Origin of the sequence: Corynebacterium sp. HMSC065D07 (genome assembly GCF_001810695.1) — a bacterium.
In the GTDB taxonomy this organism is placed as follows: domain Bacteria; phylum Actinomycetota; class Actinomycetes; order Mycobacteriales; family Mycobacteriaceae; genus Corynebacterium; species Corynebacterium hesseae.
On the sequence record NZ_KV802421.1, the window covers coordinates 1 to 109,740 of the forward strand.

113 protein-coding genes, 3 tRNA genes and 2 pseudogenes (1 of these 118 only partly in view) are annotated in these 109,740 nt (G+C 59.9%); 68 read left to right on the forward strand and 50 right to left on the reverse strand.

Features of this window, described 5'->3' with window-relative positions; genetic code table 11:
* Positions 1-113: 113 nt before the first annotated feature.
* From HMPREF2760_RS00090 to HMPREF2760_RS00130, 8 genes and pseudogenes are all read right to left on the reverse strand, one after another.
* Complete coding sequence (locus tag HMPREF2760_RS00090; RefSeq protein ID WP_070533517.1) at positions 114-1,427, reverse strand: DUF6414 family protein; 1,314 nt, start codon at positions 1,425-1,427, stop codon at positions 114-116.
* Positions 1,424-2,617, reverse strand: coding sequence for an ATP-binding protein (locus tag HMPREF2760_RS00095; protein ID WP_148138827.1), 1,194 nt, complete (start codon positions 2,615-2,617; stop codon positions 1,424-1,426). The genes HMPREF2760_RS00090 and HMPREF2760_RS00095 overlap by 4 nt, the downstream gene beginning before the upstream one ends.
* A gap of 446 nt (positions 2,618-3,063) precedes the next feature.
* Positions 3,064-3,774 (reverse strand): annotated as a pseudogene (locus HMPREF2760_RS12400) (IS6 family transposase).
* A gap of 267 nt (positions 3,775-4,041) precedes the next feature.
* Positions 4,042-4,656, reverse strand: a complete 615-nt coding sequence (locus HMPREF2760_RS00105; RefSeq protein WP_049151221.1) for a YdhK family protein — start codon at positions 4,654-4,656, stop codon at positions 4,042-4,044.
* A 47-nt stretch (positions 4,657-4,703) separates the two neighbouring features.
* Entirely contained in the window at positions 4,704-6,938 is a 2,235-nt protein-coding gene (locus HMPREF2760_RS00110) for a copper-translocating P-type ATPase (RefSeq protein WP_070520407.1), read from the reverse strand.
* 51 nt (positions 6,939-6,989) lie between these two features.
* On the reverse strand, positions 6,990-7,316 hold the full coding sequence (locus tag HMPREF2760_RS00120; RefSeq protein WP_070520404.1) for a heavy-metal-associated domain-containing protein: 327 nt from the start codon (positions 7,314-7,316) through the stop codon (positions 6,990-6,992).
* Between the two features lie 140 nt (positions 7,317-7,456).
* Complete coding sequence (locus tag HMPREF2760_RS00125) at positions 7,457-8,584, reverse strand: sensor histidine kinase (protein WP_070520402.1); 1,128 nt, start codon at positions 8,582-8,584, stop codon at positions 7,457-7,459.
* Positions 8,581-9,303 (reverse strand): response regulator transcription factor, encoded by a 723-nt coding sequence (locus tag HMPREF2760_RS00130; RefSeq protein ID WP_118781224.1) that lies wholly within the window; start codon positions 9,301-9,303, stop codon positions 8,581-8,583. Before HMPREF2760_RS00130 ends, HMPREF2760_RS00125 begins: the two co-directional genes overlap by 4 nt.
* Positions 9,304-9,706: 403 nt before the next feature.
* Here HMPREF2760_RS00130 and HMPREF2760_RS00135 point away from each other — a divergent pair, with 403 nt between their 5' ends.
* On the forward strand, positions 9,707-10,282 hold the full coding sequence (locus HMPREF2760_RS00135) for a CueP family metal-binding protein (protein WP_070520399.1): 576 nt from the start codon (positions 9,707-9,709) through the stop codon (positions 10,280-10,282).
* 71 nt (positions 10,283-10,353) lie between these two features.
* A complete protein-coding gene (locus HMPREF2760_RS00140) occupies positions 10,354-11,835 on the forward strand; it encodes a multicopper oxidase family protein (RefSeq protein WP_070520396.1) in 1,482 nt (493 codons plus the stop codon).
* A gap of 35 nt (positions 11,836-11,870) precedes the next feature.
* Here HMPREF2760_RS00140 and HMPREF2760_RS00145 read toward each other — a convergent pair whose 3' ends face one another.
* Positions 11,871-12,359 carry a hypothetical protein gene (locus HMPREF2760_RS00145; RefSeq protein WP_070533507.1) on the reverse strand — a complete coding sequence of 163 codons (489 nt, stop codon included), beginning with the start codon at positions 12,357-12,359 and terminating at the stop codon, positions 11,871-11,873.
* Positions 12,360-12,621: 262 nt separating this feature from the next.
* Here HMPREF2760_RS00145 and HMPREF2760_RS00150 point away from each other — a divergent pair, with 262 nt between their 5' ends.
* Together HMPREF2760_RS00150 and HMPREF2760_RS00155 are read left to right on the forward strand one after the other, a co-directional pair.
* Complete coding sequence (locus tag HMPREF2760_RS00150; RefSeq protein WP_070596255.1) at positions 12,622-13,338, forward strand: ASCH domain-containing protein; 717 nt, start codon at positions 12,622-12,624, stop codon at positions 13,336-13,338.
* Positions 13,339-13,386: 48 nt separating this feature from the next.
* Entirely contained in the window at positions 13,387-13,800 is a 414-nt protein-coding gene (locus HMPREF2760_RS00155) for a hypothetical protein (RefSeq protein WP_070596258.1), read from the forward strand.
* Positions 13,801-13,802: 2 nt separating this feature from the next.
* Here HMPREF2760_RS00155 and HMPREF2760_RS00160 read toward each other — a convergent pair whose 3' ends face one another.
* Positions 13,803-14,321, reverse strand: coding sequence for a hypothetical protein (locus tag HMPREF2760_RS00160; RefSeq protein ID WP_070596260.1), 519 nt, complete (start codon positions 14,319-14,321; stop codon positions 13,803-13,805).
* A 104-nt stretch (positions 14,322-14,425) separates the two neighbouring features.
* Between HMPREF2760_RS00160 and HMPREF2760_RS00165 the strand changes: the two genes are divergently transcribed.
* Complete coding sequence (locus tag HMPREF2760_RS00165; RefSeq protein ID WP_070533500.1) at positions 14,426-15,253, forward strand: esterase/lipase family protein; 828 nt, start codon at positions 14,426-14,428, stop codon at positions 15,251-15,253.
* The gene (locus HMPREF2760_RS12405; protein ID WP_083299197.1) at positions 15,253-15,549 is read left to right on the forward strand and encodes a CHY zinc finger protein; all 297 of its coding nucleotides are present in this window, start codon (positions 15,253-15,255) and stop codon (positions 15,547-15,549) included. Before HMPREF2760_RS00165 ends, HMPREF2760_RS12405 begins: the two co-directional genes overlap by 1 nt.
* A 4-nt stretch (positions 15,550-15,553) precedes the next feature.
* Here HMPREF2760_RS12405 and HMPREF2760_RS00170 read toward each other — a convergent pair whose 3' ends face one another.
* Positions 15,554-16,054 (reverse strand): hypothetical protein, encoded by a 501-nt coding sequence (locus tag HMPREF2760_RS00170; protein ID WP_369821999.1) that lies wholly within the window; start codon positions 16,052-16,054, stop codon positions 15,554-15,556.
* Between the two features lie 35 nt (positions 16,055-16,089).
* On the reverse strand, positions 16,090-17,412 hold the full coding sequence (locus HMPREF2760_RS00175; protein ID WP_070520381.1) for a M20/M25/M40 family metallo-hydrolase: 1,323 nt from the start codon (positions 17,410-17,412) through the stop codon (positions 16,090-16,092).
* Between the two features lie 78 nt (positions 17,413-17,490).
* Between HMPREF2760_RS00175 and bioB the strand changes: the two genes are divergently transcribed.
* The 3 genes from bioB to HMPREF2760_RS00190 are packed head-to-tail and all read left to right on the forward strand — an operon-like array spanning position 17,491 to position 19,660.
* Positions 17,491-18,471: a biotin synthase BioB gene (gene bioB, locus HMPREF2760_RS00180; RefSeq protein WP_070520377.1), complete on the forward strand. Its 981-nt coding sequence runs from the start codon at positions 17,491-17,493 to the stop codon at positions 18,469-18,471.
* On the forward strand, positions 18,471-18,725 hold the full coding sequence (locus tag HMPREF2760_RS00185; protein WP_070520374.1) for a biotin synthase auxiliary protein BsaP: 255 nt from the start codon (positions 18,471-18,473) through the stop codon (positions 18,723-18,725). Before bioB ends, HMPREF2760_RS00185 begins: the two co-directional genes overlap by 1 nt.
* Positions 18,726-18,736: 11 nt before the next feature.
* Positions 18,737-19,660, forward strand: a complete 924-nt coding sequence (locus tag HMPREF2760_RS00190; protein WP_070520370.1) for a Sir2 family NAD-dependent protein deacetylase — start codon at positions 18,737-18,739, stop codon at positions 19,658-19,660.
* Here HMPREF2760_RS00190 and HMPREF2760_RS00195 read toward each other — a convergent pair.
* Positions 19,657-20,406: an esterase/lipase family protein gene (locus HMPREF2760_RS00195; RefSeq protein WP_070520367.1), complete on the reverse strand. Its 750-nt coding sequence runs from the start codon at positions 20,404-20,406 to the stop codon at positions 19,657-19,659. The genes HMPREF2760_RS00190 and HMPREF2760_RS00195 overlap by 4 nt on opposite strands.
* Before the next feature lie 168 nt (positions 20,407-20,574).
* Here HMPREF2760_RS00195 and amn point away from each other — a divergent pair, with 168 nt between their 5' ends.
* The 6 genes from amn (at position 20,575) to HMPREF2760_RS00225 (ending at position 25,560) form a co-directional block, all read left to right on the forward strand.
* The gene (gene amn, locus HMPREF2760_RS00200; protein ID WP_070520364.1) at positions 20,575-21,978 is read left to right on the forward strand and encodes an AMP nucleosidase; all 1,404 of its coding nucleotides are present in this window, start codon (positions 20,575-20,577) and stop codon (positions 21,976-21,978) included.
* A 53-nt stretch (positions 21,979-22,031) separates the two neighbouring features.
* Positions 22,032-22,547 (forward strand): phosphoribosyltransferase, encoded by a 516-nt coding sequence (locus tag HMPREF2760_RS00205; protein ID WP_070520361.1) that lies wholly within the window; start codon positions 22,032-22,034, stop codon positions 22,545-22,547.
* Positions 22,547-23,995 carry a SulP family inorganic anion transporter gene (locus tag HMPREF2760_RS00210; RefSeq protein ID WP_070520358.1) on the forward strand — a complete coding sequence of 483 codons (1,449 nt, stop codon included), beginning with the start codon at positions 22,547-22,549 and terminating at the stop codon, positions 23,993-23,995. The genes HMPREF2760_RS00205 and HMPREF2760_RS00210 overlap by 1 nt, the downstream gene beginning before the upstream one ends.
* 112 nt (positions 23,996-24,107) lie before the next feature.
* On the forward strand, positions 24,108-24,590 hold the full coding sequence (locus tag HMPREF2760_RS00215) for a ferritin (protein ID WP_070520355.1): 483 nt from the start codon (positions 24,108-24,110) through the stop codon (positions 24,588-24,590).
* Between the two features lie 63 nt (positions 24,591-24,653).
* Positions 24,654-25,049, forward strand: a complete 396-nt coding sequence (locus HMPREF2760_RS00220; protein ID WP_070520352.1) for a hypothetical protein — start codon at positions 24,654-24,656, stop codon at positions 25,047-25,049.
* Complete coding sequence (locus HMPREF2760_RS00225; protein ID WP_070520350.1) at positions 24,982-25,560, forward strand: HAD-IA family hydrolase; 579 nt, start codon at positions 24,982-24,984, stop codon at positions 25,558-25,560. The genes HMPREF2760_RS00220 and HMPREF2760_RS00225 overlap by 68 nt, the downstream gene beginning before the upstream one ends.
* On the opposite strand, the gene HMPREF2760_RS00230 is transcribed toward HMPREF2760_RS00225, so the two are convergent.
* Entirely contained in the window at positions 25,557-26,633 is a 1,077-nt protein-coding gene (locus tag HMPREF2760_RS00230; protein WP_070520347.1) for an ROK family protein, read from the reverse strand. The genes HMPREF2760_RS00225 and HMPREF2760_RS00230 overlap by 4 nt on opposite strands.
* 98 nt (positions 26,634-26,731) lie before the next feature.
* Between HMPREF2760_RS00230 and HMPREF2760_RS00235 the strand changes: the two genes are divergently transcribed.
* From HMPREF2760_RS00235 to HMPREF2760_RS00245, 3 genes are all read left to right on the forward strand, one after another.
* Positions 26,732-27,301 carry an LOG family protein gene (locus HMPREF2760_RS00235; protein ID WP_070520345.1) on the forward strand — a complete coding sequence of 190 codons (570 nt, stop codon included), beginning with the start codon at positions 26,732-26,734 and terminating at the stop codon, positions 27,299-27,301.
* Positions 27,302-27,371: 70 nt separating this feature from the next.
* Entirely contained in the window at positions 27,372-29,033 is a 1,662-nt protein-coding gene (locus HMPREF2760_RS00240) for a DUF885 domain-containing protein (RefSeq protein WP_070520342.1), read from the forward strand.
* A gap of 106 nt (positions 29,034-29,139) precedes the next feature.
* Entirely contained in the window at positions 29,140-30,390 is a 1,251-nt protein-coding gene (locus tag HMPREF2760_RS00245) for an ATP-binding protein (protein ID WP_118790662.1), read from the forward strand.
* Here the strand turns inward: HMPREF2760_RS00245 and HMPREF2760_RS00250 are convergent.
* Positions 30,370-31,422: an AbrB family transcriptional regulator gene (locus HMPREF2760_RS00250; protein WP_369815737.1), complete on the reverse strand. Its 1,053-nt coding sequence runs from the start codon at positions 31,420-31,422 to the stop codon at positions 30,370-30,372. The two genes, HMPREF2760_RS00245 and HMPREF2760_RS00250, sit on opposite strands and share 21 nt — an antisense overlap.
* Positions 31,423-31,438: 16 nt before the next feature.
* Between HMPREF2760_RS00250 and HMPREF2760_RS00255 the strand changes: the two genes are divergently transcribed.
* Entirely contained in the window at positions 31,439-32,215 is a 777-nt protein-coding gene (locus HMPREF2760_RS00255) for a TSUP family transporter (protein WP_369815739.1), read from the forward strand.
* Here the strand turns inward: HMPREF2760_RS00255 and HMPREF2760_RS00260 are convergent.
* From HMPREF2760_RS00260 to HMPREF2760_RS00270, 3 genes are read right to left on the reverse strand one after another with little or no spacing between them, the layout of a single operon-like run.
* Positions 32,212-34,407 carry an ATP-dependent RNA helicase gene (locus HMPREF2760_RS00260; protein ID WP_070520329.1) on the reverse strand — a complete coding sequence of 732 codons (2,196 nt, stop codon included), beginning with the start codon at positions 34,405-34,407 and terminating at the stop codon, positions 32,212-32,214. The genes HMPREF2760_RS00255 and HMPREF2760_RS00260 overlap by 4 nt on opposite strands.
* A complete protein-coding gene (locus tag HMPREF2760_RS00265; protein WP_232755543.1) occupies positions 34,400-35,014 on the reverse strand; it encodes a sugar O-acetyltransferase in 615 nt (204 codons plus the stop codon). Before HMPREF2760_RS00265 ends, HMPREF2760_RS00260 begins: the two co-directional genes overlap by 8 nt.
* 23 nt (positions 35,015-35,037) lie before the next feature.
* Positions 35,038-36,180 carry a Fic family protein gene (locus HMPREF2760_RS00270; RefSeq protein WP_070520323.1) on the reverse strand — a complete coding sequence of 381 codons (1,143 nt, stop codon included), beginning with the start codon at positions 36,178-36,180 and terminating at the stop codon, positions 35,038-35,040.
* 83 nt (positions 36,181-36,263) lie between these two features.
* On the opposite strand from HMPREF2760_RS00270, the gene HMPREF2760_RS00275 reads away from it, so the two are divergent.
* The 6 genes from HMPREF2760_RS00275 (at position 36,264) to HMPREF2760_RS00300 (ending at position 39,499) form a co-directional block, all read left to right on the forward strand.
* Positions 36,264-36,800, forward strand: a complete 537-nt coding sequence (locus HMPREF2760_RS00275) for an NADPH-dependent FMN reductase (protein WP_070520320.1) — start codon at positions 36,264-36,266, stop codon at positions 36,798-36,800.
* A 5-nt stretch (positions 36,801-36,805) separates the two neighbouring features.
* Positions 36,806-37,498, forward strand: coding sequence for an SDR family oxidoreductase (locus HMPREF2760_RS00280; RefSeq protein ID WP_070520317.1), 693 nt, complete (start codon positions 36,806-36,808; stop codon positions 37,496-37,498).
* A gap of 80 nt (positions 37,499-37,578) precedes the next feature.
* Positions 37,579-38,226: a LysE family translocator gene (locus HMPREF2760_RS00285; RefSeq protein ID WP_070708104.1), complete on the forward strand. Its 648-nt coding sequence runs from the start codon at positions 37,579-37,581 to the stop codon at positions 38,224-38,226.
* Positions 38,227-38,245: 19 nt separating this feature from the next.
* Complete coding sequence (locus tag HMPREF2760_RS00290; protein WP_046648682.1) at positions 38,246-38,524, forward strand: RNA-binding S4 domain-containing protein; 279 nt, start codon at positions 38,246-38,248, stop codon at positions 38,522-38,524.
* A complete protein-coding gene (locus HMPREF2760_RS00295; RefSeq protein WP_070520307.1) occupies positions 38,524-39,228 on the forward strand; it encodes a VOC family protein in 705 nt (234 codons plus the stop codon). The genes HMPREF2760_RS00290 and HMPREF2760_RS00295 overlap by 1 nt, the downstream gene beginning before the upstream one ends.
* Positions 39,200-39,499 carry an MGMT family protein gene (locus HMPREF2760_RS00300; RefSeq protein WP_070520303.1) on the forward strand — a complete coding sequence of 100 codons (300 nt, stop codon included), beginning with the start codon at positions 39,200-39,202 and terminating at the stop codon, positions 39,497-39,499. The genes HMPREF2760_RS00295 and HMPREF2760_RS00300 overlap by 29 nt, the downstream gene beginning before the upstream one ends.
* Positions 39,500-39,546: 47 nt before the next feature.
* Here HMPREF2760_RS00300 and HMPREF2760_RS00305 read toward each other — a convergent pair whose 3' ends face one another.
* On the reverse strand, positions 39,547-40,806 hold the full coding sequence (locus tag HMPREF2760_RS00305) for an HNH endonuclease signature motif containing protein (RefSeq protein ID WP_070520413.1): 1,260 nt from the start codon (positions 40,804-40,806) through the stop codon (positions 39,547-39,549).
* A gap of 325 nt (positions 40,807-41,131) precedes the next feature.
* Between HMPREF2760_RS00305 and HMPREF2760_RS00310 the strand changes: the two genes are divergently transcribed.
* Complete coding sequence (locus HMPREF2760_RS00310; protein WP_083303761.1) at positions 41,132-41,905, forward strand: hypothetical protein; 774 nt, start codon at positions 41,132-41,134, stop codon at positions 41,903-41,905.
* A 101-nt stretch (positions 41,906-42,006) separates the two neighbouring features.
* Positions 42,007-42,609 (forward strand): zinc metalloprotease, encoded by a 603-nt coding sequence (locus HMPREF2760_RS00315; protein WP_070520298.1) that lies wholly within the window; start codon positions 42,007-42,009, stop codon positions 42,607-42,609.
* A 1-nt stretch (position 42,610) separates the two neighbouring features.
* Here HMPREF2760_RS00315 and HMPREF2760_RS00320 read toward each other — a convergent pair whose 3' ends face one another.
* Positions 42,611-43,453 carry a PrsW family intramembrane metalloprotease gene (locus tag HMPREF2760_RS00320; protein WP_070596262.1) on the reverse strand — a complete coding sequence of 281 codons (843 nt, stop codon included), beginning with the start codon at positions 43,451-43,453 and terminating at the stop codon, positions 42,611-42,613.
* The gene (locus HMPREF2760_RS00325) at positions 43,450-43,941 is read right to left on the reverse strand and encodes a hypothetical protein (protein WP_070520291.1); all 492 of its coding nucleotides are present in this window, start codon (positions 43,939-43,941) and stop codon (positions 43,450-43,452) included. The genes HMPREF2760_RS00320 and HMPREF2760_RS00325 overlap by 4 nt, the downstream gene beginning before the upstream one ends.
* Positions 43,942-43,983: 42 nt before the next feature.
* On the opposite strand from HMPREF2760_RS00325, the gene HMPREF2760_RS00330 reads away from it, so the two are divergent.
* Together HMPREF2760_RS00330 and HMPREF2760_RS00335 are read left to right on the forward strand one after the other, a co-directional pair.
* Positions 43,984-45,900, forward strand: coding sequence for a M13 family metallopeptidase (locus HMPREF2760_RS00330; protein ID WP_070520286.1), 1,917 nt, complete (start codon positions 43,984-43,986; stop codon positions 45,898-45,900).
* A 14-nt stretch (positions 45,901-45,914) separates the two neighbouring features.
* Positions 45,915-46,745 carry an alpha/beta hydrolase gene (locus HMPREF2760_RS00335; RefSeq protein WP_070596264.1) on the forward strand — a complete coding sequence of 277 codons (831 nt, stop codon included), beginning with the start codon at positions 45,915-45,917 and terminating at the stop codon, positions 46,743-46,745.
* Positions 46,746-46,747: 2 nt separating this feature from the next.
* On the opposite strand, the gene HMPREF2760_RS00340 is transcribed toward HMPREF2760_RS00335, so the two are convergent.
* The 5 genes from HMPREF2760_RS00340 to HMPREF2760_RS00360 all read right to left on the reverse strand — a co-directional run bounded on the left by HMPREF2760_RS00340 (position 46,748) and on the right by HMPREF2760_RS00360 (position 54,718).
* Positions 46,748-50,092, reverse strand: coding sequence for an arabinosyltransferase domain-containing protein (locus HMPREF2760_RS00340; protein ID WP_070596266.1), 3,345 nt, complete (start codon positions 50,090-50,092; stop codon positions 46,748-46,750).
* 31 nt (positions 50,093-50,123) lie between these two features.
* Positions 50,124-52,076, reverse strand: a complete 1,953-nt coding sequence (locus HMPREF2760_RS00345) for a galactan 5-O-arabinofuranosyltransferase (protein WP_070596268.1) — start codon at positions 52,074-52,076, stop codon at positions 50,124-50,126.
* Positions 52,077-52,114: 38 nt separating this feature from the next.
* A complete protein-coding gene (locus HMPREF2760_RS00350) occupies positions 52,115-52,873 on the reverse strand; it encodes a decaprenylphospho-beta-D-erythro-pentofuranosid-2-ulose 2-reductase (RefSeq protein ID WP_070520274.1) in 759 nt (252 codons plus the stop codon).
* 14 nt (positions 52,874-52,887) lie between these two features.
* On the reverse strand, positions 52,888-54,291 hold the full coding sequence (locus HMPREF2760_RS00355; protein ID WP_070520272.1) for a decaprenylphosphoryl-beta-D-ribose oxidase: 1,404 nt from the start codon (positions 54,289-54,291) through the stop codon (positions 52,888-52,890).
* Positions 54,292-54,439: 148 nt separating this feature from the next.
* Positions 54,440-54,718 (reverse strand): hypothetical protein, encoded by a 279-nt coding sequence (locus HMPREF2760_RS00360; RefSeq protein WP_070520269.1) that lies wholly within the window; start codon positions 54,716-54,718, stop codon positions 54,440-54,442.
* A gap of 36 nt (positions 54,719-54,754) precedes the next feature.
* Here HMPREF2760_RS00360 and HMPREF2760_RS00365 point away from each other — a divergent pair, with 36 nt between their 5' ends.
* From HMPREF2760_RS00365 to HMPREF2760_RS00380, 4 genes are read left to right on the forward strand one after another with little or no spacing between them, the layout of a single operon-like run.
* Positions 54,755-55,177 (forward strand): hypothetical protein, encoded by a 423-nt coding sequence (locus tag HMPREF2760_RS00365; RefSeq protein WP_070520265.1) that lies wholly within the window; start codon positions 54,755-54,757, stop codon positions 55,175-55,177.
* Positions 55,178-55,197: 20 nt separating this feature from the next.
* Positions 55,198-56,064, forward strand: a complete 867-nt coding sequence (locus HMPREF2760_RS00370) for a plasmid pRiA4b ORF-3 family protein (protein WP_070596270.1) — start codon at positions 55,198-55,200, stop codon at positions 56,062-56,064.
* 32 nt (positions 56,065-56,096) lie between these two features.
* Positions 56,097-56,486, forward strand: a complete 390-nt coding sequence (locus HMPREF2760_RS00375; protein WP_070520260.1) for a GtrA family protein — start codon at positions 56,097-56,099, stop codon at positions 56,484-56,486.
* A gap of 2 nt (positions 56,487-56,488) precedes the next feature.
* Positions 56,489-56,944 carry a GtrA family protein gene (locus tag HMPREF2760_RS00380; RefSeq protein ID WP_070596272.1) on the forward strand — a complete coding sequence of 152 codons (456 nt, stop codon included), beginning with the start codon at positions 56,489-56,491 and terminating at the stop codon, positions 56,942-56,944.
* On the opposite strand, the gene HMPREF2760_RS00385 is transcribed toward HMPREF2760_RS00380, so the two are convergent.
* The 3 genes from HMPREF2760_RS00385 to HMPREF2760_RS00395 form a co-directional block, all read right to left on the reverse strand.
* Positions 56,941-57,846 (reverse strand): galactofuranosyltransferase GlfT1, encoded by a 906-nt coding sequence (locus HMPREF2760_RS00385; protein ID WP_070596275.1) that lies wholly within the window; start codon positions 57,844-57,846, stop codon positions 56,941-56,943. The genes HMPREF2760_RS00380 and HMPREF2760_RS00385 overlap by 4 nt on opposite strands.
* 60 nt (positions 57,847-57,906) lie before the next feature.
* The gene (locus HMPREF2760_RS00390; RefSeq protein WP_070596277.1) at positions 57,907-58,365 is read right to left on the reverse strand and encodes a hypothetical protein; all 459 of its coding nucleotides are present in this window, start codon (positions 58,363-58,365) and stop codon (positions 57,907-57,909) included.
* A gap of 148 nt (positions 58,366-58,513) precedes the next feature.
* On the reverse strand, positions 58,514-58,906 hold the full coding sequence (locus HMPREF2760_RS00395) for a hypothetical protein (protein WP_070533441.1): 393 nt from the start codon (positions 58,904-58,906) through the stop codon (positions 58,514-58,516).
* 186 nt (positions 58,907-59,092) lie between these two features.
* Here HMPREF2760_RS00395 and HMPREF2760_RS00400 point away from each other — a divergent pair, with 186 nt between their 5' ends.
* Complete coding sequence (locus HMPREF2760_RS00400; protein ID WP_070596279.1) at positions 59,093-59,698, forward strand: GNAT family N-acetyltransferase; 606 nt, start codon at positions 59,093-59,095, stop codon at positions 59,696-59,698.
* 63 nt (positions 59,699-59,761) lie between these two features.
* The gene (locus HMPREF2760_RS00405; RefSeq protein WP_070596281.1) at positions 59,762-60,652 is read left to right on the forward strand and encodes a Fic family protein; all 891 of its coding nucleotides are present in this window, start codon (positions 59,762-59,764) and stop codon (positions 60,650-60,652) included.
* Here HMPREF2760_RS00405 and HMPREF2760_RS00410 read toward each other — a convergent pair.
* Together HMPREF2760_RS00410 and HMPREF2760_RS00415 are read right to left on the reverse strand one after the other, a co-directional pair.
* Positions 60,649-61,446, reverse strand: a complete 798-nt coding sequence (locus tag HMPREF2760_RS00410) for a galactan export ABC transporter ATP-binding subunit Wzt/RfbE (protein ID WP_070561654.1) — start codon at positions 61,444-61,446, stop codon at positions 60,649-60,651. The two genes, HMPREF2760_RS00405 and HMPREF2760_RS00410, sit on opposite strands and share 4 nt — an antisense overlap.
* A gap of 12 nt (positions 61,447-61,458) precedes the next feature.
* Complete coding sequence (locus HMPREF2760_RS00415; RefSeq protein WP_070444741.1) at positions 61,459-62,310, reverse strand: galactan export ABC transporter permease subunit Wzm/RfbD; 852 nt, start codon at positions 62,308-62,310, stop codon at positions 61,459-61,461.
* Between the two features lie 196 nt (positions 62,311-62,506).
* On the opposite strand from HMPREF2760_RS00415, the gene HMPREF2760_RS00420 reads away from it, so the two are divergent.
* Complete coding sequence (locus HMPREF2760_RS00420) at positions 62,507-63,718, forward strand: aminotransferase class V-fold PLP-dependent enzyme (protein WP_070520243.1); 1,212 nt, start codon at positions 62,507-62,509, stop codon at positions 63,716-63,718.
* Here HMPREF2760_RS00420 and HMPREF2760_RS00425 read toward each other — a convergent pair.
* Together HMPREF2760_RS00425 and HMPREF2760_RS00430 are read right to left on the reverse strand one after the other, a co-directional pair.
* On the reverse strand, positions 63,715-64,671 hold the full coding sequence (locus tag HMPREF2760_RS00425) for an NAD(P)H-quinone oxidoreductase (protein WP_070596283.1): 957 nt from the start codon (positions 64,669-64,671) through the stop codon (positions 63,715-63,717). The genes HMPREF2760_RS00420 and HMPREF2760_RS00425 overlap by 4 nt on opposite strands.
* 15 nt (positions 64,672-64,686) lie before the next feature.
* Positions 64,687-65,583: an NAD(P)/FAD-dependent oxidoreductase gene (locus HMPREF2760_RS00430; protein ID WP_070596285.1), complete on the reverse strand. Its 897-nt coding sequence runs from the start codon at positions 65,581-65,583 to the stop codon at positions 64,687-64,689.
* Between the two features lie 153 nt (positions 65,584-65,736).
* On the opposite strand from HMPREF2760_RS00430, the gene HMPREF2760_RS00435 reads away from it, so the two are divergent.
* Positions 65,737-65,824 (forward strand) — tRNA-Ser (locus tag HMPREF2760_RS00435).
* Positions 65,825-66,332: 508 nt separating this feature from the next.
* Here HMPREF2760_RS00435 and HMPREF2760_RS00445 read toward each other — a convergent pair.
* The gene (locus tag HMPREF2760_RS00445; RefSeq protein WP_070596287.1) at positions 66,333-66,608 is read right to left on the reverse strand and encodes a hypothetical protein; all 276 of its coding nucleotides are present in this window, start codon (positions 66,606-66,608) and stop codon (positions 66,333-66,335) included.
* Positions 66,609-66,709: 101 nt separating this feature from the next.
* Between HMPREF2760_RS00445 and HMPREF2760_RS00450 the strand changes: the two genes are divergently transcribed.
* Together HMPREF2760_RS00450 and HMPREF2760_RS00455 are read left to right on the forward strand one after the other, a co-directional pair.
* Entirely contained in the window at positions 66,710-66,961 is a 252-nt protein-coding gene (locus tag HMPREF2760_RS00450) for a type II toxin-antitoxin system Phd/YefM family antitoxin (protein WP_070596289.1), read from the forward strand.
* A complete protein-coding gene (locus tag HMPREF2760_RS00455) occupies positions 66,962-67,216 on the forward strand; it encodes a Txe/YoeB family addiction module toxin (protein ID WP_070596290.1) in 255 nt (84 codons plus the stop codon).
* Here HMPREF2760_RS00455 and HMPREF2760_RS00460 read toward each other — a convergent pair.
* Together HMPREF2760_RS00460 and HMPREF2760_RS00465 are read right to left on the reverse strand one after the other, a co-directional pair.
* Complete coding sequence (locus tag HMPREF2760_RS00460) at positions 67,185-67,952, reverse strand: NAD-dependent deacylase (protein ID WP_070596293.1); 768 nt, start codon at positions 67,950-67,952, stop codon at positions 67,185-67,187. The genes HMPREF2760_RS00455 and HMPREF2760_RS00460 overlap by 32 nt on opposite strands.
* A gap of 4 nt (positions 67,953-67,956) precedes the next feature.
* The gene (locus HMPREF2760_RS00465) at positions 67,957-68,688 is read right to left on the reverse strand and encodes a DUF1648 domain-containing protein (protein ID WP_070596295.1); all 732 of its coding nucleotides are present in this window, start codon (positions 68,686-68,688) and stop codon (positions 67,957-67,959) included.
* Positions 68,689-69,085: 397 nt separating this feature from the next.
* Between HMPREF2760_RS00465 and HMPREF2760_RS00470 the strand changes: the two genes are divergently transcribed.
* The gene (locus HMPREF2760_RS00470; protein ID WP_070596302.1) at positions 69,086-69,400 is read left to right on the forward strand and encodes a DUF4288 domain-containing protein; all 315 of its coding nucleotides are present in this window, start codon (positions 69,086-69,088) and stop codon (positions 69,398-69,400) included.
* Between the two features lie 137 nt (positions 69,401-69,537).
* Here HMPREF2760_RS00470 and HMPREF2760_RS00475 read toward each other — a convergent pair whose 3' ends face one another.
* The 4 genes from HMPREF2760_RS00475 to HMPREF2760_RS00490 are packed head-to-tail and all read right to left on the reverse strand — an operon-like array spanning position 69,538 to position 72,587.
* On the reverse strand, positions 69,538-70,563 hold the full coding sequence (locus HMPREF2760_RS00475; RefSeq protein ID WP_070596303.1) for a ThiF family adenylyltransferase: 1,026 nt from the start codon (positions 70,561-70,563) through the stop codon (positions 69,538-69,540).
* Positions 70,560-70,979 (reverse strand): molybdenum cofactor biosynthesis protein MoaE, encoded by a 420-nt coding sequence (locus HMPREF2760_RS00480; RefSeq protein WP_070596305.1) that lies wholly within the window; start codon positions 70,977-70,979, stop codon positions 70,560-70,562. The genes HMPREF2760_RS00475 and HMPREF2760_RS00480 overlap by 4 nt, the downstream gene beginning before the upstream one ends.
* On the reverse strand, positions 70,969-71,439 hold the full coding sequence (locus HMPREF2760_RS00485; RefSeq protein ID WP_070596307.1) for a MogA/MoaB family molybdenum cofactor biosynthesis protein: 471 nt from the start codon (positions 71,437-71,439) through the stop codon (positions 70,969-70,971). The genes HMPREF2760_RS00480 and HMPREF2760_RS00485 overlap by 11 nt, the downstream gene beginning before the upstream one ends.
* On the reverse strand, positions 71,436-72,587 hold the full coding sequence (locus HMPREF2760_RS00490) for a molybdopterin molybdotransferase MoeA (protein ID WP_070596309.1): 1,152 nt from the start codon (positions 72,585-72,587) through the stop codon (positions 71,436-71,438). Before HMPREF2760_RS00490 ends, HMPREF2760_RS00485 begins: the two co-directional genes overlap by 4 nt.
* A gap of 40 nt (positions 72,588-72,627) precedes the next feature.
* Between HMPREF2760_RS00490 and HMPREF2760_RS00495 the strand changes: the two genes are divergently transcribed.
* Positions 72,628-72,882, forward strand: a complete 255-nt coding sequence (locus tag HMPREF2760_RS00495) for a MoaD/ThiS family protein (protein WP_070524618.1) — start codon at positions 72,628-72,630, stop codon at positions 72,880-72,882.
* Here the strand turns inward: HMPREF2760_RS00495 and HMPREF2760_RS00500 are convergent.
* Genes HMPREF2760_RS00500 through HMPREF2760_RS00515 form a run of 4 tightly spaced genes read right to left on the reverse strand, consistent with a single transcriptional unit; the run spans position 72,879 to position 77,425 of the window.
* Positions 72,879-73,250 carry a phage holin family protein gene (locus tag HMPREF2760_RS00500; protein WP_070596311.1) on the reverse strand — a complete coding sequence of 124 codons (372 nt, stop codon included), beginning with the start codon at positions 73,248-73,250 and terminating at the stop codon, positions 72,879-72,881. The two genes, HMPREF2760_RS00495 and HMPREF2760_RS00500, sit on opposite strands and share 4 nt — an antisense overlap.
* 21 nt (positions 73,251-73,271) lie before the next feature.
* Complete coding sequence (gene hisC / locus HMPREF2760_RS00505; protein WP_070596313.1) at positions 73,272-74,330, reverse strand: histidinol-phosphate transaminase; 1,059 nt, start codon at positions 74,328-74,330, stop codon at positions 73,272-73,274.
* 10 nt (positions 74,331-74,340) lie between these two features.
* Entirely contained in the window at positions 74,341-76,014 is a 1,674-nt protein-coding gene (locus HMPREF2760_RS00510) for an alpha-keto acid decarboxylase family protein (protein WP_070596316.1), read from the reverse strand.
* 13 nt (positions 76,015-76,027) lie between these two features.
* On the reverse strand, positions 76,028-77,425 hold the full coding sequence (locus HMPREF2760_RS00515) for an amino acid permease (RefSeq protein ID WP_083304456.1): 1,398 nt from the start codon (positions 77,423-77,425) through the stop codon (positions 76,028-76,030).
* Positions 77,426-77,538: 113 nt separating this feature from the next.
* On the opposite strand from HMPREF2760_RS00515, the gene HMPREF2760_RS00520 reads away from it, so the two are divergent.
* The 10 genes from HMPREF2760_RS00520 to HMPREF2760_RS00565 all read left to right on the forward strand — a co-directional run bounded on the left by HMPREF2760_RS00520 (position 77,539) and on the right by HMPREF2760_RS00565 (position 87,112).
* On the forward strand, positions 77,539-78,693 hold the full coding sequence (locus HMPREF2760_RS00520) for a PucR family transcriptional regulator (RefSeq protein ID WP_070596318.1): 1,155 nt from the start codon (positions 77,539-77,541) through the stop codon (positions 78,691-78,693).
* A 45-nt stretch (positions 78,694-78,738) separates the two neighbouring features.
* Positions 78,739-78,827: transfer RNA gene (locus HMPREF2760_RS00525), tRNA-Ser, on the forward strand.
* Between the two features lie 175 nt (positions 78,828-79,002).
* The gene (locus tag HMPREF2760_RS00530) at positions 79,003-80,250 is read left to right on the forward strand and encodes a tyrosine-type recombinase/integrase (protein WP_070596320.1); all 1,248 of its coding nucleotides are present in this window, start codon (positions 79,003-79,005) and stop codon (positions 80,248-80,250) included.
* 268 nt (positions 80,251-80,518) lie between these two features.
* Positions 80,519-80,710, forward strand: a complete 192-nt coding sequence (locus tag HMPREF2760_RS00535) for a helix-turn-helix domain-containing protein (RefSeq protein ID WP_070596322.1) — start codon at positions 80,519-80,521, stop codon at positions 80,708-80,710.
* A gap of 1 nt (position 80,711) precedes the next feature.
* Positions 80,712-81,284, forward strand: coding sequence for a hypothetical protein (locus HMPREF2760_RS00540; RefSeq protein ID WP_148138828.1), 573 nt, complete (start codon positions 80,712-80,714; stop codon positions 81,282-81,284).
* A gap of 201 nt (positions 81,285-81,485) precedes the next feature.
* Positions 81,486-82,139, forward strand: coding sequence for a hypothetical protein (locus tag HMPREF2760_RS00545; RefSeq protein ID WP_070596326.1), 654 nt, complete (start codon positions 81,486-81,488; stop codon positions 82,137-82,139).
* A gap of 366 nt (positions 82,140-82,505) precedes the next feature.
* On the forward strand, positions 82,506-83,867 hold the full coding sequence (locus tag HMPREF2760_RS00550) for an MATE family efflux transporter (protein WP_231732355.1): 1,362 nt from the start codon (positions 82,506-82,508) through the stop codon (positions 83,865-83,867).
* Between the two features lie 151 nt (positions 83,868-84,018).
* Positions 84,019-85,176, forward strand: a complete 1,158-nt coding sequence (locus tag HMPREF2760_RS00555; RefSeq protein WP_070497388.1) for an ABC transporter substrate-binding protein — start codon at positions 84,019-84,021, stop codon at positions 85,174-85,176.
* A gap of 41 nt (positions 85,177-85,217) precedes the next feature.
* Complete coding sequence (locus HMPREF2760_RS00560) at positions 85,218-86,297, forward strand: FecCD family ABC transporter permease (protein ID WP_049156286.1); 1,080 nt, start codon at positions 85,218-85,220, stop codon at positions 86,295-86,297.
* Positions 86,297-87,112 (forward strand): ABC transporter ATP-binding protein, encoded by an 816-nt coding sequence (locus HMPREF2760_RS00565; protein ID WP_049156256.1) that lies wholly within the window; start codon positions 86,297-86,299, stop codon positions 87,110-87,112. Before HMPREF2760_RS00560 ends, HMPREF2760_RS00565 begins: the two co-directional genes overlap by 1 nt.
* 28 nt (positions 87,113-87,140) lie before the next feature.
* Here the strand turns inward: HMPREF2760_RS00565 and HMPREF2760_RS12680 are convergent.
* Positions 87,141-88,380 (reverse strand): annotated as a pseudogene (locus tag HMPREF2760_RS12680) (IS3 family transposase).
* Between HMPREF2760_RS12680 and HMPREF2760_RS00575 the strand changes: the two are divergent.
* A complete protein-coding gene (locus HMPREF2760_RS00575) occupies positions 88,379-89,164 on the forward strand; it encodes a hypothetical protein (protein WP_148138829.1) in 786 nt (261 codons plus the stop codon). The pseudogene HMPREF2760_RS12680 and the gene HMPREF2760_RS00575 overlap by 2 nt on opposite strands.
* Positions 89,165-89,904: 740 nt before the next feature.
* On the opposite strand, the gene HMPREF2760_RS00585 is transcribed toward HMPREF2760_RS00575, so the two are convergent.
* Positions 89,905-90,213, reverse strand: a complete 309-nt coding sequence (locus HMPREF2760_RS00585) for a hypothetical protein (RefSeq protein ID WP_070596332.1) — start codon at positions 90,211-90,213, stop codon at positions 89,905-89,907.
* 271 nt (positions 90,214-90,484) lie between these two features.
* Here HMPREF2760_RS00585 and HMPREF2760_RS00590 point away from each other — a divergent pair, with 271 nt between their 5' ends.
* Positions 90,485-90,832 carry a hypothetical protein gene (locus HMPREF2760_RS00590; protein WP_143335909.1) on the forward strand — a complete coding sequence of 116 codons (348 nt, stop codon included), beginning with the start codon at positions 90,485-90,487 and terminating at the stop codon, positions 90,830-90,832.
* A gap of 243 nt (positions 90,833-91,075) precedes the next feature.
* Positions 91,076-91,513: an NUDIX domain-containing protein gene (locus HMPREF2760_RS00595; RefSeq protein ID WP_010188359.1), complete on the forward strand. Its 438-nt coding sequence runs from the start codon at positions 91,076-91,078 to the stop codon at positions 91,511-91,513.
* A 579-nt stretch (positions 91,514-92,092) separates the two neighbouring features.
* Here the strand turns inward: HMPREF2760_RS00595 and HMPREF2760_RS00600 are convergent.
* The 4 genes from HMPREF2760_RS00600 to HMPREF2760_RS00615 form a co-directional block, all read right to left on the reverse strand.
* Positions 92,093-92,455: a DoxX family protein gene (locus tag HMPREF2760_RS00600; RefSeq protein ID WP_010188361.1), complete on the reverse strand. Its 363-nt coding sequence runs from the start codon at positions 92,453-92,455 to the stop codon at positions 92,093-92,095.
* Positions 92,452-93,027 (reverse strand): TetR/AcrR family transcriptional regulator, encoded by a 576-nt coding sequence (locus HMPREF2760_RS00605; protein ID WP_010188362.1) that lies wholly within the window; start codon positions 93,025-93,027, stop codon positions 92,452-92,454. Before HMPREF2760_RS00605 ends, HMPREF2760_RS00600 begins: the two co-directional genes overlap by 4 nt.
* A 943-nt stretch (positions 93,028-93,970) precedes the next feature.
* Complete coding sequence (locus HMPREF2760_RS00610; RefSeq protein WP_070562072.1) at positions 93,971-94,363, reverse strand: NUDIX hydrolase; 393 nt, start codon at positions 94,361-94,363, stop codon at positions 93,971-93,973.
* Positions 94,364-94,383: 20 nt separating this feature from the next.
* The gene (locus tag HMPREF2760_RS00615; RefSeq protein WP_070596334.1) at positions 94,384-95,568 is read right to left on the reverse strand and encodes an Nramp family divalent metal transporter; all 1,185 of its coding nucleotides are present in this window, start codon (positions 95,566-95,568) and stop codon (positions 94,384-94,386) included.
* A gap of 174 nt (positions 95,569-95,742) precedes the next feature.
* Between HMPREF2760_RS00615 and HMPREF2760_RS00620 the strand changes: the two genes are divergently transcribed.
* From HMPREF2760_RS00620 to HMPREF2760_RS00685, 14 genes are all read left to right on the forward strand, one after another.
* Positions 95,743-98,283 carry a YhgE/Pip domain-containing protein gene (locus HMPREF2760_RS00620; protein ID WP_070562068.1) on the forward strand — a complete coding sequence of 847 codons (2,541 nt, stop codon included), beginning with the start codon at positions 95,743-95,745 and terminating at the stop codon, positions 98,281-98,283.
* Positions 98,283-100,331: a YhgE/Pip domain-containing protein gene (locus tag HMPREF2760_RS00625; protein ID WP_070562066.1), complete on the forward strand. Its 2,049-nt coding sequence runs from the start codon at positions 98,283-98,285 to the stop codon at positions 100,329-100,331. Before HMPREF2760_RS00620 ends, HMPREF2760_RS00625 begins: the two co-directional genes overlap by 1 nt.
* A 104-nt stretch (positions 100,332-100,435) precedes the next feature.
* Complete coding sequence (locus HMPREF2760_RS00630) at positions 100,436-101,800, forward strand: TrkH family potassium uptake protein (RefSeq protein ID WP_070562063.1); 1,365 nt, start codon at positions 100,436-100,438, stop codon at positions 101,798-101,800.
* 1 nt (position 101,801) lies between these two features.
* Positions 101,802-102,485 carry a potassium channel family protein gene (locus HMPREF2760_RS00635; protein WP_070524594.1) on the forward strand — a complete coding sequence of 228 codons (684 nt, stop codon included), beginning with the start codon at positions 101,802-101,804 and terminating at the stop codon, positions 102,483-102,485.
* A 60-nt stretch (positions 102,486-102,545) separates the two neighbouring features.
* Positions 102,546-102,908, forward strand: a complete 363-nt coding sequence (locus HMPREF2760_RS00640) for a YidH family protein (protein WP_070562059.1) — start codon at positions 102,546-102,548, stop codon at positions 102,906-102,908.
* Positions 102,905-103,204, forward strand: a complete 300-nt coding sequence (locus HMPREF2760_RS00645) for a DUF202 domain-containing protein (protein WP_070562057.1) — start codon at positions 102,905-102,907, stop codon at positions 103,202-103,204. Before HMPREF2760_RS00640 ends, HMPREF2760_RS00645 begins: the two co-directional genes overlap by 4 nt.
* 287 nt (positions 103,205-103,491) lie before the next feature.
* On the forward strand, positions 103,492-105,066 hold the full coding sequence (locus tag HMPREF2760_RS00650; protein ID WP_070596337.1) for an SLC13 family permease: 1,575 nt from the start codon (positions 103,492-103,494) through the stop codon (positions 105,064-105,066).
* A gap of 33 nt (positions 105,067-105,099) precedes the next feature.
* The gene (locus HMPREF2760_RS00655) at positions 105,100-106,167 is read left to right on the forward strand and encodes a GTP-binding protein (RefSeq protein WP_070596339.1); all 1,068 of its coding nucleotides are present in this window, start codon (positions 105,100-105,102) and stop codon (positions 106,165-106,167) included.
* 166 nt (positions 106,168-106,333) lie between these two features.
* Positions 106,334-106,409: transfer RNA gene (locus HMPREF2760_RS00660), tRNA-Arg, on the forward strand.
* Positions 106,410-106,484: 75 nt separating this feature from the next.
* Positions 106,485-106,949, forward strand: coding sequence for a hypothetical protein (locus HMPREF2760_RS00665; RefSeq protein ID WP_070596341.1), 465 nt, complete (start codon positions 106,485-106,487; stop codon positions 106,947-106,949).
* A 104-nt stretch (positions 106,950-107,053) separates the two neighbouring features.
* Positions 107,054-107,533 (forward strand): hypothetical protein, encoded by a 480-nt coding sequence (locus HMPREF2760_RS00670; protein ID WP_070596361.1) that lies wholly within the window; start codon positions 107,054-107,056, stop codon positions 107,531-107,533.
* 116 nt (positions 107,534-107,649) lie between these two features.
* Positions 107,650-108,555 (forward strand): DUF418 domain-containing protein, encoded by a 906-nt coding sequence (locus tag HMPREF2760_RS00675; RefSeq protein ID WP_070533861.1) that lies wholly within the window; start codon positions 107,650-107,652, stop codon positions 108,553-108,555.
* Positions 108,555-109,673: a trypsin-like serine protease gene (locus HMPREF2760_RS00680; RefSeq protein ID WP_070533859.1), complete on the forward strand. Its 1,119-nt coding sequence runs from the start codon at positions 108,555-108,557 to the stop codon at positions 109,671-109,673. The genes HMPREF2760_RS00675 and HMPREF2760_RS00680 overlap by 1 nt, the downstream gene beginning before the upstream one ends.
* An 11-nt stretch (positions 109,674-109,684) precedes the next feature.
* Positions 109,685-109,740, forward strand: partial view of a hypothetical protein gene (locus HMPREF2760_RS00685; RefSeq protein ID WP_070533857.1) — the beginning only. Its footprint extends 133 nt past the window's final position; the window shows 56 of its 189 coding nt (coding positions 1-56); the start codon lies at positions 109,685-109,687; its stop codon lies beyond the right edge, outside the window.

A 109,740-nucleotide genomic window follows, 5' to 3' on the forward strand; every position in this document is an offset into this window, starting at 1 on the left:
CCGCCGTTTTCTACCTCACCCCGCTACGCACCCCAAAACCGGAAGAGCCCGCAAAGCTTCCGATCCCTCTCTTGCGAATGACGGTGAAATAGTCACTACGGGTTAAATAGTCTTTACCAGTACAGAGCGATGATATCGCCTACCAAATAGAGATCTGAATCATCGTTCGGTGGGCGTAAGACGTTTTCCTCGCTCTTTAGTGGAGCTCCGGTTCCTCGGCCTAATTTAATTGCCTTGCTTCGCAAGTTTCCGATCTCATCGGGAGTGGTTTCTGTGCTTCCCGACGACGAAAGTAAAACATCAACTTGGTTAAATGCATTATTAAGTTGACTTTGAGAACTATTGGGAACCATTTGAGCTATTTCGTTAACTCGTGGCTCTAGTTGAACCTTGAGCTCCTCATTGTCGGTTCTGATTTGTAGGTAATGGCTGAGGATTCTTTCCACTGCATCTGAAAGCGGTGTTTCTGCTTTCTGCTTTCCGCTTAACAAGGAATTCAACTCGGCGATTTTTGTATCAAAGCCGTCGAAGCCAGGCAATCCCCTAGCAGCATCGAAGAGCTTGAGGGGAGACCAGCTAGTCGAGAGGGTATCTTGGCTAACTCGAACCAGGGCAATGCACTCGGATTTGTCGAAAAGGAAGCCTCGAACATCTCCCCAATAGTTGTCGAGTTGGGTAAGGCCGACGAGGCGGATAGGATTATTTGCCGTGCCATCAGCGCGACGGATGAGTGCGCTAGATTCTTTGTCCCAGCCCCAATCAACGAGCTCCGAGTTTATTGGAATTTGGCCGATTAGCATTTGCTGAATTAGTTGGGCGGCCTGGATAACGGTGTCGTCCAGGGAAACTCCGAGAGCTGGAGTATTGGCTGAGGTTTCGACAAGCGCGTTAGCAATGGTGCTATAGGCATAAATTGAGTGGGCTTCCAGGCGTATTCTGACCTGAATTAGTTGCCCGCGGTTTAGTCCACCAGTTGGTATCTCTGGTTGATTGCTGGATTGCGGCACGCCGTCCCAGATTTGACTTTCTTTTCCGGCGTAGGATTCTCTCGACACAAAATCTCTGAAAAGAGACTGTTCTGAAGAGACTTGTTCGATCTGTAAGGTTCTGCTTTTTCCAGATCGAAAGCTGATAGATGATGTGCCATTCGAGGCTCGATCATTGACCCGAGAAATAGATGCACCGCTGCCGGGTGTCAATCCAAAGTCCTTTGTTCTCGTCTGAGTAAGGGTCTTTTTGGCATCCTCAGGACCGAACCGGGAGATATACAAGCTGCGAAGAGCCAATTCATCGAGATAGAGGAACTGTCTTATGTCGCCCAGCGGTGACGCTTTACGGGAAAGCCGCTCGATTTTCCTTAGAATCCGTGAGCGACGGAAGCTTTCGTGCTTCTTCCTATAGTTTCGGAACCAACTCTTAATATTCACTTTTCTTCGCCCTTTCGAGCATTTCGCGCGGTAGTTGCTTTTTCAAATCCCAAAAGAAAGTGATCATTATATATTCTTGAACGACCTTCGATGACAGCTAACTCTCCTGAGTACTGGAGAATCGACCGTAGTTCTGCGGCAGTCCATCCTTCGGTTTGTGACGAAATTTTATCGAAGTCAATATCGTTGGCTAGCGTTGGCGTGCGAGACTTTAAAATCTCAAGACGGTCCATTTGATTCGGTAGACGAAAATATACTTCGCGGTCAAACCTCCCAGGTCGGCGCAGCGCGCGGTCAATGTCGGAAATACGGTTGGTTGCCCCGATAGTTAGGACATTTTCAGGTGCACCTACTCCGTCCATGTTCGTGAGAAATACATTAACGAGACGGGAACCGTGTTCATACGCATTCGAACGGTCTTTAGTTAAAACATCAATCTCATCAACAAAAATGATCGACATTTCTTGTTTAGCTGCGTCCTCGTATATTGCTTCAAGTCGTTCTTCACTTTGCCCTACCAGTTGACCACCTAGAGACGCGGTTGTAACCAAATAGAAGGCGGACCCAGACTGGGCTGCCATTATTTGAGCTAAAAAGGTATTCCCAGTTCCTGGTGGACCTGCGAAAAGGACCCCGTGTACAGGATCAACCTTCATCTGTGAGATTAAATCTCGTCCCTCCAGCGTGGTGTACAACTCTACTATTTGTTTTGCGTCGGTCAGTATCTCGTGCGAGCCGACAAAATAGTCCCACTGAAATCTCTCAGGGTCTAGGTCAATACGAAACTTCGAGGCACTGGCTTCATCCTCGATAGTGCTTTTTCGCGCTGCTTCTTGTGGGATGACTCTCAAAATCGAAGAACTCTCATTGAAGAGGGCGTAATCTCCCAGACTCCATCGAGCATTTCTATGCACCAACTTGTGGGCATACCCGTCTGGAGTCTTTATAAGAATTTCGTCGGGGCCGGACTTTTGTTCGATAACCCCAATTTGGGCCTTAACCTCCCAGCTCTCGTCGGATGCGATTTCCCAGCCCGAGGAATACACGAGGATGTCGCCTACCTTAGGGCTCAATGTCTTGATCTCTTGATCCCCGGCTAAAAGCAGCCCATTTGGTAAACGCACCATCGGCGTTCCTTGGGGTGTGAAGTGATCGAGCTTAACCGTGAGTGTTGTTAACGGTTCGTCCAATGATTCGCTTCTTCCGATTGCTCCCGCGGCATTACATGCGAGGTTGATGGATGTTTACGGCCTGAGTGGGCTTCACTCTATAGGTTGAGATTTATTAGCGTCTCAGTATATCCGCATCGTTTAACAGGAAGCACGCGATTCCTTTAGTCATTTGCATCCGCAGGATGCTTAGGATTCCGATTCGACGTGTTGCTGTAATTTTGTGTGCCAAACATTTGAGGTGGCGATGAATGAAGCATTGGTTGCGGATTTGATTTTCTGACGGCGGGTTGCCGTCTGGATAGATCGCGGGCCGATACTCGAATTCTGACTGGGATCGCTGTGTGGTGAAAGTTTGAGCAAATGCGCAGGTCGTTGAGTGATTGTTTAGTGCTGTTGCAAAGTTGGGCGGAGAGCAGCGAAGACTCAGTTTCTCATTTCCTGATGGCCGCTGCGTGTGGGCGTTGTTAGGCCGTCTCGAAGACCCTGTTGACGATCACCGCGTCCGGGTTCGGTTGCCCGTGAGGTCAAACACAGTGCCTTGCCCTTTCCGCAATGAGTGTATCGCCTCCATTCCTTTCAACGTCCGATATGCAGATGTCCGGTTCTTAAACGTGCCTTTCGGCCCGAGGATCCGCTTCAGTCGACCATGGTCGCCTTCTAGGATGTTGTTGAGGTATTTCACCTGTCGGTGTTCCACTGTTGGCGGGCAGGTTCCCCCTGACTTCAACTCGGCGATTGCCCTGGCTAGGGAGGATGCTTTATCGGTGTTGATCACTCTGGGATACCCGGCTGACGCATTGTATCTGAGAGCCTTGGCCAGAAAACGTTTCGCTGCGGCCACGTTCTGCTTCGGAGAGAGGTAAAAGTCCAGGGTCTGGCCACCGGCGGTGATCGCCCGATAGAGGTAGCACCACCTGCCGCCGATCCGGATATAGGTCTCACCACCCGCCAGGAACTGGCCTGCCAGTCAGGTACCTGCCGGTACCACCGTGTTTGCTTGTCCAGCTCAGGGGCGTATTTCTGGACCCAGCGGTAGATCGTGGTTGATCAACCGGCACACCCCGCTGAAGTCATCATTTCCTCCAAGTCTCGGTAGCTCACCCCTAGCGGCAGTACCACCGCACTGCCCACAGAATGATATCACGGGGGAAATGACGACCGGAGAAGATACCCATGGCTGTGATTATTTCACGTCGCTCTTCCTACTGCCCCAACTTTGCAACAGCACCCAAAGCCCTGGAATGAACTCCTGTCACCAGGGTCATTCCAGGGCATATTTCCCTGACTAAGAGAAGCAGTGACACAGAAGGCCTACCTCAGCGTGGGCCCTGTGGGCGTGCAGGTTCCGTGTGTGGCTGGTTTGCTTCGGCATGGTCGGCAGCGATTGATGACCGACTCTGGAGCGGGTGCCTTGTCTGGTCTCGCGGTTCAGGGTGGGTGGACTATTCGGCGGGTTGGATCTCGCTCTCGGTGACCCACTTGTGGTTGGTCATCGTCATCCCGTCGACGGTGAGATCAACCATGTAGACCGTCTCCTCGGTGGAGTAATCGATGGTGGCCTCAGCACCCTTCATGCCGGACATGTGCTCGGCATCCAGGACAACGCTCGCCCCGTCGGGCAGGGGGGCCTGACCCGGATCGACGAGCTCCTCATGGACGACCCAGCGGTGGTCGGTAACCGGGGCCCCACCCTCGGTGGGGGTGTAGCTGACCGAATAGGTCGTGGTGTCAAACGCCCCGGAAATGGTGGCTGTAGCCCCGTCCATGCCGGGCATGTGGTCAGCGGTGAGGATGACCTCAGTGCCCACCGGGTACGTGGGATCCTCGGCCTCTTCAATGCCTGCCGGCGGTGCCCCGCCGTCGGCAGGGTGGTCGTGCCCGCCGTGCTCTTCGTCGGCAGTGGTGGTGTCTTCCTGGTGGGTCTCGTTGGTCTCTGCGGTTGCCGTCGTGGTGCTGGTGGTGTCGGCATCGTCGGAGTTGTCGGTGGCGTCGCTGCAGGCGGTCAGCGCCAGGGTGGAGGTCAGTACCAAGGCGGCGAGGGTAATGCTGCGTTTCATGAGCGTTCCTTTCAAAGGTGGTGTGAGTTAGGGGTCGAGAGACAAGGTCAGTCAGTAACGGTTACGGGGGATATCGACCCACTGTGTTCCTCCTTCCCGTCGGTCGGAGCCAGGTGAGCCGGATCCAGATCAATGCGGCGCAACAGCTGGGCGTTCAGGGCCACCACGATGGTCGAGGCAGACATCAAGATCGCGCCCACGGCCGGGGACAGCACGAACCCGATCGAGGCGAGCACTCCGGCGGCCAACGGCACGGCGAGGATGTTGTAGCCAGAGGCCCAGATCAGGTTCTGGATCATCTTGCGATAGCTGGCCTGGGACAGCTCAATCATCGACAGCACTGCCCGCGGGTCATCACTGGCTAGGACCACCCCGGCAGATTCCATGGCCACATCCGTGCCGGCACCGATGGCGATACCGACTTCCGCGCGGGTCAGAGCGGGGGCGTCATTGACACCGTCACCGACCATGGCCACGCTCAAACCCCGGTCCTGCAGCTGCGTGACCTTGGTGTCTTTGTCCTGGGGCAGGACCTCGGCGAAGACCTCATCAATGCCTAGGTCCTGACCGACGGCGTGGGCCACCTGCTGGGCGTCGCCGGTGATTATCGCGACCTTCACCCCGCGGTCCTGCAGGGCTTTCACGGCGGCGCGGGATTCGGGGCGGATCTTGTCCTCGACGGCTACCGCACCGATGATCTGACCATCGCGGACAATATGGAGCACACCGGCCCCACGCCCGGTCCAGGCGCTGGTGGTGTCGGTGAGCTCGGCCGGGGTGGTGAGGTTGAACTCGCGCAGCATGTTCGGCCCGCCCACGAGGATCTCAGCGCCATCGACAGTGGCCCGGACCCCCCGGCCGGAGGCGGCGTTGAAACCAGTTGCACGGATTTGCCGACCGGAGGCCTCGGGATGGGCGGCCGCGGCCGCCACGATGGCGCGGGCCACGGGGTGCTCGCTGTCGGCCTCCGCGGCGGCGGCTAGGGCCAGCAGCTCGCCCTCGGTGACGCCGACAGCTGTCGCGATACCGGTGACCGCGTGCGCACCCTCGGTCAGGGTGCCGGTTTTGTCGAAGAGCACCACGTCGATGGTGCGCATCCGCTCGAGCGCCATCCGGTCCTTGATGAGCACCCCGGATTTCGCGGCCCGCTCGCTGGAGATCGCAATGACCAGCGGAATCGCCAGGCCCAGGGCATGTGGGCAGGCGATGACCAGCACCGTGACCGTGCGCACCACGACATCGTCCGGGCTGCCGATGATGGTCCACACCACCGCGGTGATCAGAGCGGAGATCAGCGCGAACCAGAACAATAACGCCGCCGCCCGATCCGCCAGGGCCTGGGCCCGGGAGGAGGACTCCTGGGCGTCGGCAACCATGCGTTGGATCCCGGCCAGGGCGGTGTCCCCGCCGGTAGCCTCCACCCGGATGCGGACGGTGTTGTCGGTGGCCACGGTACCGGCGACCACCTTGTCACCGGTGTCGCGGAAGACGGGACGGGATTCGCCGGTGATCATCGCCTCATCGAATTCGGCGGCTCCGTCGAGGATGGTTCCGTCGGCCGGCACCCGGGCACCGGCCCTCACCAGCACGACGTCGTCGACGACCAGCTCGGAGATGGCCACGGTGCGGGTGGTCCCGTCGACGATTTTCTCGGCCTCATCCGGCAGCAGGGCAGCCAGCGCGTCAAGCGCGGAGGACGCGGACCCGAGAGCGCGCATCTCCAGCCAGTGGCCCAGCAGCATGATGGTCACCAGCAGGGCCAGCTCCCACCAGAAGTCCAGGTCAAAACCGCCCAGCCCCAGAGTGGTGACCCAGGAGGCGACAAACGCCACGGTGATGGCCATGGCGATCAGGAGCATCATCCCGGGTTGGCGGGATTTCAGTTCTTTCCATCCGCCCTTGAGGAAAGGCGTTCCGCCGTAGCCGAAGATGATCGTGCCTAGCACCGGGGGGATCCAGGTGGATCCGGGGAATGCCGGGAGGTGGTAGCCGAGCAGGTGGGCGACCATGGGACTGAAAATAGCGACGGGAATGGACAGAATCAGCGACCACCAGAAGCGGTCCCGAAACATTGCGGTGCTGTGTCCGGCGTGTTCGCCGTGACTATGAACGTGGTGGTCTTCGTCCAGGGCGGAGTGCGGGTGATCGTGGGGCATCGCCTGGCCGTGGGTGTCGGCATCTGCGTGGTGTTCGTGGCTGGCATGATCCGGGTGGTGGGTGTGGTCTGTTTCCGGAGCGGGGTGATCACCATGGTGATCACCCGAATGGTGGGGAGTGCTCATGACGTTCCTTTCGCTCAACCCGGTCGGGGTCGAGATGATGAGTAAAACTGATCAGGATAAGACGGTGTAGCCGGCCTCCTCGATGGCCCGGCGAACCATCTCCGGAGGTACGAGACCGGTGACCGTGACGGTGGAAACACCACCAGCAGCGAGATCAATCTGGACGTCGTCGACCTGGGGGAGGGCCTGAAGGGCCTGGGTCACGCTTTTCGCGCAGTGCCCGCAGGTCAGGCCGGTGACCTGGTAGCTAGGGGAGGACCCTCCTGCTGACGAGTCGCTGGCGGCAGGGATGGAGGCGGTGTCGGCACGTGAGGCAGGTCCGCAACAGCTGCAGCCGTGGGAGGCCATCGGCAAGAGGCGGGGCGGGGAGGTGATCATGGGAAAGCTCCTTCGGTTCGGTGGGGTGCGGCGATGCCGCTCTCTAGCATATACCCCCCGGGGGTATATTTTCAGCATACCCCAGGGGGGTATATTTTCAATGGGTCGAGGTCGCGGCCCTCACGCGGGGCAGGGTGTGGTCACCGAGCAGCCTCCTCACTGTCGGGAGGGGACAGCGGGAGGCGGAGGGCAAAGACCGCTCCGCGACCGGGGCCGGGGGAGGTGGCGGTGAGAGTGCCGCCGTGGGCCTCGATCAATGCCTTGGAGATGGTCAGACCGATACCGGCCCCGCCGTTGTCCCGGGTGCGGGCGGCATCCCCCCGGTAGAAGCGTTCGAAGATGTGTCCGAGCTGGTCAGGTGGGATGCCCTCGCCGTCATCGGCGACGTGGATGAGCGCGGTGGACGCCCCCTGTCGGTGGACGCTGATCCGGACCTGCCCGCCGGCCGGGGTGTGCCGTAGCGCGTTCGACAGGAGATTGCTCATCACCTGGCCGAAGCGTTGCCGGTCCACGAGCACCCGGGCGGTGTCCGTAATGGTCTCGACCTGTAAATCGACGCCTTTGTCAGCATAAGCTTCCCCCGCGGCAGCAGCGGCGGTGTGGAGCAGATCCCCGAGCCCTTCCTCCGCCAGGTCCAAATCGATCCGGTGTTCCTGGGCCCGGGAGACATCGTCAATGTCTTCCATCAACCGGGTCAGGCGGGTGAGTTGGTCAGCCATGATCGTGTGGGTGGCATTATTCCAGTCCACGACCCCGTCCTGGAGACCATCGAGGTAGACCGTGAGCACCGATAAGGGGGTGCCCATTTCGTGGGCCAGATCAGAGAGCATCTGGCGGCGGACCTGTTCGGTGTGTTCCAGCCGGTCGGCCATGGTGTTGAAGGCATGCGCCAGGGTGGTGACCTCGGGGCCTGCTTTTCCGGCGGGCACGCGGATACGGGAGTTGCCGGCCGTCAGGCTGGTAGCGGCGCGGGTGAGATCCTGCAGGGGGGTGCGCAGACGACGCGATAACCACAGGCTGGCCAGCAGGGCGCTGATCAAGGCGGTGGGCAGGGCGACGGCCAGGGTGATCAGGTTGGCGCCCCGGTAGGCCTGCTCGGCATGGAACAGCTCCAGCGAGGGGTCCTCCTGGCCGGTCATCAACATATGATCATGGAACAGGGTCGGACCCACCATCGTGGCCACGGCCGCGGCCACCAGTAGGCTAATCACCACGACCAACACCTGGGCGGCCAGGAAGCGGAAGGTCAGGCCGGGTCCGTGATTCATGGTTGCCCCACCCGGTAGCCCACGCCACGCACGGTGTCGATAAACCCCCGGCCCCGGGTGTCGGTGCCGAGCTTGCGACGCAAGTTGCCGATGTGGACATCGACGATGCGTTCATCACCGACCCAGGTGGTGTCCCAGACCTCGGTGACCAGGTCGTGGCGGGTCAGCACCTGGCCGGGGCGCAGGGCCAGGGCAACCAGCAGCTCGAACTCCGTCCGGGTGAGCTCCACGGTCGTCTCCCCTACCCGCACCTGATGGGCGATGGGGTCAAGGATGAGGTCACCAACGATCAAGGGGGTGGTCACCTGCGGTGGGGTGGTGCTGGTGCGCGGGCGGCGTAGCACCGCATGCACCCGGGTCACCAGTTCCCGGATGCTAAAAGGTTTGGTGATGTAGTCATCCGCCCCCAGGGTCAAACCGCTGATCTTGTCGTCCTCGCTGCCACGCGCGGTGAGCATGAGGATGTAGCAGTCCGAGAAGGTGCGGATCCGTCGGCACACCTCCAGGCCGTCGAGTTCGGGCAGCCCCAGATCCAGCACCACAACATCGGGGGAAAAGCGACGGGTCTCGTCCACGGCCTGAGTGCCGGTGTGCGCCTGGCGGGTATCGAAGCCGGCCCGGATGAGGTAGGAGGCCACCATCTGAGCCAGGGGTTGTTCATCATCGACGACCAGCACCCGCCCCGGGGGCGTGGCGGTGGTCGGTGTGCGGTTAGCCATGGACCCCAGTATCGCTCCGGCCAGGGGGAATATCACCCTCGCTCAGTGCCCAACGGGGAAATCTTCATCAAATCTTCAAACATCACCCTTCGACCGCCGTCACCCCTGCGCCCCACCCCGGGCCGGCGGCATCGCCTCCCCTGGTCGGTTCAGCAGGCGCCACCAGGGATTTCACTGCCTGCACCGCATACCCGGGGCGGGTAGAAGGACATCGCCCACGGCTGTGGGGTGGTGTCCCGGTGGTGACCCAGCCCACCGAATTCGCCCCCTTTTCGCCCTGTTATAAGGCTGTGAGCAGGGGTTTTGATTTCTAGTCCGTCAGGCACCCGTGCTAGATAAAGGTATGGCATCGACCTTGAGGCGGTGTCTTCTCACGGTCTTACCACGATCCAAGGAGATTGACGTGAAACGAGCAGCGATCGCAGCCGCCGCCCTTGCCCTCGCCCTCACGGGGTGTTCGGCCGCCGACCCGGAACCCACCGCCGACGGGACGGTGTCCCAGGATACATTCCTGACTACCCATGGCCTGGCCGGCATGGACGCGGTGGAGATCATTGATCACCTCGACCGGCAGAAGGTCACGGAGCGTCCCACGGATCTGATCGCCTCAGTGCGTGCCGATGAACTGCTGCTCTCGAGCGATGACCAGGAAGTCGTGGTCGATCTTCCCGACAATCAGACGTATGTCTCGATCGCACCCTATCTCACCTCCACCCACGACTGCTTCTACCACAGCCTCACGACCTGCCTGGGGGAACTCGACAATGAGGATATCCAGGTCACGATCACCGATGAGGCGACCGGTGAGGTGCTGGTGGACGAGGCGACAACCACCTTCGACAACGGGTTTATTGGCTTCTGGCTTCCCGATGATGCCACCGGCCTGATTGAGGTCAGCTACCAGGGGCGTACCGGCACCACGGAGTTTTCCACCGCCGACGACGGTGCCACCTGCGTCACAGACCTGCGCCTGACGTGATGGCTCAGCAGGGTCCTCACCTGCACCTGTCTCCCGTGTCACTGAAATCTAGCACCAAGGAAGGTTAAATCATGATGAACGCGTTTCCCCGACGACAGTTTCTGCTCGGCGGGCTCGTCCTCGCCGGCACCGGGGCCGTGGCCGCCTGCACCAGCGACCCTGGACCCGCTGCCTCGGCACCAGGTTCCTCTCTTCGCCCCACTCCCACCCCCACTGCGCTCGGCGAGCCGACGGTGCGCCGGACACTGACCGCCCGGCCCCTCTCTCTGGATATCGGCGGTATCGAAGCCAAGACGTGGGGATACGTCTCTGACACCGGGGATACGGCCATTGAGGCCACCGTCGGCGACGTCCTCCAGGTCGATATCACCAATGAACTGCCTGAGAGCACCTCCATCCACTGGCATGGCATCGCACTCCACAACGCAGCCGACGGTGTGCCCGGCATGACCCAGGACCCCATTGAACCTGGCGAGTCTTTCTCCTATGTTTTTGAAGTCCCCCACGGTGGCACCTACTTCTACCATTCCCACTCCGGCCTGCAGCTTGATCGCGGCCTCCACGCCCCACTGATCGTCCGTGACCCGCAAGACGCTGAGGACCAGGACGTCGAGTGGACCATCGTGCTCGACGACTGGGTCGATGGCATTCAGGGCACTCCCGACGATGAGCTCGACAAGCTCACCGGAATGGGCTCGGGCGACCATAACGGGAAGAAGGGGATGGGAGGCCACGGCCATATGATGCACGGCACCCCGGACCGGGTACTGGGCGGGGATGCCGGCGATGTGATGTATCCGCACTACCTCATCAACGGACGTATCCCCCGTGCTCACCGGACCTTCGAGGCTCGCCCGGGTGACAAGGCCCGCCTGCGGTTTATCAACTCCGGCGGTGACACCATCTTCAAGGTGGCCCTCGGTGGTCACCGCATGACCGTCACCCACACCGACGGCTTCCCCGTCCAGCCCCGGGAGACCGAATCGATCTACCTGTCGATGGGCGAGCGTGTCGACGTCGAGGTCATCCTCGGCGACGGCATCTTCCCGCTCACGGCTTTGGCGGTGGGTAAAGACGACCGCGCCTTCGCCGTCATCCGCACCGCCGGCGGCCAGGCCCCTCACCCCGATGTCGACTTCCCCGAGTTGTCGTCCACCGGACTGCTTCTGTCCTCCCTGAAGCCAGCAGACCGTGCACTCCTGCCCGAGGACACACCAGACCGAGAAGTCAGCATCGACCTGGGCGGGCAGATGATGCCGTATGAATGGAGCATTCTCACCGACGGCCAATCCTCCTCCGCGATCGTGCAGGCGGGCCAGCGCCTGCGGATGGTCATGCGCAACAGGACCATGATGCCCCACCCCATGCACATCCACGGTCACACGTGGGCGCTGCCCGGCAGCGGCGGGCTACGCAAGGACACCGTCCTTCTCCGCCACGGTGAAACCATGATCGCCGACCTGATCTCTGACAACCCCGGTGAGTGGGCATTTCACTGCCATAACGCCTATCACATGGAAACCGGGATGTTCAGCTCGCTTCGCTACGAGTAACCCGGCTCTTTTCCGCTTTGTCCTGCGGTATACAGCTAAGGTCGTTGTGCCCGTATATCGGGGACTCGGGAATTGTCCTTGATCCATGCTTCGGCATGAGGATCAATAAAGCTTGCCACCATTTGGATGGCGTTATCAACGGAGTCAAGATCTTCAAACTGCTGTCTGCTGCCAGGGGTTTTCTTCAACGCCTTCTTAACCTGAGGCCAGACGCTCGCCTGATAGTGACTGCTTAGGAGGAAGCGCCAAAAGTCGAAGCTGAGTTCAGCGATGATTTTTCCTGGTGGTGCGCCTTCCTTCCCGGCCCGTTTCTTCGCTTTGCGGATATTCTTCTTCGCTGCATCGTTGAAAGGGATTCGATCGTCGTCAAACCATCGCTCGCCGTACCTTCCGGTTAGGGCATTGTGAATGCTATTTCGGAGGAGTACTTCGAGGTGTTCGATGTCTGCGAGATAGGTCTTCGTGAGGTGAGTATTCCAAAGGTAGAGCGTTTCTGGTGATGGATGATCGGTGTACCTGCTCATTCGCGCAGATGAAAACCACTGGGACAGCTGTACTTGGGCTGGGCTTGGATTTCCATATGGATATGATAATGTGCGCTTTGAAAACCCCGGAACGATCCCTGCACTACGAAAGTAGGAGTAAATCGCCGGGGTTATTGATATCTTCGGGGAATGATAGCGGCCAGAAATTCGAAGTTTTCGCCCTTATTTACCGTGAATGACAGCGACAGATTTGTGATCCCTTGGGCTTAGGAGTTGTGGCAGTAACAGCTACCTTTGAAGGGTGATTACTAATGAACTCCGAGAATTACTGACCGTAGCCACGACCCATGCGCAGCGCTTCCACGACGGGGAAGATCACACCGTAGCCGCAGCCCTCCTGACTGAATCCGGCAAACACGTGCTCGGTTTGAACGCATACCATTTTCTCGGTGGCCCCTGTGGTGAAATCTCGGCCTTAGCTAACCACGCTGCTAGTCATCCCGAGGATCCTATCCGAGCGGTAGTCGCCGTCCACGGCCCGACTGGCCAGGTGCTTTCGCCCTGTGGAAAATGCCGCCAAGTGCTATTTGATACTGATCCGTCTATCCAGTGCATCGTGCGCGGAAGCAATGGACTTGAAGCACTCACCGTGGAAGAGCTCTTACCGTTCGCATATAACTGGCGTGACATGGACAAAGAGCAACGCATCTATATGTGGGAAGGCTACGAGAAATCAATTCGAAGCGGAGAAAAACAACAAACAATTCGGGTGGATGACCCCTTCCACGAAGGAAGCGCCCAGATTGTCTTCGAGAAAGAATCCGGAGAGGTTGTCGCCATTCCCGCAGAAGTCACTTCTGTCGTCTCTACCCAGCGGAGGTCCTTGACGGAGGAACAGGCCCGAAGAGATGGCTTTGGTTCTCTTGCTGAGCTCCACGAAGCGCTCGATACTCACTATCCCGGATTAGCTGAGGATGACGAGGTCGACGTCGTAGAGTTCACACTCCGTAAGGCTTAAGTACTTCGGTAAAGACGACGGGGAAAGGGTTTTGCCTAGACTGTCGGTATGTTCGGCCCCGCTTCCACCCAGCCACCGCGGCTTATAGATTTCCCTGTGCTGCGGTTACCATTTGTGGAGTTCGTGCTTGTTGGGCTGCTGGTGGCCCTCTTTTTCGTCGATACGCAAGGAACTGATGCTGAGAGTGGCTTCCTTGCAGTCTTTGTGCTTCTTCCCGCACTCGTGTTTCTGGGAATTGCCTACCTTGTTTCCCTGCCCATGCAGCGGAAGGTCATTACAGATTTCCGCCTGGATGCCGTTTTTGTCGTTATCGGGGCGGTTGGTCTCTTCGGCTGGATCGGGCAGATGCTCATCGCTTTGCCCTTCCTGTGCTGCCTACCCGTGGGGCTTTCAGCACTGATCCGCAGAGGCATCGCCTTTGCGTTGTGGAAGAAGGGTAAAGGCCCTCAACTGCCGGAATGAGGTTATGCGCTTTGCCAGCGCATCCTGCCATCAGAAGCGGGTGCGCATGTCATCGGGACACCTCTCTTTGATACGCCGCTTCCGCCATTGCAATACGCGCCGGGGTGAACGTAGTTCTCTTCTACGGCGGGAGCTTCATACACCGCGGCGGCTTCTTGAACTGGAGGATTCGCAGCCATCATTTCGTCGGCGCACTGTTGCGTCCAGCCAGAGGTTCCATCGCTGAAGAATGTCGTTCCGGTTTCGTGTAGCGAGACATCACCGCAGGACTCGATGGTTTTCTCCATCGGAGTAGGTTGCGCCGCACCGGGCGCCTCGGTGAAGCCGATGACTTCTTCTTGCGGTTGATCCACGTCGACGTCTTCGACGCTTTCCTCCGCTGCGGGAAGGGTGGGGCGCGGGGCGTCTTCAGTAACGCTGGTGCTTGACGACGTCTCACTCGCAGGGGTGGATTCAACGTCGAGAGAGGAACAGCCGCCGAGCACAAAGAGCGCAGAGGCAATACAGAGAAGTCGCTTCATTTCAGGTCCTTTGTTTATCTACCTCTATGGTAGTGACGGGTACCCTAGTTGCGCACAGGAATCACACAGTAGCTGGCCAGGCTCGGCGGATAAGCTGGTGCCTCATGAAAAACGGCTTTTTACAGCGCGCTTTCCTTGCAATCCTCCTCGGCACTGCCGCCCCCGTTCCGGCTCATGCCCAGACCATGGAGACCTCCGCCGCGCAGGATCTCGGCATCAATGATCCTGACTGTAAGCCCACGGGTTCCGTCACTGAACCCGTTGTTTTATTGCACGGTACTTCGGCAAACTCGGCCGAGTGGAACGATCTCATCCCGAAGCTCAAGGACCAAGGGATGTGCGTGTGGGCCTTCGACTATGGCGCCGAGGACATTGCGTACCAGAACGCCTACGACTACATGAAGGGGATTGCGGATCTAGATTCTTCCGGGCGCGAGATCGCCGGGCATATTGAACACATCCGTGAGGTCACCGGAGCAAACAAAGTAAACCTCGTCGGTTTCTCCCAGGGCGGCCTGCACACCAAGACCTTCACACAACTCTACGGCTCAGCGGATGAAGTGAACCGCGTGGTCACCATCGGTGCGAACTTCCACGGGACGACGTGGGGCGGGCGGGCAACGCCCCTCAAGACGGCCGCAAAGATCGCGCCCGATGTGGTTGATTTCCTCGGCACCAGCGCTGGCATCGAGCAGTTGGAGGGCTCGGATTTTATGGAGAATCTCAACCAGCTTCCGGATACCGCGCCCGGCGTTACTTACACGTCCATCTATTCGCCGGCGGATAATACCGTGACGCCGAACCAGACCTCGGAGCTGAGCGCTGTTCCGGGCGCGGACGTGGTCAATGTGGAATCCGCCCCAGTCGAACATGGAAATCTACCCCATGACCCGCGCGTGCACGATCAGATTCTGTGGGGGCTCACGCGTTAGTGACACACATCCAGGGTGCCATCGATGCGGACGGCCGGTGCCGTCACTGGCACACGCTTGTCGACGTCATTGCGAACAAGTGCCACACCTGCGGCGGATGGTTCGCGTGTTCGCTCTGCCACGCGGAGCTGACCGACCATGAATTCGGACCCATGCCGAAAGACCAGCTCTGCGTCATGTGCGGGGCCTGCGGCCGAACAATGACCTATGCCGAATACTCAGCATATAAATGCCCCGCGTGCGGGCATGCCTTCAATACAGGCTGTGCGCTGCACGCGGGGACGTATTTCCGCTAGTCTTCTACGGCAAAAGCTGGGCCAGCGGGGTGCCCTCGACGAGGGTCTTGAGGTACGCCAGAATGTCCGGGACGTTGAAGGTGAAGTTGCCGATGGTCACCGGGAAGGTCGGAAAAGCGTTGTTCGATGGGGCGTTATTGCCGTTATTTGCCGGGGCACCACCACCGTTGTTGGCAGGGACAGTGTTGTTAGCTGGTGCAGTGTTCTGAGCAGGAGCAGTGTTGCCGCCGCCACCGTTCAGGCCGCAGCGAGCGATGGCCTCGTCGGCGCGGGCGACGGCGTCGCGGATCTCGGGACCACGCGGGTGGAAGTTGGCAGCAGCCAGCGCCTGGGACTTCTTGCTGTTGTAGTCAGACGGATTGGTGTAGTACTTGGTGGCCTGCTCACAGGAAATCTGGCCGGCAGGGACCTTGGCCAGGTAGTCATCCACCATGTCGGCGGATGCGGTAGGGGCGGACAGGCCGATGGCAGCAGCAACGGAGCAGAGGACAAGCTTATTTCTCATGCGCCACATTGTGCCACAGCTTTTACACGTTTGCGTTAGTGCTCGCTTCCTAAGAAACGATTTACCAGCGAAAAATACGCCTTCACAGTCAAATCCAAGTCTTCCAGGTAGAGGTGTTCGTCGTGGCTGTGCAGCTGCGAGTTTGCGCTGGCCATATCCCGATCCTCCGCATGCAGCGCGAAGCCATAGGCGTTGCCGCCGCGGCGACGCGCCACGCGCAGGTCGGAACCACCCGTCGCCAGCACCGGCAGCACCTCCTTATCCGGAAAAAATTCGTGGGCGGTCTCCTCGATGCAGCGCCACAGTTCAGTATCGGTGGAGGACTGTGTGGCGTCCTCCGTAATAAGGTGCTCGATCTCTACTTCGTCGGCCATATCGCCGAGGGCCTCACGCAGGAACTCGTCGAGCTCCTCCTGGGTCTGGCCAGGGAAGGGGCGGATATCCATCTCCAGGTAGGCGTGGGAAGGCAGCACGTTGATGGCGCCACCCGCGCGCAGGACAGTTTGGGCAATTGTCGTGTGCGAGAAGGCGTGAGCGTAGGCGGACAAACTACCGAACTTTTCATAGTCGGCCGCGGTAGCGGAGCCGTCGAGAAGCGCTGCCTCCGTTGCGGGGTCGAAGCGGAAGGTCTTGACGAATCCCTGCCACACCTCATCCGTGGCCACGGGTGGCTCGGCGGCGGCGATGCGGCGAGCAACCTCACCGATTTTGACGATGGCAAAGTCCTTCCCAAACGGCGTGGAGCCATGGCCGGCATCGCCGTGCACGTGCAGACGGCGCTGGCCCGCGCCCTTCTCACCGACGTTGAAGCCGAGCGCGCCGGGCAGGTGGCTGCCGCCGGTTTCCGAGAGGCAGTTGCGCACCGAGTAGGCCTCCGGGTGGTGCTTATCCATCCAGATGGAGCCCAAGCCGCCGCGGGCCTCCTCGTCGGCCATGCCGACAAAGGCCAGGGTGCCGCCGGGGTTGCCGCGCTGAGCGACATCGCGAGTCACCGCCGCCATCGTCGCCGTAATAAAGAGCATGTCCACCGCGCCGCGGCCGTAGAGCTTGCCATCTTCGATGACGGCGTCGAAAGGTGGCTTGGTCCACTTGGGCTCGTCGACGGGCACGACGTCGGTGTGGCCCATGAGCGTGAGCGGCTCCTTGTCCGGGTCACCCGGAACGGTCACCACGATGGTGACGCGGCCCGGGTGCGATTCATAGCGTTGAATCTCCACCGGGGTGCCTGCGAAAAACCGCTCCAACGTGTCGGCATTGCGGACCTCGTGGCCGGAATCCGGAGTGAGGTCATTGACGCAGGCATTGCGAATGAGCTGCTGAAGCAGTGCGAGGGTGTCGTCGTAGAGCGTGGAATCCATGGCCTAAAGGGTAGCCCGGACTACATGAAACCGGCAGATTTACCACAACTTGAACGGTGTTCAAGTAATGTTTCCCGCATGAGCATCGTAGACATCGCACGCGAGAAGGCCCTGGAGCAGGGCATCGGCCTCAACGAAGAAGAACTCCTGCAGGTTCTCCAGATCCCGGATGAGCAGCTGGAAGAGATCGCGGACATCGCCCACAAGACCCGCCTCAAGTGGTGTGGTCCGGACGTGTCCGTGGAAGGCATCATCTCCATTAAGACCGGCGGCTGCCCGGAGGATTGCCACTTCTGCTCACAGTCGGGCCTGTTTGATTCTCCCGTACGCGCCGCGCGTCTCAACATTCCGGAGCTGGTGGAGGCCGCCAAGAAGACGGCCAAGACGGGTGCGACGGAGTTCTGCATCGTGGCAGCTGTGAAAGCCCCAGATGAGAACCTCCTGTCCCAGGTTGCCGAGGCCATTCCGGCCATCCTGGATGAAGTCGATATCGAAATCTCCCTCTCGCTCGGAACCCTGACCCGCGAGCAAGCGCAGCGCCTCAAGGACATGGGCGCCCAGCGCTATAACCACAACCTGGAGACCTCCAAGTCCTTCTTCCCCAACGTGGTCACCACGCATACCTGGGAGGAGCGCAAAGAGACCCTCGAGAATGTCCGTGCAGTCGGCATGGAAGTCTGCTCCGGCGGCATCATCGGAATGGGCGAATCACTAGAAGACCGCGCCGAATTCGCTTACCAGCTGGCCCAGATCGAGCCCTGCGAGGTGCCGATGAACTTCCTTGATCCCCGCCCGGGCACCCCGTTCGCGGATTACCCGCTGGTCCCGCTCGGTGAGGCGCTGCGCGCCGTGGCCGCATTCCGCCTGGCCATGCCGTCCGTGACCCTCCGTTTTGCAGGCGGCCGCGAGCTCTCCCTCGGTGACGACGGCACCGAAAAGGGCCTCCTCGGCGGCATCAACGCCATCATCGCCGGAAACTACCTGACCACGCTGGGCAAGCAGATCGAGAAGGACGTCGACATGCTCGGCCGCATCGACCTGCCCATCAAGGCGCTCTAATGAACAGCTCGACGGAGCTGGCCGCTGCCGTACTCGCCGGCGAGGAGCCGCTGTTCCACCCCAACACTGGGAAACCACTAAGCGAGGAATTCACCCTGCACCCGGCAGCCGCGGCCGGCCTGGACGTCCCGCGCTATTGCCAGCTGTGCGGGCGCCGCATGGTGGTGCAGGTGCGCCCGGACGGCTGGAACGCGCGCTGCTCGCGCCATGGCGAGCTCGACTCGGACTATCTCTATGAGGAGGTACTTCCGTAAGCTGGGGCACCATGGATCCCGCTGTTGCCCACGCCCATCGGTCTGCGCTGCGCTCGATTTCCCGCGTCGTCTCAGAGATTGCGACCCCGACGCCTCCACAACAAGCGTTGAACGCCGTCGCCGAGCAACTACGCCGCGGCAACGTCATGGTCCTCACGGGAGCAGGTGTATCTACAGAATCAGGCGTGCCGGATTACCGCGGCCCGAACGGCTCCCTCAGCCGGCACCGCCCCATGACCTACCAGGAGTTCCTGCACGACCCGCAGGCCTCCCACCGCTACTGGGCCCGCGCCTTTGTGGGCTGGCGGGTCATGCAGGCCGCACACCCCAACCGCACGCACTACGCTTTGGTCGAGCTCGAGCGCGCCGGGCTTCTCACGGGCGTTGTCACGCAGAACGTTGATGGCCTGCACGAGGAAGCTGGGCAGCGCAACCTCATCGCCCTGCATGGGGATATGCAGCACGTCGTGTGCTTGAGCTGCGGGTACGAAGAAGCACGCGCGGACTACGACGCCCGCGCGGCCACAGCCAACCCGGAATTCCTCCAACGCTGGGCAGTCAACAAAGCGGACGTGAACCCCGACGGCGACGTCGCCCTCAGCGAGGAAGCAGTGGAAGAATTCGTCATGCCCGGCTGCGTGCAGTGCGGCTCGCAGCGCCTGAAGCCAGACGTAGTCTATTTCGGTGAGCCAGTGCCTACCTACAAAAAGGACGCCGCCTATGCGATGGTCAACGCGGCGGACTCGGTGCTCGTTGCCGGTTCTTCGTTGGCGGTCATGAGCGGCTTTCGGTTCGTCCTAGAGGCCAAGAAACAAGGCAAGCGCGTGGCCACCATCAATGGAGGGCCGGGACGCGCCGACGATCGCGTCGACACCCTGTGGCGCACCCAGGTGGGCCCGGCTTTCGACGCGATCCTGGATGAGCTAGAACTCTAAAGCTGCTCCAGTTCTTCGAGCACCACGTGGCATACCCGCTTGTCCAAGGGCATGTCTTCGTGGCGGATTATCGCGCGGCGCTCGATGTCCTGAATATAGATATTTCGTACCTGCTGGCCGTTGAGGAAGCAGGTGTTGGGTGGAACCACGACGGCATCGGAGCGCGTGGCGATGCACGTATAGCTCACACCGGGTTCGACCTCACTGTCGCGGTTCGTTGCCTCCACGACCTCGCTGCCGACTACTTGCTGCATGCCGGCGGGGCCAAACCAGCCGTCGATAAGCGTGCGCACGACCTCCTCCTGGCGCTCGCCACGGAAGAGGGGGCTGGCAATTCCGCCCTGGGTCGTTCCGTGGTTGGGCGCACTGATGCAGACGACGTGCCGTACAAACCCCGCGCTATCGTGCATGCGCATCCAATAGCGAGCCAGCAATCCGCCCTGGGAATGCCCCACGAGGATCACCTTTTCCGCGCCGGTGACGGCAAGGACGGCGTTGATGTAGGCGTCGAGCTGCCGGGCGGATTCCTGCAGGGGAGCGGTGGCGCGGGTCCCGTAGTCAGGGGCGAAGGTGGCCCAGCCAGCGGCGCGGAGCATGTCTGCGAGGACTTGCCAGACGCCTTTGCTGTCGCAGGTTCCGTGGATCAAAATAACCGGCCAGGGTCGTTCGGCGGTGGGGCGCGCGGACCAGTCGTCTTCGCACACGCCTCGCGTCCGCCTGCGGGCACCGAGGGGGAGTGTGGTCATGGGATTGCAGTTTACCCTTGACGCCCCTCCAACTTTTTTACTAAGCTAAGGCTTGCCTAATACGGGCCGGGCGGTGAGCTCCACACCGCACGCGTTACCGGATTAGTCATGGGGATAGAGCCCGCCGCCTCACCGCGGCGGGCTTCTTTCATGGATACACTCGCGAGCATGACCGACCTGCAGCATGTCCACTCCGTCAATGAAGCGATTTCCCGCCTCAGCGAGCTCTATGACAGTTCTTGCGAGCTGGCACGTCACGCTCTCGCCTCGGGGGACCACGACGCCTACCGCCACGTGGTCTACCCGAAGATCACCGTGGATATCCGCCAATGGACACCCATCGACCGCTCTGAGCCCTTCGGCTACGTGGACCAAGAGGGCCGCTACTCGGCAGTGATATCAAAACCATGGCTGATTCGTAGTTACCTCACGGAGCAGCTCACGCGGCTCACCAATAACTACCCCTGCGATATCTACGTCGGTCAATCGGATGAGCGCATCCCGCCGGAATATATCCGGGGGATTACAGAAATTCCCCAGGACCGCGGCGATATACCCCGGCCCACCCTCGATGCGGTTCATGACGGGATCGTTGACGGCGCGTGGAAGGCCTTTCACGGGAAAGAAAAGCCGCTGTTCCACTTCGGCCCGCAGCGCTTCGACATCGCCTGTGCTCGCATCGAGCACTACACCGGCATCGAGGTGGACACCGTGCAGAAGTACATCCTGTTCACCAACTACGCCATGCACACCACCGAGTTCGTCAAGTTCGGCCTGCGCGAACTCTCACGTGAGGATTCACGCTACACCGCGCTCGTGCTGCCCACGGGGGAGACCATCCACTCCAATGACGCGGTGCTTCTCGACGTCGACGAGCTCACCCTCACCTCCCGCTACCAGATGCCCCGTTTTGATCTCATCACCGCCGGCGGAGATGGCATCACCATGATCAACATTGGCGTGGGCCCCTCTAACGCCAAGACCATCACAGATTGCCTGGCGGTGCTGCGCCCGGAGGCCTGGATCATGATCGGCCACTGCGCAGGGCTCGATGGCCGCATGCGCATCGGCGACCTCATCCTGGGCAACGCCTACCAGCGCGAGGACCACATCCTCGATGGCACCGTCACCACCAGCAACCCGATTCCCGCCATTCCAGAAATCCAGCGCATGCTGGAGGCCGCCGTCGAAGAGGTATACGGGAAAGACAATTCGCTCATGCGCACCGGCACGGTGCTCTCCACCGATGACCGCAACTGGGAGTGGCGCACCTCCCGGGACTTGTGGGAATGGCTGCGCCACTCCACCGCGGTGGCCGTGGACATGGAATCCTGCACCCTCGCTGCCAACGGCTACCGCTACCGCATCCCGTATGGCACTCTGCTGTCGGTGTCCGATCTGCCTTTGCACGCCGTGCCCAAGCTTCCTGCCCAAGCGCAGGCCTTTTACTCGAACTCGAAGGAAGCCCACGTCATGTGTGCGGTGCGCGCGGTGGAGGCGTTGGCGGAGAATCCGGAGCGGCTGCGCACCCGCAAACTGCGCCGAACGGTGGCAGAGGTTCCGTTCCGCTGAGGTAGATGATTAGACTGAGGGAAATGCACAATCTGGCGAAGGAGACCTAGACGATGAGCACCCCGGAGTGGTGGAACCCGGAACGCGAGAACCTGACGTGGGAGGTCTTCGGTGAGGCCAGCCGCTACCTTTCGCAACAAATCGTGGATTCGGGCTGGTTCCCGGATCTCATCGTGGGCGTGGCCCGCGGAGGCCTGATCCCTGCAGGCGCTATTGGTTATGCTATCGGCGTCAAAGAAATGGGCGCTATCAATGTGGAGTTCTACACCGATATCGGTGAGACCCTGCCGGAGCCGATTCTCCTTAACCCGCAGCTGGATACGGATTCGCTCAAGGACAAGAAGGTCCTCGTCGTCGATGACGTAGCGGATTCCGGCAAGACCCTCGACCTCGTGGTCAACCTGCTCGAGCAGACCGCCTCCGAGGTCAAGTCCGCCGTCATCTACACCAAGCCGACCACCATTTTTGAGCCGGACTTCTCGTGGAAGAAGACCGACCAGTGGATCAACTTTGCCTGGTCGGTCCTGCCGGTCATCACCCGCGATGGTTCCTTCAAAGACGGCCACTAATGTCTGACCGTTCCGCCGGTTCTTTCCGCGCGGCCTTCAGCTCGCCCGCCCGCTTCCGCAAGGAGATGTTTGGCGGGCTTGCTGTTGCGCTGGCCCTCATCCCTGAAGTCTTAAGTTTCTCCATCCTCGCCGGGCTCGACCCCAAGGTGGGGCTCTTCGCCTCCGTCATCATGGCGATGTCCATCGCCATCACTGGCGGGCGCCCAGCCATGATCTCCGCCGCGGCGGGCTCTGTCGCCGTGGTCATCGCACCCCTGGCCCACGAGCATGGCCTGCAGTACGTGCTCCTGACCATCTGGATGGCGGGCATCCTGCAAGTAGTGATGGCAATGCTGGGCGTCGCCAAGCTCATGCGTTTCATCCCCCGCAGCGTCATGCTGGGTTTCGTCAACGCGCTGGGCATCCTCATGTTCACCGCGCAGCTGGGTCACCTGTGGCAGGTGCCGTGGCTGGTCTATCCTCTCGTTGCTCTGGGCCTCGTCATCATGGTGGTGTGGCCGCGAATCACCACGGTGATCCCCGCGCCCCTCGTGGCGATTGTGGTTGTCACCATGTTGACTGTGATTTTCGGCTGGGAGGTTCCCGACGTCGCGGATCAGGGCGAGCTGCCGACCTCCCTGCCCGGTTTCGTCATTCCAGACGTGCCGTTTAGCCGCGAGACCTTCCTCCTCTGCCTGCCTTATGCATTGGGCGTGGCACTCGTCGGACTCATGGAATCCCTGCTCACCGCCAAGCTTGTCGACGACCTCACGGATACCCACTCCGATAAAACGCGCGAATCCGTGGGCCAGGGCATCGGCAACATGCTCGCCGCTGCCATCGGCGGCATGGGCGTGTGCGCGATGATTGGCCAGACCATGATTAACGTCAAGGAATCGCAGGCACGCACGCGCTTGTCGACGTTCCTCGCCGGCGTCTTCCTCCTTATCCTCATCCTCGTGTTGGGGGACACCGTAGGGAAAATCCCCATGGCTGCTCTTGTGGCGGTCATGTTTATGGTGTCCTTCCACACCGTGGATTGGCGCTCGGTGCGCACGATTCACCGCATGCCTCTGAGCGAAACCCTCGTCATGCTGGTGACGGTGATTGGCACCTTGGCCACGAATAACCTGGCGGTCGGTGTGATCCTCGGTGTGCTCACTGCCTCGGTGGCCTTTGCACGCCGCGTCGCCCACCTCGTGTCGGTGGAGCTAGAGGGCAACGTCTACACTGTGCGCGGCCAGCTCTTCTTCGCCTCCTCGAACGATCTGGTCTACGCCTTCGATTACACCCTGCCGGTGGAGAAGGTCATCGTGGATTTCTCAGAGGCCGATATTTGGGATGCCTCAACCGTGGCGGTGCTCCAGGCTGTGGAAAGCAAGTACGCAAGCCGTGGAATAGCGGTGGAATTCCGGGGCCTTGATGGTGTTAGCCTCGCGCGTTACCAGCGGATCTCAGATTTGGGTTAGGTAAACCTACCAGAAAAAGTGTTATGACGTGCGAGTTTGCTTAAGATCACCTTGCTAGCGCGCCCGATTTTTTTCTGTATTGTGGGAACAACACACGAAAGGAATAACTCTTATGGATGAGAAACTGCAAACGCTCCTCAACGCCCAGGTCAATAATGAGCACGGCGCAGCCCTGATTTACACTCAGCTGGCCTACGAGATGGACAACCTGTCCTTCCCAGGCATGCGCGATTGGTTCTTCAAGCAGGCAGAGGAAGAGCGCGAGCACGCACAGAAGTTCGCCGAGCACCTGTTGGACCGCGGCTACCGCGTCGAGCTGGAGGATATCCAGGTCGGCTCCGTCAAGGCCGCCACCCCGCTCGATGCTTTTGAGGCATCCCTCGCGCATGAGCAGAAGGTCTCGGAGCAGATCCGAGAGATCGCCCGCACCGCAGATGCGGCTGGGGACCTGGATTCCCGTGGTCTCATCAACTGGTTCCTCGAGGAGCAGGTTGAGGAAGAGTCCTCCGTGTCTGAGATCATTGACCAGCTCAAGCTGGTGGGCAATGACGGTTCTGGCCTGCTGCGCGTCGATGGCTCGCTGGCGCAACGGTAACGAAGCCATATAGTTTGCGCGGATTCTCCCACGGCCCCCTGCGGTTGGTGGGAGAATTTTTTTATGACTACAACGCGCCTCATGCTCATCTGCGGTGCCCTTGCCGGGCTAGCGATTGCATTGGTCGGTGGCATGTGGCTGGCGGCAACCAACATGGCTCTGGGAACCTTTTTCTTCGCCCTCGCGGTGATGCTCGGCCCGTTTGCCGGGCTTGCCCTCTTATTGTGCGCCGCCGCGGCGGCGACGGCGCTGAGCCGCTCCCTGTTTAGCGTGGGCGGGCTATTCCTCGTGGGGGCAACCTCGACGCTGTTGGCACATGGCACACTATCGCTTCCGCTTTTCGTAGCGGGCACGCTGACTGGCGCTCTTGCGGTCTGGCTACACTGGGCGCATGGCCACTTTGCTCTTCGACCTCTACGGCGTGCTCATGCGGTCAGCTACGCCCGCCGGGAACGCTGAGCTGGAGGATTACCTCCGTCCCGACAATGTAGAGCACTTTTGGTCTCTTTATGAGGAGTTTCGCCCTGCATATGACGCTGGGCACCTGAGCGATGCGCAATATTGGGGCCGCATTCGCGCGCTGGCCGGTCTTGCTCCTTTTGATGTCAGCCACGCCATCGAATTGGACACCGAGCACCTGCTGGTAGCCGACGAAGAAATGGTTCGTGCGGTCCTAGGGTTTATTGGCCAGGGCCATAGTGTTGGCATCCTGGCGAATGTGCCGGCGGCATTGGGAACCAGGATCCGCCAGACGCAGCCCTGGCTGGAAGAATGCGCCGCCGTGACGCTGAGCTGCGATATAGGGGTGGCCAAGCCGGATCCGGAAGCCTACCTCGTGGCCGTGGATGCCCTCGGGGCCCAGGCCAAGGACACCCACTTCTTCGACGATCGGCCGGACTTCGTCGCCGGCGCCCAGCACCTTGGGCTCAAAGCCCACCTTTTTACGGGAATTACTTCAATCCCCTTTTAGGCAGCTTTGGCCTCGCGGCCGAGATCGAGCGGCACGCGCAGCAGCGGGTCCAGCGCCACAGCGCGGGTGCAGGCGCGAACAATCTCGGTGTGCGAGGGAATCATGCGCAGCTCCACCGGGTGGTCGGTGGCCTGGCGTACAGCGGAAGCAAAGAGCTTCGGCGCTGCCGGATCATCTGAGAAGGCTCCGCCGGCTACCACGAGGGTGTCAGGTTTGTACTCAGCCAAAAGCTCAGCGGCGGTGGCGCCGAGGGAGCGTGCGCGGTCGTCGAGAAGCGCTCGCGTCTCATCGTCAGCGTTCGCAACCACGTCTGGGAAAGACTCCTCACCTGTCACATCGAGCACCGCCTGCGTAGCGAGAGAGTCAGGGTCATCGATGTTGAGCTGCACGATCTCATCGCCAACTGTGAGCGCAGTACCAACGGAGTCATCCGCGTAGAGCACCATGACGGGCTTCTCCGCTCCCATCTCCGTCGACTGCGTCTCTGAGCCGAGGATCGCCGGGATGACGGAAGACACAACTACTGGAACGCCGAACTGATACTCCAGGCGGCTGGCGATGTCCATTTCGTCCCACCCCAGGTTGTGGGCGGTGATGCGCCCGGCCTCGTTGACGCTGCCGGAGGTGGTCACGCCGACTGACACCAAGCGGCGATCCAGGCCGGCCATGAGGCGATTAACGCCAGCGATGATGTGCTCGATGACGTCACTCGCGCTCAGGCGAGAAACCGGTGTAGCCACGTCTTCCTCGCGGAGCGTGCGTCCCTGCGTGTCAAAGAAGGCGATGTGGGTAAAGGCGGTACCGACGGCAATGCCGGCCAGCATCCAGTCATTATCCGCTACCTCCAGGGGCACTGTGGGGCGCCCGCGACCGCGGGACTGCGTCAAATCCGTGCGTTGGCGGATCAGTCCAGCACCCAAAAGCGCGGCGGTGGCGCGGGTGATTGTGGGCTGGGAGAGTCCCGTGGCTTCGACAAGCTCACTGCGGGTGACAACGGGGTTGAGTCGAATGATGTGGAGGCACTTCGCCGCTGGGGTGCGGGGGCGCGTGAACACGGGACCGGATTTAATCATGGCGTCAAGTATAAATTCACCAGACCGCATTGTCTAATAGAAATTAGGATTCAGTAGACATCATGGTCTAGAAATGCGCCTGCGATAGAGTGATACCCATGGATTCTGTTGCTGTGTACTGCGGCTCCGCCGCCGGAAACTCTGAGGCCTATAGCCACGCCGCGCACCATTTGGGGGAGGAGCTCGCGCGCCGAAACCTCACCCTGGTCTATGGCGGTGGTGACGTAGGCCTGATGGGTATCGTTGCGGACTCCTGCCTTGCGGCCGGCGGAACCGTCATTGGAGTAATCCCGCGCCAGCTCGTCGATTACGAGCTTTCCCACCAGCGGGTAACCCAGCTCGAGGTGGTCGACACCATGGCCCAGCGCAAGACGCGCATGGAGGAGCTCGCCGATGCCTTCGTGTGCCTGCCGGGTGGCGTGGGGACCTTGGAGGAGCTCACCGAGGTCCTCACCTTGCAGCAGTTGGGGAACATCGATGGCCCGGTGGGACTCGTAGACGTGAACGGCTACTGGCAGCCGTTTACAAAAATGTACTCCGCAATGGTGCAGGAGGGGTTTGTTCAAAAACGCTTCCTCGATGCGCTCGTGGTCAATGCCGATCCAGCTGAAGTGCTGAACGAATTCGCATCCTGGGTGAGCCCGGGTAGCAAGTGGAGCAACAATTAGCTAACAACCTGGTAAATAAGGCGGCACCAGGTTGGCCCAAACCCCCGGAGCTTCGTTAGACTTCGCCCTTATGAGTTTTGACCAGAACGCAGAGCGCCAGCCTTCGCTGCTGGACGCGTCGTGCGATAACTTCGTCCACGACCTCGCGCAGCTCACGCCCACCGATGCCACCGCGTGGGGAATCCCCGGCTTCGATGGGGAGCTGGAGGATTTCTCCCCGGAGTACTACTCCTCCGTGGCGGATCGCACCCGTGAGATGATGGCGGATCTCGATGCGCTCGATGACACCACCGACGAATCCGACGATGACGACGATTTCGACGAGGTGGACTACGTCACCGCCGCCGTCCTGCGCGACCGTCTCTGCCTGGATCTTGACCTGCACCATGCTGGTGAGGACATCCGTTGTCTTAACAACATTGCCTCGCCGGTGCAGACCATCCGCGACACCCTGATGCTCATGCCGAAGGACACTCCGGAACAGCTTGATGCATTGCGTTCGCGCCTGTCGAAGGTGCCGGCATCCCTCAGCGGCTACAAGGAGTCCCTCACCGAGGCGGCGTCGCGTGGCATGGTGGCGCCCCAACGCCAGATCTCGGAAGTATTCGTGCAGAGTGAGCGGCTTGCCGACGCCGGCTCCATGCTCGAGGATCTCGGCGTCGAGGGCCCCGAGGTGGACGCCGCCAAGGAAGCCTTCGGTGAATTCGCCGATTGGCTCTCCAACGAGCTGCAGCCGCAGGCCCCATCCCAGGACGCGGTGGGACGCGAGCGCTACGAGCGCTTTTCCAAGCTTTTCGTCGGTGACACCGTGGACCTCGACGAAGCCTATGAGTGGGGCCTGGACCAGGTGCGCTCCATCAAGGCGGAGCAAGAAAAAATCGCCCACGAGCTCTATGGCTCCGACGTGACGGTCCGCGCCGCGATGCGCAAGCTCAACGAGGAGGAGCGCTACCAGCTCCACGGCACCGACGCGCTGGTGGAGTGGATGCAGTCCACTGCGGACCGCGTCATCAAGGACCTCGATGGCACCGCCTTCGACATTCCGGAGGCCGCTAAAGAGATCGAGTGCTGCATCGACCCGGCAGGCACCGGCGGCATCTTCTACACCTCGCCGTCTGATGACTTCTCCCGACCCGGCCGCATGTGGTGGTCCGTGCCGGCTGGTCAGGAGCTTTTCCACACCTGGCAGGAGCTCACAACCGTCCACCATGAGGGCGCGCCGGGCCACCACCTGCAGATTGGTGCGGCGCTGACGCAGCCGGATCTTAACCTCTGGCGCCGTGCGGTGACGTGGAACTCCGGCCACGGCGAAGGCTGGGCCCTGTACGCGGAAGCGCTCATGGCGGAGCTGGGCTACATGGATGATCCGGGCTTCCGCATGGGGCTTCTCGACGCCCAACGTTTCCGCGCCGCCCGCGTCGTGGTGGACATCGGACTCCACTTGGGTAAGCCCTTGCCGGACTGCACCGCGTCTGGTGTCTGGGACAAGTCCCACGTCAAGACCTTCATGCGTGAGAACACCGCGATGGATGACGCGAACCTTTCCTTCGAGGTCACCCGTTACCTGGGCTGGCCGGGCCAGGCACCGTCTTATGCCTTGGGCCAGCGCCTGTGGCAGCAGACCCGCGACGCCGCAGTTGAACAAGGGATGGACGTACGTGACTTCCACTCCCAGGCGTTGGCCCTAGGCTCGGTGCCGATGTCGATCCTGCGTGAGACAATTCTGGACTAAAAACCCAGGTCGCTTCTTAGACTCTTGGATTTATCCACACCTCACTCTTGGATTTATCCACTAGTGACTCTGTGATTTATCCACTTGTCGAGCTAACATGCATGGTATGTACCTGCCCCGAATCGTTGATGCAGAAGTCGAGAGAGGGCTCCGTGTTTCGGGAGCCCTCTTCCTCAAAGGCCCCCGTGCAAGTGGGAAAACATCAACAGCACGCCAATTCGCAAAGTCCGTCATTCAACTTGACCGTGACTCCCCAGAAGCAAACCTTGCGCGCATGCAACCGGCTTTGGGGCTTCAAGGGGCGCGGCCGCGGCTTATTGATGAGTGGCAGGTTGTCCCTGCTATCTGGAATGAAGTGCGCCATGCAGTTGATGACTCACCGGAGAAAGGACAGTTTCTCCTTACAGGCTCCTCCACACCCAATGACGATGCCATCAGGCATTCGGGCGCAGGCCGTATTCGTTCTATTCAATTGCGCACGTTGAGTTTGGCAGAGCGAGAACTTGCTGCTGAGCGGGTATCACTGGGCGCCATCATTGCTGGCAATCAAGATCCTACAGCTGGGACGGACGCCACCGTGGCGGATTATGCCCGCTGGATCGTTGCTGGTGGTTTTCCGGAATTCTTTGACCTTGATCCGCTCGACGCGCAGGAAGGGATGGAGTCCTACCTCACGGAGATGAGCGAGCACGACTACCCGGAGCTTGGCGGACCGCGCCGCGATCCGCGCCGCTTCCAGTCTTTCCTTCATGCCTATGCCGGACTAGTTGCCCAGCCGGCCACCGCTGCAGCGATTCGTAAACGCATAGGAGAACTCAGCAGCGCTACCTCGACACCAGCCGCAGAAACTGTGAACGTCATTCACGATTTTGCTACTCGCCTCTTCCTTATTGAGGATCAACCAGCTTGGTCACCGCGTACGAGGTCGAAGACTTCCATGGTCCAAATGCCTAAACGCCAGCTTGCCGATCCTGGTTTGGCTGCTGCTTTGTTGGGAACGGGTCCAGATAAACTGCTTGGAGATTTAGAGACATTAGGCATCCTCTTCGAGGCGCAACTTGTGCACGATCTGCGCGTCTATGCGCAGGCACTGCGTGCGCGCGGAGTATTCCACCTGAGGGATATGAAGGGGCGCGAAGAAATTGATGCAGTAGTGGAGCTTCGAGATGGTTCGTGGGTGGGATTTGAGGCGAAACTTTCGCACAACGAGGTCGATGCAGCGGCAGCACACCTTAAGCACGTAGCCGCTAAGCTTTCTTCGCCTCCAGCAGCGCTGATAGTTGTGATTCCCAGCGGTCCAGCTTTCCAACGTCCGGATGGGGTCTGGGTGGTACCACTAGCGGCGCTTGCGGAATAGCCCCAGAATCTGCGGCAGGTAGCCGGCGATGACCAGCACGATGATGAGTCGGATAATCTGCACGGCCACCACGGCGGGACCCGCCCCTCCTTCTGCGGACAGCGCGAGAACCGTCTCCAGCGCGCCGGGCGAGGTGGCGAGGTAAGCCTCAAAGTAGGTGATGTCCAGCCATGCGGTCAATGGCAGGGCGGTCAGCGCACACACGCCGATGACCACGACAATGAAGAGGATCGTCGCGGGTAGCTGCTTGGCGAAGGCCCGCAAGGCCGGCACGGAAAGCCCGCCACCGCAGACCCAGCCGATGGACATGAATGCCATGATCTTGAACACGTAGAGCGGCTCCAAGGTGTGGCCGGCTGGGATAACCTGCGCGACAAGCACCGTTAAGATAAGCGGACCTAGCACCGCAGCCGCAGGCAAACGCACGAGCTTGCCTAGCTTCTCACCAACCACGGCGATAGCGAGGGTCAGCAGCACAATCCACCACGTGACCTCGCCGTCAACGCTCATGTCGACGCCTTCGCCCGCAGGAGCATCTAACAAAGAAACCACCAAAGGGAGCGATACCGACACTGCCAGAAGGCGCAGATATTGCGTCAGCGCCACGTAGCGGTAGTCCGCACCCAGCTCGCTAGCCAGCGCGGGCATGAGCGAGGCTCCACCGGGCAGCATGGATAAAATGCCCGTCTCCCAGGAAATATCCTTCGGCTGTGAGCGGTGTAGCAGAACACCGCCGGCGACACCGATAAGCACGGTGATAAGGGACATCGTCACCGCAGCCGGCACAAAGCCAATCAGGGTGGAGGCAGGCACAAGAGTCAGCGGTATGCCCGCCATCATTCCGATGAAACCGCGAGCGACAGCATAGAAGCGATCGTTGACGGAAAGCTCCTTGCCCGTCGTCAGTGCCATGGCGCCGGAGACCACGATGGCGCCCAGAATCCAGGCGGCGGGCACGTGCAGGTAGCTGAATACTGCCCCGAGAGCCACAGATCCCGGGGCAACGATGGCCCACCTTGCACGCACAGACATGCAATCGAGTTTAATGATGGTCATGGGCTTTGGATTGAGTGGTTGGGCGATTCTCACTATTGGAGCTGCCGTGGCCGGATGGATCGACGCCGTTATTGGTGGCGGCGGCCTCGTCCTTATTCCCCTCATTCTGGCGGTTGCACCCCAGCTTGCTCCCGCCACCGCGCTGGCCACGAACAAGGTGGCGGCGGTATCTGGTACAGCGTCCGCGGCCATTACGCTCGTCAGGAAAGTCCGCCCGCCGAAGGGCGAGCTCATCCGTATGGGTCTTATCGCCCTCCTATGCTCCGGGCTCGGCGCTGCAGCAGCCGCACTCATGGACAAGGACGTCATGCGGCCGGTCATCATCGTGCTTATGGTGGCAGTCGGCCTCTTCGTGGCCTTTCGCCCAGACTTCGGCAGTGGCGAAGGAGACGGTATCCGCGGCGGCTGGCGCACGTGGGCCGGGTTAGCCGCCGTGGCGGCCATTGCCTTCTACGACGGCATCTTTGGCCCCGGCACCGGTATGTTCCTCATCATGGCCTTCACTGCCATCTTTTCCCAGAACTTCCTTACCTCTGCCGCGATGTCCAAGGTGGTCAACACGTGCACCAATGTCGGCGCGCTCGTGGTCTTCATCGTGGGCGGGCACGTGGTATGGGGCCTAGCACTTGTTCTCGCAGCGGCAAATATCATTGGTGCGCAGCTGGGCGCGCGAACAGTGCTCGGCGGCGGTGCGAAGCTCATCCGTTATGCGCTGCTCACTCTCGTCGTGGTGATGAGCGTGTACCTGGCCTGGCAGCAGTGGGGTTAAATCCTGTTCTTCGTCTTTGCGGTGGCCACCGCATTCCACGGGTCCTCGGGCCACGGGTGTTTGGGATAGCGCCCGCGCATGTCGGCGCGCACCCCGGCATAGGGCCCGGACCAGAAGCTGGCCAAGTCATCGGTCACAGCAAGCGGCCGCCCGGCGGGAGACAGTAGATGGAATTGCACGCGGTGGCCGCAGTATTCGGGGGACTCCGCTAAACCAAAACACTCCTGCAACTTGATGGAAACCACCGGGCGCTCGCCGGACCAATCAATCTTTGCATCACGCCCGGACGGCACCGGCAAACGCTCCGGCGCGAGCTCGTCCAAGCGGCTGGCTTCGGGCCACGGCAGCAATCGTTGCAGCGCCGGATACATGTCTGGGCGCCCGCCAATCGCCAACTCATGCAGCTCCGGATCCAGCCACTCAAGGTTGGCATTGTCGATATCTGGCCAGGGCTCTCCGTAGGCCCGATACAGATGCCGCAGACGTTCCCGCAGGTTCTGGGCCTTCTCGCTGAAGTGGAACAAGCTTAAGCCCTGTCCGGACCTGCGCAATGCCTCCACCGCCTCATCGCCGGTGACCTTTACTGGCGTCTCCGACAACACGATGGCACCTGCCGCACGCACGCGCACGCCGCGGACCTTGGAGCCGTCGAGAAACGCTCGCGTCTCCTCCGTGACGCCGACGATCTCGAGCGCATCCTTGTCCGCGATAGCCACTGCTTCACGAATGACGGCGTTACCGGATTGCGCCAACGACACCTCAGCCACCGCCAACCAGTCAGCTCCCTGTTCACCGTTGAGTAGCCGCGCGCGGGTACCGCTCGCTAACAAGTACTCCTTGTCACCCACGCGCTTAGCCACGAACTCTGGGAAAGCGGTAGCGACCACCACGCCTGGGTCCACCGGCCCGTTGTTGGGCACCAAGCGGGCAAGCCGCTTCGGGTCCGAATCATCCAGACGAGCAATCGTGCATGCTGCCCCCGCACCGTACTTCAACAGTGCCGCGCCCCATCGCGGGTGCACCGGCAAAAGCGCCAACTCTTCAGTGGCATGAAGCAGATCTAGGGTGCGGTGGGCGTCGGCAAGCGCAGCCTTCGGCGGTTGATCAAGTAACGGAAAGTCTGATCCCGCGCCCCAACAGTCCATGAACAGCGCCGCCTGCGTGAGGTCGGCGGAAAGGATTTCTGGAATCACGTGCGGAGAAAAGTGCTGGTAATCCTCCTGCGAATAGCAACGGACGACGGTACCCGGCGCCTCACGCCCGGCACGTCCGGCGCGTTGGTCGGCGCTGCTTTTCGACGTCGACACTGTCACCAACCCACTCATCCCGCGCTGCGCATCCCGCTTGGGAACGCGGGACAATCCAGCATCGATGACGGTGCGCACGCCCGGCACGGTCAGCGAGGACTCCGCAATAGACGTCGCCACCACGATGCGCTGTTCTCGCGTATACAGGGCCGCGTCCTGCTCCTGCGTGGTTTGGCGGCCGTGGAGCGGAAAAACGTTGTGGCCGCTCAATGCATCACACACCAGGTTGACCTCGCGCACGCCGGGAACAAAGACCAGCGTGGACTCGTGCTGCCGCGCGGCAACCTTGGCCACGCCTTTCCAAAACTCCCGATCGCCCGCGGCACGTCCCGGAATCGGTTCATAGGAAATGTCGAGCGGGTACGTCACTGCCTCAGTGGAATGGATCGGCGCCCCTCCCATGAGCTGGGAGAAGCGGGAGGCGTCGACAGTCGCGGACATGGCAATGACCCGGAAATCATCGCGGAGCTGCGCCAACTCCAAGCACATGCCCAGCACCAAATCGGTATCGAGCTGGCGTTCATGCACCTCGTCGATGGCTACGGCATCAACACCAGTGAGTTCCGGATCCCGCAACAGTCGGCGCAACAGCACGCCGGGGGTAACAAACTCGACGTCCTGACCTTTGCGGGAATCACCGCGCACCGCATAGCCGATGCGCTGGCCTGACAACTCTTGAAGGCGGTTTGCCGCCGCACGCACAGCTACTCGGCGCGGCGCGGTGACGAGAACCTTGCCCTCTACTTGGTTAGCCAGCGCCGGCGGAACGAGCGTGGTCTTACCCGTGCCGGGCGGGGCCTGGACGACGACGTGACCGGCGGACGGAAGCGAATCAATAGTCTCTAGGACGGGGAGTCCTTTGCCGATCGCCTTGAGATCAAACATCGAGATCTTGGCGCTCCCACCTATCTTCGTTGTCCTCCAGCTTGCGCACCACACGTCCCGGTGAGCCCAAGACCAGCGAGTTATCCGGGATATCCTTAGTCACCAGCGTGCCCGCTCCCACGACGCAGTTCTTGCCCACGGTCACGCCCGGCAACACAGTGACATTGGCGCCGAACCACGTGTTATCGCCGACGCTGATAGGCTTCGCAATCTCCCAACCGTTTGCTCGCATCTCATGATCGTTGACAGGATGCCCCACGGTAATAAGCGAGCAGTTCGGACCGATCATGACGTGATTTCCGAGGGTTACAGGCGCCTGCGCCAGGATCGTCGCACCAAAGTTGATGAAGACGCCCTTTCCGATGGTCACATTGCAGCCATACTCCAAGTTGAGCGGGACGTGCAGCCCGGGAACCTCGGACTCGGGCGAAAGCAGCTCTCGCAAGATCTCCTTCGCGCGCTCTGGGTTGGTGTTGTGCAGCTCATTGAGCTCCTTGACCAGCAGGAAGCCGCGTCGATGTTCGGCGCTGACCTCCTCGTTGACACCGGGCATGAACCACTGCCCGCTGGTCATGCGCTCAAAGGATCCTTCGTCTGGGTGATGCATGTCAGCCATCCTATTCCCTCGTCTTAGTCTCGAGTCAGAACATCGAGAGCGGCACGGTGAAGGAAAACCTTGGAGCGGCCTTGTTGGATTTCTTCGAGGATTCCTAAATCTACGAGATGTGCCAGCCACGCGCTGGCAGTTTGGCGTTTGACGAAGCCCATCTCTACCACGTCAGTAATGCGTACATAGGGCTTGATAAGAATGAGCTCGGCCATCTCGAGGGGATGGTTAATCACGCCCGCAGAACGTATTCGTTGCGCAGTGTTTTCCTGGATAGCCCGAAGCTGGGTAATCATCGAGGAGGCGTCGGCAGCCGCTGCGTGAACGCCGCGGATCATAAAGAGAAGCCAGTCTTGCCATGCTCCCTTGGCTGTAACAGCGTTGAGATAGCGATAGTAGTCTGCTTTGTTGTCGACGATATACCCGGACAGGTATAAAACCGGCAGCTCAAGAAGATCTTCTTGAATGAGGTAGAGGACGTTAAGGATTCGTCCAGTGCGCCCATTGCCATCGTAGAAAGGATGGATTGCTTCAAATTGATAGTGAAGCAGTGCCATCTTTACGAGGGAATCAACGTCGTGGCTGCAATATATATAGTCCTCCCACGCTGCGAGATGGCCCTCGATAATCTCCTTTCCTTCAGGTGGGGTGTAGAGCCGCTCCTTCGTTACAGGGTTACCGATAAATGTGCCCGGAAGTGAACGCACCTCGGCCTGAGTATCTAGAAGGGTGCTGCATACGATTTTTGCCGTCTTCTCGGATAGAGGTCGCTGCGATAGCGAGGAAAGTCCAGCGTGGAGCGCGGCGTTATAGCGAAGAGCCTCCTTGGTGGCAGGAGTCGGCTCAGCATCGACGTGCCACGCCGCACGGAAGAGCTCGTCATTAGTGGTGACGATGTTCTCAATCTCGGAGGAAGCACGAGCCTCACGCAGTGGAATCGTTGAGGTGATGATCTCCGGGTTGGGAATGAGCTGGCAGGCCGTACGCAGTTCAGCCAGTTTTTCCTTAGCATCGATGATGGCCTTAAGCACGGGAACGGTTTCCACCACTTCTGCTGGTGGGAGGGGCGGAAGCCCATTGTAGGGGGTGTCCGGGCTATAGGTTGGCATGGTAAAAGAATAGACATGTTGAGCGGATATGTCGATTTTTTCTAGAATTTTCGACATATCTGGGTGACTTGTCGATTGCGTCGACATATCGGCGTACCCTCAGACGTTGACGCGTTAACAAAATCATGAAAGGCATCCTTATGGCGAAAATCGGCATCATCCTCGGCTCTACCCGCGACGACCGCGCCGGGCTGGCCATCGCCCAGTGGGTCACCGACCTCGCTCAGGGCCGCGACGTGGACTACGAGCTCATTGACCTCAAGGCTTTCGATGTCCCGATCCTCACCACCTCCGTCATTCCTATGGCGGCAAACAAAAACTACGAGGACCCGAATGTGCAGGCCTGGTCCGATGCTATCGATTCCTGCGATGCCTTTATCTTCGTCACCCCGGAGTACAACCATTCCGTGCCGGGCGCGTTCAAGAACGCCGTCGATTCCCTCGGTGCCGAGTGGGTGGCCAAGCCGATTGCTTACGTGGGCTACAGCTTCAGCGGCGGCATCCGCGCGGTAGAGGCGTGGCGCCTTATCATGGCGAACTTCTCCATGCCGCAGCTGCGCACTCAGTTGGATATCTCGCTAAATACCGACATGAAGGATGGCACCTTCACCCCGGCTGATTTCAAGAGTGGAATCGTCGAAAACATCTGCGCCGAGCTGGAAGAAGCCCTATCCTAGGGCGCATGGAAAAAGTAGCAGTCGTTACAGGAGCGTCTTCGGGGATTGGGGAGGCGTCGGCAAGAGCGTTGGCGGCTGACGGCTGGCGTGTCGTCGTCGGCGCGCGGCGCGTGGAGCGCCTTGAGGCCCTCGCGAACGACATCGGCGGCGAGGCCTATGCCCTCGACGTCACTTCGGACGAATCCGTAGCCGAGTTCGTTTCCCACCTCGACCGCGTTGACCTGCTGGTCAACAACGCCGGTGGCGCTAAGGGCCTGGAGCCCCTCGTGGACACCACCATCGAGGATTGGCAGTGGATGTATGACGTCAACGTCCTTGGCACCGTTCGGATGATCCAGGCTCTCATGCCGAAGCTGCGGGGCGGGCTCATTATCAACATGGGATCCGTGGCCGGGTGGAACGTCTACGAGGGCGGTTCCGGTTACAACGCCGCCAAGCATGGCGTCCGCGTGATTTCTCGTGCACTGCGTATTGAAGAGCACGGCGTTCGCGTTACCGAACTTGACCCGGGCCGTGTAGCCACGGAGGAGTTTTCCCTCAATCGTTTTCGGGGTGACGCCAAACGTGCCGCACAAGTTTATGACGGCGAGCTCAACCTCACCGCAGAAGACATCGCTGAGGCAGTGCGTTGGGTGGCGTCCCTGCCGGAGCACGTCAACATTGACACCATGACTATTAAGCCGCGTACGCAAAGCTAATTTACCTGTTTCGCTGCAGGTGAGACGCCTCTTATAGTGGCATGTGTTAGTGAAAACGCATGTGAGTATGGGGGTGTTAGGTGGCTTTCAGCGCCATAGTGGCCTTGATGGGTGTGTGGTTCGCGGCGATGGCTTCGCCGGGGCCAGATGTGGTTCAGATTATTCGTTTGGGTGCGCGTTCCACGCGTGCAGCGGTGTGGGCCGCAATAGGTAGCACGACTGGCTTGATGATATGGACCGTTGCTTCGCTGGCGGGGCTTACCGCGCTGATTTCGGCCCATCCTGAAATCCTTGTGGCGCTGCAGATTGCCGGCGGTAGCTATCTGCTATGGATGGCATTTTCTGCAATAAGCAGCGGCATTAAAGAGCGTCGTGCTCCAGCAACCATGAATCCTCAACCGCGCGGGTTCACCCCGGACGGCATCATCAAACTCGGTACGGCGTACCGCATGGGCCTGGTCAGCGATCTTTCTAATCCCAAGGTGCTCATCTTCTTCGGCGCTATCTTCGCCAACTTCATCGATCCGGGCATGGGCTTGAGCGCGAATGCCACGGTTGGTTCTGTGCTGATTATTGAAAGCCTCATTATTTTTGTCGGCGTTGCGTTGTGCACCCGTGCGGTGGCGAAGTGGATGGCAAAGAACTCCGCCGGGGTAGATATCTTCAGCGGAGTCGTGTTTGCCCTGCTTGGCGTCATCATTCTGGCAGAGGGAATTCTTGCGCTTTGAGCTGGGTATGCTGGTCAACATGCTAGAAGTCTCAATTAAGGGAGAATCCATTAAGCTCGGCCAGTTCCTCAAACTGGCCTCCTTGGTCGCCACCGGGGGAGAGGCCAAAGAACTCATCGAGCAGGGTCAGGTCACCGTCAATGGGGAAGTGACGAAGCAGCGCGGAGCAACGCTGGCGCTTGGCGACGTCATCTGTGTCTCCGACACTTGCGCCCGCGTCGTCGAAGACGACGACGATTATTTTGATGAGGCTACCGCTGATGATGACTTCGACCCGGAGAAGTGGAGGAACCTTTAATGCCCGCTTTTGAAGCTGAAGTAGGAATGCCCTACTGGATTACTCTGGCCAGTTCTGATGTGAAAGCCTCCGAGAAGTTTTACTCGGCCGTGCTGGGCTGGGAATTCGAAGATGGCATCGCCCGCCTTCAAGGTCTGCCGATTGCAGAAATTGTTCCGGGCCAGGACACCTGGGCTACCTATTTCCTCTCCCGCGACTTGGAAGCCGATTGCGCCCGAGTAGAACAACTCGGCGGAAAAATCCTCGCTTTAGGTGCTCCGCTGGCGCTCGTACTCGACAAGTCCGGTGCCATGTTTGGCTTGACGCAGCCGGAGCTCGACCGCTTCGTCGCCGGCGGTGAGCCTGGCACCCCGGTGTGGCACGAGCTGACGGTCTCGGAGGATTTTCACTCAGCGCTGGACTTTTATGGTGAGCTCTTCGATTGGGAAATCCGTGGTGATGAGCATTATGCAGTTGCGGAGGAAGAAGGCGCTGCCTTCGCTGGGTTCTGGCATGCGGAAGGTTTGCCGAGTTTCTGGCAAACATACTTGGGTGTGCGGGACATCGACCAAGCAGCGAAGGCTGTTGTGGAGAATGGCGGGCAGGTTATCCGCGAGCCCCACGACTCACCATTCGGCCGATTGTGCCTGATTGAGGATTCTACGGGTGCGACGCTTACCTTGTGCGAGGTCGAGGATGCCCCCGAAGAACCCATCGAGCTCTAGGGTTGCGGAGGTCGTTCTCCGCATTCCGCCTGGCAACGTCTCCACCTACGGAGAGATCGCCAAAGTCGTAGGGGTCGGTGCGCGGTATGTGGGCTGGGTGATGTCGAAAAGCGCGGATCTGCCCTGGTGGCGGGTGGTCAACAGTACGGGCCGCGCCCATACCCCCGCCGCCCAAGCCCAGTGGGATGCCGAAGGTATTCCACACCGCGGCGACAGTGTGGTGCTCGCTGAATGCGGGCTGGATGCGGCGGACCTCAATTACCTCCTCTAAGCCGAGCACCAATGTGTTTCGTCGTTTTAAGCGACGAACCTAGTTATCTAGAAGGGGATTTCTTCATCTCCCTTGCCATAAGCGGTCTTCTTATTTGTGTTTGCTTGCTGTTCTTGGTCTAGCTCGGCTTTCAGCTCCTGAGCTTCCCGGTGCTTCCTAGCGCGGTAACCTTCAATATCTTGCGCAACGCTTCGCGCCCAGCGTTTGTTCTTTGGTGCTAGTGGCCCGGAAGGTTCCGTGATTGCCCAGGTTCCATCCTCAAAGAGCCAGACCACATCCCCGGTATCGGGGTCCAAAAAATAGAACGCCCGCCCATCGGTCTTCATGTTGTGGTGATGCTGGCACAACGCCACCATGTTGTCCGGATGCGTTGGCCCACCATCGGCATAGTTAATACGGTGGTCTAATTGACACAGCCACGCCGGCATTCCGCAGCCAGCTGCACGGCAGGTGCCATCGCGCCCTTCAACATATTTGCGAACCAACGTGGCTGGTCCGTAGCCATTAGTGGCTTTCGGCTTGGTGCTCAAGTCCCTTTTCGTTACGGCTTGTGCTGGGATATTCTCTACCTGCCAGCCGTGCCCTTCTACATACACTGGCGCGTCTTCGACATCACTCGCTTGATAAGTGTGGAGCACTACTCGGGCAGCTTCTGGTTCTACCTTTCCAGTCGTTAAAAGGATTAGTGCTTCTGCCATCGAGACTTCATGCTTTTCAGCAGCTGCCTTAATGGCCTCATGGATGATGATTCCAACGCTGCTATCCACCTCTAGTTCTATGGTGGCGCGTTGGTCGCGGGTGAGAATGGAATATCGATTCTTTGTGCGCTTATCCTCCACTGCGATGGAGTCATCATGGACCTTGACAAGGTCACGCATGCGGCGACGAATCTGCGACGTGGTGGGAAATACCTGATTTGGCTTCGTAGGCGTAAGCCAACGGGCCAACGCAGCGTCAATGGCGGCTACTACCTCAGTGGAAGGTTGGCCGAGTTTAGCCATGACCTGGTCGATGGCAATCAAAGCGGGTAAGTCCAGCAAAAAATCTGCATCTTGCAGGGCCTTGAGCTGGGGTAGCTCTTTCAGGCGGTAAATCCCCATGATTATGCGAGCAACCGTCCCGGCCGCCTTGCCGGTCTTTAGCCCAAGGCGCATGCACGCTGTATCTGAGTCCTCGTCCAAGGCGGGAAGGACGCTAGACCAAAACTCGTAGTCTGCTTGGCGTATGGCTTTACCTTTCATGCAGACCGGGTCGTTCGGATTGGAATGAGAGAAATAGAAAACAACGGCTTCTGTAGTGGAAGACAATTCAACCCCCTCTTTCGTTAGAGATATTGAGAAGGACCGAACCCCCACTGTCCGAATCCCTTTTCGAAAAATGAGTTTATTCTGTACCGTTTGGAAAGTCTATACCCTGGCGGAAAGTTGTGATTAGAGAGGTGAATGTGCCTACTGATATTGCATTTACCCAGCCTTCCGCCGCTTTGAGCTTCGTTGGGAGGGGCTTGTTGGGTAAGAAGCTAATAAAATTACTGTTCGAACCCTAGCGTGGGGAAGGGTGCGCGCTGAATCCCTTGGGCAGCGGCGCTTATGTACCAATCAAGCCTGTTGAAGCTGTGGCTTGAGTTAATCTATGAAAGTGCTTAAACTCCGCTCCCTTATTGCTGGTCTTGCGCTAGCGACCGTCGCTGCGCCATCCGCCCAGGCCCTGACGTTTGATCCTGGAAAGGTTCCGCCACGCACTCAAATGACCGTGCGCTATGCCGACGGAAACTCGGTTTCCACTGGAAATGGCCACGAGTCTCGTCCTGCGCTATCCCTCGCGAAGCTGTACCTAGGAATGTGGGTCCTGAAATATGGCGCGCCGGAGGATAAAGCGCGGGTGGAAAACATGGTTCGCTTCTCTGAGGATGGCACCGCTAGCGATCTGGAGCGGAAGTATCCGCAGGCCATACCTTCCATCATCGGGGAATATCGCTTGGGGGAGACCCATCACAACGGTTACTGGGGCAATACCACGACGTCGACGGAGGATCTCGCTCGCTTTATTGGGGTGATATCTGGTGACCCAGTTGCTGCACCGCTCATGAAAGGTATGGCGACGGCAGCGCCTACGGCATCCGACGGATATCGTCAGGACTTCGGCACCGCGCGGATTCCGGGCATTATCGGAACGAAATTTGGGTGGTCGGATGACCGGCAGGTGCATGCGAGCGCTTCTTTCGGTCCTGGATATAGTGTGGCGGCAAATACCTATGGATCTCCCGCGGATCTCACCGCAGATGTGCTCGGCGCGGTGGAGGTACAGCCGCAAGCGCCGAGCTTGCCGACGCCCCCTCAGGACCTGCGCGATAGGGCGTGTGCGGAGCTGAAGCGCGCTGTGCCTAGTTCATCGCACGTGTGCTGATTGGCCACGGGTTTAGCTAAGTTTTACCTTTGCGGAAACTGAGAAATTAATATATTCTCGGCTACCAAATAAGCGGTTACTAACCCGAAAGGTATTTCCCTATGCGTAAGGCCCTGTCCATCGCGGCCATTGCTGTTGTTGCTTTGACCGTTGCCCCGTCGGCTTCGGCGAAGAGCGACCAAACTCGTTCGCTCATTTCCCCTGGCACCTGCACCTCCATCACCAAGTTGGCAAACGAAGGAAAGCCGGTTCCGGATCCGTCGATTCTGCACGATGCTGATTCCGTTCCTTCCTACTTCAAGAGCGGCGTGCTCAAGTACAAGGTGGCGGATAACTTCCCCTACCGCGAGCAGCTCGATGCCGCGGTAGCTGAGTGGAACGATGCTCTCGACGGCAAGGCTTCTCTGAAGGAAGTAGCGCCGTCCGAGGCCGATGATGACACCATCGCCATCATCTATAAGCCGGAGCCGAATGGTTACGTCCAGGGTACGGCCTACCCGGACCACGGGATGCTCTTCATCAAGGCGGCCACCGCTCAGTACCCAGAGGCGCTTCAGGGAACCATCGCTCACGAGCTCGGCCACATGATGGGAGCGGGCCACTCCTGCGCCCACGCCCTCATGGCCGGCGCAAACCAGAACCCCATTTCCTATCACGTAACTCCGCTTGACGCCGTGGCTGTCCTGCAGGGGCAGTTTGACTAATTCAGCGCAGGCTGGCTGAGCCGGGCGAGTGCGAGTAGGTATCGTCCGCCTTGGCTAGGCGGTGGGCGCGAAGCCCCAGGGTGATGACGATGGGGTAGAGGATGAGCGCGACCACGATGTACTGCGTGACCAGCTGCCATGTCTCATCCCACATGTAGTTCCACGCGAAATGGAGACAGAAGGAAACAAAAAGCGCGCCCACGCCCACTCCGAGGCGCCACCACCACGTTTTGTGGGCGGCGTAAATGGCCCAGCCGATGCCAAAGCCTGCGATGACCGTCAGTGACATGTGTAGGCCTGGGCCCGCCACAAGGCGGAGCCCCCACATCTGCAGCATGCCAATCCAATCAGACGTCGGGTGCATGACGGCGCCGAGAGAAGCGTAGAGGACGTTTTCAAAGACCTCGAAACCCCAGCCCACAAGCGCGCCGACGATGAAACCATGCCAAGGGCGGTTGAGCTGGCGGAAACTGAGTAACACAAAAACCACGCCCAGCGCCTTGGCGAACTCCTCCGGATAAGCTCCGGACCATGACATCATGGATTCTTCCCATCCCACGCCCTTGGTGAGGGAGCTGAACGGAAGTGCTGATAGGAGCGCCAAAGACACCGCGGTGCCGGCTCCCCACAGCACGCTGGCTGTGGCCCATCCCTTGGCAGGTCGCGCCCACATCGGGCTGAGGTGCCACAGATACAGCCCCAGCGCCAAGAAAGCAAAGCCGATCAGCAGGCTTATTAGGCCCGGCAGCGGGGCAACGAGGAAAGCACCTAACAGGTTGATCAGAGCTGCAGGCAGGCAGATACCAATGATGACCCACAGCGCCACGCGGAAGATCTTGCTCACTTGAAGGCCTCCATAAACTGATCGGCGATTTCTTCTGGGTTTCCGTCTGAAAAGACGAGCTCGTAGTTGAGATCGTCCTTGGCCACGCTAAAGGCAACGACCGGGATGTATGTATACGTTCGCAGTACGAGGATGCCGTCTTGGTTTTCTACTTCTTCTTTCGGCATCGACCCGAAGGTCGTGGCGCGCACAGCTCGGCGCAGGGCCAGCTCGTCATCGTCGACATCAGAGGTGAGGTAGGCCTCGACCAAGGTATCGCCGCAATCCCACGCCTGGTTGGCCACGGAATCGTAGTTCACGCTGCATTCGACGCCGTCGATAGGCTGACGCCACTCAGGATCGTCGAGGACAACAGGCTCGGTTTCAGGATCGTGGTCCGGCAGCGCCAAGCTGAGGACGGCGGGCGTGCCGAGCACGAGGAGGGTCACCCCAAGCACAGCGAAAAACGGCCCCGTCATCTTCGCTGGCGGGAAACGATAAGAAGTCATGCACACCACACTAACGGGTACATCTGACATAGAGTGAAGTGCATGAAGGATCTGTATCAGTTTGTTAATGGCCCCTGGATTGAGTCCCACGTTATTCCCGATGACCGCGGTGTTGACGGGACTTTTCACGCGCTTCGCGACGAAGCCGAGGAACTCGTCCACGACATCGTTAAGGAAGACGAAGGCCGTCCGGGGATCGTGTATTCCTCCCACATGGACGTTGAGGGAGTGAACGCTGCGGGAACGGCGCCTTTGGCCGAAGATTTGGACAAGCTGGTGGCGGCGGACCCGGAAGAGCTGGCGCACAACCTTGGCGTGCTGGAGCGCGAGGGCGTCGGCGCCCCGGTTACCTTCTGGGTAGAAAAGGACTCCGGCTCCGAGGAGGCAGTGGCCTATATTGTTCAGTCTGGCTTGGGTTTGCCGGATGAGGCTTATTACCGCGAAGAAGCGCATGCGGAGACGCTTGAGGCCTACGAGAAGCACGTCGCAGCGATGCTTGGATTCCTGGATCCGGCTCGCCTCTTCGGCTTGGGGGCGGAGGTTGCAGCTACCCGCATCGTGAATCTGGAAAAGGAAATTGCTGCAGGGCATTGGGATGTGGTGGCCTCCCGTGATGCGGTGAAGACGTATAACCCGGTGGACGTCGCCAAGCTGCCCAGCATCACCCGCGCCATCCTGAACGGTGGGGGACTGCCGGAGCACCGCGCGGTGGCCATGATGCCGTCGTATTTTGAGCACCTGGAGGGCCTGTTTACCGCCGGCCGCATGGCGGATTGGCAGCTGTGGGCCACGTGGCACATTCTGCTGTCGCGCGCGCCGTACCTTACCGAGGAGATCGGTAGGAAGAATTTCGAGTTCTACGGAACCAAGCTTTCCGGCGCTACCGAGCAGCGTGACCGCTGGAAGCGCGCCGTGGGCCTGGCAGAGAACATGGTGGGTCAGGAGATTGGCAAGGTTTTCGTGGACAAGCACTTCCCGCCGTCCTCGAAGTCCGAGATGGATGAGCTGGTGGAATACCTTACCTCCGCATACCGCGAGAGGATTTCGCAGCTGGAGTGGATGACCCCGGCCACTCGTGAGCGCGCGCTGGAGAAGCTCTTGCAGTTCAAGGCCAAGATTGGTTATCCGGAGACCTGGCGTGACTATTCCGACCTAGAGTTTTCACCCAAGGGTGCGGACCTGGTGGCCAATGTGCGCGCAGGCAGTGCGTGGAGCCACGATTATGAGCTGGCCAAGATTGGCAAGCCGGCCGACCGCGACGAGTGGTTCGCAACCCCGCAGACGGTCAATGCCTTCTACAACCCAGTAGTCAATGACATCACCTTCCCGGCGGCGATTCTGCGTCCGCCGTTTTATAATCCGGACGCGGACGCGGCGGAGAACTTCGGTGCCATCGGCGCGGTGATTGGCCACGAGATTGGCCACGGTTTTGATGATCAGGGCTCGCAGTACGACGGCCAGGGCAACCTCAACTCCTGGTGGACGGATGAGGACCGCGCGGCCTTCGAGAAGTTGACCGCGAAGCTGGTGGACCAGTTCCAGGGACAGGTGCCGAAGGTGCTGGAAGGCACCGATTCCGCGGGCGTCAACGGCAGCTTCACCCTGGGTGAGAACATTGGTGACCTCGGTGGACTGGGTATTGCTGTGGTGGCCTACAAGAATTACTGCGCCGACAAAGGCCTGGACATCAACGGCCAGGTAGCGCCGTTTGAGGCCGAGGGCGCTGAGCCGGAATTGGCAGAGCACGAGTACACCGGTCTGCAGCGCTTCTTCCTGGCGTGGGCGCGCGTGTGGCGCACTGCTATTCGTCCGGAGATGGCCACGCAGTACTTGGCCATTGACCCGCACTCGCCGGCGGAGTTCCGCTGCAACATCATCGCCGAGAACATCGACGAATTCTACGAGGCTTTTGATGTCGAGGGTGGTCTTGTCCCAGAGGAGCGCGTCACCATCTGGTAGTACCCTTGGGGGCCATGAGTGAGTGGAATATCGGCGGCCAGGATCGCCAGCTAAGTCCAGAACAACAGCTCGAGCAGCTCTCCTCCTACATGGAGGTGCACTACCCGCTGCCGGATTTCCGCCCGCCGTGGGCCGGTGGAGGTTCGCCGGAGGCGGACCGCTATTGCGCGCTGCTGCCGGACCGTATCGTGCAGGCCTCCATGATGGTGCTGGGATCCGCGGTGGATCACTCGCTGCCCGGCACCGTTTTTACGGAAGGCGTGAGCGTTGAAGACTCTGAGGTGGGAGCGATCTTTAGGCCGTCAGAAGAGTCTGGTCGTTGGGCGGTGTCGCTGCACTCCGGCGGCTGGTGGCGCGGTGACGGCAAGGCGCTAGAAATGCAATGGCGGCCCGAAGTTGCTGCCGCAGCGCAGTTGTCGGGCACGACGATCATCGATGTCGATTATCCGTTGGCGCCGGAGCACACCGTGGCGGAAATGGTTCAGTCGGTTCAGGCGGCCGTCGACTATGCGCGCGACCATGGGGCCAACCGCGTGACGGTGTGGGGATATTCCTCCGGTGGGGCGCTCGCAGCGCTGGTGCCTGCCGACGCCCTCCTCCTCACCTTCCCCGACTTCGGTGCGCTGGCCAAGCTGCCGGAGGAGATCCGCGATGACTACGTCCTCGACGAGGCGGCGCTGCCAGCGGCATATTCCGACATCTTGGTCCAGACCGCGGCGCAGGACGAGATTGCTGAGCGCGTGGAGATCCCCGGTGCACAGACCGCGGAGTACGTGTCCATGCACCGTATTTCGACCCCGGCCGTGGCGCGGCAGCGCATTAAAGATTCGGCCGAGTTCCTGTAGTTCTACTGTTCGCCCTCGGGGCGAATCTTCATTTCGGAGTTCTTCCACAGGCCGGAGCGCTGGATAATTTCTTGGTCGATATCCGCCTCGAGCGGGGCCTCGCCGCGGGAGTTGGTGCGCAGCTCATACTTTTCAATGGAGCCCCAGTCGCGCGCCCAATCGTTGTTGAGGTAGCTCGGGATCTCATAGGAGTAGTTCACTGCCTCCGCAGTTGCCAGCGCACCACCACCGGAGAAGGACTGGAAGTCCGTGAGGGAGGTTTGTGCGGCGGCGTCAGGAAGAATGCGGAACTGCGGGATCTCGGTCACGCCGGCGTAGTGGTCGAAGGTGCGCTGGCAGGGGAACTGCAGGGCGACGGACCAGTCGAGGAGTGCCGGGGTAGAGGAATCGAACTGGGAGTTGATGGTGGCAAGCTCCGGGACGCGCGGCGGGGTAAACGCCATCCAATCGTCTTCATCGGTGGAATCATCGACCGCGACGAGGCGCACAACGTTGGCCTCCTCTGGGAGCTCGTCTAGAGCAATGCGGAGGTTGCGCCATTTGGGGGTCGCGCCGACGTCGGAAAGCTCGGCCTCACCCTTGTTGGTGACCTTGCCATCCTTGAGTGTTCCGTACTCCAAGGTGAGCTCGGTGCCCTCCTGCTCCACTCCGTTGACGTCGTGGTGGTAAATCTTGCCGGCGGCAGCGACCGAGAGGACGGGGGTGTTTTCGCCAGGTTCCGGCAAATTGTACCACTGGGTGGTGATGGTGGCGGTCGAGCGCTGCGATTCATCGTAGGAGCCCATGACCGGGACCTTCCGGTAATCCAAGTTGAACGGCAGGTGCATCTCGGAGCCGTTGACACCCAGGGTTCCGCGCACGCCGCCGGCGGAGGAGTCGGTGACCTCGGTTGCCTTTTCCTCGGATTCGGTGAGATCCTTCTGTTCATTGGACGTCGCCGAGTCCTCACCGGTGGTGTTGGCAATAGCGCCTACCGACGCCGAGTTGAGGTTCTCCGGCTCAATATCTTCCTTGATCATATTGGGGCCGAAACCGAAGTTGTCCTCCTTCTTGTCAACGAGCGAGTCCTGGAATTCGCCCTCGACCGGAGTGAGGAAGGATTCATTGGTGTTGGTCTCCACCATGGTGGAATCCGCCAGCGAGCAGGTATCGCCGCGCAGGGAAGTCAGGTTGCCCTTGCCCACGGAGTAGGAATCCGCCTGGGCCACGTAGCCCTTGGCAAAGGAGGCACACGAGAAGGCCACGATGATAATGCAGGCCGCCGCAATCGGTGCGGACATGACACCCGCCCAGCGCGAGACCTTGGCGGCATTGGCGGCCTCGAATTCCTCGAGGGTGCCGGCGGTTTCGGCCTTGTTCTTGCGATAGCTGTGAACCAGGGACTGGTAGAGGCCAATCGCCAGGACCACCATGGCGATGGCCAGCACCACGGTGTTGGCCTCGATGCCCTTGAACTGCACGGTGCGGTCCCACCACGGGATGCCGAAGGAGGATACGTACCACCAGGCGTTCCAGCCGCCCAGGGAGATGGCCAGGAGGAAGATCACCGCGGCGATGGAGAAGGTCCGGGCACGCGGGGAGCGCATGGCAATCTGGGAAAGAACTACCGAGCCGAGCGCGGCGATGACGCCGGCGACACCGGCGTAAATGCCGAAGTGGTGCGTCCACTTCGTCGGCGTGAACATGAGGAAGAAGGCCGAGAGCGCCATGATGGCCAGCAGGCGCTTGGTGGGATCTGCCTCCGCACCGACGACGCGGTGGTCCTTGATGAAGGCATAGATGATGAGCGCCAAGCAGAAGAGCATGGTGAACATTGCAAAGCGGCGCGTCAGGGAGCCGTCCACGGAGGGCTCGAAGAGCGTGGAGTAGCGCACGAACTCCGAGTACCACGGCAGGGACGGGCCGACCGCGGAACGCACGCGAGTGGATTCGAGGACCGACGCTAGCGTTTGGTCCCCGAAGGCAGCGACCATGACAGCGGTGCCACAGGCAAGGAACGGGGCGATGAGAGCTGTCCAGCCGATCTGGGGAGCGCGCTTACCCATGATGCGGAACAGGGCGGGCAGGCAGACCAGGAAGATGCCCACTGCGGTGAGGCCGGTGGGGCCAGCGGCCAGGGTGATGGTGGCGATGATGGTGCCCACCGCTGCCGGAAGGAGGCGCTGGGTGGAGATGGCGCGCTCGAAAGAGGCCCACGTCAGCATGACGCCGAGGGCCACGATGGGCTCGGGGCGGATGCCGTTGTTATAGGGCAGCCAGAAAGCCAGGAACATGAACGCGGCGGTCCAGTGCGCCAGGCGGCGCTCGTTGACGCGAGCGCCGAAGCGCGGAAGCATCTCGCGCGACAAGATAAACCAGATGATGAGCGCTGAGATAAGCGCAGGCAGGCGCACGATGATGGACGCGCTGGAGAATTGCGCCAGCCATGCCACGAGGTCGTAGTACGGCGCGCCGAACGGGGCCTCGGGGACGCCGTACCAGCGGTAGTAGTTCGCCATATAGGTCGCGTGATCGGAAACGCGTCCCATGGTGAGGATGAAGCCATCATCGGAGGTATTAGCACCGAAGATGTACCACCAGCCGAGAACAGCCGCCACGACGCCATCGAGCGGGCGGATCTGCTTCCAGGTTTCGGGCATGAAGCCACGGCGTTTGCCATCGAGGCGGTCGATTCGCCACAGGCAGACCAGACTGATCACCACCATGGCCAGGCCCAGCCACATGGCGATGAGCTTGAGCGGTGTCGGGGAGGAGGTGAACCGAGAGTTGATCTCCACGTGGATGCGGAGGTCGTCGCCAAGCTCGGCGAGGGCTTCCGGGGAATCGTCGATCTCGGTATAAACGCCGGTGACCTGAGGGCGGAGATCCTCCTCGGAGGTCTCTTTGTGCTTGCCCAAGGAGACGGTGGTGCCGTCACCGGTGGATTGGATGCGGAGCGTGGAGTCCTCAGGCAGCTTCGCCACCTGCTCGGCCGTGAGAGAGAAAATGACCTCATCGAGGCTGGTCACCGAGAGACCATCCTCGCCGGCGCGGACAAACATGCCGCGGTTGGAGGCCTTCTTGGACTCCGGGGGCACGGTGCCGTAAAGCAGGTCCTGGCCATCGCGCAGCTTATCGACGGCCTTCAGAGGGATCTCTGCATCGATCTCCTCCGGCGCCACCGAGATGAGCGGGGCGTTGATGGACTGCAGGGAGTCCTGCTGGGGCCAATCGAAGGAAGATTGGGTTTGGTTCACCGGCAGCAGCGGTGTGGCCACAAAGCACAGGAAACCGATGAATCCAGCGATGATGGCGGTGAGCCGCAGGGACTGCGGTGCTCGCAGTGAAGAGGTATTCCGATCTGACACGGCGATCAGTCTACGTCACCGCCTTGGCTTATTAAGATCTGGCCGCGACGACGAAGGGGCCAATCTGTTTAGTGGTCCAGCCTTCTTCAAAGACCTCCGGGTTGAAGAACACCGCGCGGTAGCGCACGTTGGGCTGATTGGGGTAAATGTCTTCTGCCAAGTGCGTCTTGTAGCCATCCCCGGGTTCCTTGATGTCACCGCGGAAGATGAGCACGTCTGGGCCGCGCCACGGTGAGGACTCGAGGGAATGCGAGAATTCCTTCGGAGTCTGGTCCCAGGAATTGGAAGCCCACTCTTCAATCTGCAGGTTACGGGTGCTGAACTCTCCCAACGGGTTGGCATAGTTGCTGGTGAAGGCGTTAAACCCGTAGTAGGGGTTGTAGGCCATGAAGAGCTTTTCGTCCGTGAGGACGACGGTGTCGTTGGCCGCGTAGCCCTGGGCGTCGATGAATTCGCGGATCTTTCCGTAATTAGCGGAAGAATCGCTGGTGTAGCGGTCCGCGCGCTCCCCGTAGCCGTCGGTATCGGTATAAGCGTGATCCAAGGCGGTCACGTTCGTCGCGGGGATTTGCTGCGCATAGTAAATACCGCCCAGCCCCATGATGATGGCAAAGACCAGGGTCACGCGCTTGCTGGTGGCCTCGCTGAAGCCTTCCGGGTAGAGCGTGGGCAGGCCCATGAGGCGGATGTCGGCCAGCGCGAGGATGCCGGCCGTAGCGAAAAGCACCACGACCATCAGCTCCAGGCGGAAGCCCAGCAGCGTGCTGCCGGCAAGAGTCATGACCATGGAGGCCAGAGTCCACAGGTAGGTTCCGACAAGCGCGGTGCCCATGGCTCTGATTTCGGGTTCGTCGACGCGCAAGATGAGGTAGATCAGGCCAATAAGGCTGAGGGCGCCGATGACGGACAAGGAGAGGAAGGGCGCCGGGATTTGGGTGCCCTCCTCCGGCAGGTAGTGCTGCGCGGTGGATTCTAGCGGGGCGGTGGCGTGCAGGACGGCGTGCAGATACGGTGTCCAAGCAATCGCGGCGATGGCCAGGGATCCGGCCGCGATGGCGGCGAGGCGCACGAGGGGAGTCCACGTACGGTCGGCCACGCACGTGACGAGTGCAATGAGGCTGACGATGGTAAGCGCCACGGCTCCCGTGTACAGCGTGTAGAAGCAGGCGGAGATTCCGAGGTAGATGGCGATTGCGGCGGCGGAGAACCACGAGGAGCCGTAGAAGGCGTGTGAGCACAGGACAGCTACCGCTGGTACGCCCATTGCGATGACCGCGGAATACGGTTCTTCAGCGCCGATGGTCAGGGTCACCGCTGTGGTGGTCAAGGCAATGGCGGTGGCCACCGGTAGGGAACCGACAAGCCGCTGCCACAGAGGAACCAGGATGCACCCGGCTACGGCCAGGGAGATGAGGCTCCAGGGCTGGTAGACCTCCCAGCCGGGCATGTTGAGGATGTTGGCCAGCCGGCCGCCCATCCAGAACCAGCCCAGCGGGTAGAAGGTGGGCAGGCCCTCGTAGTTCATGTCCGCATAGGAGCTGGCTTCCGTGACGCGGGTGAGGAACTGGGCGCGGAACACCTGATCGACCTGGACGCCGTCGAGCCAGAGACGGGAGGCCGAAAGAGGCAGGCCGATACTAGTTAGCGTGAGTAGCGCTGGGGAGATGTAGCACAGGGCGGTGGTGAGCCACGTCCGCCACCGGGGCCGCGGCGAGCTGCCAATGACCCACCACACGCATAACGCGCCCACCAGGAGGACGGTGAGCGCAGTTCCCGCGGTGCTCAGCGCACGGGTCACCATCGACGTACTGAACGCCGGGAGGGAGACCGTCTTAAAGGCAAAGAAGCCAAAAAGCGTGACAAGGCCACCACCTAGAGCGGCGGCGGCGATACCCACGAGGGTGGCGCGACGCGATAGGCGGTCGACGTCATATTCCATGGTGGGGGACACGGCGGGAGACGACATGGTGGGAGACTCAGTCATGTAAGTAGTTTCCCACACGCCGTGGACTTAGCGGAACTTTAGAAAGGCAGCTTCCGGAAGATCGCCTGCGGGATGAACTTGAATCCCAAGGACACGTACTCAAACAGCGGGTGCACGAAGATGGACTGCTTGCCGTCCAGGACCGCCTTGACGGTGGCCTTGGCCACGTCGGAGACGTTGACGGTCAGTGGCGCTTCGCCGGCTTCCGCCGACATCTTGGTGCGGACCTGGCCCGGGCGGACCACGAGCACGTTGGCGCCGGAGCCGCGCAGGGCCTCACCGAGGTTAATGAAGAAGCCGTCCACGCCGGCCTTGGAGGCGCCGTAGACAAAGTTGGAGCGGCGCACGCGCATGCCGGCGACGGAGGAGATCGCCACGATGGTGCCGTGGCCCTGCTCCTTGAACTTCTGGCCGAGCAAGACGCCGAGGGAGACCGGTGCGGTGTAGTTGGTCTGGGCGGAGGCGACGGCCTTGGCCTGGTCCTGCCACAGTTCTTCCTGGTCACCGAGGGTGCCGAAGGCGATGATGGCGACGTCGACATCGCCGCGCTCAAACGCGCGCTTGACGACGTCCCCGTGGCCCTCGAAGTCAGTCGCGTCAAAGTCGATGACCTCGACGTCGCCGCCGCGGGACTCGATGGTCGCGCGGGCATCCGCGATGCGCGGGGAGTCGGCGCGTGCCGCGAGGGTGACCTTGGCCGGGCCGCGCTCGAGGAATTCTTCGACGATGCCCAGGCCGATTTCGGAGGTGCCGCCGAGAAGGAGGATGTGTTGTGCTTGGCCTACTGCATTCAGCATGAGGTGATTCCTTTCTAGTGCAGCTCGAGGCGGCGGGACATATCGGAGGCGAAGACGCCGGTCGGGTCGATGTCGTTGCGGGTCTTGAGCCAGCCCTCGAGGCCCGGGTACATCTTGTGGAAGTTCTCCGCCGAGGTGCGGGACTCCTTGGCCAGGTAGAGGCGGCCGCCGAATTCCATGACGCGCTTATCCAGATCGTCGAGGAAGGCGCCCAGGCCCGGCTTGATGGGGAAGTCCACGCAGACATTCCAGCCTGGCATCGGGTAGGACAGCGGGGCCTTGTTTCCGGGGCCGAAGAGCTTGAACACGTTGAGCGCGGAGTAGTGGCCGGAGCGCTGCATGTCCCGGATGATCTCCTTGAAGGGCTCGACGGCGTCGGTCGGCACCACGAACTGGTACTGCAGGAAGCCGTTGGAACCGTAGCCACGGTTCCACTCGCCGATGAGATCCAGCGGCTGGTAGAACTGCGTGAGGTTCTTGACCTGGTTACGCGCCGGGGCGCCCATGAGGTAGTAGGCCTCACCGATAGCCATGAGGGAGAGCTTGTTCATGGTGAAGTTCGGGAAGATATCCGGAACCGTCATCAGCTGCGGAGCATTGAACTTCAGCGGGTCCTTCGCCAGCTTCGGAGCGAGCTCCTCAAGTTGCTCCAAGGTGGCCAAAGAGCCGCGCGAAATGGTGGAGCGGCCCAGCTTCGGCTCCGGGGAGATAACGTCGAACCACGCGGAGGAGTACGTGTAGTTGTGCTCCGAGCCATCGGAGTGGAAGGCCACGGTCTCATCGAGGTTATCGGTGCGGTCGGTATCCGCGATGAAGTAGGCGGTTTCCGTCTTGGTCATCTTGATCTGCGCGCGCAGGATGATGCCGGTCAGGCCCATGCCGCCGACGGTGGCCCAGAAAAGATCGCTGTGCTCTCCCTCCGGGGTTAGGTGGAGGACGCGGCCGTCGGCGACGAGCAGCTCCATGGAGGTGACGTGGTTACCAAAGGAACCGGCGGAGTGGTGGTTCTTGCCGTGGATATCCGGGCCGATAGCGCCGCCGATGGTGACCTGGCGGGTACCCGGCAGGACAGGAACCCACAGGCCGTAGGGCAGAGCGGCCTTCATGAGCTGGTCAAGGGTGACGCCACCGTCGACGTCGACAATGCCCGACTCCGGATTGATGGAGTGGATCTTGTTGAGGGGTTGCATGTCGATGACGAGGCCACCGGCGTTTTGCGCGGGGTCACCGTAGGAACGGCCCATACCGCGGGCGATGACGCCACGGCGCAGGTGGGCGGGCTTATCAGCATTGTCCTCAGCCACCTGGGCGACGGCAGTCTTGATGACGTCGACGTCTGGGGTGGACAAAACGTGGGCGGTTGTCGCCGCCGTGCGGCCCCAACCGTGGAGGGACTTCTCAGTAGTATGCAGTTCCATCTCTTACTCTTTGATTCGATGTGATGGGTCGGTTCTCTACCCTACCTAGGTGACAGTGCCTGTGGCGTGAGTGAAAACGTGAGATTAGGTACAAAAGCCAAGTAAACGGAACATTTGTACTGTCCGGTTATGTGGTTTTAGTTCGGAATTAGTACAGATCCATAATCTCGCGGATCTCTTCCGGCAGCTCTTCCTGGGAGGTGATCTCCGGGCCGTCATACTCACGGAGGATCTCGTAGACTCTTGCCCTTGAGACGGAATCGAGGATGGGGAGTTCCTCGGCGATGAGCCGCGTCATGAAACCATTGAGCGGCAGCGAGGTGTGTTCGGTGGCCAGATAGTGGCCGTGGCGTTTGTCTTCCTCGGCGCGCTCATCTTGCGCTGCTCGCTGGGCCGGGGTGAGGTGCTCTTTTTTGGAGGAGTACATGCACGGTAGCCTACCGCCCGCCTAAAGTGGGGCGGTATGACTTCTCCCAAGCAAGACAATTATGCGCTGGATGACACCCTTGCCGGACGCATCACCCAGGCTGCGGCCGTGGGCATCATGACCGCGTTCCCTGACTGGATCAAGAATAAGACTGCGCTCGTTTTCGCCTACGTGCTGTCCTTCCTCGGATTCGGCGCGCTCGTGGCTATCACTAATGCAGAGAGCCATGAGGACCGCCCGGAGCCGGAGACCCCCGACGTTCCTGTGTGGGCCATCCCGGTTGCCTTCGCCATTCTTGTGCTGGGTGGATGGATCACTGTGAAGACTGAGCAAAGCGTGGTCCGGTTTATTCGCCGCCGTGGGGCGGCAAAACCCTGGACGGTATGGGGCGGAATTAGTGCTGCCATCGTCCTCATCCTTAGCGAGCTTGAAGCACGCGAGCTCACCGCGCGTAACTAAAAATGCGTATGGTGGGGCACATGAGCTCACAGGTCACAGATTTGGCGCAGGTCCGCGCCAATCGTGGTGAAACCCTCCTGTGTCAGGTATCCAATGTTCGCGCAGAAGCAGAGGTTCACCGCCAGATCGGTTTCTCTGACGCGCTCACGTTGGAAGAGCTCCACCACATTCTTGAAATCTGCTTCGGGCTGCCGCAAGAGGATTCACCGTGGCACTTCTTTGAGCACACAGATGCCCGCGGCCAGCGCATCGATCCGAGCCACACCGTGCGCGAATTCTTGAGCCGCGAAGGCGAGCAGGTTGATTACGCCTGGGGGCTGTGGGACTTCGAAATCGTTGTGGTGGAGACCTACCCGCGCGATAGCGGGACGCCGGAGGCCCTGTGCGTGGGCGGTTCCGGTTCTTTCCAGACTCCCTTTGATCTCACCGCCGTGAATGCGGAGCTCACGGGCCAGGAAACCATCGATGAGGTGTTGGATCTTGTCATTAGTCCCGTCCGCGCGCTGATTGAGAGAACCCGTCTCTACGACTTCGTTCCGCTCCTTCAAGCACTGGATCTGAAGCGTGAGGTAAGCATTGATGCTCAGGCGTACCGCCAGCTGCGCACCTTGCCGCGCGAGGTGACGAATGAGGGCAAGGATGCTTTTTGGTCCATGGCTCTGGCATTGTCCTGCATGGGCGGGCGCGAGTTGACTGATTCCGTCGTAGAGACCGCCATGGCGGCGCTGGGCTGGGTCGACGATGGCGGCGAGGAGCTGCGCGGCCCGGAAATTCGGGAGCTGTGTTCGGCTTCGCTTAAGGTTTTGTCATCCCTCGGCGCCTATGGTGAAGATGCCGTCGCGCCCGTGGACCGCCTGGACATTTACCGCGCCCTTATCCGCGGGTAAAGTATCTCGCCGTGACTGAACCTACCTCTAGCATGAAGACCCAACTCGTGCGCTTCGTGTCCGTCGGTGTTTTCACCGCCGCGATTGATTATGGCCTGACCCTCTTCCTTACTTATTTGGGTCTGCATCGCTCCCTGGCGAAGGCGATTGGCTGGGTCTTCGGCACCATCGCCGCCTATGTGGCCAATGCCCGGTGGACTTTTGGTGCCCAGGTTTCCGGCCGCACCGCCGGTGCCGTGGGCTTGCTGTACCTGTCCACCTTTGCAGTACAGAATTTCCTGTATTGGGTACTTAACGCCCCACTGATCAGCTTGGGCTTTGAAGGCGCGGTCAAGGACACCATCGCCTTCGTCATCGCACAAGGCGTTGCCACGGTGACCAACTTCGCCATTCAACGTGCCTTCATCTTCAAAGGAAAGTAACCATGGCTGGTCGCGCCGAACGCCTCTCACGGTCGAATTCCCTGCAGGCGCAGGGCGCGAAGTTCGCGATCACGGGAGCCATTGCCGCGCTTATCGACGTCTCCCTGACCTGGCTCTTTCAAATTGGTTTAGGTCTGTTTGGCGATGTGGCCTCGCGGACCGTAGGCTTTGCCGCCGGCACCTTCGTGGCTTATTTATTGAACCGGCGGTGGACCTTCAACGCGCGGGCATCGAAGCGCCGCTTTGCTGCCGTGTTTGCCACCTACGCCATGACCTATGCGATCAACATTGTGCTGTATCGCTGGGCTTTCCCCTTCTTTGATCACACGCTGGACTGGCCTTCGTCCTGGGCGCTGGCGGTCGCTTTCGTGATTGCCCAGGGCACGGCAACGCTTATCAACTTCTTTGTGCAGCGGTGGGTGATCTTCCGCAGCACGCGCAAGTCCTTTGAGGTTTAGGGCCGGCGGAAGTCTTCCTTGCGTCCGCGGTTGTGCAGGCGCAGCCACTCCATAAAGCCCTTCACGTCATGCTGCTGCACGATGAAGAACCAGCCAAACCGCGCGAATTCTTGCGGCAGCAGCTTGCGCATGCCGCGCTGCCACAGAAGGTAGCCGCGGTTGCGGTAGGTAAAGAAGCGCTTGAACTCGCCCTCCGGGTACTGCGTGTGCATCTTTCCGCTGAGGATGGGCTTGAACTCATCGGAGCCATCCGGGTGCAGGTAGCTTGTGGTCAGCGCGGTGCCGAAGTTGAGGCCCGAGTTGACCAGGCGGCGGTGGTATTCCACCTCATCGCCACGAATGAACAGACGGTAGTCAGGCACGCCGATGATCTCCATGGCTTCTGCGGAGATGAGCGCGCCGTTGAAGAGGGAGGCGATGCCGGGGAGGAAGTCACCCTCCAGCTCGTTCATGTAGCGCCGCCACACCAGGCCCTGGCGCAGTGGGAAGGCCAGCTTGGCGGGCTCATTGATATTGCACACGGCGGGGGAGACTTCGTGGAGTGCGTGGTTTTCCGCAACACGGTAGAGCTCCTCTAGCACCTGGTGGTCGGCGGGCCGTCCGTCATCATCCGCACACCACACCGCATCCGCGCCCAGGGCCAGAGCCGTCAGGAATCCCAACGCGAAGCCTCCCGCACCGCCCAGATTGGTTTCAGAAGGCACGTAGACGCCGCGCTCACCGGCCAGTTCGTGGAGGAGCTCCTCCACTGCTGCTTCCGCACCGTTATCCACCACGATGACCCATTGCACCGGGTGCGTCTGGTTCACCACCTGCTCAAGGGAGGCGCGCAGCAGCTCCACGCGCTGGTGGGTGACGATCACAGCGGCCGTTTTTCCGGCCTGGGACAGGGTGGCAGTCATGGGTTCTATTGTGCCACCCGCATGTGGCGCTCAGGTGCGTGACATGGAGGTGGCAGAGGTTTAGGCGTTGAAGCCCGGAATCTTGATGAGACCGGAGTTCACAGCATTGACAACACCAGCAATGAGGCCCAGCACAATCGCGGCGATGGAGGTGCCAACGAGGATCTCAGCGGTGGTGCCCACCGGGTATTCCTTGGCGGTGTCATTCTTCAGGGAAGACATGGCCACGTCCTTGGCGGAGCCGGCAGTCTCAAGTCCTTCCTTGATTTCTTCAGGGGAGCTGCTGCCCTCGCTGCTGCCCTTGCTGCTGATAGCTTCAGCGCCCTTCTCAATGCCGTAATCCACGGAGGAAGCGAAGCCGTCACCGCCGACGAGTTCCTTAGCCCCTTGCTTCAGAATGTAGCCAAAGACCTCGGCCTCGGAGACCTCAGAAGACCCCTTCTCAGCAGCAGTAGCCGGGGCGATGGACAGGGACAGTGCAGTGGTGGCAGCAACGGCAGCGGCGGTGAAACGCTTCATGGAGGTACTCCTTGGAAGAAAGGTAGAGAAAGTGAAAGTAAAGAAAATGATAAAGAAGTGAAGGCTAAAAGGTATGCGATATGGAAAAGCTCCAGCCCTCAAAGGGCTGGAGCTAGAGCTTCAAAGCTAAAAGCTTGATGCGTTCAAATTAGAACGGAAGGGAAACGCCCGGGATGAGGCCGTTCTGAACTGCGGTGTAAGCAGCGCCGAGGACGGCAGCGGCGATGCCAACGCCCCAGAGGATGTCTGCGGTGGTGCCAGCAGCGTAGCCCTGCTTGAGATCGTTGTCGTAGGAAGAGCCGTAGAATTTGAACCAGTCCTTGGAGGAGTTGGTCGACCATTCTCCACCTTGAGCCTTAGAGCTGATGTCTGAGGAACCCTCATGCGGATCAGAAACACCATTGGCAGCAGCGGCGCCGAGAAGGTCAAGAACTCCCGTGGCTACCTGGACGTCATCGGAGTTAGTTGCAGCAGAGGCAACACCAGTGGACAGGGACAGTGCGGTAGCGGCGGCAACAACGCCAGCAGCGAAACGCTTCATGATAGGGCTCCTTAGAGTTAAGAGAGAACGGTGCCTGTGATTCAGGCTCGCGACAATTTTAGCTTGAAAGGAACTAAGAAAAAGAGCAAATAGAAAAAGTATCTATCGTGATTCACCCATACAGGGGTATGCATTCTTCCAGCGCATGGGCCCATTGACGAGTTCCGCACACAGTAGAGTGACCTTATGACCGTACGAAGCGTTGAAGAAATGTGGGCTCCCTTTCGAGTTTCCATCCACGTGGGTGACCTGACCCTGCGGGTGCTGCGTGATAACGACATCGCTGCGATTCATGGTGTCACTGCCGCCGAGATTTTTGGTGAGCCGCTACCGGATTACACGTTTCCGTGGTTGAAGCAGAAGCCTGATCCAGGTTTCCGGTGGGCGCACCGCGCGCAGATGTCCCCGGAAGAATGGTCGCTCGACTTCGGAGTGCATCTTGATGGTGAAGTCATAGGCTCAGTGGATCTGCGGGCAAAGAATTTTCCCGATAACCATGAGGTCGTAACCGGATCGTGGATCTACCACCGCCTTCAGGGCCGCGGCATTGGTACGCAGGTCCGCCATGCCGTTGCGGTCTTTTGTTTTGAATACCTGGGTGCGCGCCGGCTGCGCTCAGAATGGGAGCCGGGGAACGAGGCGTCGCAGGCTGTATCGCGCAAGCTGGGCTACACCATCGAAGGCAACAAGGCCGTGCTGAGCAAAGAGGATTACCAGCCGGGGCCGGAAGTGATTGTGGCCGGGATGAGTGAGGAACTGCGCGAGCTTCTGGGAGCAAACTTCGCAGTGTGACGAATCATTCGTGAAAATGGGAGAGTATCGACTCGTTTTCACGGATACTTGTATAATATTGGCATGCTTAACGCGCGGACCGCCTCAAAAATTGACGCTCTTCTTGATCAATATGCAGCGTTGCGGGAGGACAACTCCGAGGCCATTGCAGAGATAGCACGCGCAGAGGTGGCGGAGTCAGTGTATAACTCGAACGCCATTGAGAATTCCACGCTGACTTTGGAGGACACCGAGAACATCTTGGCGGGGTTCACCGCCAGAGCGCACGATTTACGGGAAGTCTTTGAGGCCACAAACCTGGCGGACGTGACTGAGGAACTTATTCGGGGCGTCGGTAAGCTCGATGCAAACCTCATTCTGCGACTGCATGGCGTGTTGCTTCGCGGCATCAATGACGACTGGGCGGGGTGCTTTCGTCGAAGGGGGGAGTGGGTTCGCGTGGGCGCTCATATGGGAGCCAACTCTGAATACGTGGACAGGCTGGTGGACACAGCCATTGCCGAATACTACGAGGACACTAGCTTCTTTGTTGACCGAATCGCGCGGTTTCATGCGGAATTTGAAACCATTCATCCTTTTTCAGACGGCAATGGGCGCATCGGGCGCGTCATTATCAATCAACAGCTCTTGGAGCTAGGGGCACCGCCCATCATCATTCCGAACAAGGGAAAAGAGCGCCACTATTACCCTGTGTTCCGTGGCTACCCAGTTAGTGGGGACTTCTCTGCGCTGAGCACGCTCATCGCGCAGCAACTCGTCGAGTCCCTACACAAGCGCATCACGCTCATGACCGCGCCGAAGGTAATTCGCTTGTCGGAATGGGCAAAGGCTAATGGAGTTTCTGGGTCCGCGGCCGCCAATAAGGCGGCGCGGGGTACCATCCCGGCCTTCCGACAGCGCGGAACGTGGATGATTGATGCGCAGTATGGCAGTGACAACAAACGCAGTGGCTAGGCGTTCTCCTCGTTGTCGAAGCGCTTGCGCAAGTCCCGCACGTACTGGCCCACCTCAGGGCCTTCGTACTCGCCGACGACCTCGGAGACCTCGCCCACCGAGCGAATCTGGCCGTGGTCGATCCACAGGGCGGTATCGCACAGCTGGGCCAGGAAGTCATTGGAGTGGGAGGCAAAGACCAGGATGCCGGAGCGCTTCACCAGGTCCTGAAGACGGACGCGGGCCTTGGCCATGAAGGCGGCGTCGACGGCGCCAATGCCTTCGTCGAGAAGCAGGATCTCCGGCTCAATGGAGGTCACCACGCCCAGCGCTAGGCGCACGCGCATACCGGTGGAGTAGGTGCGTAGCGGCATGGAGAGGTAATCACCCAGCTCAGAGAATTCCGCGATCTCATCCATCTTGGCCTTCATCTGCTTGATGGTCTGGCCCAGGAAGAGGCCGCGGATGATGATGTTGTCGTAGCCGGAGACCTCCGGGTCCATGCCCACGCCGAGGTCGAAGACGGGGGCCACGCGCCCGCGGACATCGGCGGCGCCGCGGGTGGGCTCGTAGATGCCGGAGAGCAGGCGCAGCAAGGTTGTTTTGCCCGCGCCGTTGTGGCCGACGAGGCCGACGCGATCGCCCTCGCGCAGGTGGAGGTTGATGTCCTTGAGTGCTTCCACCATGACCACGTTCTGGTCATTCTTGCCAATGGAGCCACCGGCCGTGGAGAGCATCGCCTTCTTGAGAGAGCGGGACTTGGCATCAAAGATGGGAAAGTCCACGCAAGCGTTATACGTATCAATGGAAACCATGGACGATCCTTTCTAGACCCAGTAGGAGACGCGGAAGCGCCACTGCCGCATGGCCAGGCCGGCGATGAGCAGGCCGGCGACGGTACAGCCAATGACGATGAGCCAGTGATAGCCGGCGACGGGTTCACCAATCATGGGGGCGCGGATGATCTCCATGTAGTGATACAGCGGGTTGATCTCAGCGATGCGCGCGCGGCTGGCTACAGCGCCTCCTTGCTCCTTCAGGGTGTTGGTCATCCACACGATAGGCGTGACGTAGAAGAGCAGCTGGGTTAGAGCCTCCAGCAGCGGGGCAACGTCACGGAAGCGGGTGGCAATGATACCGAAGAACATGGCGACCCACACGCCGTTGACCAGGAAGAGTCCTAACGCCGGGATGAACAGGAAGAACTCCCAGCCTAGGTGGCGCGGGAAGATAAGAATGAGCAGCAGCCAGATGATGAGGTTGTGGCCCAAGAAGAGGGTTTGCCGCCAGACCAAGCGGTAGACGTGCACCGACAGTGGCGCGGGCAGCTGTTTGATTAGGCCCTCGTTGTCGATGAAGACCGTCGAGCCTTCTTTGATGGCGCCCGAAATGAAGTTCCACATAATCAGGCCCACGGTCACGTGGGGCAGGAACTCCGCCACGGGGATCTGGAAGAGCATGGAGTACAGCAGGCCAAGCGCCGCGGCCATCACGCCGGTCGCGATGGTGATCCAGAACGGACCCAGCACCGAGCGGCGGTAGCGCTGCTTGATGTCTTGGATGCCCAGCTTGAACCACAGCTCGCGCTGGCGAGCGCCTTGCAGGAGATCGGCGAAGGCCGCCGACATGGTCATGGAACGCGAGGCCGGCTCCTCGCCGGGTGCAGGCGCGGAGGTCATGCGGGCGACGTCGTCACGCAGGTTTTTCTTGTCTTGCACGCCCTTCACCCTAGCGCGCACGTCCCACAAACACCTACACACACGCCCGTAACCTGGGAAAACACGGGCGAGCTGGGAAAACCGAGGGTTAGGAAAGATTCAGGTGGGGCGTATAGAGTAGGGGGCGTTCATCCGCATCGGAAGGAAGGGTTGAAGCATGACGGAACAGTATGACGTCGCCAGCGTGCGAGGTCTTTACACTGGTCTGTCCGATGGTTGGACCTACCTGAACGCGCATGCCGCGCCGCAGATTGCGGAGCGCGTGGCCTCTGGTGTTGCCCGTTCTTTCCGCATGTCCGCCACGGTGAAGCCGCTGGAGGACGCCGTGGGTGCGCACTCGGCGCACAACGATCCGGGGGAGCTCCACGCGGCAGACATGTATGCCTCCGCGCGCCGGGCGGTGGCGGATCTCACGGGTGCCACGGCGGAACGGGTCATCCTGGGCCCGTCCTTGCCGGTGCTTTACCAGTCCTTGGGCGTTGCACTGCGCCCGCTGCTGCGCCGCCAGTCTTCGGTGGTGCTCTCCCGCTTTGATTCGCCGGAGATGACACGCGCGTTTGAGCACGTGGGTGCTGATATTCGGTGGGCGCAGCCGGATTTGGGTACGGGCGAGCTCCCAGCCTTCCAGTACGCCGATCTGGTTGATGGCTCGACGCGATTCGTCGCTTTTTCCGCCGCGCACGAGCTGCTGGGCACGGTCACGCCGGCCTCGGACATAGTTGATGCGGTCCATGAGCGTTCGCGCGCATGGGCGCTTGTCGACGTCTCATCGATCGCCCCCTACCGTCTCCTCGACTTTGATGCGATTGGGGCAGACATTCTTGGTGTGGATGTGGGCGCGCTGGGTGGCCCGCAGATGGCGGCGCTGGTCTTCCGCGATACCGCGATGTTCCGCCGCCTCGATGAGATTGTCGTTGGTCCGGTCTCCGCGGGTTTGGCGGGTGGCGTTGGGCCCTTGGTGGATCATCTGGCAGAACTTGCCGGCGGGGAGCGCGGTTCGCGCCGCGTGCGCCTGACGCGTTCGATGGAAGCCCTCGCGGGTTACATGGAGGATCTCACGGGGGATCTCTATAGCTTGTTGGGCACGCTGCCGGCCGTTCACATCCTGGGCGTGACGGGTGAGGCGGCTGCCGACGCCTCCGATGATCGCCTCCCGCGCCTGACCTTCGCCGTGCGCGACGTGCCTGCGGATGTGATCCACCGCCGGCTCTTCGACAATGGCTTGGTTACTACCATCGCCCCGCACACCCCGCTGCTCACGGAGATGGGCGTGGAAGAGGTCGGCGGTGCCGTCACGGTCTCGTTGAGTCCGTTTAGCACGTACCACGACGTTGAGCACTTGACCCGCGTGGTCGCGTCCCTGGCTTAGACCTCGAGGACAAGCTTGCCCGTGACCTCGCCGGAGTCGAGGGCTTGGTGGGCTTCGGAGGCGTCGGCAAGCGCGTAGGTAGCGTGCAAATGGTGCTTGACGCTGCCGTTCTCCAGCCAAGGCCAGACGTTCTTAACGGTATCCGCAACGATGGCGGCCTTGCCCTCCAGCGAGCGGGAGCGCAGCGTGGTGCCCTGCAGGGTCAGGCGCTTGTTAAGGAGGATGCCCATGTTGAGCTCGGCCTTTGTGCCGCCCTGCATGCCGATGGTGACCATGTGGCCGCCCTTAGCTAGCGCGATGAGGTTCTTTTTGAGGTACTTCGCACCCATGATGTCGAGGATGACATCGCACTGGTTCTTCAGTTCCTCGGCGAAGTCCTGCTCGTTGTAGTTGATGAGGATATCCGCGCCGAGTTCCTTGCAGGTCTCGAGCTTTTCGTCCGAGCCAGCCGTCACCGCGACGGTGGCGCCGAGGTTTTTCGCCACCTGGATGGCGAAGGTGCCAATGCCGCCCGCGCCGCCGTGGATGAGGATGGTCTGGCCCTTATTTAGTTTCGCCTCCATCGCGATGTTCGACCACACGGTGCAGGCCACCTCGATGACGGATGCGGCCTCGGCAAAGGAATAGCCGCTGGGGATGGGCAGCAGCTGGCCTTGCGGTACGGCGACGTATTCGGCGTAGCCGCCGCCGGCCAGCAGTGCGCCGACCTTGGATCCAACCTCGATGTCGGTGTCGCCTGCGTCGACGACTTCGCCTGCGACTTCGAGGCCGATAATCTCCGAAGCGCCCGGCGGCGGCGGGTAGTGCCCGCGGGCCTGGAGCAGATCGGCGCGGTTTACGCCGGCGGCTTTGACTTTAACGAGGACTTCGCCGTCTTGGAGTTGTGGTTTATTGGTCTCCCCCAACTCCAGCGAGTGTGGGTCTTCCAGATTGGTCTGAATGATGGCTTTCATGCCACACCACCGTACTTAAGTCCAATCATCCTCGACGAGAAACGCGTTGACCGCGATGGCTGCGGCGTTGGCCTCGCCCATCGCTACCGCCACCTGTGCTGGAGGGTTAACCACGTTGCCCACGGCCCAGATGCGCGGGTGGCTGGTGACACCGGCTGGGCCCACCTTGATGAGGCTTCCGCCCATCGCAGCCGGCGGGCTGTGGCGCTCAAGGTTGAGGTCAGTGAGGAACTCATCGTGTGGGCGGGGAATGGGCATGTAAAACAGCGCATCGACGGCATGTTCGCTGTCTCCAACCAGGACCTTTCCATCTTGGAAGGAGGTGACGGGGCCGTCGACAAGCGCAATGCCCCGCCGAGTCAGGTCCGCGCGCTGCTCCTCGGTGAGCTCCATGCCGTTGGTGAAGAAGGTGATGTCCTTGGACCACTGGCGCAGGAGTGCCGCATGGTGCAGGGAGAACTCGCCGATGCAGAGAACGCCGAGCTTCTTGTCCGCCACCTCGAACCCGTGGCAATAAGGACAGTGAAGGACTGTATCTCCCCAGTTTTCTTCGAGGCCCGGGATGTTTGGATGTACGTCGTCCACGCCGCTGGCGACGATGATGGAGCGGGCCGCGACGGTCTCCCCGTTGCTCAACGTGGCGGTGAGCGTGCGGTCATTATCGGTAACGGAATCTACGGTGGCGTTCGCGATTGTTACGCCGTAGCTGCGCAGCTGCTCTTTGCCGCGCTCCTGGAACTCAAGGGGTGGCGTGCCCTCGAGGGCGATGACACCGTGGATTTCGTGGGCGAAGCGGTTGCGGGGAGTGGCGGAATCAACAACGAGGACACTGCGGCGGGCGCGGACCATGACCAGCGCTGCCTGAAGGCCGGCTGCGCCACCGCCGATGATGAGGGAATCGACTGTCTGCATGGGCCCGAGTAAACCAGAGCAAGGTGCGTGCGGCAATGGTTTTCGGTAGGTTGTGTCGGGCGCTTTGCACAACGTGATGAGGCGAATTCTTCTCCCGCGGCGGAGTCTAGTACTCTGAACGTGTCGCGCGCGGTGCATGCTGACGCGTGACGAGGAGGCGTGGCAGAGCGGCCGAATGCACTGGTCTTGAAAACCAGCGTGGGGAAACTCACCGCGGGTTCAAATCCCGCCGCCTCCGCCAAAAGCTTTCGTATTTTTAGCAGTGGCGCTGGGCTATTCTAGTTCCATGGCCAATCGGCAAATATTCCTCCGCCCAGAGTACAGCCACCCAAGCTCGCTGTGGCCGTCTAAAGAACTCATAGTTTCTGGGGCCAATAGAATCGGATTCTATCTTCCTGAAGACTTAGGAATTGAGTCCGATCTGGGACGCGAAATCCTTGAGTGGACGGAGGAGTTTCAGCAGAATTTCCTCGAGAAACCCGATAGCTTTCGCCAGCGTCCGCGTTGGAAGGACCAATTCGATAGATTTCGATGGTACGACGCGGGATGGCGTATTACTCACCAATTAAGGGAGCTTTTTCCATCGGTACAGATTGTTCCCCAGTTCGCTCAATTCGTTTTCTCCGTTAATGAGCGAAGAGAAAATGTAGGGAAGAAGCCCTTATGCCTCCCCGGAGAACAACTCACAGGGTTTGTATCCATTAGGGATGTGAGGAATGACGATTAAGCGAAGTTATCGCTCTACGGCGTCAGGCATTGTCTCCGTTGTTCATCGCTGCAGTCACCCAGCTCAGAACGCATCCCACTAGTAGGAACCCGCTGATCTGCAGGTGGGTGGCCCAGTTTCCGCCGCCAGGCAAGGCGAGAAAAATTGAAAATGCAACTGCGGCAAGGCAGTGGATGGCTAACCGGCTATGTGCGCCTAGACGTCGTTGTGGCCAGGCTTTCCCGATGGCCCAGCTCACTGCTGTGAGAATGACATAAAAGACGATTCCCGCTAAGGCTCCTGGAACAAGGTAGAGCATGGATTCATCTCCTTTGGAGGAGGAAAAGATTGTAGCGACGAACAGAGCACCTTACAAGTGTTCTGGTACCGTATTGTTGTACCACAACGTGGAGGTTGGACATGTCGATTAGTGCTTCGGAAGCTCGCCGTACTCTTTTCCCCCTGATTGAGAAGGTAAATCAGGATAGGGATGCCGTAGAGATCGTCTCTCGCAATGGGAATGCTGTGTTGATGTCAGCGGACGACTATTCGGCGTGGGTGGAGACTGCTTACCTTTTCCGATCTCCAGCTAATGCTCGCCGGCTATTGGAGTCTTACGAGCAAGCGCTTAGTGGAAAAGCGGAAGAACACGACATCAATCTGGATGCGTAAATGCTTTTGTCATGGACCCCGCATGCGTGGGATGACTACCTGTACTGGGAGCGCAAGGATCGGAAAGTCCTCAAGCGGGTCAACCAACTCTTGAAGGACATGATGCGGGACCCTTTTGAAGGAATCGGAAAACCGGAACCGTTAAAGTACGGAATTCCGAATGCGTGGTCGCGGCGAATCACGGACGAGCACAGGATTGTCTATCTAGTCGAAGACGGCGAGCTTAGGATCCTGCAGGCTCGCTATCACTACTGATTCGCCCCGCCAGGATGCGAGGTAGCGCCTCCGCTGCGGTGGCGGTGACCACGATGCTGGCAAGCGGCGAGAGGTCGGTGGGCTGTGGGGTGACTTCCACGATGGGGATGCCGCGTGCGTGGGCAATCTGTGGCAGGCCGGCGGCGGGGTAGACCACGCCGGAGGTACCCACGATGAGCAGCGCGTCCGCGGTGGACATGCGGCGCTCGGCCTCAGCCCATTCGTCGTCGGGCAGGGCTTCGCCGAACCACACCACGCCCGGGCGTACGAGCCCGCCGCACATGGGGCATTCGGGTGGCGTGATGGACTCAACTGGCTTAGTTGGGAGCGCGATGTCCTCGTCATACGGGGTATCGCAGTCGGTGCAGCGGAAGGCAAACAAGGAGCCGTGCAGGTGAACTACGTCTTGGCTTCCGGCGCGCTCGTGCAGGTTATCGATGTTTTGCGTGGTCACCGTCATGCCGCGTGCGGCAGCAATCGCGCGGTGCCCGGCGTTGGGCTCGGCCCGCTGCGCAAGCTGTGCGCGCCACAAGTACCAGGCGAACATGGGCTCAGGCTCGCTACGCCATGCGCTTATCGACGCCATCGCAACCGGATCCACGTTCTCCCAGATGCCCGTCTGCGCATCGCGGTACGTGGCGATGCCGCTATCCGCGCTCATGCCCGCGCCGGTGAAAACCTCAACGTGGGTGGCATCAGAAAGGATCGACTGTGCGCGCTCAAACAGGTGCTCCATGCATCTAGAGTACGGCGATGAGCACGCAGAATGCTATGGATGCGCTAAGGGCGATGCCCATGCGCCACAGGTAGCGCCGGCCCGGTTCGTGCGCGGTGTTGATCTGCAGCTTCGAAGAATTCGTGGAAAAGACTGCCATGCACATGGGGTCGGTGGGCTCGTTGTAGATGCCCATGCTGCCGGCAAAACGAAGTGCTTCGTTGCGAATTTGTTCTTCATGGTCGGTGGGTATGGCTTTCACAGCCTTCGCAGATGTCAGCGTTAACCGGACGCCCTGAATCATGACGAACACGGTGAAGGCTATCCACGCGGCCACGAGGAGAAAGCCCGAGAAGGGGATATCCGGAATGACGGTGCAGACCGCAGTGAGGCACACGCAGGCCGTCATGGTGAGGACTGTCTGGGCAATGAACGTGGAGGTCTTTCCAGTGAGCAGCTCCGCGCGCTGTGCCGTGGCCTCGGAGAACGGAAGAGCTGACTCTGCCGGTACATCCATTGTTTTTCGAGCCAGCGAGATTGGCGGCACGCACAGCGGCAGCGCAATGGCGAACACGATGCCGATCCACACCAGGACCGTTGCGTTGAGGAAAGACTTTGGCTCGAAGCGGTCCGGGGTGCCCGAGACATCGAAGTGGACCGGGATGGGATCGGGCACTGAGTCCCAGCGCAGCAGCATGTACACCAGCGTGAGAGCACACACCACAGCGGTAGCGACGTAATACTGGCGGCTTCTCATGCCAGTAAGTTTACAAGGCGACCGGCCGAGGACCTCTGCGAAAGGCGTCTGGCAAATGGCATCTGTCAAAAGGCATCTTTGGGATTAAAACGCCATTTGCGCGGGGGTAAAAGGCGTTTTTGGCTCTGAAAACGCCTTCTGGTTGATGCCTTTTACAAGATGCCATGTGAGCAGAGGAGACTGAGCAAGAGTGCGGGCTATGTGTCGTTGTGGTCGTGCCAGGCGTCGATGCCGACGCGCAGCGAGTAGACGTTGCTGAAGCCGTGGGCGCGGAATGGGTCTTCATTGGAGATGTGCTTAAAGGGCGACCGGCTGAGTTTTCCGCGTTACATGGTCTGGGTGAGCAGGTAGGGTCGAGCCCAAGCTGACCAAGAACCGGAAAGGACAGTAGCTGGCAATGGAACCTTATGTTGGAATTGTCGTGATGGAACTTGCTAAAAAGTCCAGTTCATCTCCCCAAAGCTTCTTCCGCGAGGACTTTTATATTGTGTATGCGGAGTCGGACGAGAAGGCTCGAGAACGCGTTGAAGCGATGGCGAACGAGCAGGCCGATGGTGAGGATGTGAAGGTACGGCACATCGTGGATGTCGCGCCAGCCCTCTATGGTTATGTAGACCGCGATTGCGATCTTTACTCGCGGCACTTTGCGAACCTAGAGGACTACGAGCGTTTCGAAATGAAGCTCGGCGGAACTGACCCGCTGGCTGATTAATCGTAGACTTCGCGAAGAAACCTGCTGACTCTCTTCTGTGTTGGCCTGGCTAGCTTTCGGAAGGCTTTCGCACCGCGTGGCGTGAAGCTAATCTTCCACGCCACATTCAGCCTCTAGTTCTTCAAGAGAAATGGTCTCTAAATCGCCTCGGCGTCGGCCTCGGCCTCAAGCCCGGAGATGTGCTCTTGCCAGGCGTCGATGCCGCCGCGCAGCGAGTAGACGTTGCTGAAGCCGCGGGCGCGCAGGGCCTCGACGGCCTGGGCGGAGCGCAGGCCGCTGGCGCAGTAGAGGACGGCGAGGTCGGCGAGGTCTAGGGGCGGGTTGTGGCCAGCGAGGATCTCATCGAGCGGAAGGTGCTGCGAGCCGGGGATGAGGGAGGCGGCGCGCTCGGGGGAGGTGCGGACGTCGATAAGCGTGGCGTCCTCCGGGATGACGCGGATGTCCGTGGGGTTGTCGGGGCGCGCCGGGGTGGCGCCGTTCGCGCGCACGGGGATGTACTCCCAGGTCCCGGCGAGGGAATCGTAGTAGCCCAGTGTGCCGATGAGCGGGGTGCCGATGCCCGTGAGGAGCTTGAGCGCTTCGACGGCCAGGGCGGAGCCGGCGACGCCGACGACCGGTCCCATCACGCCGGCCTGCGAGCAGGAGGGCACCTGCGGATCGGTGGGGAAGAGGTCCTCGTAGACCGGGCCGTGGCCGGAATGGAAGACGGTGAGCTGCGCGTCGTAGCCTAGGAGCGAGGCCCACACGTGCGGAATGCCCAGCTCATGGGCGGCCCAGGAGGCTAGGTGACGGGAGTAGAAGTTATCGGTTCCGTCGATGATGAGGTCAGCGCCGCGCAGTTGCTCTAAGGCGGTATCGGGCGTGAGGCGCGAGAACTCCTCGACGGTGCACTCCGGGTTGAGGGCGTTCAAGGCCGCGGCGGCGGATTCGGTTTTGGGCTGGCCTACGGTCGCGGTGGTGTGGATGACTTGGCGGTGCAGGTTGGAGAGGGAGACGAGGTCGTCGTCGAAAAGCAGGATGTGGCCCACTCCCGCCCCTGCAAGGTAAAGCAGGGCAGGCGAGCCCAAGCCGCCGGCACCGATGACGGCGACGGTGGAAGAGCGAAGCCGTTGCTGAGTGGAGGGTCCCCAGAGGGCTTCCTGGCGTGCGTAGCGTGAACTCATTCCAGGCCTACCCACGTGGTGGTGTCATCGGTGTGCAGCTGTTCTTTCCAGATGGGGACTTCCGCCTTGACGCGGTCGGCGCAGGTCGACGCTGCTTCGAAGGCATCCTTGCGATGCGCGGAGGCGGCGGCGACGATGAAAGCGGATTCGCCGATTTCTAGTGTTCCAGTCCGGTGCGCGCACCAGAGGCGGACGGCGGGGAAAGCGGCGGCGACTTCGCCGGCGACGCGCTCAATTTCCTGCTGGGCTGAGGGGTGCGCGGTGTAGGTAAGGAGTTTCACACCGCGGCCGGAGTCGTGGTTGCGCACGATGCCGTCGAATAAAACGACAGCACCTGTTTCCGCGGTGGCGATGTCGGGGGCGGTGATGGGCTCAGCGCTGATGTGTGCGCCGAGGAGACCGGCGTTAGTGCTCATTGATGCCTTCCAGCTGGTTGATGATGTGGTTAAGAACTGGTTCGAGGACGGCGCAGCCGTCCTTGGCCGCACCCGTGGAGCCGGGCAGGGCCATGGCGAAAGTGGACCCGGTGACTCCGGCAACCGTGCGGGAGAGTGCCGCGGTGGGGATGGCCGCCGAGTGCGCGTAGAAGGCATGGGCCAGGCCGGGCAGTTCGCGCTCGAGGTGTGGGGTGAGCGCTTCGACGGTGCGGTCATCCGGTGTGATGCCGGTGCCGCCGGAAGTGAGGATGACGGAGGGGGCATCGGCGAAGGCAGTGGCGAGGGCTGGGTCGATGTCGGCGTCCGCGACGACGACGGGCTCCGGAGTATCGAAGCCCTGCTCACGGAGGAAGTTCACCAAGATAGGGCCGGAGCGGTCTTCGTATTCACCGGCGGCGGCGCGGGTCGAGGCAACGATAACGAGTGCGCGTCGGGTCATGAGAGTGGGAACACCTCCACGAGGTCGCCGGCTGAAAGCTGTGCGCCGGCGGGGATACGAATAAGGGCAGTGGCGCCGATGGCCTGGGACATCAGATGGGAGCTAGTACCGCCGAGAAAGGAGGCTTGGGCGGTGCCGTCGGAGATAGCTAGGGTGCCACGGCGGAACTGCTCGCGGCCCTCCAAGCCTTCGGCGTGCTCAGTAAGGCGTGCGCAAAATGGAGCGGGAGCGCGGCCGATAACGGGTGCCAAGTAGAGGCGGAAGCTTACCAGCGTGGAGATGGGGTTGCCGGGGAAGCAGACAACGGGCACCTCGCCCAAACGCGACAGGCCCTGCGGGCCACCGGGCTGCTGCGCCACGTGGCCGAACCAGCCGTCCTCTTCAAAGATTTGGCGGATGACCTCAAACTTTCCGTGGGAGATACCGCCTGAGGTGACGATGACATCGGGGCGGTGGGTAATGACGGCCTCGGCGAGGTCCGCGCGCAGGGCAGAAGGATCGTCATTCGTGCGCACGAAGCCGGCCACCTCGATGCCATATTGCGCGGCCAAGGCCGCGAGCATGGGCGCATTGGAATCGGGGATGGTGGCCTCGCCCGCGCCACCGATTTCCGCACCACCGGTGCAGATGAGGATGCGGGCGGGCGCGAAGGTGAGGACCTCGGCCAGGCCTTGGGAGGCGAGGGTGGCGATGGAGGGGGCGTCGAGAAGCGCGTGCTCATTGATGAGGGTTGTGCCGACCGTGACGTCGGAGCCCGCACGGCGGATGAACTGCTCAGGGGTTGCCGGCACGGTGACCGTGGCGCCCTCTTCCGTGAAGTGCGGGGGCTCGCAGTGCTCGACGGGAACGATGGTGGCGGTGCCCTCAGGGACCTTCGCGCCGGTCATGATGGGGAGGGCGGTGCCTTGCTCGAGTGAGCCCGGGGGATCACCCGCCGCAATGGTGCGGCCGACGGTGAAGGTGCCGCCGTCACATGTGGAAAGCGCATAGCCATCCATCTGCGAATTATCGAAAGGCGGAAGGTTGTGCTCCGCGCGGTACGTCGCGGCGGCACGGCGCCCGAAGGCGTTGGCCAGGGGAGTGGACACCACCCGGGGCTGCGGAAGGGCCGCGCGAACGGCGGCGAGGTGTTCCTCATAAGTGCGCATCGAGTTCCTTCCTGTCACGGAGGCTGGCATAGTGGCAACCATGGTTGATATACACTACTTTGCCGCAGCCCGCGCCGCCGCGGGGCGCGCGCAGGACACGGCGCAGGCGGCGACGCTGGGGGAGTTGCTGGACGTGTTGCGTGCTCGGCATACCGGTAGCACCGAGGCCGGCATGAGCTTTGCGGAGGTGCTGGAGCGCTGCACCTTCCTGGTGGATGGCGCGAGCGCAAAGGAAGACGCCGTGCTTGCCGACGCTTCCCGCGTCGACGTCCTCCCGCCTTTTGCCGGCGGTTAGTGTCGAGTTCGCAGCGGGCTGGTGAAGAAGTTCACCACGCTTGAGACAATCGCGAGGACAATCGCGCCGATGATGGCAGCGCCCCAGCCGTCGATGACGAGTGAGTCCATCAGCGCGCTGACGAGGAGCAGGACCGCGCCGTTGATGACGAGCGCGAAGAGGCCCAGTGTCAGGCAGGTCAGCGGTGCGCCGAGGAAGCGGAGCACCGGGGTGACGACCTCGTTGACGATGATGAAGACCGCCGCGATGAGCAAGAAGTTCTGGGTAGTAGCGGGAACGATGTCGATTCCGGGGACAATCGCTACCACGGCCCAGAAGGCCACCGCGACGGCAATGACGTTGAGTGCAAAATTGATAAATGTCTTCACAACTGCACTCTAACGCGGAAACTAGCCCTGCGCACCGAAGGCCGCGTCCCAGGCCTTGAGCAGCGTCTCGGTCTCCTCCGCCGTGGTGACGGAAATGCGCACGCCCTCGGGGAAGGCACGGACGAGGACGTCATTCTCGGCGAGCTGTGCGGCGACCTCCTGCGGGGAGCCCAGCTTCGCAATGCTGTCGGCGGCGAACCAGATGTGGTTGGCCTGGGACTCCGGAACGCCAAAGTCTGCGAAGTGCTTGACCAGGCGGTCGCGCTGCTTAACGGTCTCATCGGTGCGCTCACGCAGCTCCTTCTGAGCGGCCAGCGAGGCCGCTGCACCAACCTGCGCCACCGAGTTCACGGAGAACGGGATGGCCACCTTGCTTAAGGCCTCGATGATCTTGGCGTTGCCGAAGGCATAGCCCAAACGGATGCCGGCCAGGCCATAGGCCTTGGAGAAGGTGCGCAGGCCAATGACGTTGTCGTGGGTGTGGACATAGTCGGTGGCCAGCGGGACGGCCTCGTTGCGGTTGTATTCGATGTAGGCCTCATCGAGCGCCACGATGACGTCCTTCGGGACCTTGGCCAGGAAGGCGTCGAACTCCTCCTTGGTGATGATGGAACCGGTGGGGTTATTCGGGTTGCATACGAAGATCAGGCGGGTCTTGTCCGTGATGGCAGCCGCCATGGCCTCCAAGTCCACGCGGTGGTCCGCGGTGAGCGGAACCTTGACCGGGGTGGCGCCCACGACCTGCGCGAAGATGGGATAAGCCTCAAAGGAGCGCCAGGGGAAGACAATCTCATCACCGGGCACCGAGGTGATCTGCACCAGCTGCTGGCAAATGGCGGAGGAACCCGCGCCGGTGGTGACCTGCTCAGGGCTAACGCCAAGGTTTTCGGCGAGTGCCTTGCGGATTTCCACCGCACCCATGTCCGGGTAGCGGTTGACGTGCGCGACGGCAGTCTCCATGGCCTTGAGCGCGCCGGGCAGCGGCTCCTGGGTTGCCTCGTTGGAGGAGAGCTTCAAGGCGTGCTCGGCATTCTTGCCGGGGACGTAGACGGGCAGGGAGGAAAGGTCTGGTCGAATCATGTTCTCCACCTTAGGCGTTGCGGGGGCCGCGGGGCCCGAAGTCGAAATCTGCAGTTTGCGGGCCGAAGGCCTGAAGTCCCTTCGGCGCGTCGAAAGCGTCGAGGCGCACCTCAAGGAAGGCGCCGCGCTCCGGGTGGGCGGCGATATCCTCCAGGGCCTTGGCCAATTCGCCCTCGGTCGAGGCCACGTAGGACTCCATCGTGGTGTCCTTCATGAACACCTTCGGCAGAGCCGTGTAATCCCACATTTGGATCTCGTTGTACTCGCGCTCCATGCCCAGGATGTAGCGCTCGATGGTGTAGCCATCGTTGTTGACCAGCACGATGATGGGCTTGAGGTCCTGGCGCACGATGGTGGAGAGCTCCTGGGCGGTGAGTTGGAAGGAGCCATCACCGATGAAGAGGACGTGGCGGCGCTCCGGGTTAGCCAGCTGCGAGCCCAGCACGCACGGCAGGGTAAAGCCGATGGAACCCCAGATGGTGGAGTTGATGTACTGCACGCCCTCGGGCATGCGCTGCTGGCCCAGACCGATATTGGAGGTGCCGGCCTCGGCGATGACCACGTCATCTTCCTGGATGAAGCCGAGCATCTGCGGCCAGATGCGCTCCTGGGTCAGCGGGGCATCCGGGTTCGGCTCGAAGGGCTCGGGCTCGAAAGCCGCGCTTGTCGATGCCCCAGCTTCCGGGATGCGGTCGAGGAGGACGTCGAGAAGCTCCAGCGTATTAATGCCCACGAAGTACTCGCCGTCGGCGTTGAGGTGCTGGTCGCCGAAGTTATAGACGCGGGCATCGGCCAGGTTGTGGGTGAAAGAACCGGAGTTGACCTCGATGAAGCGCGGGTTCGTGGTGACCAGGAAGTCGGACTTTTCAATGCGCTCCTGCACGCCCGGCGCCGAGGCCGCGCCGTTATAGGTGCCGATGAAGAGCGGGTGGCGCTCGGACAAGATGGCCTTGCCGGAGGAGAGCTGGGAGTAGGGCAGCTGGGCCTTGTCGATGATGGCGCGGAATTTCTCAGTGAAACCGTGGCGGTTGGTGTCCTGGTCGATGAGGATGATCGGGTCCTTGGCCTTCGCGAGGTGCTCCAGCACGTAATCCGCAGCGGCGTTCAGGCGCTCCGGATCGGAGGGGGCGAGCTCGGTGGAGAAAGGCTCGTCGGGGACCTCGATGCTCAGGTGCGTGATATCGGAAGGAATCTGGATGTGCACCGGGCGCTTCTCGCGCAGGCAGGTGTGCAGGGCACGGTCGAATTCCTCGACCACGTTCATGGGGGACACACGCGTGGCCACCTCGGTGAAGGGTGCAAAGGAATCCAGCATGTTGGCAAAGTCGCCGTCGGCAAGCGAGTGGTGCAGGTTCCAGCGGAACTCGGTCGCATACTGCGGCGGCGCGCCCGCCAGCGACACCAGCGGGACGTGCTCGGCACGTGCACCCGCGATGCCGTTGAGGGCGGAAAGCTCGCCCACGCCATAGGTGGTGAGCAGGCAGCCCACGCCTTTCTGGCGGGCATAGCCGTCGGCGGCATAAGCGGCGTTGAGCTCGTTGCAAGCGCCGACGAAGCGGATGCCCTCGGAGGCCTCGATCTGCTCGAGGAAGCTCAGGTTGAAGTCACCGGGCACACCGATGATTTCAGTAATGCCGATGGCCTTGAGGCGGTCCAGGATGAAATCACCAATGGTGGTCTGCATGAGGAAGTCCTTTCTATTTGTTTCGGGCGTCGTGGCGCTTCTTGCCCAGCCAGATGAGGGCCAAGGTCACAATCCAACAGGGTAGGACAATGGCGCCGGTGCGGTAGTCCGGCAACATGAACATCAAAACGATGACGAGCGCGAAGAAGGCCAAGCACAGGTAGTTGGCAATGGGGTAGAGGGGCGCACGGAAGGCCGCGTCCGGGCAGCGCTTGCGGAAGTTCAGGTGTGCTACGGCAATGGCGGACCAGGAGATGAGCTCCGCACCAACGATGATGGCGAGGAGAACAATCAGGATCTTGCCCTCGAAGAGGAAGTTAAGCAGCACGGCAGAGCCCATGAGTAGGGCGTTGAAAAGCAGAGCGCGAACCGGAACGCCCTTGGCGCTGACGGAGTTGAAGAAGGGCGGGGCTTGGCCGCCGCGGGAGAGATCCCGCAACATACGCGCGCCGGAGAAGGTCATGGTGTTGAACACGGAGACGGCGGCGACGAGCACGATGAGGTTAAGGCCCGTGGCCGCGGCACTAATGCCCAGGGTGCTCAGCGCGCGCACGAAGGGCGAGGTGGAGGTATCCAGTTCGTTCCACGGAGCGAGCAGCACGATGATGCCGATGCCGCCGACGTAGAAGATGAGAATGCGCCAGATCACGTTGTTGATGGCCTTGGGCAGGCTCTTGGCGGGATCCTGCGCCTCGCCTGCGGCGGTGCCGATGGAGATGATGCCGCCGAAGGAGAAAATCACCGCGACGAGGGAGAAGAGCACACCGGCGGCACCGTTAGGGAAGAAGCCTCCGTGCTCGGTGATATTGCTCAAGCCGAGGGCGGGCTCCGGGGTAAGGCCGAAGACGATGGCCGCGCCGACGACGATCATGAGGATGAGTGCGACGACCTTGATGAGGGAGAGCCAGAACTCCGCCTCGGCAAAGGCCCCGACGTGCACCAGGTTGATGGCGGTGACGATGACGAGCGCGACGAGGGCGGTGAGCCAGTGCGGGATACCGGGGAACCAGAAGTCCATGATGGTGCCCGCGGCGGTGAGCTCCACCATGCCGACGACGATGGTGGTAAACCACCAGTTCCAGCCGGTGACAAAGCCGGCAATAGGGCCGATGTACTCGCGGGCGTAGGCGCTGAAGGAGCCGGCGACGGGGTGCTCCACGGCCATCTCACCGAGCATGCGCATGATGAGGAAGATGATGAAGCCGCCGATGGCGTAGGCGGCGATAACGCCGGGACCGGCCTCCTGGATGGAGGCACCGGAGCCCAAGAAGAGGCCCGTGCCGATGCATGAGCCGAAGGCGATCATTTGCAGGTGGCGCGATTTCATGCCGCGCTGCAGGCCGTCGTCTGCACTGGTGTTATCGCTGGCGACAACGTCCTGTGCCCTGACGGAATTGTTGGTTGTGGTCATGTAGACGCCCTTCATGAACGTATATGTGTGACGTGGGTCATTTAGCTGTAGGAGATTATTGCGCAGCACAGTTTTGTTTGTCACTAGACAATATTCGGAAGTATCTTTGACATATGTCAAAAGTGACACCCCCGCAGCTGACGAGCATCCAGGATATCGTCGACGAATGCGCTCAGATCCTGCAGCGCTCCGTTGAGGTGACTACCCCCGCCATCGCGGTGATTGCGGCTAGTGCGCAAATCGGTGCCATCGATAAGAACCGGGCGGCCTCTATTCTTAATCGCACCCCGCCCCCGGAGCCCATCCCGTGGATGCTGAGCTTCGGAATCCAAGAGGCTGTGCTGCCGGTACGCCTGCCCGCTAACCCGCGCTATGACATGCTGCCCCGTGTAGTCATTCCCTTGCGTCACGAGGACAGGCTGGTGGGTTATCTGTGGATTATTGATGAGCCTGTGCTGGGCGACGCCCCCTTGGCCCGCCTGGATTCATTGCTTGCGCCCCTGGCCAGGCTTATCGACGCACGCGATGCACCCCTCGCTGCCCGCGCCCAACAGCTCGGTGAGCTGGCCCGCGAGGTGCTCACAGGTGATCCGGCTGCGCTGGCCGGTGCGCGGGAGCGCGATCTCTTGCCCTCCGATGGTGAGCTGACCGTGCATCGCGTGCTGGTGGAAGGCGATCAGCGCGCGGTGGCCGTGGAACTTGCCCGCCCGTTGGTGCGCCGGCCTTTTCTGGTCGCGGATTCACACGATTCCCTCGTGCTCGTTGAGTGCCGCCGCGATGACAAGGACACCGAGGCCCTCATGGAGGAGTTGCAGAGTGCCGCGCTTGTCGCCGGCGCTGAGGTGGTGGCGCGCGGCTCGGCGCCGACGGCCCCGCAGGCGCGACTCATGGCGGACGTGGCCAAACTCTGTGGCCAGGATTCGCTGCGCTGGGAAGAGGCGGGCGCGTGGCGTCTGCTGCGCGGGTGGGAGCTGACCCCAGCGACGGTGGTGGAGATGAGCCCGGATGCTGCCGTGCTTCTCGACGACCCCCGCAATTCCTATTGGCACACCCTGCTGACCTACTTTGAGCATTCCCGCAACGTCTCTGTGACCGCCGCTGCACTCTACATTCACCGCGCCACGCTGCACTACCGCCTAGACCGCGTCCGCGAGATTCTTGGGCCCGGCGTGCTGGATGATGGCTGGCGCTGCGCGGCTCTCTACGTGGCTCTCAAGCTGCATGCGGCGCTTCAGGGAAAGAATAGGGAAGCCCCATTTTGTCCCTAGGGGAAGCGCTCAGGTAGAGTGATGGACGATTCATTGCGAATCGCTGGAGACGTGCCAGAGCGGCCGAATGGGGCTCCCTGCTAAGGAGTTGACTTACTTGCGTAGGTCCGGAGGTTCAAATCCTCTCGTCTCCGCAAACTGCATTTCCCCTGGTGAGTGTTCACCGGGGGTTTTGTTGTATCTGTGCTGGTCATTGGCGTGATACTATGTTGCCACAGGTGGCCATGAGTTGCCACTAATAGCACTCACTACGCAACAGTTACGCAACAGTTGCGCAAGACCTGGCCCCACGAAAAAGGGACATAAGACATGGCACGCACACGCCGCACTCGTAGCGATTGGGGAACTGTCCGCAAGAAGGGCCGGAGGTTCACCGCACAGTACACAGGCCCGGATGGGGCTAGGCACACCCCCGGTCGCTCATTCGAGACGCGCACAGATGCCCGTGGCTGGTTGGCAACAGAACGTAAGTTGATTGACCTAGAAGAGTGGACACCACCAAAGCAGCGCCGCGCAAAGCAGGAAGTAGACGCGGAGACTGTAGGGGAGTGGATGGACAGGTTTCACGAGTTGCTGGAGCAGCGCCCTGAGCCGCCCCGCAAGTCCACCATGCAGAACTACAGGCGCGTTACCCGCGTGCGGATTACTGAGCCGTATGGCACCGGCGCGGACGATGCGGACGTGTGCCACCTGAAGAATGTGCGTCTGGTGGAGCTGACTAAAGCGGACGTGTACCGCTGGTGGGATGGGGTGCAGCGCTGCTATCCAAAGGCCCGCACGATTAACCAGCAGGCCTATAAGCGCCTTAAGGCCGCGTGCGCTGAAGCCGTGCGCCGTGAGATACTCACCGTTAACCCGGTCGATGTTCCAGACGCTGGCAAGAAGGTGGCCACGAAAGAAAAGTACTTGCCGGAGGATTGGGAGCTTAAGGCGATTCTGAAGCACATGCCCGCCCGCTATAAGGCCCTAACATCCCTCGTGCTTCATCACGGGCTGAGGATTGGTGAGGCCCTGGCCCTGGAGGCTGAGGATGTTCACGTAGAGTACTTGCCTGCCCCGTGGATGCCGCGTGTGAGTGTGCAGGTCAAGCAGAACGCACAGCGCATTACGGATGGTGGAGGCAACCACATGGAGGTGCAGCCGCCTAAGACTAAAGCGGGTTACCGTGAGGTTCCGATTATGGGCGCGGATGTGCCCTACTTCCTGGAGCACCTGGCCCTGTATGTGCCTGCTGAGTCCACTGTGTTGCGTACTGCTGCTGGTACCCGGCGCGCCCGCCTGTTCACCACCACTAATACGGGGCAGTTGATGATGGACACGAGTTATCGCAGTGCTCTTGCCCGTGCGAAAGAGAAGGCCGGGGTGTGTGACGATATTGATCCGCACTGTGGGCGCAATTGGTTGATTACTCGTTTGGCTGAGCAGGGCGCGCACTTGAAAGAGATTGGCACGCTGTTGGGGCAGGACGATGTGGCCACAATTTTGGATGTTTACATGAAGGTTCGTGCCGGGCGCACAACCTCGTTGATGGAGAAGGTTAACGCTTCACTTTCGTAGAGTTACTACTTTCGATTAACCCCATCTAGTGTGATATGTCCCACTAGATTTTAGCCCTATTCCAGTTCTAGATTATGTCACTTAACTACGTTCTAGCGTGCTCATTCGGCATAAGGGGCGATGGAGGGGGATAAGGGGTGCTAGGTGGAATTTACGCAGGTAGCGGGCGTTTAGACTTACCTTAGTGTTGATGTGTGTCATGCGGCATATACCCCTTGCCCTGCATGAACCTCTGGCACAACGGTTCCGCACGTGACAACTTAAAGCCATGCCTAGCAATCAGATGCGCACCATTGTGCAAGTATCCGAGTTCACGCAACTATCCCCCCGAACTATCCGCCGCTACATTGCGGAGGGCCGTCTCGTGGCGTATAGGGCCGGGCGCGCTATCCGTCTTAAGCAGGAAGACGTAGACGCATTGTTTACCCCCACCAACAAGTGGAGCGGGGGCGATGACTAGAGTGACCACCCCAAAAAAGAGCACCCACCCGGGGCAAGGGCAGGTGCAGGATAACGAAACAGGCGATGTTATCGCCATTGACGATACCAGCACAGCCACCCCTGAACTAGGTGAACAGGGCTTAATCCGTGGCCTGATTGGCGCACCCGCTAACCGCGTTCTGACTCTAGCCAACACCCTCGTTCCGCATGACTTCCACGCCCCGCATAATCACACTGTGTTCGCTGCTGTGGTGGCCTGTGCTCACGCCCTCGTGGAGGCAGGCTGTAGTGATGCCCCGGTAGCTGCTGAGCGCGTACAGCAACACCTCCAGCAGGCCGGTGCTCTCCAGCAGGACACAGTAGCCCGCGCCCTTATAGCTGTCTCTACTGGAGCCTACTTACCGCCCGCATGGCCGGATGTAGAACACCTGGCCCTAGGCATGAAGCAGGCCCGCTTAAGGCGTGCCCTTGTGGTGGTGGGGGAGGATTGCCTAGCCACAGCCACGGCAAGCACACAAGAGATAGCCCGCTGCTTGAGCCGCCTAGGTGGCCTCGTTGACGTAGCCCGGCGCGCCGGGGTGGAGGTGGCCTAATGGGAACTGTTGATTACCGCCTAGTTGATGAACTCAACGAGAAGCAGCACGCCCTAGAAGCTGTGCAGGCCGCTACCCGCCGCTGTGATGCTGGTTTAAGAATGCCGCCACTGCCTAGCGGGCACCGTGACCCTTTAGGCCCACGTACAGACGCACCCGATGAAGCATGGGGAGGTAGTCGCCGTGGATAGACCAAAGACTATGAGCGGTGCCCTGGACTATGACGGATGGGAGCACCTGGAGCATGACCTGTTTGACGGGGCAGGTGAAGCCGTGCAGAAAGTACGTGAGCACGCCCGCGCTAACGGTGCCCCGCCGGTGGCCTTCCTGTTGGCTGTAGTGCAATACGTGCTGTCTTCCATGCCGGGAAACGTTGGTTTCGATGCCGGTATGGGTAGAGGCAGCATGAACCTGTTTATCGTGCTGCTCGGCAAGCCCGGCGCGGGTAAAGACCGCCTTATGCGTCTCGTGCGCAACAGCGTGCAGGTGTTCGATGACCAAACACTCCTGAAGCCGTGGCCAGTTCACCCCGGGAGCGGGGAGGGGATAACTGATGCTCTCCAGCCGCCGGAAGGTGCAAGCATTGCCCACCCGGTGCTGATTGAAGAATCAGAGGTAGGTAAATTGCACACGTTGCTTACCCGGAAGGGATCGACCTTGCGTAGCACGCTGCTAAATATCTACAGCGGTAACTCGTTGGGGGTGACCAACAAAGGCCAGATAACTGTCATACAGGAAGGCACCTACACAGCGGGCCTGTGGGTAGCCGCACTTCAGTCTCTCCTATCCATCTTCACACTCCTTCCACCTGAAGTGTTTGAAGTGGAAATCTTCAATTATGGTAGCCTTACCTAAACTAGGTATAATCTTTATACTTTCCGAAGGGAGTCTCTGCCGCTGCAAACACCAGCCCTGAACGGGATTCGGTCTCAACCAACGGTGGTACCGCTGGGGCATCGGCCAGCACCAGCTGAATCCGCAGGGGCGAACCACTAATTTCCATGGTGCAGACGGCAGCGTCCGATTGCAACTTTGGTGCAGATGTATCGCAGCGCCATTCGCTTCAACGGCCTGGAGGCCGCAAATGAATCGGATGTGCTGCGTATCTACCGCTAGAAACCGCAGCACATTGGAGACCAGCCGCCAAAATGGGCGAGGTTTAGAAGATGAGAAGCGAGGGCCGAGACGAATGTTAGTCCGAAGTTGAAGGTGGCTGCGAGGTTGAAATCCATCCGGAAATATCGCGAAGTTCTGGGAATTTCCCTTCCCATCGCTGGAGTACAACTCGCCGGAGTTGCATTGACCACCACGGACGTATTGATGCTGCAGTCCGTGGGCGTACTGGCGATAGCCGGCGGCGGCCTAGCGATGCAGCTTTACAACCAGATCCGCACGATGTGCGTGGGCATGGTGACGGCCGGGGCAAATCTTGTGGCTGAAGCAGCAGCAAAAATGGAAAAAGAGAAAACCTCTTGTCAAAATTGCGAGGCGGGAGCAGAACAGATCCGGCGGGCTGTGCGCTCCTCCTTCGCGGTGGCCACTGGCACTGCAATTCTCGGCGCGTTACTGGTCATCGCCCTAGGCGGATTGGTCCTTGTTCTGCCCATCGACAAGCACGTTGCCCAACTCACCTTCGCCATGACCCTTGCGCTCGCACCCGGGTTAGTCCCGATGATGTGGCTCAACGTCCTGCGCCAATTCGCCGTGGGCATGCGAAAACCCGGCTCCCTGTTAACCATCACGCTGATATCGATATTTATAAATATCGCATTGAACTGGTTATTTATGACATGGGCAGCCTCGGATCACTGGAAGGTAGCGGGCATCGGGCTTTCTACAACTGTCATCCAACTGCTTACCTTCCTGGCCTTCCGGATTGTGGTACTGCGCATTCCCGAGCTACAGCCCTATTTCCACATCCTTCCGTGTAAAGGAGATGGGGAGACTATCTGCCGCCTCGTCCGCCTCGGGGTACCAGTCAGTCTGACCTATGGCTCGGAGGCTGCAATAACAACCATCGCCGGTTTAGTGATGGGGACCTTTAGCCCACAGATGCTAGCGGCGCACAATATTGTGAACCAACTGGCGTACATCGTTTACCAAGTGTGCATCGGCTTTTCTCACGGCGGCTCGGTGCTGATCACAAGGGCTCGGGCCGAGAGTGCCGACTCAGTGCGCGAGATTACCCGACGCATATTGTTCGTCGTGGTCACGTATCTGGGAATAATGGGCGCGCTGTGGCTTCTGTTGGGCAGGTGGGTACTGCATCCTTTCTTAAAAGAGGCAGATCCCACCACCTTTCACATTGCCGTCCTGCTCCTATGTCTCGCGGTACTGCAACAGTTCGCCAAAGGAATCCAAAACGTGGCAGTGGGCCTACTGAGAGGCCTGAAAGACACCACCTCAGGGCTACGCTGCACCCTCGTCGGGTACTGGCTGGTTGGCGTCCCCGGGATTCTGATATTTGGAAAGCTCCTCGGATGGGAAGGATATGGCGTCTGGTTAGGACTCATCATGGGTTTCGCAACCACGGCGGTACTGCTGCTACGCACATATTCCCGCCGACTGAATGAACTGACTTAACGGGAATGTTGGGGGTAAAAGTTTCATCACCCATTGTAGATAAACAAAGGTATGGCTAACCTAATAGATCCACTTGGAAGAAAGGATTGCCTTGTCCCTCACGACAACTAGGGCTCGCGGTTTTAAAACCCCACGCGCCCCTCACCACCGAATGGCCCGCGTAGTCGCCTCAGCCGTCACCGCCACTGCCCTCCTTATGACCGCTGCCTGCAGCACTAACGATGAACAACAGACCGCAGATGACGGAGAAAAGCAACAGATCACCGACATTCTCGGGCGCGAAGTCGAGGTCCCGAAGAACGTCGATCGGGTCCTCATGGGCGGGCAACGGATGCTTTACACGACATCCATCCTCAACAAAGAAAACCCGCTCCAGGGCATCGTTGCCTGGCCAGATGACCTGGAGCAGAACGACCCTGGCACGTACAAGAAGTACGAACAGAAATTCTCAGAGATCGAAGATATTGAGCAAACTGGTGAAGTTTACGACGGCTCGATGTCCGTTGAGCAAGCTTTGAATTCCCGTCCAGATGTCTTCATTGTCTCCGCAAGCAGCTTCGAAGCCGCCCAGGATGCTGGCATCGTAGACGGTCTAGAAAAGGCCGGAATCCCCACGGTTACCGTCGATTACTTTACCGACCCGGTGAAGAACACCGCACCGAGCGTGCGCTTGCTCGGCAAGGTACTCGGCCACGAGAAGGAAGCGGAAGAGTATGCCGAGTTCTATGAGTCCAAGGTGAACATGGTTCAGGAGCGCCTAGAAAAAGCCAAGGCCACCCCCACACCGACCTTCCTCTGGCGAGCTCCCGGCTACTTCGACTGCTGCTCTACCTTCGCTAAGTCCAACCTAGCCCAAATTGTTAACGCAGCGGGTGGCGAAAACGTGGGCGACGATATGATCGACGCCAAGCAGGGGCAAGTCTCTCCCGAGGCGCTAGCTGAAAAAGACCCAGACGTCATCATCGCCACCGGCGCAGACTGGACCGGCGCCAAGCAGCAGCCAAAGAAGAATGGCTTTGTACCCCTGGGCTACGACGAGTCCACCGAACAGGCAGCCAAAGACTTCCAACGCGTTGTTGACGGGCAACCTGTCCTTAAGGAAATGCGGACGGTCAAGAACAAGCGGGCCTACGCTGCGTGGCATCACTTCTACGACTCCCCATACAACTACCTAGCCATCGAGTGGTTTGCCAAAGCCATGCACCCCGACCTGTTTTCCGATGTCGACCCGCAGGCCGATTTGGAAGAACTACATGAAAAATTCCTCCCTGTGGAGGCTAGCGGCACCTTCTGGACTGGTTTGCCATGAGCCACGGAGCACGAGCGCAATCAATTGCCACCGGAAGCGAGGTGGACGACCAAAACTCTACCCCGCAACGGCAACGCCCCCGGTCAAACTGGTACCGAACAGCTAGCAGGCGAAAGGTAGCGATCATCGCAGGGCTTACGGCCCTGCTATGCGTCACCATTGCCATAGATTTCCTCATCGGCAGCAGTTTGAACGCAAATGAGGCGCTCTACGTGCTCTTTCACCCCAGCGATTCCCGCCCAATTGACTGGCAGATCATCTTTGATATACGTCTGCCTATGACCGTCACAGCGGTGCTCATCGGTGGCACCCTCGCTGCTGCCGGCGCAGAGATGCAAACCATCTTGGATAACCCCTTGGCAGAGCCCTATACGCTGGGCATTTCCGCCGCTGCGAGCTTTGGCGCAGCCTTTGCCACCGTCTCAGGATTCACCGCGGCGGGAATCGGGGCAGCGCTGGGAATGGCGGGCAGTGCTTGGGTCTTCGCCCTCGCGGCCTGTGCGGTGATCGTCCTATTCTCTCGGTCAAAGAGCTCTGGTACCGAGGGAATGATTCTGCTGGGCATAGCCATCGTGTTCCTCTTCGATGCTCTACTAGCGCTAATGCAGTACCTCGCCTCGCAGACCCAATTAGAGCAGGTGGTTTTCTGGACCTTGGGCAGCCTTACGCGCGCTACGTGGCCTCAGATCGGCCTTCTCGCGGTCATCTCACTAATCGGAATTGCTTACTTCTACCGCAATGCGTGGACGCTGACCGCGTTTCGAATGGGCGACGACCGCGCTAGGTCCATGGGTATCAATATCCCAAAGCTGCGCACGTACACGCTGGTGGGAGTCTCCCTTATGGCGGCAACTGCCGTTTCGATGGCCGGGACAATTGGTTTCATCGGACTCGTCGGCCCACATATCGCCAGGATGCTCGTTGGTGAGGACCAACGCTTCTTCCTCACCACGTCCATCATCTCAGGTGCGCTTTTGCTGACCTCAGCCTCAGTGGTATCCAAGCTGATCCAGCCTGGGGCGATTCTGCCTGTCGGCATCATCACCGCGATTGTGGGCGTTCCCGTGTTCGTCGTCCTCATTGTTTTGCGACGCCGCCCCCGAACTGTCTCCTCAACCTAATGATCGCCTCTCCCAGTACTTCCTGCCCCAGAAAGGACCCCCTCGTGGAACAACCGCCCACGGTTCCGCCAGAACCCACACTCCGGGTAGATAACCTGTGCTTTTCCCATGGAGACGAACAGATACTGAATGACGTATGTCTCCCAAAGATCGAAGCTGGAACCGTCACCGCCCTCGTCGGCCCTAATGGCGCTGGTAAGTCGACTTTGCTGCGCTGCATGGCTAACCTATGCCGATTCAGCGGCGACGTCACTGGGCCCGAGGCAGTATATTTGCCACAGGATCCCCCGCCGGAAAGCACCCTTACCGTATTCGAATCGGTACTTCTGGCACTCCAGCATTCCCGGACGGGATTCAGCGGACTACGGGTAGCCACATCCACACAGGACCGAGTCAGCTCGGTCCTCACGCGGCTGGGGCTAGAAGACCTAGAATCCCGAACAATGTCCCAGCTCTCCGGCGGCCAGCGTCAATTAGTAAGCTTCGCCCAGGCCATCGTATGCCGGCCGCAGGCATTACTACTGGACGAGCCAACCAGCGCTCTTGACCTAAGAAATCAGCTCATCCTCATGGAGCATATTCGCGCCTATGCAGCTGAAGCACCCGCGGCGGTCGTGGTTTCGATGCACGATCTTTCACAAGCAGCGCGCTTCGCTCACCGCATTGCGGTACTCCACGCGGGCACTGTATACGCACACGGAGCAGCTAAGGACGTGTTAACCGCAAAAATGTTGCGTGAAGTCTACCGCGTAGATGGAAAAGTCACCCTTACTGATGACGGTTCTGCAGCAATCACCACATCCAGAGCCATATAAGGGGCTTGAAGTGCCCCGAGTTTTGTTCCTAGGCATGTTCCTTGATTTCTATTATTCCCTGTTGCGGGTTCTTCTTCCACAATTCGGTTTCCACCTCGGCTGGGGTTCGATATCCCAGGCTTTGGTGGAGCCTTACCTCGTTCCACCATGACACCCACTCGAACGTCGCGATTTCTACCTCGACAACATCATTCCACCTGCGAGTATGGATGAGCTCATTCTTGTAAGAGCCGTTAACGTTTTCAGCTAGAGCATTGTCATTTCAGTCACCGACGGTCCCAGTGGAAGCGGCAATCCCGTGCTGGGCGAGACGCTGGTTGTAGACAACGCTGACGTACTATAAGCCGTGATCCGAATGGTGAATAAGGCCTGTTGTTTCCTTCGCGCTCACAATCGCTTGGTTGAGTGCTTGCAGCGGTAATACCTCGGTGCGCATCGAGTCCGATAATGCCCATCCGACGATCCGCCGGGAGTAAACGTCAGTGACAAACGCGGTGTACACAAAACCCTTCTTCGTACGCACGTAGGTAATGTCGGCCACCCACAGCTTGTTTAAGGCCTTGGGCTTTGAACTCACGCTCGACCAAATCCGGGCGCAGATCCGGCCTGTTGAGGTGTACGGGTTGTGATTGGTGATCCGCCTGTGCCTGTGCCAGAAACACCAGCTAGGCGCATCAGCCGGGCGGTTTGCTCACGACCGATGTCGATTCCGTCACGGTCAAGCGCATGCCACATTGTCCGCACGCCGTAGACACCGTAATTATCCCGATGAATGGCACCAATGCGTTCAATCAGCACAGCGTCACGAAGGCGACGAGCATTTAAGCCCACGGGCTTTGGACTGGCGATAACCACGCGAGGTGATAAACCCACCAGCCCGGTTAATCTTCAACTCCGGTGCAGATGAACTCGACAGAGAAATGATTCCGGTATTTATCGATGAACCGGATCATTTCTTAACGTTTGGGGCCTGGTCGTGAGGCGAAAAAGCTGACGCAGCCTTCAGCAACTCGTTGGTATCTCGAAGCTCTTGATTTTCGCGGCGTAGCCTGGCATTTTCGGTAGCCAAATCTTCAGGAACAGGTTCTGGGATGTTTCCCGCACGACGAGCAGGCTTAAGTCCATAGACGAGCCGTGTGCCATGAAACCCCCAACTTTGAAGCTACTGCCTAGCACGCGGGATGCATCGACATGCTTTCCGCCAAGATGCGGTCCTCCACGAGACGGACCACACGGTCCTTTGCATCCTGGTCAAATTTTCTTGGCATGTTCCAGATTTTCCCATCTACTCAAACGGAACAAAACCTGGGACACTTCACACAGCCCGATAAAGCGCACCTGCTGCTGGATGGTGAGGATGACGGATTTAGGCACCGTTTCGTGTGGGCAGAACTACTAGACCCCGGCAAACTGTATGAGCGCCCGGAAGGAACTACCCGCCTAATGGCCGTCATGGTTCCCAAAGAAGTGCTTGCCGGAACGCCCGTATCGTTTCCAGACGAGATTAAGCGCAAGGTATGGCAGCAGCAACATTTGCTATCTGCCTATGGTGTCTCAAGCAACAACACAGGCCACCGCACACAGACGCAGTGCAAGGTAGCCGCCGGGCTAGCGTTATTGCGGTCTAGTGACAGCGTGAGCATGGATGACTGGAGGCGCGCCGGGGTGCTTATGGACTATTCCGATAGGGTGCAGGTGTTTGCCGCTAGCTATTCCAAAGACCTAGAGGTACAGCGCGCTGCTGACCTCCTAGAGCGCAAGGAACTTGCACAAGAGGAACAGCAGGCCCGAAAGCAACACAAGCTAGAGAAGTTCCAACTACGCGCCCTGAACCACATTGACGGGGTAGACGATGGTGCCCCACCTGTTAACTGGACGCATTTCCTCCAGACACTTGCCAGTAGGGATAGACCACTAATGAGACAGGCCGGTACTGCCCTGGCAGGGATGGAGGCCGTGCGTTTCTCTCGCACTGACACAGGTGGGCAACTTATTGAACGTGGCCCTAACTTTCACCTCGTGCTGGACGATATGCGCCACCGTGAAGCCTAAAATGCCTGTCCTATCTGTCCTGTGCAGGTAGAAGCATGTTTCTAGGGTGTCCTACCCCTGTCCTATCCCTGTCCTGTCTGTCCTATCCGCACCCCATATAGGACACATAGGACACCTACAGGACACCCCATAGGACACCCAAAAATAGTCCCTGACCTGCATAGGACACATAGGACACCCCCTAATCTCTCTCACGCGCACGCGCTACCTACCTCACCCTGTCCTAGCTTTCATGGCCGGGGCGTACCGATACTTTCTGCCTTTTTTGGCATAAAGTCACTGTCTCCGCCTGCCTGTGGAGGCCCACCCAAACAGGCGGCAATTACCAGCGGATAGAACCTACTGACAGTCCCCGCCTAGGGTGTTTCAACAAAGGGTGCAAGCAGGCTCTATTTTCCCTGTTCAATATCGCCGTTTAAGGCGATGAACTAACCGGCAAGGGGTGGAGGTACCCCACAACTCGTTAAATGGCTACGCAGAACGGCACGTCAGATGCGGAAAATGCCTAGTAGGGCACTGCTGAAAGCAGGCGTGTGTTCATTGCGGTGCTCCTGTTAACTCGTTGGTGAGATTCCTTATGGTGCGTGTTAGGCGCGTGTTGGCCCGCATGATTCGCAGGGCCTGTTGCTCTAGCCGCTGGTATTCGGATGGGGTGCAGTTCTGGCACTGCTGGTTGATGGTCTCCAGCATCTCAAGGTTAGCCTTCAGTTCCCGCATGGTCTCGTTCAATTGCTGGAGGCTCATAGCGCCACCTCGTGAGGCAGCGCACTAGAGCCACAGACGTGTATGGGCTGTGTGTTGGTGGCCCAGCGCGCCGGGGTGGTTGGTGCGCGCTTCACGCTACGCGGGATAGCCAGAATGCTGGTAACTCGTGCTTCACCGTCGATGAAGTGGATGACACCAATAGTCCAAGTGCCATGAGTGGCCCCCGGGGTGGTGTTGCCGTACGCTTGCCAATCGCGGATGACGTGTGCAGCTTCATCTGTGGTGAGGTAGCTGGATGGTGTGATGGTACTGGCTTGCGGGATGACGGTTAGGTCAATGGGCATGATGGGTGCCTCTTTCTTGTTGGTTGCTACTGTCCGTTACGCAACAATTACGCAACAGTCTGCAACATGAATTTTCTAAAAGGTGCCCTGACCTGCATGGAGGTGGCGTAAAGGTTCAGTCCCTCTCGTCTCCGCAAACTACAGAACCCGAGTCATCGTTTCACCGGTGGCTCGGGATTTTACGTTTTCAGTTCCTTCGTATGCCGACAGCCCGTGAGCAGGGAACTTAGAATGAAGGCGCTGACCTTAATCTGTGCTGGCTGGGAGCGTCATGGAGTTACTAAAAGAGCCAATTTGGGATGTGGAAAGTAACGCGAACATCGATCCCGATGAGAGCTTTGTTCGAATTAGGCTGCATGAAGACAGCGTTGTAGCTGAATTTACTATTGCCGAGCTGTGTAGTTTCTTTGGAATTAACGGTTTCGATTGCTTGCAGCGACAATTCAAGGCTTGGTATGGCTTGAACGCTTTCGCGTGGGATTCAAAAGGTAAAGTTCACTGTGAACAGATCCCTTTCTCCGAATATTTTGCTCTTTCCAAAATTCATGAGTGCTATTCCCCGCAGCCACTTCCCGAAGCAACGAACGGTGTAGTGAGGTGGGGGATGAAAAAGAAGTAATTATCGGGCGAATGTGCTTGATGGCGAAATGGGGGCAGGGTGGTTCCGAAGAATTATTGGTCACCTAGTTCAGCACTTGCGTCCTGTGGCTGCGAGGCACTCTAAAACCGGAAGGGCCGCTTTAGCGCAAGCTTCTTCTGCAGGATACCCATTCGTGCTTTCGGTAATATTGGTAACGGGAATTTGCTCAGCTACAGATTTTTTGTCCCCAAAAGCATTCAATAACGTGATCTAAGGAGAAAAATGATCGACTCTCAAACTGGATGGTTTTTTGTTCACGCTAGTGTGAAGGTTATTCCAGTCCTCGGCGGTAAGGTGCTATTGGGGCTTAATCCTAGGGGGGATTGGGAGCTACTCGGAGGCTGGCCGGACAGGGGAGACTTATCGCTTCGCGAGACAGCTCAGCGCGAGTTGAAAGAAGAGGCAAATTTAGAGACTCTCCCCGATACCCTAGTAGATGCGTTTCTTCTAAGAGATCCGAAAGTGGAAAATCCGGTTGCGATTATCGCATATGGGGTCACCGTGTCATTGAATGAAGGGATTGATATTAGTGAAAGCATCGAGCATGAAAAGCTAGGTTTATTTGGAAAGGATGAGATTTCGGGTTTGCAAAATCTCTTGCCGGAATATAAGACCGTGATTTTGAAATATCTGGAGATGGGTGGAAATAACAAAAGCTAGTCAATATAAACAGAGGCTCGACAGAGATCCTTCCGAAGGTCTTAAGCGAAAGCTATCGGCTGATGAGGTGATGAAGTTGACGAACGAACTTGGAGACTGGCGTTCGTTTACTGCAGTCCCAGAGAAAATTAGAGAGTATTCTGAGGAACCAAGTTTTCGTGCTGCGTTGTCTGCCTTTTCAGATATGGATAGTGGAAATAAGCGTCAAACTTTACAGGGGATTTGCCAAGTTACCATTGAGCCTGATGGCAGAGTTTTAGGTGCCTGTTGCCACAACATCCAGGAGCTCAATTGTTTCATGCCGATTCAGAGCACTACTTAGCCACTGTTGAGCGGGTTCATGTTGTGGTGCTGCGGAGTGGAAGGCATGAACGAGAATGTTGACATCAGGAATGATCATCGAGCGCCGCCCACACGGCTTCCTTGTCGCTGAGATCAACTAGAGCTGGTCCGCCGCAATCGAAGGAGGGGAGGTCTATCCTGGTGCGCATACGTTTAGAGTAGAAAGCATCAAGTCATCAATCAAGGGGTGCAATGATGCATCTGCCTTCAGGAAGCCGTGAAAGGTTGACTGGTGTCTTAATTCAGTGCGAGCGTCAGGATCAGTACTCCGATGGAGAGTGCGAGCATGCCTAAGCAGTTGATCCAGAATGCGCTACCGAGGAAGTGGGCGCGGACATGGGCTGCTGCGGCTGCGCAGAAGTATGCGATGACGCCAACCATGGTTGCAATTCCTACGCCGGGGAACCAGAGGCCGGCAATGAGTCCTGCGGCGGCGAGATACTTGATGACAATGAGCGCCCACCACCAGTCCTTGGGGAGTTTGACGCCGCTGAGGCAGGCTTCGATAAAGGGGACTGGTTTGAGGGAGAGGGCGGCGTCGCCAAGCAGGATGGCAGCCAGTAGCAGGGAGGGCCAAGCGGGGGAGGATTCTAGGATCATTGGGTTACTCCGAATGCGGTGTTGAGGCGTTCGATGGATGAGGCGGCTTGGGAGGTGAGTTGTTCGGTGTCGTAGAGGCCCGCGGCCCACCCGATGAGAAAGCCGAGGTAGACGTTGTATAGCAGGTTGGAGTACTCGGCTGCATCGTCACTGTTGAGTCTGGAGCCAAGGCGCAGGGTGATTTCATCGGTCAGGAGTGTTTTGAGCGCGGTGAGTGCTTCGCCTTGATTTCCTTGTTGGATGAGTGCCGCGCCGAACGCACGGGAGAGTTCTTCGTGGCCGGTGAACATCTGGAGGAATGGCTTGAGGACATCGAGGAGGCTATCGGATTGCCCCCGAATCTCGTCGTGGAGCTCTGAAATGTGTTGGCCAATGGTGCGGATGAGCAGCGTTTGTTTGTCGCCGACTCCCATGACGGTTCCCACGCTGACGCCAGCCTCGGATGCGATGGTCCGGATGCTGGTGGTGGCGTAGCCCTGGGTGAGGAAGAGATCGTAGGCGGTGGCCAGGACCTTGCTGTCGGTGCCAGCTTTGGCGGCCGAACGCGATGGGTGAACGTGTTCAGTGAACATGTTCAAAAGGGTAGCTCTTGATGGCTTCGGGGTCAATGACGCCGAAGTGTTGACAGTTGGCGCTAGGCCAGCGCGGGGAAGACGCGGTCGCGCAACAGATGCGCAAGTTCGCGGTCGGGTGCAGCTGGGTTGACCCAGGCGGTGTCGCCGATTTCGGCGGCGGCGTGGGGCTCGTCGGTGGTGACGGTGCGTGTGCAGGTGAAGATGGTGCCGACAATGACAGAAGCAGCAGGTAGGCCGAAGCCTAAAGGAGGCTAAATGTCAGCAGGGCGAATTGCGGCAAGATACGCCCTCTTGCGGGCTCTCGCAAGGATTTTTGGGGAAGTGTATACGTTCGTCTACGGTTTCCATTTTTTGCTTCCAAATTTGTCTACCACATGTAACTCTAGGGGGTGTCCGAGTTCTCGGCCATCTTCTCGCGAAAGGGATAAGGGCATGTATTGCCCCAAGAAATGTGCGCCTCTGGTAGTGCTGATTGCGGCAGTATCAGTTCTCGCTCCAGTTAAAGCACTTCCTCAGCGGGTTGGTTTTTGAAAACTATCGTTGCACTAAATGGCGAAGGTTTTAGGGTAGCGTGCTTGGAATTTCGCCATATGGACGTTGCTGAACTGTCTGGAGAGCAGTCAAAGAGAATCTACCGGTTAGGGAGAATAATTTATGTGGAAAAAAATCTTGGCCACTATTGGCGTTATTCTGATGACGCTTTCCGTTTATGTTCAATGGCCGTATGCTGTCACGATTGCTCTAGCAGTTTTGGTCATTGTCCTTGTGTTTCTTCCCAGCGGGAAGAAGTAAATGCCTGAGTAGGGGTGGGTATTTCAGCGGACCTGCCTCTGTCTTATGTTGATGAGCCGAGAAAATGGGCGCGGAGGTGCGCTGCTACAGATGCGTAGAAACAGGCGATGCGGCCTGTGGCTTCGAGATGCAATTTACGAAAACGTACCTACCCAGCCAGCGCGGGGAAGACGCGGTCACGCAACAGGTGCGCAAGTTCGCGGTCGGGTGCAGCTGGGTTGACCCAGGCGGTGTCGCCGATTTCGGCGGCGGCGTGGGGCTCGTCGGTGGTGACGGTGCGGGTGCAGGTGAAGATGGTGCCGACGACGACCTCGCCCGGTTCGTTCGCGGCGGGGGCGTCGAAGGTGCCGAGTTCGTTGAGGCTCTCGGCGTCGAGAGTGAGGCCTACTTCTTCGGCGACTTCGCGCAGGGCGGCGTCGACAAGCGCCTCGCCCGCCTCAGGCTTGCCGCCGGGCAGTTGGTACTTGGTGGAGGACTTCTTGCGCACGGTAAGCACGTGGCCTTGTGGGTTGCGGATGACGACGGCTGCTACTTCAATCATGGCTGCTGATTGTAGGCGGCCTAGAGCAGCGGCAGGAGCACGAGGGCGAGATTGAGTGCGATGACCAGCGCGGCAAGCGTCCAGCCCACGGCCATAGACCAGGGTTTCGCGGCGAACTCACCCATGACGTCCCGGGAGCCGGCATAGCGGAAAAGCGGGATGATGGCGAAGGGGATGCCCAGGGAAAGAAGTGCCTGGCTGACCACCAGTGCCATAGTGGGGTCGACCCCGCAGCCGATGATGACCAGCGCCGGGATGAGCGTGACCAGGCGGCGGACTAGTAGGGGGACCTTGATGTGAAGCAGGCCGTCCATGATTTCGGAGCCGGCGTAGGCGCCCACTGACGTCGAGGCGAGGCCGCTGGCCAGCAGGCCGATGGCGAAGAGAACGCCGGCCAGCGGGCCGAGGTGGCTGGCAATCGCCGTGTGGGCCCCGGAGATGGTCTCTGTGCCGTCCACGCCGTAGAGGGCCGAGCCCGCCAGGACCAGCAGGCCCACGTTGACGAGCCCGGCGATGGACAGCGCCACGGCGATGTCCGCGCGGGTGCCGGCCAGCACGTGGGGGATTTCCAGGTCGGGGTAGCGCTGCTTGGTCAGGGAGGAGTGTAGGTAAATGGCGTGCGGCATGACGGTGGCGCCCAACATGGAGGCGGCCAGCAGGATGCTGTCCTTGCCCTCTAGGCGGGGGATGAGGCCGCCGACCACGTCGGCGGGGTCGGGCGGGGCGATGGCGAGGCCGGCAAGGAAGCCGATGCAGATGACCAGGAGCAGGCCGATGACAAGCCCCTCGAACCACTGGTTCTTCTTCTGGAAGATGAGGAGAATGATGGAGACCGCGCCGATGATGAGCGCGCCCGCGAACAGGGGGAGGTTGAAGAGGAGTTGCAGGGCAATGGCGCCGCCGATGACTTCGGCGAGGTCGGTGGCCGCGGCGATGAGCTCGGCCTGGGCCCACATGCCTAGGCGCGCGCGGCGGGAGAGACGCTCGCCCATGATTTCCGGCAGGGAGCGGTGGGTGACTAGGCCCAGTTTGGCGGAGTGGTACTGGATGAACATGGCCATGAGGTTGGCCACGACGAGTACCCACACCAGGAGGTAGCCGTAGTGGGAGCCGGCGCTGATGTTGGCGGCTACGTTGCCGGGGTCGACGTAAGCCACTGCAGCAACGAAGGCGGGGCCGGTGAGGCTGATTAAGGTCTTACGCATAGGCATCTCCATACCAAAAGTTCAACTACTTGAAGTCTAGTTTTCATCGCCATATGTTAAAGCCAGGGGTTTGATCCGGCAAACCATGTTAAAGTTTATTTGTTAATTATTTAAATTACTTTATGTATTTTGGCTGGTTAGAGACAGGGAGGTGCAACGGGTACACTGCCTTCAGTGCGTCAAAGTTGGAAGATTTTTATCAGAGATGTAGCCAGGCTTGGCCGCGTCCCCAGGGCGTGGATCATTCTCATCGGGCTCGTCATCACCCCCGCGTTGTATTCATGGGTGAACATCGCGGCTTTTCGTGACCCTTATGGCCATACCAACAATATCAAGGTGGCCGTGGTCAACGAGGATAAGGGTGCTAACAATGAGCTGACGGGGAAGATAGATGTCGGCAGCGAGGTCATTGAGAAACTCAAAAAGAATGACCAGATAGGCTGGCAATTCCTTGAGCGCGACGAAGCCGAGAAAGCCCTTTTAGAGGGAGACGTGTATGCCTCGGTGACGATTCCGGAGGACTTTAGCGAGAACCTCGTGAGCATGCTCGACGGGAAGTTCACGCAGCCGCAGCTGGTCTACCGTGTTAACGAGAAGAACAACGCCATCGCCGTGAAGATCACGGATACCGGTGCCAAAGGTCTAGACAAGCAGATCACTGCGGCCTTCAAGGAGCAGGTGGCCACCGTCGCGGCGGAGAACATCAAGGACACCGGTACCGACTTCGAGCGAAAAGTCACGCGCGCGATGAACAACACTAGTTCGGCCTTCGGGGAGACCGCGCAGGAGATTGACGGCAACCGTGAGAACCTCGCGCGCATCCAGGGAAAGCTTGACGCCGCCGCTGATTCCACGTTGGGCGCCAAGTCCACGGTGGCTGATGTGAGTGCTGCGCTGGGCGACGCCCAAACCGCCCTCGCCGAGGTCTCCTCCCTAGTCGAGCAGGCCCAAGGGGGCATCGGTGACTTCACCGACCAGACCACCGGTGCCTTCGTCAGTGGTGCAAGTGCGGTGGCGGACGGTACCGCCAAGGCGCAGGAATCCATCGCGGATGTCACAGCTGGCCTGAACCAGGCCGGTGACCGTTTCGATTACGCCACGCAGCGGGCGAACACTGCTATTGACGCGAGTGCGGAATCGATTGCGCAGCTTAAAGCCCTGCGCGATTCCGCAACGCTCTCACCGCAGGTGGCCAAGGAAATTGATGACGCCATCCAGCGCCTCGATGAGGGCAATGAATCCAACCGTCAGCTGGTGGGGAACCTGACTGCGCTGAGCAAGGATACCCAGGCCGCAGCGGACAACGTGCAGGCTAGCGCGGAGGCCATCAACCAGGCAGCGGCCGATACCAAGGCCACGTCGCAGACGCTGCGCGATACCGTGACCACCGCCGTGCCGGAAATCAACCGTGCCATGAGCAATCTGAGCTCCATGGCGAGTGCTTTGAGCTCCACCCTGGAAGCTCAGAAGGGAACCATGCAGGAGGCCAATGGTCTCCTGGACGGCGTGGCCCAGCAGCTGCGCGCCACGAAGGACACCTTGTCCGATTTCGATACCAACCTCCTGGCCCTGCAGGACAGCCTGCGCGCTATGCAGGGCGATGTGGGTTCGCTGCGGGCTGCGATGAACTCCAAAGTTGTTCAAAATGTCACCGGGCTGGACGCGGAAGAAATCGGTAAATTCTTTGCGGAGCCCATCGAGCTGAAGACCGAAACCGTGTACCCGGTGGACAGCTACGGCTCCGCCATGGCGGCGCTGTTTACTAACCTCTCTCTGTGGATCGGCGCCTTTGTCCTCATGGTTATCTTCCGGGTCGAGGTGGATAAGGAAGGATTCCACCGCGTCACGGTGGGCCAGGCCTACCTAGGCCGCTTCCTCCTCATGGCCTTGATGGTCATCATCCAGGCCATCACGGTGACCGTCGGTGACCTGCTCATCGGCGTGCAGACCGTGAACGCGCCTGCCTTCATCCTGACGGGCGTGCTCGTGGGGCTGGCCTACTTGAGCATTATCTATGGGTTGTCGACGTCGCTGGGGCACCTCGGCCGCGGCCTCTGCGTGGTCTTTGTCATTATCCAGATTCCGGGTGCTTCGGGCCTGTACCCGATTGAGCTGTTGCCCAACTTCTTCCACACCATCTACCCACTACTGCCATTCACGTACGGCATCGATGCCATGCGTGAAACCATCGGTGGGTTCTACGGCAACCACTATTTCAAGAACATGGGCGTGCTCGCCTTCATGTTCATTCTGTTCTTCGTCTTCGGCCTGTTGCTGCGTAAGGCTTTGGCGCACTTCAACGTCATCTTTAACCGCGAGCTGCGGGATACCGAGCTCTTTGACTATGAAAATGTGCAGGTTGTCGGCTCCGGCTACCGCATCGCGGACGTCATCCAGGCGTTGGATAGCCGCAGTGGTCTGAAGAAAGATTTGGACCGCCGCGCGCATGACTGGGGCTACTGGCTCAAGCTGGTGGCCATCGCCGGTGTTATCGGAGTGGTGATCCTCATCGTCGTCTCGGGTCTCTTGCCCGACCAGAAGCCGCTGCTTCTGGCTATTTGGACGGCATGGTGCTTCCTCATCATTATCGCCGCGGTCACCCTGGACTACCTACGCATCAGTCTGAAGCAGTCCGCAGAGCTGGTGACGTTGGATGAGGATGACATCAAACATCCGGCTCGCATCGGGGCCGACTCCACGGAGGGGGATAACTAATGCGTGGAACACTCGATCTTTTCCTCAACGATATCCGCACCGCATGCCGCAACGTGATGAGCGCGGTGATGCTCGTGGGTCTCGTCGTCATCCCGATGCTGTTCACCTGGTTTAACGTTCTGGCCAGCTGGGATCCCTTCGATAACACCAGCCAGCTCAAGGTGGCGGTGGCTAGCAAGGACACCGGCTATAAAAGCGATCTGTTGCCGGTGCCCATCAACGTCGGCGACCAGGTGCTCAATGAGCTACGTGCAAACGAGCAGCTGGATTGGGTTGTGACGACTTCCGATGAGGCGATTGAAGGTACCAAGTCCGGTGAGTATTACGCAGCCATCGTGCTGCCGGAAGATTTCAGTACCGACATGATGAACTTCTACACGGATGGATCCAAGCCCGCCGACTTGTCCTTCTATACGAATGAGAAGAAGAATGCGCTGGCGCCGAAGATCACTGGTCAGGGTGCAGAAGGCGTGTCGGCTCAGGTGGCCGAGGCCTTCACCACGACGGTCGGTGACGTCTCCTTCGATCTGGTCACCTCACTCTCCGACTTCTTGAGCCAGGGCGATACCAAGGCTGTGTTGGACCGGATGCAGGCGCGCGCGGATGGTGTGCAGACCCAGCTGGACATGGCCGCGCGTACCGCGCGTTCCCTCGCGGGCCTGGTGGATACCGCGGTTCCGCTCATGGAAAGCGCCCAGCGCATTGCGGACTCGGCAGACCTGGAGCTGCCGGAGATCCAGTCTTCCTCACTCAATGTTTCCACCGACGCCCTGCAGCAATCCCTCGATGCCACCAGCGCCAGTTATGACGTGGTACGCCAACGCATTGATGCGCTTTACGACGACGCCTCCGCCTCCCGCGCCGACCGTGTCGCCACGCTCAATACCTTAGCCGGCCAGGTAGAAGGCACGATTACCCAGTACCAGAACCTGCACGGCCACATTGAGGTCCTCCCGATTCCCGTAGGGGATAAGGAGAAAGCGTTAAGCAGGATCGAGGACGCTATCGACGCCGAGCGTGCCCTGCACGCGCGTCTTACGGCCGCCGCCAACGCTCCCGAACCGACGAAGCCGGATCTCTCCAGCCTCGATGATGCCAAGAAGGCAGTGGAGGGGATCTCCACCTCTGGCCTGCGTGAATCCTTGCGCGCGCTGCAGGATTCCCTGGGCCAGGTCAGCGAGGATCTGGATACCGCGAAGACTCCCGTCACCATTGATTCCTCTTCCTTGACGGATGCTCGGGATGCGGTACAGAAGCTCGCCTCTGGCTTGCAGGACAAGGCGAACAAGTTTGGTGATCTAAAGAAGGACATCGATTCCGCTGCGGAATCCGGGGATCTGAAGAAACTCGCGGACCTTATTGGTTCAGATCCGGACGCCTTGGCGCGTGCGATTGCGGCCCCAGTGGACGTCGACAGGCAAGCGGTCTACCCGGTCAAGAGCTTCGGCGCCGGCATGACGCCCATGTACACCGCCCTGGCGCTGTGGGTGGGTGCGCTGCTGACCGCAGTGAGCGTGCGTACGGATGTTGTGGATAAGGACAAGTATTCGCCGATGCAGCGCTTCTTCGGGCGCTTCGGTATTTTCGCGGCAGTCGGCCTCATGCAGTCGACGATGCTCATTTTGGGCCTCATCTTCTTCGTAGGTATCGAGCCTGCGCACCCGATTCTCATGCTGTTGGCGGGCTGGGTTAGCTCACTTATCTTTATGCTGATTTGCTACACCTTCGTGGTCTCCTTCGCCAACGCCGGTAAAGCCTTAGCAGTGCTCATGTTGGTGATTCAGGTGTCCTCGTCGGGCGGTGCTTACCCATTGCAGGTGCTTCCGGAGTGGTTCCAGAACATCAGCCCCTGGTTGCCAGCGACCTACACCATCCGTGCACTCCGCGCGGCCATCGCGGGTACCTACCACGGTGATTTCTGGCTATCCCTGTTCGCCCTCTTGCTCTTTGCCGTACCGATGCTCGTGTTGGGCGTGGTCTTCCACAAACCGTTGGAGAAGTTTACCAACGGCTGGGTGGAGACCTTGGAAAAGACCAAGCTGATGTAGCGCTTACTTTGCGGTGCCGCTGATGTTATGTACATCAAACTTTCGAGATACTCACAGGTTAGTGGGGTCCCGTGAAACGGCACCCAGCGGTAAGCTGAAACGCTGTGAAACGCGGTCATTTCCTGGGCCCAGCTCGGCTCACCGCCGCGGGCTTTATTCTGCTTATCCTCCTGGGAACGCTGCTGCTGATGCTGCCGATTTCCGCCAACGTTCCGCAGTGGACTCCGTTCTTGCCTGCGTTTTTTACGGCTACCTCGGCGGTTTCTTTGACGGGTCTCGTAGTGGAGGACACCGGTACCTATTGGACGCCCTTCGGCCAAGCGGTTATCATCGCGCTCATCCAGCTGGGCGGCCTCGGCATCATGAGCCTGGCGTCGTTATCGGGCATGCTTCTGACCGGACGCATCAGCTTCAAGGCCCGCAGAACTAGTGCTGCGGAGGGCCGCGCCGTGGTCTCTGGCGGAATTCGACATGCCTTGATGCTCACCTTGGTCATGACTCTGATCTGCGAGGCCATCGTTGCCGTGTTCATCGGCGTGCGTTTAGCCACCAAACACGGAGTAGCACCAGGACGCGCGGTGTGGGAAGGCATCTTCCACGCTATTTCGGCCTTCAACAACGCTGGGTTTAGTACCTATTCCGATAGTGTCGTTTCTTTCGCCGCCGATGCTTGGATCCTGATGCCCCTCGCCTGCGCCCTGATTACGGGTGGCTTGGGCTACCCCATGCTGGCGGAGTTCGTGCGACGGGCCCGCGCACGGCTAACGCGCTGGCGTGGCGGCACGCCGCGCATTCACCGCATGTCCATGACCGCCCGGATGACGCTGGGCGCCACCGCGTTCTTGTTGCTTAGTGGCACCGTGATCTTCTTCCTCTCTGAGGGCTCCGGTGTGCTGAACGGGATGCCGTTGGGCCAGAAGCTCATCAACGCCTTCTTCATGAGCGCTTCGCCCCGAACGGCAGGTTTTAACGCCATCGATTACGGTGAGGCGCACCCGTTGACGCTGATGGTGACGGACATCTTGATGTTTATCGGCGGTGGCTCCGCCGGTACTGCGGGCGGCATCAAGGTCACCACCACATGCGTTCTGGGCGCCGCGATGATCTCGGAATTCTTGGGCCGGGAGGACACCTCCATCGGGCACCGGCGTCTGCCGCTGTCCACCTTCCGCCAAGCCCTCGCGCTCACGGCCGCCGGAATGGTGGTCGTGGCCCTCGGCGTGGCGACGCTGCGCATCTGGGACCCCGAGTTCACCGCGGACCAGGTCACATTCGAAGTCATGTCTGCCTTCGCCACCGTGGGTTTGTCCACGGGCATTACCGCAAGTTTGTCAGCACCATCGCAGCTCATGCTGTGTCTCATCATGTACGTTGGCCGCGTAGGACCCACCACCTTCGTGGCGGCACTGGCCGCCCGGACCATTACCCTGCGCTACCGCTACCCAGAAGAAAGGCCGTTCATTGGCTAACATGTTCAGCGCCCTGCGGCGTGAAAAGTCTTCCATCAATATCCCGCCGGTCGTCGTCATTGGTATGGGGCGGTTCGGTTCTTCCCTAGCCCGTGAACTGATGGAGCACGGCGTGGAGGTTCTTGGCATCGATGCCGAGGAGAAACACGTGCGCGAATATGCCGCGTATCTCACCGAGGCGGTGACCGCGGATACGACCGACGCCGAGGCCCTCCGCCAGCTGGGCGTTGATGAAGTGGAACGCGTGGTCGTGGCCATCGGCTCCGACTTGGAGGATTCCATCCTCACCGCCTCGAACTTGGTGGAACTGGGGGTAGGCGATATCTGGGCCAAGGCGGATTCGGATGCGCACGCCCGTATCCTGCGCCAACTGGGAGTGCACCACGTTATCCGCCCAGAGCGCGATACTGGTCGCCGCGTGGCGCACCTGCTGGGTGGTCGCTTCGAGGATTTTGCGGAGATCGCCACTGATTATGGCGTGACGGCGATGACCCCGCCGGCGTCGATAAGCAAGCACCCGCTCAACCTGCACCAGGTGTGGGAAGCACACAACGTTCAGCTCATCTCCCGCTGTGAGGGGCCTGGCCAGTGGCGCCCGCTTGTCGACGGCACCGAGCTCACCCACCGCGACCTCATCGTCGTCGCCGGTAGCCCCGCGGATCTGGAGGCCTTCTCGCAGTCTTAAGCGCGGCGCTTGGGGTGCTGCGCGCTGTGGAATGAAGCGTCGGACGCTACAGTAGCGCCTATGACGAAGGCACGTTTCCCGGGCTCGGTGTATGGAACAGGGGAGGAACCCGACCCGCGCTTCAGCATGGCTAATGAGCGCACCTTTTTGGCGTGGATCCGCACGTCATTGGCCTTTATCGCGGGTGGTGTGGCGCTGGAGACCTTCGAGTTGCCGCTGAACACCACGCTGACTCGCGTCGTCTCCGTCATCATGCTGATCGTGGCCATCGTCCTGCCGGCGGTGGCGTGGTTTCACTGGGGTGCCTCTGAGCGCGCGATGCGCCATGGGCGTCCGCTCCCGGCTAGCCCGGCGTTGGCGTTGATTGTTGGCGTGGTGATCCTTATTGGCCTGATGATTCTGGTGGGCGAGCTGCTAGCGTGAGCGAGCTTTTTGATCCCGGCCTCCAACCCGAGCGCACCCGCTTAGCCTGGCAGCGCACGGGTCTAGCCGGCCTCGTCGCGGGACTGCTCGTTGTGCGTTCCGTTGCGCCATGGGCCGCCGTGATCGTTGGGGTAGTGGTGGCCGTTGTGTTGTGGTTGGCCACCGCCAAGCTTCGCGACGCTGACGAGATCCTGGCCCGGGCCGAATCACCTGCCCTGCCCGGAGCCCCGGCGCTTGCCGCCGTTGCGCTGGGGACGATGATCCTCGGAGCGGTGGCCTTCGCCGCTGTGTGGTAGCGCGGTTCGATCCGCACGCTGCAGGTTGCGGGATCGAGGTCTGGGGATCTGCGGAGGAAGGGAACTGAGTGAGGACTGCCCACACATTGGTGAGCATTCTTTGCAGCTAATCTGCAGAAGATTTTGCGAACAGGGGTGAATCTGCGGCCAGAGTGGGGGTAATAACCGGAAAGTGTTTGTTGGTGGTCTGTGACCTCGATAACCTGAAGCTGTAGGCCCATTCGGCGATCCTAATAACTCTCTCGCGGCTGAATGGGGGCTGGTTAACCAGGAAAAGGAGGGGGCAGATGACTACCCCGCACACTCACGTCTCAACATCGCACACGGAGGGCGAAGACGACCACGGCGTTGATACGCGCGAATGGCGTCGCATGGCTATTGGCCTTATCCTCGGGCTCGTTTTGGCTGCTCTCGTGTGGTTTATTTTCCCGAGCAACGCCGTCGATACCGTGCTGCAATCGCCCGGTGCTAAGGATGACACGGAATACACTCAGAGCGCGCTGCGCGCCGTTGCGGCCGTGACCATTCTCATGGGCGTGTGGTGGATGACGGAGGCCATCCCGCTGGCCGCCACCGCGCTTTTGCCGCTGGTCATCTTCCCGCTGGCAGGTGTGGGCAGCATCAAGGATGTGGGTGCGCCCTATGCCTCGTCCACCATTTTCTTGTTCATGGGCGGATTCCTCATCGCCTTGGCTCTGCAGCGCTGGAACCTGCACCGTCGTATGGCGCTGTTCGTGGTGAAGGTCGTTGGTACCTCGCCGAAGCAGCTGATCCTTGGCTTCATGCTGGCCACCGGCTTCTTGTCCATGTGGGTGTCCAACACCGCTACCGCAGTGGTCATGCTGCCGATTGGTATTTCCGTGCTTTCGCTGACTGCCGACGCCGTCGGCGGCATGCGCAAACAGAAGAAGTTCGCTACCGCGCTCATGCTGGGTATTGCGTACTCGGCGTCGATTGGCTCGCTCGGCACTCTCATCGGCACCCCGCCGAATGCGCTGCTGGCTGGCTACATGAAGGAATCTCACGGCATCGTCCTAGGCTTTGGCAAGTGGATGATGGTGGGCATGCCGCTGGCATTCATCTTCTTGTTCATTGCCTGGTTCATGCTGATCACCGTGTTCAAGCCGGAGATGGACAAGATTCCGGGCGGTCGCGAACTCATTGATTCCGAGATTGAGAAGCTTGGCCCATGGACCGGCCCGCAGATCATGACCGGCATCATCTTCTTGGGCGCGGCCTTGGCATGGGTTATCATCCCGTTCTTCGTGGATAAGGAATCGAACTACGATGACGCCATCGTGGGTATCGCTGCTGGCCTGCTGCTGTTCATCATCCCGGCCGATGCAAAGACCGGTGTGCGCCTTCTGGACTGGAAGACTGCAAATGAAATGCCGTGGGATGTTCTCCTGCTCTTCGGCGGCGGCCTGTCTCTGTCCTCGATGTTCAACAAGTCCGGCCTGTCCCTATGGATTGGTGAGATGGCCAAGGGGCTGGGTGGTCTGCCGACCATCCTGCTGATCGCTTCGGTGGCCCTGCTCGTGCTCTTCCTGACGGAGATCACCTCCAACACTGCAACGGCTGCGACCTTCCTGCCGATTATGGGCGGCGTGGCCGTGGGCATCGGCCTTACCCAGAATGGCGACATCAACGTCCTGCTGCTCACCATCCCGGTGGCGCTGGCCGCAACCTGTGCCTTCATGCTGCCGGTGGCAACCCCGCCGAACGCTATCGCCTATGGCTCCGGCTACGTCAAGATCGGCGACATGATCAAGGGCGGCATCGGCCTCAACCTGATTGGCTGCGTGCTCATCACCATCACTGTCTACCTCCTTGCCGTTCCGGTCTTTGGGTTGGTCCTGTAGCCTTCCGATAATGAAAAACGTTATCATTACGGGATGGCTACACCCGTTACCGTGCTGTCCGGATTTTTAGGCAGCGGAAAGACCACCCTTCTCAACCACCTGCTTGCTAACCGTGAGGGGCGCAAGCTGGCGGTTGTTGTCAATGACTTTTCCGAAGTCAACATCGACGCCGCCCTCGTCGCCGGCGAGGGCCATCTTGAACGCGGCGAAGACCGCTTCGTTGAACTCTCCAACGGCTGCATTTGCTGCACGTTGCGCGAGGATCTCATTGAGTCCGTCGGCAAGCTGGCTCGTTCCGGCCGCTTCGACCAGATCGTTATCGAGTCCACCGGCATCTCTGAGCCCATGCCTGTTGCCGCCACTTTCGAGTGGGAGTTTGAAGATGGCACCACGCTTGCCGACGTCGCCCCTATCGACACCATGGTCTCCCTCGTGGACGCCTCTACGTTCCTGACTAATCTTCGCCGCGGCCGCAGCTTGGTTTCCGAGAATATTGAGGCCACGCCCGATGATGACCGGACCATTGCCGATTTGCTCGTGGATCAAGTCGAGTTTGCCGATCTCATCCTCATCACCAAGACCGACCTGGTGGAGGTCGCTGAAACCGAGCGCGTCATTGCCACCGTGCGTGTCATGAACCCTCGCGCGCGCGTCGTGCCGGTGACCAACGGGGTCATCGATTCCGCGCTGGTTCTCGATGCCCACCTTTACGACACCGCCACCGCCGCGGCCTACCACGGCTACGCGGAGGAGCTGGCCAACCCTCACACCCCCGAAACCGAGGAATATGGCATTTCTTCGGTGGTTTTCCGTGCTGACCGCCCTTTCAACCGCGAGCGCCTGCTCAAGGCCTTGCGTGCTAGCACCGGCCTCGTGCGTTCGAAGGGCTATTGCTGGATTGATACCGATCTGCGCGTGGCCCACGCCTGGCAGCAGGCCGGACCTAACTTACAGATCATGCCGGCCTCCCTGTGGGCGGCCAATGGCGTCACTCCCGGCACCGAGCTCGTGCTCATTGGCATCGACTTTGACCACGAGTCCACCCTTCAGTCCTTCCGTGACGCCGTGCTTTCCGACGCTGAAGTGGCCGCCCTTGTCTAGCCCTTCATTAAGGTGAACACGGGGTGAATTGCTATGTCCATTTCTTGGGTTGAAAACATGCATTGACATCGGGATTTGTCAGTTTTATAGCGTGTGGGTATAGTTATTCCTCGTTGCACAGCAGAGCGCACACGCTCCGGCGTCAAGCACTGCAAACCAACGGACTGCGCCCGTAGCTCAACGGATAGAGCATCTGACTACGGATCAGAAGGTTGGGGGTTCGAATCCCTCCGGGCGCACCAAATCTCAGCCGCCTTCGGGCGGCTTTTCTCGTTTTTAGCTCTGTGGGCTGGGCAAATCCGGTAATGTTCTGAAATATGATCAAAGCGATTCTCGGCGCCATCCTGCTATTCATCTCCTCGCTGTTTTCTAGCGCGGGCTCCTCGGAGCTGGCGGGGAGCTCGGAGGCGTGGGGGCTAAACGTCGCCCAGCACGGCATCATTACGAACACCCCTGCAGATTTGGTCGAGGCAAACGATGAGCAGATGGAACATATCACTGCTTTTAGGTGGGAATCTGCAGCGAGCCCAGAGGATTTCTCCTTGAATTTCCAGAACCAGACGGTGTGGTTGCCCTGTAACGGCGGCGACTTTACCTTGGTTGATGGCGGCGTGGAGCTCAGCATGCTGACGGATAAGGCCTGCCCTAGAGGAAAAGTTGACCTTCCCTTCATTATGTTCCTGTCCGATCCGGCGAAGGTAATGGTGGCCTCAGATGCATCCGCAACCCCTGAGCGCATTTACCTCGTGCGCGATGAGAAAGCCATCGCCCTTAGCCACTGAGACGCATATCGCGCAGAGCTGAGTGAAACGCAGAGCTGACAACAGGCAGAAATGAGAAGGCCGACCAGAGCCACTGGTCGGTTGGGAAGGATACAATGATGCCCATGATTCAAGCGATTCTCTCCGCTATCCTGCTTTTCATTTCCTCCCTCTTCTCTTTTGCAGGCTCCTCGGAGCTGCCGGGAAGCTCAGGCATAGCGGAAGCTGGATCCTCACAGCGCAACATTATTACCAGCACGCCCGCAGGCCTGGTCACCGCCAATGCACAGCAGATGGAGTTTGTGGTTAATTCCGAGTGGAAGTCCGCACAGCAGCCGGATTATTTTTACGTGAACTTTAGGGATCAGTACTTGGAGTTCTCCTGCGATAACGCCGGCTTCCACTTTGAGAGCAACGAGGCTAGTGAGATTGATATCACGTGGGATTTGATGTCGGATAACATCTGTTTTGGTCCGCAATCGGACGGGGCCCTCATTGACTTTCTTCAAAGACCAGTAACGGTGAAGGTGGACCCCGATGCCTCCGCAACCCCTGAGCGCATTTACCTCGTGCAAGATGAGAAAGCCATCGCTCTTAGCCGCTGAGACGCATATCACGCAGCGCTGAGTGAAATGCAGAGCTGAAAACGGACACAAATAAGAAGACCGGCCAGAGCCACTGGTCGGTCTTTAAACGTTTTCAACTGCAAGGAGATGAATAGGTGTCAGCGCGCGCCCGAATAGTGGGCCTCGATATTGCTCGTTCCTTGGCCATCATCGGGATGATTATTCTGCACATGGCCAACCTGGTGTGGAGCGCCAAGGTGGTGCTCTCCGGGCTGCCGGCGGCGGGCTTTGCCATCATTGCAGGTACCACGATGATGATTCTTGCCCGCGACTACTCGCTGCGGGTCTTCCTCAAGCTGGTCGCCCGCGGCCTGATAGTCATGCTCATCGGCGTGGCCTTGCTGCCTGTGGGCGGTGAGATTCAGGTGGTGCTCGTCGTGATGGGCGCGGCCATGGCTCTCACCGCTTGGGTGCCGCCGCTGGCCACCGTCTGGAAGGTCCTGCTCTTCGCGCTGGCCACCGCGGGCGCCACGGTGCTCTACGCGCCGTACACACTCCCACAGGTCTACCCCCTCGTGGCATTCCTGGCGTACATGGTGGCGGGCATGCTGCTTTACGACGTCTACCTCACCCGCCCCACCCGCACCCAGATCGTCACGACCGCGGTGGCCGTCGTCGTTACTGGCATCGGCCTGTGGCAGCGCTTTAACCCGGATATCGCCGGCTGGCTGCGCTTTACCGGGCATACGGGCGTGCTTGGTGAAATCCTTCTCTCCGTGGCGGTCACCGCGGTGGTGCTGCACCTGTGCCTGATCATTGGCCGTCACCTGCCGCGCTTGACCTTCCCCTTCGCGGCATTGGGCTCGATGTCGTTGACCATCTATATCCTGCACATTCTCACCGCACGCTACTGGCAGGCACACGTCTCCCTACACAACACCATGGCGGCACTGGGCTTTGTGCTCGCGTTCCTACTGTTGAGCGCGCTGTGGAAGAAGTTCTGTGGAAAGGGCCCGGCCGAGAGGGCCGTGGCTTGGGCAATCAAGGAGGTGGCCGCGTAATGGTGGCACGAAAGATAACTGCTGTTGTGGCCAGCTCTCTGGTCGTGGGGCTAGGCGCTGCGCCGGCCATGGCCTTGGAGTTTGCGCAGCCCGCTCCGCAATCGGAGGAAAGCGCTGCCGTGGCTGCGCTGCGCATGGGCAAGATCGGCAACTTTGGCGATTGCACGGGCACGCTGGTGGCTGAGCAGTGGGTGCTGACCGCCCGCCACTGCTTGGAGTCCGTCAACAACGAGGGCTCGCAGGCCCGCTTTGGCCAGGGCAAGGACACTCGCGTCTATGACGTGGACTCCTGGGCTGTTTCGCCGACTATCGACGCCGGCCTCATGCACCTGACCGAGCCCGTCGAGGGCATTAAGCCAGCTAAGCTCGCGGATGCGGTCCCCACCGCCGGCGAGAAAGGTCACTTTTACGGCTGGAGTAGTAGCTCCCGCATGGCCCGCAAAGGCCAGCTGCCGATGGCCGAGATGGAAGTCGGCGAATTGCTATCCGGCGGCACCCCGCCGGCAAGCCCAGACGAATCCGGCCAGAAGATGACGCCGGTGGCGCCGGGGGATACCGAGGCTATGGCTCCTGGTGACATGGCAGTGCCTGCTCCCGGTGGAATGGTCGCTCCCGCCCCTGGTTCGTCCAACGCGCCCCAGGTGATGGAGGGCGGCGACATGCCAGAGATCGCTGTTGGACCCGACGGCGCGGAAAGCATTCCGGCCGGTGAGCTTGGGGGAGTGGGCCCGATGATTGCGGCTGCCATCATGGACGTGAAGTCCCTCAATGGTGAGGGCATGCAGGGCGGCGACTCGGGCGGACCATTCTTTGTTAACGGTCGCCTCGTCGGTGTGGCCACGGCTGGTACGTCGAACGCGGATCCGGATCTGCCTTCGCCGAGCGCTGCCATCACGTCGGTGGTCGAGGTCCGCGATTGGATCGAGGACGTCACCAGCGGCCGCGATACCGACGGCGTCCTCACCGCCCACAATTCCCCGAAACCGCCGGCAACGATGCAGGTCAGCGCGCCCGTCGCGTGGCCAGCAGGCATTGCTGCGGTAGTGGGCCTCATCGCGATAGCCATCTTCTCGCGGGTGATTAGTCGCAAGTCTGGTGCTGGGAAGCGGACCAACTAGGCTGTTTCTCCATGAAGGAGAAACTCGTTCCGTGTCTGATTGCCGGCGCCATCCTTGGTGTGGTGCT

Bases quoted from the DNA above. Each gene is read 5' to 3' on its own strand.
- HMPREF2760_RS00105 (WP_049151221.1), bottom strand. From the start codon at position 4,656: ATGAAACGCAGCATTACCCTCGCCGCCTTGGTACTGACCTCCACCCTG.
- HMPREF2760_RS00110 (WP_070520407.1), bottom strand. From the start codon at position 6,938: ATGAGCACTCCCCACCATTCGGGTGATCACCATGGTGATCACCCCGCT.
- HMPREF2760_RS00120 (WP_070520404.1), bottom strand. From the start codon at position 7,316: ATGATCACCTCCCCGCCCCGCCTCTTGCCGATGGCCTCCCACGGCTGC.
- HMPREF2760_RS00125 (WP_070520402.1), bottom strand. From the start codon at position 8,584: ATGAATCACGGACCCGGCCTGACCTTCCGCTTCCTGGCCGCCCAGGTG.
- HMPREF2760_RS00130 (WP_118781224.1), bottom strand. From the start codon at position 9,303: ATGGCTAACCGCACACCGACCACCGCCACGCCCCCGGGGCGGGTGCTG.
- HMPREF2760_RS00140 (WP_070520396.1), top strand. From the start codon at position 10,354: ATGATGAACGCGTTTCCCCGACGACAGTTTCTGCTCGGCGGGCTCGTC.
- HMPREF2760_RS00145 (WP_070533507.1), bottom strand. From the start codon at position 12,359: ATGAGCAGGTACACCGATCATCCATCACCAGAAACGCTCTACCTTTGG.
- HMPREF2760_RS00155 (WP_070596258.1), top strand. From the start codon at position 13,387: ATGTTCGGCCCCGCTTCCACCCAGCCACCGCGGCTTATAGATTTCCCT.
- HMPREF2760_RS00160 (WP_070596260.1), bottom strand. From the start codon at position 14,321: ATGAAGCGACTTCTCTGTATTGCCTCTGCGCTCTTTGTGCTCGGCGGC.
- HMPREF2760_RS00165 (WP_070533500.1), top strand. From the start codon at position 14,426: ATGAAAAACGGCTTTTTACAGCGCGCTTTCCTTGCAATCCTCCTCGGC.
- HMPREF2760_RS00170 (WP_369821999.1), bottom strand. From the start codon at position 16,054: ATGAGAAATAAGCTTGTCCTCTGCTCCGTTGCTGCTGCCATCGGCCTG.
- HMPREF2760_RS00175 (WP_070520381.1), bottom strand. From the start codon at position 17,412: ATGGATTCCACGCTCTACGACGACACCCTCGCACTGCTTCAGCAGCTC.
- bioB (WP_070520377.1), top strand. From the start codon at position 17,491: ATGAGCATCGTAGACATCGCACGCGAGAAGGCCCTGGAGCAGGGCATC.
- HMPREF2760_RS00185 (WP_070520374.1), top strand. From the start codon at position 18,471: ATGAACAGCTCGACGGAGCTGGCCGCTGCCGTACTCGCCGGCGAGGAG.
- HMPREF2760_RS00190 (WP_070520370.1), top strand. From the start codon at position 18,737: ATGGATCCCGCTGTTGCCCACGCCCATCGGTCTGCGCTGCGCTCGATT.
- HMPREF2760_RS00195 (WP_070520367.1), bottom strand. From the start codon at position 20,406: ATGACCACACTCCCCCTCGGTGCCCGCAGGCGGACGCGAGGCGTGTGC.
- amn (WP_070520364.1), top strand. From the start codon at position 20,575: ATGACCGACCTGCAGCATGTCCACTCCGTCAATGAAGCGATTTCCCGC.
- HMPREF2760_RS00205 (WP_070520361.1), top strand. From the start codon at position 22,032: ATGAGCACCCCGGAGTGGTGGAACCCGGAACGCGAGAACCTGACGTGG.
- HMPREF2760_RS00210 (WP_070520358.1), top strand. From the start codon at position 22,547: ATGTCTGACCGTTCCGCCGGTTCTTTCCGCGCGGCCTTCAGCTCGCCC.
- HMPREF2760_RS00215 (WP_070520355.1), top strand. From the start codon at position 24,108: ATGGATGAGAAACTGCAAACGCTCCTCAACGCCCAGGTCAATAATGAG.
- HMPREF2760_RS00220 (WP_070520352.1), top strand. From the start codon at position 24,654: ATGACTACAACGCGCCTCATGCTCATCTGCGGTGCCCTTGCCGGGCTA.
- HMPREF2760_RS00225 (WP_070520350.1), top strand. From the start codon at position 24,982: ATGGCCACTTTGCTCTTCGACCTCTACGGCGTGCTCATGCGGTCAGCT.
- HMPREF2760_RS00230 (WP_070520347.1), bottom strand. From the start codon at position 26,633: ATGATTAAATCCGGTCCCGTGTTCACGCGCCCCCGCACCCCAGCGGCG.
- HMPREF2760_RS00235 (WP_070520345.1), top strand. From the start codon at position 26,732: ATGGATTCTGTTGCTGTGTACTGCGGCTCCGCCGCCGGAAACTCTGAG.
- HMPREF2760_RS00240 (WP_070520342.1), top strand. From the start codon at position 27,372: ATGAGTTTTGACCAGAACGCAGAGCGCCAGCCTTCGCTGCTGGACGCG.
- HMPREF2760_RS00245 (WP_118790662.1), top strand. From the start codon at position 29,140: ATGTACCTGCCCCGAATCGTTGATGCAGAAGTCGAGAGAGGGCTCCGT.
- HMPREF2760_RS00250 (WP_369815737.1), bottom strand. From the start codon at position 31,422: ATGTCTGTGCGTGCAAGGTGGGCCATCGTTGCCCCGGGATCTGTGGCT.
- HMPREF2760_RS00255 (WP_369815739.1), top strand. From the start codon at position 31,439: ATGGTCATGGGCTTTGGATTGAGTGGTTGGGCGATTCTCACTATTGGA.
- HMPREF2760_RS00260 (WP_070520329.1), bottom strand. From the start codon at position 34,407: ATGTTTGATCTCAAGGCGATCGGCAAAGGACTCCCCGTCCTAGAGACT.
- HMPREF2760_RS00265 (WP_232755543.1), bottom strand. From the start codon at position 35,014: ATGCATCACCCAGACGAAGGATCCTTTGAGCGCATGACCAGCGGGCAG.
- HMPREF2760_RS00270 (WP_070520323.1), bottom strand. From the start codon at position 36,180: ATGTCGAAAATTCTAGAAAAAATCGACATATCCGCTCAACATGTCTAT.
- HMPREF2760_RS00275 (WP_070520320.1), top strand. From the start codon at position 36,264: ATGGCGAAAATCGGCATCATCCTCGGCTCTACCCGCGACGACCGCGCC.
- HMPREF2760_RS00280 (WP_070520317.1), top strand. From the start codon at position 36,806: ATGGAAAAAGTAGCAGTCGTTACAGGAGCGTCTTCGGGGATTGGGGAG.
- HMPREF2760_RS00290 (WP_046648682.1), top strand. From the start codon at position 38,246: ATGCTAGAAGTCTCAATTAAGGGAGAATCCATTAAGCTCGGCCAGTTC.
- HMPREF2760_RS00295 (WP_070520307.1), top strand. From the start codon at position 38,524: ATGCCCGCTTTTGAAGCTGAAGTAGGAATGCCCTACTGGATTACTCTG.
- HMPREF2760_RS00300 (WP_070520303.1), top strand. From the start codon at position 39,200: ATGCCCCCGAAGAACCCATCGAGCTCTAGGGTTGCGGAGGTCGTTCTC.
- HMPREF2760_RS00310 (WP_083303761.1), top strand. From the start codon at position 41,132: ATGAAAGTGCTTAAACTCCGCTCCCTTATTGCTGGTCTTGCGCTAGCG.
- HMPREF2760_RS00315 (WP_070520298.1), top strand. From the start codon at position 42,007: ATGCGTAAGGCCCTGTCCATCGCGGCCATTGCTGTTGTTGCTTTGACC.
- HMPREF2760_RS00325 (WP_070520291.1), bottom strand. From the start codon at position 43,941: ATGACTTCTTATCGTTTCCCGCCAGCGAAGATGACGGGGCCGTTTTTC.
- HMPREF2760_RS00330 (WP_070520286.1), top strand. From the start codon at position 43,984: ATGAAGGATCTGTATCAGTTTGTTAATGGCCCCTGGATTGAGTCCCAC.
- HMPREF2760_RS00335 (WP_070596264.1), top strand. From the start codon at position 45,915: ATGAGTGAGTGGAATATCGGCGGCCAGGATCGCCAGCTAAGTCCAGAA.
- HMPREF2760_RS00345 (WP_070596268.1), bottom strand. From the start codon at position 52,076: ATGACTGAGTCTCCCACCATGTCGTCTCCCGCCGTGTCCCCCACCATG.
- HMPREF2760_RS00350 (WP_070520274.1), bottom strand. From the start codon at position 52,873: ATGCTGAATGCAGTAGGCCAAGCACAACACATCCTCCTTCTCGGCGGC.
- HMPREF2760_RS00355 (WP_070520272.1), bottom strand. From the start codon at position 54,291: ATGGAACTGCATACTACTGAGAAGTCCCTCCACGGTTGGGGCCGCACG.
- HMPREF2760_RS00360 (WP_070520269.1), bottom strand. From the start codon at position 54,718: ATGTACTCCTCCAAAAAAGAGCACCTCACCCCGGCCCAGCGAGCAGCG.
- HMPREF2760_RS00365 (WP_070520265.1), top strand. From the start codon at position 54,755: ATGACTTCTCCCAAGCAAGACAATTATGCGCTGGATGACACCCTTGCC.
- HMPREF2760_RS00370 (WP_070596270.1), top strand. From the start codon at position 55,198: ATGAGCTCACAGGTCACAGATTTGGCGCAGGTCCGCGCCAATCGTGGT.
- HMPREF2760_RS00375 (WP_070520260.1), top strand. From the start codon at position 56,097: ATGAAGACCCAACTCGTGCGCTTCGTGTCCGTCGGTGTTTTCACCGCC.
- HMPREF2760_RS00380 (WP_070596272.1), top strand. From the start codon at position 56,489: ATGGCTGGTCGCGCCGAACGCCTCTCACGGTCGAATTCCCTGCAGGCG.
- HMPREF2760_RS00385 (WP_070596275.1), bottom strand. From the start codon at position 57,846: ATGACTGCCACCCTGTCCCAGGCCGGAAAAACGGCCGCTGTGATCGTC.
- HMPREF2760_RS00390 (WP_070596277.1), bottom strand. From the start codon at position 58,365: ATGAAGCGTTTCACCGCCGCTGCCGTTGCTGCCACCACTGCACTGTCC.
- HMPREF2760_RS00395 (WP_070533441.1), bottom strand. From the start codon at position 58,906: ATGAAGCGTTTCGCTGCTGGCGTTGTTGCCGCCGCTACCGCACTGTCC.
- HMPREF2760_RS00400 (WP_070596279.1), top strand. From the start codon at position 59,093: ATGACCGTACGAAGCGTTGAAGAAATGTGGGCTCCCTTTCGAGTTTCC.
- HMPREF2760_RS00405 (WP_070596281.1), top strand. From the start codon at position 59,762: ATGCTTAACGCGCGGACCGCCTCAAAAATTGACGCTCTTCTTGATCAA.
- HMPREF2760_RS00410 (WP_070561654.1), bottom strand. From the start codon at position 61,446: ATGGTTTCCATTGATACGTATAACGCTTGCGTGGACTTTCCCATCTTT.
- HMPREF2760_RS00415 (WP_070444741.1), bottom strand. From the start codon at position 62,310: ATGACCTCCGCGCCTGCACCCGGCGAGGAGCCGGCCTCGCGTTCCATG.
- HMPREF2760_RS00420 (WP_070520243.1), top strand. From the start codon at position 62,507: ATGACGGAACAGTATGACGTCGCCAGCGTGCGAGGTCTTTACACTGGT.
- HMPREF2760_RS00425 (WP_070596283.1), bottom strand. From the start codon at position 64,671: ATGAAAGCCATCATTCAGACCAATCTGGAAGACCCACACTCGCTGGAG.
- HMPREF2760_RS00430 (WP_070596285.1), bottom strand. From the start codon at position 65,583: ATGCAGACAGTCGATTCCCTCATCATCGGCGGTGGCGCAGCCGGCCTT.
- HMPREF2760_RS00445 (WP_070596287.1), bottom strand. From the start codon at position 66,608: ATGCTCTACCTTGTTCCAGGAGCCTTAGCGGGAATCGTCTTTTATGTC.
- HMPREF2760_RS00450 (WP_070596289.1), top strand. From the start codon at position 66,710: ATGTCGATTAGTGCTTCGGAAGCTCGCCGTACTCTTTTCCCCCTGATT.
- HMPREF2760_RS00455 (WP_070596290.1), top strand. From the start codon at position 66,962: ATGCTTTTGTCATGGACCCCGCATGCGTGGGATGACTACCTGTACTGG.
- HMPREF2760_RS00460 (WP_070596293.1), bottom strand. From the start codon at position 67,952: ATGGAGCACCTGTTTGAGCGCGCACAGTCGATCCTTTCTGATGCCACC.
- HMPREF2760_RS00465 (WP_070596295.1), bottom strand. From the start codon at position 68,688: ATGAGAAGCCGCCAGTATTACGTCGCTACCGCTGTGGTGTGTGCTCTC.
- HMPREF2760_RS00470 (WP_070596302.1), top strand. From the start codon at position 69,086: ATGGAACCTTATGTTGGAATTGTCGTGATGGAACTTGCTAAAAAGTCC.
- HMPREF2760_RS00475 (WP_070596303.1), bottom strand. From the start codon at position 70,563: ATGAGTTCACGCTACGCACGCCAGGAAGCCCTCTGGGGACCCTCCACT.
- HMPREF2760_RS00480 (WP_070596305.1), bottom strand. From the start codon at position 70,979: ATGAGCACTAACGCCGGTCTCCTCGGCGCACACATCAGCGCTGAGCCC.
- HMPREF2760_RS00485 (WP_070596307.1), bottom strand. From the start codon at position 71,439: ATGACCCGACGCGCACTCGTTATCGTTGCCTCGACCCGCGCCGCCGCC.
- HMPREF2760_RS00490 (WP_070596309.1), bottom strand. From the start codon at position 72,587: ATGCGCACTTATGAGGAACACCTCGCCGCCGTTCGCGCGGCCCTTCCG.
- HMPREF2760_RS00495 (WP_070524618.1), top strand. From the start codon at position 72,628: ATGGTTGATATACACTACTTTGCCGCAGCCCGCGCCGCCGCGGGGCGC.
- hisC (WP_070596313.1), bottom strand. From the start codon at position 74,330: ATGATTCGACCAGACCTTTCCTCCCTGCCCGTCTACGTCCCCGGCAAG.
- HMPREF2760_RS00510 (WP_070596316.1), bottom strand. From the start codon at position 76,014: ATGCAGACCACCATTGGTGATTTCATCCTGGACCGCCTCAAGGCCATC.
- HMPREF2760_RS00515 (WP_083304456.1), bottom strand. From the start codon at position 77,425: ATGACCACAACCAACAATTCCGTCAGGGCACAGGACGTTGTCGCCAGC.
- HMPREF2760_RS00520 (WP_070596318.1), top strand. From the start codon at position 77,539: ATGTCAAAAGTGACACCCCCGCAGCTGACGAGCATCCAGGATATCGTC.
- HMPREF2760_RS00530 (WP_070596320.1), top strand. From the start codon at position 79,003: ATGGCACGCACACGCCGCACTCGTAGCGATTGGGGAACTGTCCGCAAG.
- HMPREF2760_RS00535 (WP_070596322.1), top strand. From the start codon at position 80,519: ATGCCTAGCAATCAGATGCGCACCATTGTGCAAGTATCCGAGTTCACG.
- HMPREF2760_RS00545 (WP_070596326.1), top strand. From the start codon at position 81,486: ATGAGCGGTGCCCTGGACTATGACGGATGGGAGCACCTGGAGCATGAC.
- HMPREF2760_RS00555 (WP_070497388.1), top strand. From the start codon at position 84,019: ATGGCCCGCGTAGTCGCCTCAGCCGTCACCGCCACTGCCCTCCTTATG.
- HMPREF2760_RS00565 (WP_049156256.1), top strand. From the start codon at position 86,297: ATGATCGCCTCTCCCAGTACTTCCTGCCCCAGAAAGGACCCCCTCGTG.
- HMPREF2760_RS00575 (WP_148138829.1), top strand. From the start codon at position 88,379: ATGTTCCAGATTTTCCCATCTACTCAAACGGAACAAAACCTGGGACAC.
- HMPREF2760_RS00585 (WP_070596332.1), bottom strand. From the start codon at position 90,213: ATGCCCATTGACCTAACCGTCATCCCGCAAGCCAGTACCATCACACCA.
- HMPREF2760_RS00590 (WP_143335909.1), top strand. From the start codon at position 90,485: ATGGAGTTACTAAAAGAGCCAATTTGGGATGTGGAAAGTAACGCGAAC.
- HMPREF2760_RS00595 (WP_010188359.1), top strand. From the start codon at position 91,076: ATGATCGACTCTCAAACTGGATGGTTTTTTGTTCACGCTAGTGTGAAG.
- HMPREF2760_RS00600 (WP_010188361.1), bottom strand. From the start codon at position 92,455: ATGATCCTAGAATCCTCCCCCGCTTGGCCCTCCCTGCTACTGGCTGCC.
- HMPREF2760_RS00605 (WP_010188362.1), bottom strand. From the start codon at position 93,027: ATGTTCACTGAACACGTTCACCCATCGCGTTCGGCCGCCAAAGCTGGC.
- HMPREF2760_RS00610 (WP_070562072.1), bottom strand. From the start codon at position 94,363: ATGATTGAAGTAGCAGCCGTCGTCATCCGCAACCCACAAGGCCACGTG.
- HMPREF2760_RS00615 (WP_070596334.1), bottom strand. From the start codon at position 95,568: ATGCGTAAGACCTTAATCAGCCTCACCGGCCCCGCCTTCGTTGCTGCA.
- HMPREF2760_RS00625 (WP_070562066.1), top strand. From the start codon at position 98,283: ATGCGTGGAACACTCGATCTTTTCCTCAACGATATCCGCACCGCATGC.
- HMPREF2760_RS00635 (WP_070524594.1), top strand. From the start codon at position 101,802: ATGTTCAGCGCCCTGCGGCGTGAAAAGTCTTCCATCAATATCCCGCCG.
- HMPREF2760_RS00640 (WP_070562059.1), top strand. From the start codon at position 102,546: ATGACGAAGGCACGTTTCCCGGGCTCGGTGTATGGAACAGGGGAGGAA.
- HMPREF2760_RS00650 (WP_070596337.1), top strand. From the start codon at position 103,492: ATGACTACCCCGCACACTCACGTCTCAACATCGCACACGGAGGGCGAA.
- HMPREF2760_RS00655 (WP_070596339.1), top strand. From the start codon at position 105,100: ATGGCTACACCCGTTACCGTGCTGTCCGGATTTTTAGGCAGCGGAAAG.
- HMPREF2760_RS00665 (WP_070596341.1), top strand. From the start codon at position 106,485: ATGATCAAAGCGATTCTCGGCGCCATCCTGCTATTCATCTCCTCGCTG.
- HMPREF2760_RS00670 (WP_070596361.1), top strand. From the start codon at position 107,054: ATGATTCAAGCGATTCTCTCCGCTATCCTGCTTTTCATTTCCTCCCTC.
- HMPREF2760_RS00680 (WP_070533859.1), top strand. From the start codon at position 108,555: ATGGTGGCACGAAAGATAACTGCTGTTGTGGCCAGCTCTCTGGTCGTG.